Consider the following 110,484-nt stretch of genomic DNA (forward strand, 5'->3'; position numbering starts at 1 on the left):
CAGAAGTCGCCGCTGAAGAGCCTGGAGTTCATCACCCTGCGGGTCAAGGACGCGGTCTGCGACCATTTCCGCACCGTTGCCGGGCGGCGGCCGAACGTCGATACCGCGGATCCGGCGGTGCGCATCCACCTGTTCCTCACTGCGGACACCGCGACCCTGTACATCGACACCTCCGGCGCGCCGCTGTACAAGCGCGGCTTCAAGCCGGCCGCGGTGGAGGCGCCGCTGAAGGAGAACCTGGCCGCCGGCATCCTGCGCCTGTCCGGGTGGACGCCCGGCGAAACGCTGCTCGACCCGATGTGCGGCAGCGGCACCTTCCTCATCGAGGCCGCGATGATGGCGCTCGACATCGCCCCCGGCCTGGGGCGGCGCTTCGGCTTCGAGCGCTTCCGCCACCACGAGCGCAGCACCTGGGCGGCGGTCCGGCGTGCGGCCGAAAGCCGCCGCCAGGCGCCGCGGGTGCTGCCGCTGTTCGGCTCGGACATCGTCGGCGAGTGGGTGCGGCGCAGCCGCGTCAATCTGGATGCGGCCGGGCTGGCCGACTGCGTCCGCCTCGATCGTGCCGACCTGCTCGAGCGCACCCCGCCCGCGGCCGAAGGGGTGATGGTGGCCAATCCGCCTTATGGCGTGCGCCTGGGCGAGGCCGAGGAGCTCGCCGCCTTCTATCCGCAGCTGGGCGATGCGCTCAAGCAGCGCTGGGGCGGCTGGCGCTGCTACTTCTTCAGTGCGGACGTCGAGCTGCCGAAGCGGATCGGGCTGAAAGCGAGCCGGCGCACGCCGCTGTTCAACGGCGCGCTCGAGTGCCGGCTGTACGAGTACCGCATGGTTGCCGGCAGCAACCGGCGCAAGGGCGACGAGGCGGCCGCGAGCTGACGGCGGCCCGCGCGCGGTGAGCGCCGGCCGGACTCAGACGATGCCGAGGTTCTGGATGCCGTTGTTGACGTCGCGGTCGCCGTGCTTGCTGTGGAGCTTGATCTGCAGGCGCAGGTCGTTGACCGAATCGGCGTTGCGCAGCGCGTCTTCGTAGCTGATCTGCCCATCCTCGTAGAGCCCGAACAGCGCCTGGTCGAACGTCTGCATGCCCAGCTCGCGCGAGCGCTTCATGATTTCCTTGATCTCGGGGATGTTGCCCTTGAACACGAGGTCGGCGATCAGCGGCGAGTTGAGCAGGATCTCCACCGCCGGAACCCGGCCCTTGCGCTCCTTCAGCGGCAGCAGGCGCTGGGAGACGATCGCACGCAGGTTCAGCGACAGGTCCATCAGCAGCTGCTGGCGGCGGTCTTCGGGGAAGAAGTTGATGATCCGGTCGATCGCCTGGTTGGCGCTGTTGGCGTGCAGCGTGGCGAGGCACAGGTGGCCGGTCTCGGCGAAGGCGATGGCGTAGTCCATGGTCTCGCGGTCGCGGATCTCGCCCATCAGGATCACGTCGGGGGCCTGGCGCAGGGTGTTCTTCAGCGCCGCTTCCCAGGACTCGGTGTCGATGCCGACTTCGCGCTGGGAGACGATGCAGTTCTTGTGTGCATGCACGAACTCGATCGGATCTTCCACCGTGATGATGTGGCCGTAGGTGTTCTCGTTGCGGAAATCCACCATCGAGGCGAGCGACGTGGTCTTGCCGGTGCCGGTGCCGCCGACGAAGATCACCAGCCCGCGCTGGGCCAGGGCGATGTCGCGCAGCACCGGCGGCAGGCCGAGCTCGTCGAAGCCGGGAATGCGCTGCGGGATCGTGCGCAACACCAGCCCGACCTTGCCCTGCTGGATGTAGGCGTTGGCACGGAAGCGGCCGATGCCGGTGGGCGAAATGCCGAAATTGCATTCCTTGTGGGTTTCGAACTCGGCCGCCTGGCGGTCGCTCATCACTGCACGCGCGAGTTCGGCGGTGTGCTGGGGCTGCAGCAACTGGTTCGATTGCGGCACGATGCGGCCGTCGATCTTGATCGCGGGCGGAAACCCCGCGGTGATGAACAGGTCCGAGCCGTTCTTCTGCAGCATCAGCCGCAGCAGGTCGTGCATGAACTTGAGCGCCTGGTCGCGTTCCATGGTCGAGCTCCTGGGCCGTCAGCCGGCGAAGTTGTCTTTGTTCTGCGCCTTCATCCGGGCCTCCGCCGCCGACACGATGTTGCGCCGGACGAGGTCGGCCAGGCACTGGTCCAGCGTCTGCATGCCGACGTTCTGGCCGGTCTGGATCGACGAGTACATCTGGGCGATCTTGTTCTCGCGGATCAGGTTGCGGATCGCCGGGGTGCCGATCATGATCTCGTGCGCCGCCACCCGGCCCTGACCGTCCCTGGTCTTGAGCAGGGTCTGCGAGATCACCGCGCGCAGCGACTCCGACAGCATCGAGCGCACCATGTCCTTTTCGGCGGCGGGGAAGACGTCGACGATGCGGTCGATGGTCTTCGCCGCCGACGAGGTGTGCAGGGTGCCGAACACCAGGTGGCCGGTCTCGGCGGCGGTGAGCGCGAGGCGGATCGTCTCGAGGTCGCGCATCTCGCCCACCAGGACGACGTCGGGGTCTTCGCGCAGCGCCGCGCGCAGGGCGTTGTTGAAGGACATCGTGTCGCGGTGCACTTCGCGCTGGTTGATCAGGCAGCGCTTGGATTCATGGACGAATTCGATCGGATCCTCGACGGTGAGGATGTGGCCGTATTCGTTTTCGTTCACGTAATCGACCATTGCCGCCAGCGTGGTCGATTTGCCCGAGCCGGTGGGGCCGGTGACGAGCACGATGCCGCGCGGCTGGCTGGCGATGTCCTTGAAGATTTTCGGGCTGTTGAGCTCTTCCAGGGTCAGCACTTTCGACGGAATGGTGCGGAACACCGCGCCCGCGCCGCGGTTCTGGTTGAAGGCATTGACGCGGAAGCGGGCGAGGTTGGGGACAGCGAAGGAAAAGTCGCACTCCCAGCTCTCCTCGAACTGCTTGCGCTGCGCATCGTTCATGATGTCATACACCATGTCGTGCACTTCCTTGTGCTCCATCGGCGGCAGGTTGATGCGGCGGACGTCGCCATGGACGCGGATCATCGGCGGCAGGCCGGCCGAGAGATGGAGGTCGGAGGCCTTGTTCTTGACCGCGAAGGCGAGCAGTTCGGTGATGTCCATGGGTTCGTGCGGGCGGCTGCGGGCGGGAAGAGGGGTGAGTGCGCAATGCTATACTTTTTGCGCGGTTTTCCTAACAAAAAGGCCACAAGCATGACAAGCATTGCGGAACGGTTGCGCGCCGTGCGGGCGAGGCTCGCCGCGGCGGCGGCAAGCGCAGGCCGCGCGCCGGACGAAGTCGCCCTGCTGGCGGTGAGCAAGACCTGGCCCGCCGCTGCGGTGCGTGAGGCGGCCGCCGCCGGCCAGCGTGCCTTCGGCGAGAACTATGTGCAGGAAGGCGTCGCCAAGGTCGAGGCGTTGCGCGGCCTGGGCCTGGAATGGCACTTCATCGGTCCGCTGCAGAGCAACAAGACGCGCGCGGTGGCGAACGCCTTCGACTGGGTGCACAGCATCGACCGCCTGAAGATCGCCGAGCGCCTGTCGGCGCAGCGCGACGTCCATCTGCCGCCCCTCAACGTCTGCATCCAGGTCAATGTCAGCGGTGAAGCGAGCAAGAGCGGGGTGGCACCGGACGCCGCGGCCGCACTCGCGCACGCGGTCGCGGCGCTGCCGCGGCTGCGGCTGCGCGGGCTGATGTGCATTCCGGAACCGAGCGACGACCCCGCCCTGCTGCGCGCGCGCTTTGCCGTGCTGCGCCGCCTGCAAGAGCGCCTCGTCGGCGAAGGCCTGGCGCTCGACACCTTGTCGATGGGCATGTCCCACGACATCGAAGCGGCGGTCGCCGAAGGCGCGACCATCGTGCGCGTGGGCACGGCGATCTTCGGCGGGCGCCGCCCGCTCGCCGCCTCCGAATCCGCCTGAGCCCCGCGACCGCGGCGGCGTGGCATTCCATTCACAAGGGCATTCATGAACATCACCTTTCTCGGCGGCGGCAACATGGCCTCCGCCCTCATCGGCGGGCTGCTCGAACGCGGCTTCGCTGCAGCCGGCATCCAGGTCATCGAACTCGGCGCCGAAGGCCGCGAGCGGCTGGCGGCGCGTTTCGGCGTGCGTGCGGTGGAAGCCGTCGACGCCACGGCGCTGGCCTGCGACGTCCTGGTGCTGGCGGTGAAGCCGCAGCAGATGAAGGCCGCGCTCGCCCCGCTCGCCGGCCGGCTGTCGAACCAGCTGGTGATCAGCATCGCTGCCGGCCTGCGCCTGGCCGACCTCGGACGCTGGCTGGGGACGCCGGGCGCGCCCTACACCCGGCTGGTGCGCTGCATGCCCAACACGCCGGCGCTGATCGGCGCCGGCGTCACCGGGCTGTACGCCGACCCTTCGGTGGATGCGGCCGGGCGCGCGGCCGCCGGGCGCATCCTCGCCGCGGTCGGCAGCACGGTGTGGGCCGACGACGAGGAGCGGATGGATGCGGTGACGGCGATCTCGGGCAGCGGCCCGGCCTACGTGTTCCACTTCATCGAGGCACTGGAGGCGGCCGGGCGGGCGCTCGGTTTCGACGAGGCCGGGGCACGCCGGCTGGCGATCGACACCGTGCTCGGCGCGGCGCGACTGGCGGCCGATTCCGGGGATTCGCCGGCGGTGCTGCGCCAGAACGTGACCTCGAAGGGGGCACCACCGAGGCCGCCCTCGCCAGCCTGGCGGCGGCCGGCTGGCACGACGAGCTGGTCGCGGCGGTGCACGCGGCCGCGGCGCGCGGTCGCGCGCTGGGCGCCGAACTCGGCAGGGACTAAGCGATGCTGGCCAACATCCTCCTGCTGATTCTCAACGTCGCCGCCAGCTTCATCACCCTGATGCTGCTGGCGCGCTTCTACATGCAGTGGCAGCGGATTTCCTTCCGCAACCAGCTCGGCCAGTTCGTCGTCACCACCACCGACTGGGCGGTGCGGCCGCTGCGCCGCGTTATCCCCGGGGTGTTCGGACTCGACCTGGCGAGCCTGCTGCCGGCCTGGCTGGTGCAGGTGCTGCTGGTGGCGTTCGAGCTGAGCCTGCGCGGGGCGGCGTTCAGCGGCAATGCCGCCGCGGTCGCCGCCGGGCTGGCCGGGGTCGGCCTGATCGAGCTGCTGCGGATGATGGTGTATCTGCTGATCGCGGTCGTGCTCGGTTCCGCGGTGCTGTCCTGGGTCAGCCCGCATGCGCCGCTGGCGCCGGTGCTGCACGGGCTGGCCGCGCCCTTCCTGCGCCCTTTCCGCCGGGTGATCCCGAGCATCGCCAACGTCGATCTGTCGCCGTTGGTGCTGCTGCTGGTGCTGCAGATCGTGCTGATGCTGCTCGCCGGGGTGCGCGGCAGCTTCGCACCGCTGCTGTTCGGCGGCTGATCGCCCGTCAGCGGGAGCGGCGCACGCTGCAGTTCTTGCCCTGCCGGCAGGAGCTGCAGCAATCCCGCGTGGCGGGAGCCGTGCCTCAGCCCTCGTACATCACCTGCCCCTCGACCAGGGTGTACTGCACCTTGCCGGGCAGCTCCAGCCCGAGGAAGGGCGTGTTCTTGCCCTGGCTCCTGAGCTGTTCGCGGGTGATGGCGATATGGGCGGCGGGGTCGAAGACGCAGATGTCGGCGCGCGCGCCCGGCGACAGGTGGCCGGCCTTGGTGATGCCGACGATCTTCGCCGCGTCCGAGGTGATCCGGGCCAGCCCGTCGAGCAGCGACAGCCCGGCGTCGGCGGCCCACTTCAGGGTCAGCGGCAGCAGCAGCTCGAGGCCGGTGGCGCCGGGCTCGGATTCGGAGAACGGCGCCTGCTTGCCGTCGTCGTCCACCGGGGTGTGGTCCGAGCACAGCGCGTTGATGCGGCCCTCGGCCAGGCCACGGGCGAGCGCCTCGCGGTCGCGCTGGCTGCGCAGCGGCGGCACGAGGTGGCAGTTGGCGTTGAAGTAGCCGATGTCCATGTCGGACAGGTGGACGTGGTTGATCGACACGTCGCAGCTGACATCCATGCCTTCGGCGCGGGCCTGCTCGATCAGCGCCAGCCCCGCGGCCGAGGACAGGCGGGTGATGTGCAGGCGCGCGCCGGTGAGCTTGGCCAGCTGCAGGTAGGTGTACAGCGCCACCGTCTCCGCCGCCACCGGGATGCCGGCGAGGCCGAGGCGGGTGGCGACCTCGCCGTCGTGGGCGTGGCCGCCGCGGCCGAGGAAGGGGGCGATCGGCTGCAGCCAGACGCGGAAGTCGAAGGTCGCCGCGTACTGCAGCGCGCGCAGCAGCACGGTGTTGTCGACGATCGGCACGTTGGCCTGGGAGAAGGCGACGCAGCCGGCCTCGACCAGCTCGGCCATCTCCGACAGGCGCTCCCCCTTGAGGCCCAGGGTCAGCGCGCCGACCGGGTAGATGTGGGCGCGGTTGAGCTTCTTCGCGCGGTAGCACAGCATCTCGACGAGGCCGGGCTCGTCGAGCGCGGGGTCGGTGTCGGGCGGAATCGCCAGGCTGGTGACGCCGCCGGCCATCGCCGCCTCCATCTCGGATTCGAGCGTGGCGCGGTACTCGAAGCCGGGCTCGCGCAGGCGCGCGGCGAGGTCGATGAAGCCGGGGGCGACGACCCGGCCGGTGGCGTCGAGCGTGCGCTCGGCGCGAAAGCCCGCGGGGGCGTGGCCGAGCGCGGCGACCTTGCCGTCGGCGATGTAGACGTCCTGCACGCGGTCGCTGCGGTTGGCCGGGTCGACGACGCGGCCGTTGGAAATCAGGATGTTCATGGGTGAATCCTTGTGCCTGTGCTGTCCGCGCTCAGTGGCTGCCGAGCATGCTCATCACCGCCATGCGCACGGCGATGCCGAAGGTGACCTGGGGCAGGATCACCGCCTGCGCGCCGTCGGCCACCGCCGAGTCGATCTCGACGCCGCGGTTCATCGGCCCCGGGTGCATCACGATTGCATCCGGCTTGGCGAGCGCGAGCTTGTCCGCGGTGAGGCCCCACATCTTGTAGTACTCCTGCGGCGTCGGCAGCAGCGCGCCGTTCATGCGCTCGTTCTGGAGGCGGAGCATCATGACGACGTCGACACCCCTGAGGCCTTCGCCCATGTCGTGGAAGACGCGCACGCCGAGGCGCTCGACCTCGGTCGGCAGCAGGGTCTTGGGGCCGATCACGCGCACCTCGGGCACGCCGAGGGTGGTCAGCGCGGCGATCTGGCTGCGCGCCACGCGCGAGTGCAGCACGTCGCCGACGATCGCCACCGTCAGCTGGCTGAAATCCTTCTTGTAATGACGGATCGTGTACATGTCGAGCAGACCCTGGGTCGGGTGCGCGTGGCGCCCGTCGCCGGCGTTGACGACGTGGATGTGGTCGCGCCCGGTGGCCTGCAGGTGCTGCGCGATCAGCACCGGCGCGCCGCTGGCGGCGTGGCGCACGACGAACATGTCGGCCTGCATCGCGCACAGGTTGTCGACGGTGTCGAGCAGGCTCTCGCCCTTGGCGGCCGAGCTGGTGTTGATGTTGAGGTTCACGACGTCGGCCGACAGGCGCTTGGCGGCGATCTCGAAGGTCGTGCGGGTGCGCGTGGAGTTCTCGAAGAACAGGTTGAACACGCTCTTGCCGCGCAGCAGCGGCAGCTTCTTGACCTCGCGCTCGGCCACTTCGGTGAAGGGCGCGGCGGTGTCGAGGATGGCGGTGAGGATGGCGCGCGGCAGGCCGTCGAGGGTGAGCAGGTGCTGCAGTTCGCCGTGCTGGTTGAGCTGGGGGTTGCGCATCGGGCGTACCTCGGGTTCAGCGTTGGGTCTGGGTGAGTGCGAGGCAGAGCCGGCCGCCGTCGTCGCGCTGCAGCTCCAGGTTCTGGTCGCGCGGCAGCGCTTCGGGCAGGGTGAAGGCGCAGTAGCGTGCGGCGATCGGCAGTTCGCGGTTGCCGCGGTCGACCAGCACCGCCAGCTCGACCGAGGCCGGGCGGCCGAAGTCGAACAGCTCGTTGAGCGCGGCGCGGGTGGTGCGGCCGGTATACAGCACGTCGTCGACCAGGATCACCGGTGCCCCATCGACGTTGAACGGGATGCCGGTGCGCTGGGGGCTGGCGTGCAGGCCTTTGCTGGCGTAGTCGTCGCGATAGAAGGAGACATCGATCGCGCCCAGCGGCGGGCCGATGCCCAGCTCGCGGTGAAGGCGCTCGGCGAGCCACAGGCCGCCGGTATGGATGCCGACCAGCGCGGTCTCGGGCGTCAGGTGAGGGCGGATCTGCTCGGCGAGCTGCCGGCACAGTGCTTCGGCATCAAGGTTGGTCATTGCGGCGGGCGTCCAGGAAGGTTTGCAGGATCAGTCTTGCAGCGGCGGCATCGACCCGCGCCTTGCGTTCGCGCCAGTTCCTGAGACCGGCCGCGGCGAGCTCGTCGTCGGCGGCGACCGAACTCAGGCGTTCGTCCACCGTGAACACCGGCAGCCCGAAGCGGCCGTGCAACTGGTTGGCGAAGCGCCGGCAGCGGGCGCCGAGCGCGTGTCCGGTGCCGTCGAGGTGGGCCGGCAGGCCGACCACCAGCGCCATCGGCCGCCATTCGGCGATGAGGCGGGCGATCGCGGCGAAGCGGGCGTCGTTCGATTCCTCGTGCAGCGTGGCCAGCGCGCTGGCGTGGCCGGTTTCGAGCTCGCCGGTGGCGACGCCGATGCGCGCCAGGCCGAAGTCGAAGCCGAGCACGCTGCCCCGCTCGGGGAGGGCGGTGGGGCGGGGCAAAGCGGAAGGGCTGGGCAAAACGGAAGGGCTGGCGGCCGCGTCAGGCATGCCCGGCGACCTCGCTGAGGTTGGTGAAATCGACCCCCAGCTTCTGCATCGCGGCGGCGAGCCGTTCTTCGGGGGGCAGCTCGAAAATGATCGGCAGGTCGGCGGGCACCGTCAGCCAGGCGTTGTCCAGCAACTCCTGCTCGAGCTGGCCGGCGGCCCAGCCGGCGTAGCCGAGGGTGACCAGCACGTCCTTCGGCTCGCCGCCGGCGCCGATCGCCTGCAGCACGTCGCGGCTGCTGGTGAGGCCGACTTCGTCGGTGACCTTCAGCGTGGAATGCCATTCGCCGATCGGGCGATGGAGCACGAAGCCGCGGTCGGTCTGTACCGGACCGCCGAAATACACCGGCTGACCGGCAAAGCCCGGAGCGTCGAGCGGCAGCTCGATGCGCTCGAACAGGCTCGCCAGGGTCATGTCGATCGGGCGGTTGATGATGAGACCGAGGGCGCCCTGATCGTTGTGCTCGGCGATATAGGTGAGCGTGCGCGCGAAATGGGGATCGGCCATGTTGGGCATGGCGATCAGGAAGTGGTGGGTGAAGTTGGCCGTCGGCGTATCCATGGCGGCGATTTTACGCCGATCGCCGGTCTAGTTGGGGAGGCGCTGCGCGATTCCGCGCGGGTGGTGGCGGATAATGGCTGCCTGCCAGCCTCCGGGGCGCTGCCCGAATCCGCTGGCCCACTCCTGGAATTTTTGCCGCGTTCGGTGCCCCCATGCTTTCCGCTCTTGTCTGGTTTCGCCGCGATCTGCGCCATTTCGACCATGCCGCGCTGCACCATGCGCTGCGCCGGGCCGGGCGCGTGCATTGCGCTTTCGTGTTCGACAGCGGGATCCTCGACGCGCTGCCGTCGCGCCGGGATCGCCGGGTCGAATTCATCCATGCCAGCGTGGTCGAGCTCGACGAAGCGCTCGACGCCCTGTCGTGCCGGGCTGCTGGCAGCGGCGGCGGCCTGCTGGTGCGCCACGGCCGCGCCGAGGAGGTCGTGCCGCGGCTTGCCGCCGAGCTCGGGGTCGATGCGGTCTTCGCCAACCGCGATTACGAACCGGCGGCGATCGCGCGCGACAGCCGGGTGGCGCAGCGCCTGGCCGAGCAGGGGATCGGCTTCGTCGACTGCAAGGATCAGGTCGTGTTCGAGCGCGACGAAGTGCTGACCCGGGACGGCAAGCCTTTCAGCGTGTTCACGCCGTACCGCAACGCCTGGCTGAAGCGGCTCGACGCCGATGGCGGTGCGCTCGATGCCTGGCGCATCGAAGGGCAGGCCGGGCGGCTCGCGCCGAAGGCACCGGGCGAGCGTATTCCGGCCCTCGCCGAGATCGGCTTCGAGCCTGCCGGCCTGTCCGGATCGGCGTTGCCGGCCGGGATGCGCGGCGGGCGCGCGCTGTTCGAGGACTTTGCCGCGCGCATCGACCGTTACGCCGATGCGCGCGATTTTCCGGCGCTGAAGGGGGTCAGCTATCTGTCGACCCACCTGCGCTTCGGCACGGTGTCGATCCGCGAGCTGGCCGCCTTCGCCCACGGCCACGGCAGCGAGGGCGCGCGGGCCTGGCTGTCCGAACTGATCTGGCGCGACTTCTACCACATGATCCTGTGGCACCACCCGCAGGTGGTGGCGCGCTGCTTCCGGCCGGAATGCGAGCGGCTGCGCTGGGACGAGGCCCCCGGACTGTTCGCCGCCTGGTGCGAGGCGCGCACCGGCTATCCGATCGTCGATGCGGCGATGCGCCAGCTCGAGCAGAGCGGCTACATGCACAACCGCCTGCGCATGCTCGCCGCGTCCTTCCTGGTCAAGGATCTGGGCATCGACTGGCGCCTCGGCGAGCGTCATTTCGCCGCCCGGCTCAACGACTACGATCTCGCCGCCAACAACGGCGGCTGGCAGTGGGCGGCGTCCACCGGCTGCGATGCGCAACCCTGGTTCCGCATCTTCAACCCGGTGACGCAGTCGCAGCGCTTCGACCCGGAGGGACGCTTCATCCGCCGCTACCTGCCCGAGCTGGCGCAGGTGCCGGAGCGCTTCCTGCATGCGCCGTGGACCCTGGACGCCGCGGCGCAGCGCGCCGCCGGGGTCCGGATCGGGATCGACTACCCCGCGCCGGTGGTCGACCACGCCCAGGCGCGGCTGCGCACCCTGGCCCGCTTCGGGGTGTTGAAAGCCTGAATCGGGAAAGGCGGAGCCGGGGGCGGCTTCGCGGTAAAGTAGGTGCCTCGGGGGCACTGCCGTGCGACTGCGCAGCGTGCCTCGAGAGGCATTTCCCGGGCGCTCGCCAGCGGTGCGTGGCCTCTTTTCCGGCCTTCTCGTCTTTCTTTGGTTTCCCGCCTTTCTTCTTTCTCCCGACCCGTTCCTGCGCCATCCCATGTCCAAGCTTCCGTCCTCCGAACCGTCCTTCGACTTCGACCGCCTCATCGACCGCCGCAGCCAGCCGGGCGAGAAGTGGGGGCGCTATGCCGGCCGCGACGTGCTGCCGCTGTGGGTGGCGGACATGGATTTCGCCGCGCCGCCGGCAGTCGCCGCGGCCCTGCATGCGCGCATCGACCACGGCGTGTTCGGCTACACCGACCCCTGGCCGTCGCTCGAGGCCGCCGTGGTCGAGGGGCTGTGGCGCGACCACCGCTGGGCGATCGAGGTCGACTGGCTGGTGTGGCTGCCGGGCGTGGTCACCGGCTTCAACCTTGCCTGCAGCCTGGCCGGCGAGGCGGGGGACGGCGTGCTCACCGCGACGCCGGTGTATCCGCCCTTTCTCGCCGCCCCCGCCAACACCGGCCGCGTGCTGCAGCGCGTCGAGCTGGTGCTGCGCGACGGGCGCTGGCAGTGGGACTGGGCGGGGCTGGAGGCGGCATGCACGGCGCGCACCCGGCTGTTGCTACTGTGCAGCCCGCACAACCCGGTGGGGCGGGTGTTCGACGACGGCGAGCTGCGCCGCCTGGCGCAATTCGCCGAGCGTCACGACCTGCTGATCTGCGCGGACGAGATCCACTGCGGGCTGGTGCTCGACGAGGCGCGCCCGCACCGTCCGATCGCCGCCCTCGGCGAGGCGGTGGCGCGGCGCACGATCACCCTGATGGCGCCGTCCAAGACCTGGAACATTCCGGCGCTGTACTGCGCCTTCGCGGTGATTCCCGATGCCGCGCTGCGCCGCCGTTACCGCCATGCGATGCGCGGCATCGTGCCCCACGTCAACGTCCTCGGGATGGTTGCGGCGGAGGCGGCCTACCGCGATGGCGACGCCTGGCGGCGGGCCCTGCTCGACTACCTGCGCGCCAACCGCGACCGCGTCCTCGCCGCGGTGGAGGCGATGCCGGGCCTGGAAATGGCCGTGCCCGAGGCCACCTACCTGGGCTGGATCGACTGTCGCGCGCTGAGCGCCGCGCGCGGCATCGACGACCCGGCGGCCTTCTTCGAGGCCGCCGGGGTCGGCCTCTCCGACGGTGCCGCCTTCGGCGCGGCGGGCTTCGTGCGGCTCAACTTCGGTTGTCCGCGGGCGATCCTGGACGAGGCCCTGGCGCGTATGGCGCGCGCGCTGCAGGGCTGAAGGGGCGCGTCCGGGCCGGTATTCAGGGCCCGGGCGTGTCGGCGCTCAAGAACACGTCGGGCCGTTGCGGGTTTCCCTGCGCCCTCGGGGGCAGGAACGGCGAAACCGTTTTGGGGCGCGCTCAGAGCTCGACCATGTCGAAATCTTCCTTGCGCGCATGGCACTCGGGGCAGCTCCAGGCGGAGGGGATGTCTTCCCAGCGCGTCCCGGGGGCGATGCCTTCCTCGGGGAGGCCGGCGGCTTCGTCGTAGATGAAGCCGCAGATCGCGCACATATAGGTTCGGTAGGGCTGGTCCGCCATGTTTCGACCTGACTTGGGGGTAGAATCGGCTCGATCTTAACTCAAGCCTACCCCCGGGCCGTGCACTTGCTGGCGCACGCCGTGCGGTGCCTTTCCTGCCATGCCGATCGCGATCCCGGACACTCCGCCTGCCGTGCTTTGCCTTTCCGCGGGGGACGCCACCGGCGGCGGCGGGCTGGCCTCCGACGTGCTGACCCTGGGCAGCATGGGCTGCCACCCGCTGCCGGTGCAGACCGCGGTGCTGGTGCGCGACACCCGGGGGATCGACGAAGTGTGGTCGTCCGAGCCGGAACTGCTGGTGCTGCAGACCCGCACGGTGCTCGAAGACATCCCGGTGCGGGCGTTCAAGCTCGGCTTTTGCGGCAGCGTGGAAAACATCGCCGCGATCGCCGAAATCCTGTCCGACTACCCCGAGGTGCCGCTGGTGGTCGAGCCGGCCCTGCATGCGGCGGCGCTGCTCGGCGAAGCGGGCGAGGAGATCGCGGCCGCGCTGGCCGATCTGATCCTGCCCCAGACCACGCTGCTGGTGGCCGACCGCCGCGAGCTGTGCATGCTCGCTGGAGTTGCCGATGAGGACGGGGCGGACGGCCTGGACGAAGGCCGCGCAGGGGACGAAGGCGCCGTGCCGGCGGGGGACGACCTCGATGAAGCGCTTGCCCGCCTGCTCGGCGCGGGGGCCGAGTTCATCCTCCTCACCGGCGGCAGCGAGCACGGCCCGCAGCTCATCAACACCTTGTTCGGCGATGCCGGCGTGGTGCGCACCGATGCCTGGCCGCGCCTGTCGGGACGCTTCCTCGGGGCGGGGGCGACGCTGGCGGCGGCGGCCGCGGCCGCGCTGGCCCATGGCATGGCCCTGCCCGAAGCGGTGCGCGAGGCGCAGGAGTTCACCCAGCAGACCCTGCGCCATGCCTACCGCGTCGGCATGGGGCGGGCGCTGCCCGACCGGTTCTTCTGGGCGCGCGGCAAGGAGGATGAGGATGCCTGATGGCGCCGCCACGCTGCTGCGCGGCCTGTACGCGCTGACGCCCGACGAGACCGATACCGCCCGCCTGCTGGCGCGGGCCGGGCAGGTGCTGGAGGGTCGCCCGGCTTTGCTGCAGTACCGCAACAAGACCGCTTCGGCGGCCTTGCGCCGGAAGCAGGCGCGGGCATTGCAGGCCTTGTGCAGGGCGGCGGGGGTGCCCTTCGTCATCAACGACGACCTCGCCCTCGCCCTCGAGATCGCCGCCGACGGCGCCCATCTCGGGCGTGAGGACGGCCCCCCGGCGGCGGCGCGCGAAGCGCTCGGGCGCGAACGCATCCTCGGTCTCACCTGTTATGCCGACTGGGGGCGCGCCGCCGAGGCCGCCGCGGTCGGGGCCGATTACATCGCTTTCGGTGCGATGTTCCCGTCGGCGACCAAGCCACATGCGCCGCCGGCGCCGTTCGCGCTGATCACGCGCGCGAAACAGGAACTCGGCCTGCCGGTGGCGGCGATCGGCGGCATCACCCTGGACAATGCGCCCCGGGTGCTCGCGGCCGGGGCCGATCTGCTCGCGGTGATCGGCGACGTATTTGCCGCGGCCGACCCCGCGGCGCGCGCCACCGCCTATCGCGCCCTGTTTTGACGCCTGTGGCGGCGACTTCTTGCCCCCCGCTTGATCTGCAAGGCTGGACCCTGGCGCGCCGGGGACGCGACAATGCGGCTTTTAGCCCGCAGTGCAGGAAGCCCACGCCATGAACAGCCGCAACGAAGCCCTTTTTCAGCGCGCCCAGCGCAGCATTCCCGGTGGTGTCAATTCGCCCGTCCGTGCGTTCCGCTCGGTCGGCGGCACGCCGCGCTTCATCGAGCGCGCCGAAGGCGCCCGCGTGTGGGATGCCGACGGCAAGGTCTACATCGACTACGTCGGCTCCTGGGGGCCGGCGATCACCGGCCACGCCCACCCGGCGATCGTCGAGGCGGTGCGCGCGGCGGCGTTGAAGGGCCTGTCCTTCGGCGCGCCGACCGAGAGCGAAGTCGAGATGGCGGAGCTGATCTGCGCGTTGCTGCCTTCGGTCGACATGGTGCGCCTGGTCAGCTCCGGCACCGAGGCGACCATGAGCGCGATCCGCCTCGCCCGCGGCTTCACCGGGCGCGACGCGATCGTCAAGTTCGAGGGCTGCTACCACGGCCACGCCGACAGCCTGCTGGTGAAGGCGGGCTCGGGCCTGCTCACGTTCGGCAACCCGTCCTCGGGCGGGGTGCCGGCGGACTTCGCCAGGCACACCATCGTCCTCGACTACAACGACCTGCAGCAGGTCGAGGACGCGTTCAAGGCGCGCGGCGCCGAGATCGCGGCGGTCATCGTCGAGCCGGTAGCGGGCAACATGAACCTGGTGAAGCCGCAGCCGGGCTTCCTCGAAGGCCTGCGCCGGATCTGCACCCAGTACGGTGCGGTGCTGATCTTCGATGAGGTGATGACCGGGTTCCGGGTCGGCCCGCAGGGCGTGCAGGGGCTGTACGGGATCACGCCCGACCTGACCACGCTCGGCAAGGTGATCGGCGGCGGCATGCCGGTGGGGGCGTTCGGCGGGCGGCGCGAGATCATGGAGAAGATCGCCCCGCTGGGCGCGGTGTACCAGGCCGGCACGCTGTCGGGGAGCCCGGTGGCGGTGGCCGCGGGGCTGGCCTCGCTGCAGCTGACCCGGGCCCCCGGCTTCTACGACACCCTCGCGGCGCGCACGCAGCGCCTGGCGACGGGGTTGTCGGCGGCGGCGGCCGAAGCCGGCGTCAGCTTCAGCGCCGACGCGGTGGGCGGCATGTTCGGCGTCTATTTCGCCGCCAAGGCCCCGGCCTCGCTGGCCGATGTGATGGCCGCGGATACGGCACGCTTCAACCGCTTCTTCCACGCCATGCTGGAGGCCGGGCACTACTTCGCGCCCTCGGCGTTCGAGGCCGGCTTCGTCTCGGCGGCGCATGGCGAGGCCGAGATCGACGCCACCGTGGCCGCGGCGCGCAAGGTGTTCGCGACCCTGGGGTGAGGACGGGGGGCATCGCCGAGCCGCTGGGCCCGAAGGCGACCACCCGCAGGCGTAACCGGCACGCCGATTCTAGGTTCAACGGGTTTCAGCCGGCCAGCGCCTTGATCCAGCCCAGGCCTTCGCGGGTGCCGGCGGCGGGCTTGTATTCGCAGCCGATCCAGCCGTCGTAGCCGAGCTGGTCGATGAAGCGGAACAGCCAGGCGTAGTTGATCTCGCCGCTGCCCGGCTCGTGGCGGCCCGGAGTGTCGGCGATCTGCATGTGGGCGATCTGCGGCAGGTACTTCGCGATGGTGTTGGCGAGTTCGCCCTCCATGCGCTGCATGTGGTAGAGATCGTGCTGTAGCCAGAGGTTGTCCGCGCCGACTTCCTCGATAAGCGCGATCGCCTGGGGCGTGCGGTTGAGGTAGAAGCCGGGGATGTCGAAGGTGTTGATCGGTTCGATCAGCAGGCGGATGCCCGCATCCTCGAGCTTGCCCGCGGCGAAACGCAGGTTGGCGACGAAGGTCTCGCGCAGCGTGTCGGCGTCGACCCCGGCCGGGGCGATGCCGGCGAGGCAGTTGATTTGTTTGCAGCCGAGTGTGCCGGCGTAGTCGATCGCTTGGCCGACGCCGTCCTGGAACTCGCTGACCCGCCCCGGGTGGCAGGCGATGCCGCGCTCGCCACCGTTCCAGTCGCCCGCGGGCAGGTTGTGCAGCACCGGCACCAGGCCGTGTTTGTCCAGGCGCTCGGCGATCTCGCTCTTGTCGAAGGCGTAGGGAAAGAGGAACTCCACGCCCTTGAAGCCGGCTTCCGCCGCGGCCTGGAAGCGGTCGAGGAAGGGCACTTCGTTGAACAGCAGGGTCAGGTTGGCGTTGAACCTGGGCATGGCTTCGTCTCCAGGGATTGGTTGCGGACGGGGCGCGGCGGGCGCTCCCCTGCTGCGGCCCGGCCAATGGACTCGGCAACGTTTTATGGCGGCCTCGGCGAACACCTCGATGCGGTGGTGCCGCGCTCCAGCTCAGACGGCCCCGCGGTGGGCGCCGCTCGTTTTCCTTCAAAGCAGGAACAGCGTCGCCAGGCCGAGGAAGATGAAGAAGCCGCCGGAGTCGGTGAGCGCGGTGATCATCACCGAGCCGCCGAGTGCGGGGTCGGCGCCGAGGCGCTGGCGCAGCATCGGGATCAGCACCCCGGCGCTGGCGGCGAGCAGCAGGTTCAGCGTCATCGCCGCGGTCATCACCATGCCCAGCTCGATATTGCCGTACAGCCACCACGCCAGCACGCCGAGCAGCCCGCCCCAGACCAGGCCGTTGAACAGGGCGACGCCGAGTTCCTTCTTCAGCAGGCGGTTCATCGCCGACTGCTCGACCTGGCCCATCGCGATCGCGCGCACGATCATGGTGATGGTCTGGTTGCCGGAGTTGCCGCCGATGCCGGCGACGATCGGCATCAGCGCGGCGAGCGCGACGAGCTTCTCGATCGAGCCTTCGAAGGCGCCGATCACGCGCGAGGCGATGAAGGCGGTGACCAGGTTCACCGCCAGCCAGGCCCAGCGGTTCTTCACCGAGCTCCACACCGAGGCGAAGATGTCTTCTTCTTCGCGCAGGCCGGCGTGGCTCAGGATCTCGGCTTCGGACTCCTCGCGGATGAAGTCGACGACGTCGGCGACGGTGAGGCGGCCGATCACCCGCTTTTCGCCATCGACCACCGGGGCCGACACCAGATCGTAGCGCTCGAAGGCCTGGGCGGCATCGTCGGCCTCGTCTTCCGGAGTGAAGCTGATCACCGTCTCCGAGCGCATGACTTCCGAGACCTCGAGCTCGGGGTCGTTGATGAGCAGGGTTTCCAGGGTCAGGATGCCCTTCAGGTGGTCCTCGCGGTCGATGACGAAGAGCTTGTCGGTGTGGTCCGGGAGCTCGTCGAAGCGGCGCAGGTAACGCAGCACGACTTCGAGGCTGACGTCTTCGCGCACCGTCACCATGTCGAAGTCCATCAGCGCGCCGACCGAGTCCTCGGGGTAGGACATCGCCGCGCGCAGCTGCTCGCGGCCTTCGCTGTCGAGCGACTGGAAGACGTCCTGGATGATCTCGGGCGGCAGGTCGGGGGCGAGGTCGGCGAGCTCGTCGGCGTCGAGCGATTCCGCCGCGGCCTTGAGCTCGTCCGGGCCCATCGTCTCGATCAGCGACTCGCGCACCGCGTCGGAGACTTCGAGCAGGATCTCGCCGTCGCGCTCGGCCTTCACCAGGTCCCACACATACAGGCGCTCGTCGCGCGGCAGGGCCTCGAGGACGAAGGCGATGTCGGCCGGGTGGAGGGTGTCGAGCTTGGCGCGCAGCGCGGACTCGTGCTGCTTGTGGACGAGGTTCTCGACCAGCTCGTGGCGCGGCATGTCCTGGCGATGGACCAGCTCTTCCACCACCTTCTGGCGTGCAAGCAGCTCCTGCACTTCGCGCAGGTGATGCTGGACGTCGTCGGGGTGGAGTTCTTCGGGCTGGGTCATCGCGCGGGCCGTCGGCTGGGGGCGGGAAGTGCGAATTCTACGGGCTCGGTACGGCGCCGGCGACCCTGATCGTGTGACCGGTAGTGAATTTCTCCGTTTGCCCCGCTCAGGGCACCTGGGAGTGGATCATGCGCTGCTGCACGCGCGCGGCGTGGGCGGCGAGGCGGGGGCCGAAGTGCTGTTCGTAGCGTCGCGGATTGGGCAGCATCACCGCCAGGCGCGCGGCCTCGGACGGCTCCAGCTGCGCCGCCGAGCGGCCGTAGTAATGCCGCGCCGCGGCTTCGGCGCCGAACACGCCGTCGCCCCATTCGGCGACGTTCAGATACACCTCGAGGATGCGGCGCTTGCTCCACAGCTGCTCGATCATCAGCGTGATCACCGCCTCCTGGCCCTTGCGCAGCCAGCTGCGCGAGGGCGACAGGAACAGGTTCTTGGCCAGCTGCTGGCTGATCGTCGAGCCGCCGGCGGTGGTGCGCCCGCGTTCGGTGTTGCGTTCGAGGGCGCGGCGGATGCCTTCCCAGTCGAAGCCCTGGTGGTCGAGGAAGCGGTCGTCCTCGGCCGCGACCACGGCGCGCTTCAGGTGCACCGAGATCCGCTCGTAGGGCACCCAGTGTTGTTGCAGGCGGGCATCCGGATCGTGCGTGCGCAGTTCGGCCAGGCGCATCCGCATGAAGCTGGTGTTGCCCGGGTCGAAGCGGCTCCACCAGACCACCTGGGTCAGCAGCACGGCCTGCCAGAACAGCACCAGCAGCGCTGCGGCGAGCAGGGCGCGGCCGAGCCAGCGCGGCGGCCGTCGCCGGCGCAGTGTGCGGGCCAGCGCGCCCAGGCGGCGGTGCCGTTCAGCCGGCATCGAGCTGGCGGCGCAGCGCGGCGAGCACCGGCGCGCTGTCGGGACGAATGCCCCGCCACAGGGCGAAGCTCTCCGCCGCCTGTTCGACCAGCATGCCCAGCCCGTCGGCGACGTGCGCGGCGCCGTCTGCACGTGCGGCCTGCATGAAGCGGGTGTCGCCGTGGCCGTACATCATGTCGTAGGCGAGCGCGCCCTCGGCGTAGAGGCCGGGCGGCAGCGGCGGCAGCTCGCCGGCGAGGCTGGCGGCGGTGGCGTTGATCACCAGGTCGAAGCGCCGCCCGGCGAGTTCGGCGAAGCCGCAGGCGTCGAGCCCGGTGCCGGCGGCGTGGACGGTGAACCGCTCGGCCAGCGTGCGTGCCTTGCCCACGGTACGGTTGGCGATGGTCAGGGCCGCGGGACGGCTGCCGAGCAGGGGCAGCAGCACGCCGCGGGTGGCGCCGCCCGCACCCAGCAACAGGATGCGCCGCCCGGCCAGGGTGCAGCCGAGGTTCGCACTCAGGTCGCGCACCAGGCCAGCGCCGTCGGTGTTGTCGCCGAGAATCCCGCTGCGCTCGAAGACGAGGGTGTTGACCGCGCCGGCCGCTTCGGCACGCGGGGTGTGGCGGTCGGCCAGGGCGTAGGCTTCGAGTTTGAACGGCACGGTGACGTTCATCCCGCGCCCGCCGGCGGCACGGAAGGCGTGCACGGTGGCGGTGAAGCCGTCGAGCGGGCCGAGCAGCGCTTCGTAGGCCAGCGCCTGCCCGGTCTGGCGGGCGAAGGCGGCATGGATCCAGGGTGACTTGCTGTGGGCGATCGGGTTGCCGATGACGGCGTAGCGGTCCATGAGAGGGGTCTCAGTTGGCCCGGAGCTGGTCGCTGCCGGTGAAGCTCCAGGTGCGGGTGATTTCGATCAGCTCGTAGTCCTTGCGGATGTCGGGCGGGAAGGGGGCGTAGGGTGCGGCCAGGCGGACGATGCGTACGGCGGCGGCGTCGAGGAGCTTGTGCCCGGAACTGCGCTGGACGTGGACTTCGCCGACCGAGCCGTCGGCGCGGATCGTCACCGACAGCAGCAGGCTGCCGTACAGCCTGCCGCGCGCGGCCTCGGGGTAGTTCAGGGCGCCGACGCGCTCGACCTTCAGGCGCCAGTCCTCGAGATAGCGCGCGAAGCGGTATTCCTGCGCGCGCGCGCCGATGAACTTCTTGCGCGGCTGGCGCGCCAGCTCCTGCAGCGAATGGTCGATGCTGGCCTCGAGGCGGGCGACGGCCGCGGCGCTGTCGAGCAGATCCAGCCCGCTGACGGGGGGCGGCGGTTCGGCCACGGGGCGCGGCGGCGGTTTGTTCCGCGGCGGGGCGGTTGCGACCCGGGGCGCGGCCGTGTCGCGGGTGAGGCGCGGTTTTTCCCTGCGCACGGGCTCGGGGGCGCGGCGCTTCGCCTCCGCCAGCGCATCGCCGTCCTGGCGCGCGGGCTGGGGGGGCAGGGGCGTGCGCGGGCGGGCGTCCTGCGCGCTGCCGCCGCCGTCGATGCTGGCCTGGGCGAGGACCTCGGCTTGCTCCGGGGGGCGGGCGTGGCGGGCATTGACCAGCACCACCTCCAGGCCCTGGTCGCGTGCCGGTACGGTATCGGGAAGACGGAAGCGCACGCTCAGCAGCAGGCCGTGGAGTGCGAGCGAGAGGGCGAAGGCCACCACCAGCAGCGCCCGGCCCCGCTTGTGCAGGCGGAGTCCTCCGGCCCCGCCGCGTGGCGCCCGGCCGGCGGTGGCGAACTGCGGATCGGCGGCCGGTCCCATCGGCGCTCAGGCGAAACCGAATCCGGGCTCGGTGGCGGTTTCCGGGTCGGGTTCGGATAAGGTCCGCACGAAGCGGGCGTCGACTTCGATGTCGAGCAGGTCGGTGTGCTCGACGACCAGGCGCACCCGGCTGCCGGGCATCTGCAGCGGCATCGAGGGAACGCGGAAGACGAGCGGGATTTCGGCCAGGCGCACGACGTTTTCGCGCAGCACGGTGGCTTCGACTTCGCCGCGACCGTGCTGGCGCAGCCAGCGCAGGCACCAGTAGCGTTCCATGCCGCGCTGGAACTCGGCGTATTCGGCGTAGGTGAGCTCGAAGTCGCGCATCGCCGCCATCAGCTCGGCCGATCTCGGCGCGAAGGCCGGCTCCCGGGCCTGCAGCACGGAGACGATCTGCCACTGGTTGACCAGGTCCACGTAGCGCCGCAGCGGCGAACTGGACCACGCGTAGCAGTCCACGCCGAGGCCTTCGTGGGGCGCGGCGACCGTGGTCATGCGCACCTTGCCGCCGCCCTGGGCGCGGTACAGGCCGGGCACGCCGGCGGCGTCGAGCAGTTTGCCCCAGGTCATGTTGGCGTGGATCATCAGCTCGGCGACCAGCTTGTCCATCGGCGAACCGCGCGAGCGCTGGCCGATGCTGATCCGGCCGGGGCCGTCGGCGGTGTCCTCGGTCCAGTCCACGCTGAAGCTGTAGTCGATGCGGTCCTCGTTGCCCGCGGCCTTGCCGCGGCCGGCCTCGAGGATGGTGGCCAGGTCCCACAGCAGGGTCAGCTCGCGCTTCCAGGCGAAGTCGGGGCCGTCGCCATGCACGGTGTCGTCGTTGAACACCGGCTCGATGTCGTGGTGGCGCAGGTTGGCGACGATGGGTACGAGTTCGACCCGGCTTTCCTCGCCGATGATCGCCAGCCCGGGGGTGAGGTCGAGGTACAGCGATACGGCGGGGCAGTCGCGCCCTTCGGCGAGGGTGAAGGTGTGCACGACCTCGTCGGGCAGCATGGTGATCTTGTTGCCCGGCATGTACACCGTGGACAGGCGGCGACGGGCGATCGCGTCCAGCTCCGAGCCGCGGGCGAAGCCCAGCGCCGGGGCGGCGATGTGGATGCCGACGCGCCAGCCGCCGCCGCTGCGCGGGGTCACCGAGAAGGCGTCGTCGATCTCGGTGGTGGAGGCGTCGTCGATCGAGAACGCGGCGACTTCCGCGCGCGGCAGGCCAGCGGGCATCGGCGGCGCGGCAACGGCGGGGAAGTCCACGCCTTCGGGAAAGTGCTCGAACAGGAAGCGGTTGTAATGAAGCTCGTAACTCGAGGCGAGCGCGCCGCAGGCGAGCAGCAGGCGCGCTGCCGACAGCCCGGTGTCGACGCAGGCGGCTTCGAGCGCCTTGACTTCCGGGCGGTTGCGGTCGGGGCGGTAGAGCGCCTGCGGCAGCAGGGTCCGGATCTCGGGGGGCAGCCGGCCGGCGACCAGTTCGGTGCGCATGTGCTCGATCGCGGCCGCCTGGAGGCGCTTTTTCTCGAGCCCGGCGAGTGCCGCCTGGAGGATCTCGGCCGGCGCCTTGCGGAACCGCCCCCGGCCCTTGCGGTGGAACCAGATCGGCGCCGAATGCAGGCGCAGCAGCACGGCCGCCGACTCCACCGCGTTCGGCGGGCGGCCCTGGTATTCGGCGGCGAAGTCGGCGAACGTGAACTCGTCGTCGCCGCACACTTCCCACAGGAACTCGGTGTCCAGTTCCTCGGCGCCGGCTTCGGCGCGGGCGAGCAGTTCCGCCGGAGCGGGCTCGCGGAATTCGAGCAGGACATGGGCGCGCTTGAGCTTCACCCGCTTGCCGTGGGTGTTCTCGATCTGCAGCGTGGCATCGTTATCGGCGAGGACGGTGCCGGCCTTGAAGGCCCCGTCCTCTTCATACAGCACGAACATCGGCATCCGCCTGGTGAAGTCAAGCGCGCTAGTTTACTGGATTCGGGCCCCGGCCCCGAAACCGATTCGATGCCGGCGCTGGGGGAGCGCTTTCCTCCGGGGGGCGGACGTCCCGGAACGCCTCAGCGGGGGCGGCGGGCGGTGGCGATCAGGGTGCGGGCGGGAAGCCGGTAGCGGCCGCTGTCGTCGCGGAAGGGCTCGAGGTCGTCGGTGATGGCCGCGCGCAAGGCTTGCCGGGTGGTCTCGGGCAGGCGCCCGAGCGCTTCGGCAACGCCACCGGCGAGGTCGAGGAAGGCCTGCCAGTAGGCATCGGCATCGTCGAAGCAGCAGGTGAAGGTGCAGGGGCGGATGTCGATGTCGTGAAAGCCGGCAGCGGCGAGCGCGTCTTCCAGTGCCGCCGGCTCTCCGAAGCGGAACACCGAGGGGCGCGGCACCCGGGGGGGCGGCAGGAGGCGGGCGATGCAGTCCTGGGCGCGATGGATCAGGGGCACGCTTGGGCGCGGCCCCCAGACCGACAGCGCGACGAGGCCGCCGGGGACGAGGACACGATGGATCTCGGTCAGGGCGTGCCGGGGGTGGGGGAAGATGAACAGCGCCAGGCCGGCGAGCACGCGCTCCATGCAGGCGTCGGGCAGGCACAGGTGTTCGGCGTCGGCCGCGGCGAAAGCGGGAGGGGCGGTTTCGCCGGCGCAGCGGCGGGCACCTTCGGCGAGCATCGCTTCGGCGATGTCGGTGGCGAGCACGCGACCGCCAGGGGCAACGCGCCGTGCCGCTGCGCCGGCGAGCAGGCCAGGGCCGCTGGCGAGGTCGAGCACGCGCTGTCCCGGCGCCAGGTCGGCGGCATCGAGCAGGGCGGCAGCGAGGCCGGCGCGCAGGTGGGCGCCGTCGGCGTAGCGTGCGGCGATGCGGTTGAAGCCGGCGCGCTCCATCGCCTTGAAGCGGCGGGCATCGAAGCCCGGAGTGGCCTCGGGGCGGGGGGCTTGTGCGGCGGTGGGGGCGGACGGATCGGCCGGGGAGGGGCGCGCTTGCGGGGTCATCGGGTGGCCTCCGTGTCCACCCCGGCGAACGTGATTACCGCGTCGAGGTAGTCGCTCCAGCGCGAGAAGCCGTGGTTGCCGCCGTCGAGTACGGTGTGGCGGGCGCCGGCGTATTTTTCCACCGCATGGCGGTAGTCGAGCACCTCGTCGCCGGTTTCCGCCAGCAGCCAGTAGCGTTGCGGGCGGGTGATGCGGGGCACCTCGAGGGCGCGGGTTTCGTCGATGTGGCTGTGCTCGAAAGTGAAGCGCTCGCCGGTGTACAGATTGGCCTGGGGGCCGAGGTAGCGTTCCAGTGACAGCGGCGCGACCACCGCCGGATTGACCAGTACGGCGCGCAGGCCGTGGCGCTCGGCGAGCCAGGTGGCGTAGTAGCCGCCGAGCGAGCTGCCGACCACGGCCGGCTGCCGGCCGGCGGCGCGGCTGCGCCGGATTGCCTGTTCGGCGAGCGCAATGGCGGCGCGCGGCGACACCGGCAGCTGCTCGCACCAGAACCGTTCGGCGAGGCCGCGCTCGGTCATGCGCGCGCGCAGGGCGGTGGCCTTGATCGAGGCCGGGGCCGAGCAGAAGCCGTGCAGATAGATGATCATCGGCGGCCGGCTCAGGGTTCCGACCACTCCACCCAGCCGAACTGCCAGGTCGCGAGCACGAACAGGCCGAAGGCGATGCGGTACCAGGCGAAGGCGATGAAGGTGTGGTTGGAGATGAAGCGGATGAAGCCTTTCACCGCCCACATCGCGGCGACGAAGGAGGCGATGAAGCCGACGGCGAACACCGGCAGATCCTCGAGCCGCAGCAGCGCCCAGTTTTTGTACAGGTCATAGGCGGTGGCGGCGAACATCGTCGGGATGGCGAGGAAGAAGGAGAACTCGGCCGCGGTCTTGCGCGACAGGCCGAAGATCAGCCCGCCCATGATCGTCGCCCCCGAGCGCGAGGTGCCCGGAATCATCGCCAGCGCCTGGGCGAAACCGACCTTCAGCGCATCCGTCCAGCGCATCTCGTCGACCGCATTCAGGCGCGGGTGGTAGGCGCGCTTTTCCACGTAGAGGATCACCAGGCCGCCCACCACCAGGGCGCTGGCGACGGTGATCGGGTTGAACAGCAGCCCCTTGATCGTGGAATGGAACATCAGCCCGAGGACCGCGGCGGGCAGGAAGCCGACGAACAAGAGGCCGACGAAGCGGCGCGCGCCGGGCTCGGCGGGCAGGCCGGCGGCGACGGCGACCAGTTTGTCGCGGTAGTCCCAGCACACCGCGAGGATGGCGGCGAGCTGGATGACGATCTTGAACACCTTGCTGGTGTCGTCGGTGTAGCCGAGCAGGTCGCCGACGATGATCAGGTGGCCGGTGGAGGAGACCGGGAGGAATTCGGTGAGGCCTTCGATGATGCCGAGGACGAGGGCAATGAGGAGGAGGGAGAAATCCATGCGGCGGCGGGGGGCGGCAGATTGGGAAGAGGCGGCGACGGGCGGCCGGTGTCGGCGACGGTATTGGGGCGCGGGCGTGAAGCGCGGGATTATAGCGGGCGGGGTGGGCGGCGCTCCGTGCTGCGCCGCGGCGAACGGCGCATCGGGCGCGTCGAGGGGGTGCAGCGCATGGGCGTCGCCGCAGCCGGGTGGCAGGCGGGGGTCAGGTGTCGGCCTGAAGTTCGGACCACCAGCGCAGGATCGCATCCATGTCGGGCGGCAGCAGGGTGCTGTCGCCGCCGGTGAATTCCTTCCATTCGGCGAGGAAGCGCTCGCCCACCGCGGTGAGCAGTGGCACGCCGGCGAGCACGGCTTCGCCCATCTCGTCGCGCAGGCCGGCGCCGAACGCTTCCTGGGCGCCGAACTTGTTGATGACGATGAGCTGAACGCCGCGCGCGATCGCACCACGCACCGCGACCGAGCCGCGCGCCAGCGCGTCGGGGTCCACCCGGCACGACACCGAGCCGCGGCCCAGCTCCTGCGACAGCGGAATGCTTTCGCCGGTCTCGAGGTTCTCGAGCTGCATCGCGCAGGGGTCTTCTTCGATGACGTTGGCGACGTCGTGCTGGAGCACACCGCCGAGCTTCACGCCACGCTCGCCGAGGGCGCGGGTGGCGCGGGCGAGCAGGGCTTCGATGTGGTCGGTGGGCTTGTAGACGACGGCGGCGATCGGATGGACAGGCATGGTCGGACTCTTCGAGGCGTTGGCGCGTATTGTCGCACTGCCGCGCCGACAAGGGGATAATGCGCGCCCAACCGAGCCGAATGCGAATCCATGAGGGCTGAACCCCAGGGCGCCGCCCGCCCGTCCCGACCCCCCGACCTTGACGACTGCCTGAGCGCGGATCGCCCCCGCCTGCGTCGGCTGGCGCGCGAGCTGGGCCGCGGGCCGCGCCCGGGCGACGAGCGTCTGGCCCGCCTGCAGGCCGATTACGAGTCCCTGCTCGCGCGCTCGCGCGCTGCCTTCGCTGCGCGCCGCGCCGCGCTGCCGGTGCCCGGGTTCCCGCCCGAGCTGCCGGTGTCGGCGCGTCGCGATGAGATCGCCGCCGCGCTCGCCGCCCATCAGGTGCTGATCGTCTGCGGCGAAACCGGCTCGGGCAAGACCACCCAGCTGCCCAAGATCGCGCTGACCCTCGGACGTGGTGTCGCCGGCCTCATCGGCCACACCCAGCCGCGCCGGCTGGCGGCGCGCGCGACCGCGAGCCGCATCGCCCAGGAACTCGCCAGCCCGCTCGGCCAGGCGGTCGGCTACAAGATCCGGTTTACCGACCGGATCGGCCCGGCGAGCTACGTCAAGCTGATGACCGATGGCATCCTGCTCGCCGAAACCCAGACCGATCCGCTGCTCGCCGCCTACGACACGCTGATCATCGACGAGGCCCACGAGCGCAGCCTCAACATCGATTTCCTCCTCGGCTACCTGAAAACGTTGCTGCCGCGCCGGCCCGACCTCAAGGTGGTGGTGACCTCGGCGACGCTCGATGCGGAGCGCTTCGCGCGGCATTTCGCCGATGCCGCCGGGACGCCGGCGCCGGTGATCGAGGTGTCGGGCCGGCTCTATCCGATTGAGATGCGCTACCGCCCGGTGGCGGGTGAGGAGGGCGAGCCGGTGCCGGCGGCGCGGGGGGGTGAGCGCGCCGCCGTGCCGCGGAAGGACAGGGGCCGCGACCTGATCGATGCGCTGGTCGATGCGGTCGACGAGGCCCAGCGCTGCGGGCCGGGCGACGTGCTGGTGTTCCTGCCCGGCGAGCGCGAGATCCGCGAAGCGGCCGAGGCCCTGCGCAAGGCCCATCACCTGCCGGGCACTGAGATCCTGCCGCTGTTCGCGCGCCAGTCGGCGCAGGAGCAGGCGAGGGTGTTCTCGCCCTCGAACGGGCGGCGGGTGGTGTTGTCGACCAACGTCGCCGAGACTTCGCTGACCGTGCCCGGCATCCGCTACGTGGTCGATACCGGGCTGGCGCGGGTCAAGCGCTACTCGCCGCGCAACAAGGTCGAGCAGCTGCAGATCGAGAAGATCGCGCAGTCGGCGGCGCAGCAGCGCGCCGGGCGTTGCGGCCGGGTCATGGACGGGATCTGCCTGCGCCTCTACGACGAGGACGATTTCAATCGCCGCCCGGCGCACACCGACCCCGAGATCCTGCGCGCCTCGCTCGCCGGGGTGATCCTGCGCATGAAGGCACTCCGGCTCGGCGCGGTGGAGGATTTCCCCTTCATCGACGCGCCGGGTTCGCGCCTGATCGGCGACGGTTATGCCTTGCTCGCCGAGCTCGGCGCGGTGAGCGACGATGATGAACGCAAGCTCACGCCGATCGGCGTCGAACTCGCCAGGCTGCCGCTCGACCCGCGTATCGGCCGCATGATCCTCGCCGCGCGCGACCGCGGTGCGCTCGCCGAAGTGCGGGTGATCGCCGCCGCGCTGTCGGTGCAGGACCCGCGCGAGCGCCCGCAGGACAGCCCGGGCGCGGCCGACCAGGCGCACGCGAAGTTCCGCGGCGGCGAGCAGGACCAGAAATCCGAGTTCCTGTGGTACTGGCAGCTGTGGAAGGCCTGGGACGAAGTCCAGCGCCACGAATCGTCCAGCAAGCAGAAGGCCTGGTGCAAGAAGCACTTCCTTTCATACATGCGCATGCGCGAGTGGCGCGACGTGTTCACCCAGCTCCACTCCTTGTGCACCGAACATGGCTGGAAGGAAAACACCCAGCCGGCAAACTACGAGGCGATCCACAAGGCCTTGCTCGCCGGCCTGCTCGGCAACATCGGCTGCAAGGTGGAGGACGGAGAGAGTGGCGGCAAGGGCGCGCAAGCCGGGTCGTATCTGGGCGCGCGCGGGATCAAGTTCTGGCCGCACCCCGGCTCGGCGCTGGCGAAGAAGGCGGGCAAGTGGATCATGGCCGCCGAGCAGGTCGAGACCAGCCGCCTGTTCGGGCGCTGCATCGCGCGCATCGAGCCGGAGTGGATGGAGGAGGTCGGCGGTCACCTGATCAAGCGCCAGGTCTTCGAGCCGCACTGGTCGAAGTCGTCCGGCGCAGTGCGCGCCTGGGAGCGCGGCACGCTCTACGGCCTGGTGATCTACCCGCGGCGCGGCGTCGCCTACCGCGACATCGATCCCGTGCTGTGCCGGGAACTGCTGATCCGCGAAGGCCTGGTGCAGGGCGAGATCGCCGAGGGGCCGGCGCGGGCGATGGCTTTCCTCACCCACAACCAGCGCCTGGTGGCGGAGATCGAGCGTCTCGAGCACAAGTCGCGCCGCCCGGACGTGCTGGTGGATGAGGCCCTGATCGAGGCTTTCTACGACAGCAAGATCCCCGCGGAGGTACTGGACCTCGCCGCGCTTGAGGCCTGGCGCAAGCCGGCGGAGAAGGCCGAGCCGAAGCTGCTGCACCTGTCGCGCGAGCAGCTGATGCGCCACGAGGCCGAGGGTGTCACCACCGAGCGCTTCCCCCCGGCGCTCGATGTGCTGGGGCAGAAGCTGAAGCTTGTTTACTTGCACCAGCCCGGCGAGGCCGACGACGGGGTGACGCTCGTCGTGCCGCTGGCGATGCTCAATCAGGTTCCTGCCAATCGCTGCGAGTGGCTGGTGCCGGGGCTGCTGGAAGAGAAGGTCGCGGCGCTGATGAAGACCGTGCCGCAGAAGCATCGCCACCGCCTGCAGCCGGTGGCCGAGAGCGCGGCGGCATTCATGGCGGCCTTTGAGGCCGGCGAGTTCGACCTCGACGAGCCGCTGCTGAAGACCTTGCAGCGCTTTGTCGAGGAGCGCGTGCAGCTGAAACTGCCGCTGGAGAGCTTCCGCGCGGAGAACCTCAAGCCGCACGGCTTCATGAACTTTCGCGTGATCGACGAGCACGGCCGGGTGCTGGGGCAGTCGCGCAACCTGATGGAGCTGCGTACGCGCTTTCGCGAGCAGGTGGCGGCGCGCTTTTCGGCGGCGAAGATCGGCGGGGTCTTGGCGGCGCGGTCGGCGACAGCGGTGGCTGGAAAAGCGGGCGAGGGTGCGCCGGACGCCGTTGCGGAGCGTGCGGTGGCCGACGCGGGCGGGAGCAAAGGCCGCGGGCGCGGCATGCGCGAGGCGGCGGAGGGCGGGAGCGGCGATGATGCCCGGGGAGCCGGCGCGTCCGCCGGCGGGGTGCTGTCCGGGGTGACCGCGTGGACCTTCGGGGCCTTGCCCGAACTGCTGGAAATCCACGTTGCCGGCCGCGATGTGATCGGTTTTCCCGCGCTGCACGATGATGGCGACAGCGTCTCGCTGCGTCCCTACGACACTCCGGAAGAGGCGGCGCGGGTTCATCGCCGCGGCCTGGCGCGGCTGTTCGCGCTGAGACTGAAGGACCAGGTGCGCGCCGTCGAACGTTTGCCGGGGCTGCGCGAACTGGCGCTGCAGTACATGAGCTTCGGTACCGAAGCCGAACTGAAGGCGCGGCTGGTTGAGGCGACGCTGGCGCGCTGCTGCCTGCTCGAACCCCTGCCGGCCGACGCCGAAGCCTTCGCCCGCCGTTGTGCCGAGGCGAAGTCCCGTATCGGCCTGGTGGCGCAGGAGTTCGTGCGCCTGGCCGGCCAGCTCGTCGCCGAACATCTCGGGGTGCAGAAACGCCTTCCCGCGCTGAAGGCCTTCCCGGGGGTCGTGGCCGACATCCAGTCCCAGCTCACCGGCCTGCTGCCGAAGGACTTCCTGGTCGCGTTCCCGTGGGAACGCCTGGCGCACTTTCCGCGCTATCTCAAGGGTGTGTCGGTGCGGCTCGACAAACTTCGCAACAATCCGGCGCGCGACGCCCAGGCGATGACCGAGTGGAAAGGCCTCGCCCAAGCCTGGGCGCGCGAACGCAGCGAGCGCCGCCGGGCCGCGGTGGATGATCCGGCACTGGAGGAGTTCCGCTGGCTGCTTGAGGAGTTGCGGGTGGGTCTGTTCGCGCAGGAGCTGAAGACGCCGATGCCGGTGTCGGTGAGGCGCCTGCAGAAAATATGGGAGAGCCGGCCGCGGTGACGGGGGTGCGGCCGGCGCGGGCGAGGCGGAATCAGCGCAGCGGAATCACCAGCGGCGGGATGTCCACTCCGATCACCACGGCGGGCGAGCGGCTGTAGCTGTACGAGCGGTAGGGGCGCTCGTAGTAGTGATTGTGGATCACCGGTTCGCGGTAGTAGCGCGGACGTTCGCGGATGATGACCTTCTCGCGATAGACGGTACGCTCGTCCCAGTGGCGGCGATGCTTGTGATCGTGTTTGGAATAGTGCTTCTGGTGGCCCCAGCGCGGGCCGTGGTCGCTCCAGCGCGGGCCGTGGTCGCCCCTGTCGGCCAGTGCCGCGGGCGCGGCGGCGGCAAGGATGCCGCCGCAGATCAGGGCGGTGACGATCTTTCGGGTCAGGGTCGTGTTCATGGTCTGCCTCGTTCATGGTGTCAGTGCAGGGCAGGGCCCCGGTGATTCGGATACTAGGCGAGGCCTGCGCCGTGAGGCAGTCGCAGAGTGTAAGCAGGGTTTTGTAACGGCCTCCCCCGATTCCCGCGCCTCGGCGGCGATCTTTGATTTTCCGGACTTTCTTGTTAGACTACCGGGCTTCCCTTGCTCCACCGGATTCGCATGCCGGGGGGCTGCAACAATCAACCGCAAGGAGTCTGCATGCGACACTACGAAATCGTATTCATCGTCCACCCGGACCAGTCCGAGCAGGTGCCGGCGATGGTCGACCGCTACAAGACCATCGTCACCGGGCGCAGCGGCCAGATCCATCGCCTGGAAGACTGGGGCCGCCGCCAGCTGGCCTACCCGATCCAGAAGGTGCACAAGGCGCACTACGTGCTGATGAACATCGAGTGCGACGGCGAGACGCTGGGCGAACTCGAGCACGCATTCAAGTTCAACGATGCCGTGCTGCGCCACCTCACCATCAAGATGAAGAAGGCGGTGACCGCTCCCTCGCCGATGATGAAGGAAGAGAAGTCGCGCTCGCTGAGCACCGGCTCGGACGAAGCCAAGCCGGCCAGCAGCGAAGCCGCTGCCGCCTGATTTGCCTGGCCCGGGTCTGAACGAACTGCGCCTCGATGCGCGCGTGGCCGAAGTGCTGCCGCTGCGTCGAACGCCTGCCGGCGTGCCGGTGGCGAGCTGCGTCCTGGCACATGAATCGAAACAGGTTGAAGCGGGTCTGATCCGCGACGTTTCGATGGAAGTGCACGCCGTGGCGCTGGGCGAACTGGCCGCAGTGCTGGCTTCGGCGGTGCCGGGGGGGGCGATTCGCGCCACCGGATTTCTCGCCGCGAAGAGCCAGCGCAGTCGCAACCCGGTCCTGCATCTGAACACAATCGAATTTCTCGAAGGAAACTGAAAATGGCCTTCAAGCCCAAATCCAAGTTCAAGAAGAAGGACGACCGTGGCGGTCGTGGTCTGTTCAAGCGTCGCAAGTTCTGCCGCTTCACCGCGGAAAAGATCGAGGAAGTCGACTACAAGGATGTCGACATCCTCAAGGATTTCATCACCGAAAACGCCAAGATCATGCCGGCCCGCATCACCGGGACTAAGGCCGGCTACCAGCGTCAGCTGTCGGTCGCGGTCAAGCGCGCCCGCTTCCTGGCCCTGATGCCTTACACCGACCTGCACCAGTAAGAGGGAAGCGAACTCATGCAAATCATTCTTCTCGAAAAGGTCGTCAACCTTGGCGGCCTCGGCGATGTGGTCAAGGTCAAGGACGGCTATGCACGCAACTTCCTGATCCCGCAGGGCAAGGCCAAGCGTGCCACGCAGGCCAACCTGGCCGAGTTCGAAGCGCGCCGCGCTGAACTCGAGCGCGTGCAGGCTGAAAAGCTTGCCGCCGCCCAGGAGCTCGCCGGCAAGCTGGAAGGGGTCAGCGTCCAGGTCGCGCGCAAGGCCGGCATGGACGGCCGCCTGTTCGGTTCGGTCAGCAACGCCGATGTGGCCGAAGCGCTGGTTGCCCAGGGCTTCAGCATCGACCGCTCCGCGATCCGCATGCCGGACGGCCCGCTCAAGCAGGTTGGCGAAGTGCAGCTCGAAGTCGCGCTTCACGCCGATGTGCTCGCGAACGTCACCGTAGCGGTGGTTGGCGAACAGTAAGACGACCGTGTCTTCGATCAAAAAGGGCTGCCACGTGCAGCCTTTTTTGTTGATACGCCCGGCAGGGGCGTCGGCCTAACGGCGAGGGTGTCGCGTGCGCGGTGAGCGCGCTCGCTACAATGCAGTCACAAGGCTTCAAGGGTATTCCGATGAGTACAACACCTTCCCGCTTTTCTGATTTTGCCGGTGATCCACAGATCGCCCACATCAAGCTGCCGCCGCATTCGCTCGAGGCCGAGCAGTCCCTGATCGGCGGCATCCTGCTCGACAACCAGGCCTGGGAGCGGGTGGCGGACCTCGCCAGCGAGGTCGATTTCTACCGCGACGACCACCGCCGCATCTACCGCCACATCACCCGACTGATCGACCAGGGGCGGCCGGCTGACGTGGTGACCGTATTCGAGTCGCTGGAAAAAAGCGGCGAGGCCGAGCAGGCGGGCGGACTGGCCTATCTTGCCGAGATTGCCAACAATACGCCGTCGGCGGCCAACATCCGCCGCTACGCGGAGATCGTGCGCGAGCGGGCGATCCTGCGCAAGCTGGTCGCGGTCGGCGACGAGATCGCCTCCAGTGCGCTGAGTCCGTCGGGCAAGGATGCCAAGGCCTTGCTCGATGAAGCTGAAGCCAAGGTGTTCGAGATCGCCGAAGCTGGGGCGCGTCACAGTAGCGGCTTTGTGTCGATCCAGCCGATCCTGAAACAGGTGGTCGACCGTGTGCAGGAACTCTACGACCGCGACAACCCTTCGGAGGTGACCGGGGTGCCCACCGGCCTGGTGGACCTGGATGAGAAGACTTCCGGCCTGCAACCCTCGGACATGATCATCGTCGCCGGACGTCCGGCAATGGGCAAGACGACGTTTGCGCTCAACTTGGCCGAGCACATTGCCATCGACCAGCGTCTGCCGGTGGCGATTTTCTCAATGGAAATGCCCGGCACCCAGTTGGCTACCCGCTTCATTTCTTCGGTCGGGCGCATCGACATGCAGAAAATCCGTAGCGGCCGCCTTACCGACGATGACTGGCAGCGCCTGACGATGGCAATGGGCAAGCTCTACGATGCGCCGCTTTTCATCGACGAGACGCCGGGCCTGAATCCGATCGACCTGCGTGCCCGTGCCCGCCGCCTGGCACGTCAGTGCGGCAAGCTCGGGCTGATCGTGATCGATTATCTGCAGCTGATGAGCGGAACGCGGGAGGGCGACAACCGGGCGTCCGAGCTGTCGGAGATCTCGCGCTCGGTGAAATCGCTCGCAAAGGAGCTGCACGTGCCCATCGTTGCATTGTCGCAGCTCAACCGCAGCCTGGAGCAGCGCCCCAACAAGCGCCCGGTGATGTCCGATCTGCGCGAGTCCGGCGCCATCGAGCAGGACGCTGACATCATCATGTTCATCTACCGGGACGAGGTGTATAACCCTGATTCTCCGGATAAGGGTACGGCCGAGCTGATCATCGGCAAGCACCGTAACGGCCCCACCGGTACGGTCAGGCTGACCTTCATCGGCGAGAACACGCGCTTCGAAAACTACGCAGCAGCGCCGGGAATGTATTGAGCCTGCCGACCTGGCGTTGCCGGCAGGTTGTGTGCGGGGTGAGTTGAGTCGTGTCGTGTCATGAGTCGGATTGAATTCCAGCTTATTTAAAAATAGAATTTTTGATTCGCGTTTACCTTGATCTTCTTTTCTCATTGTCTATAATGCGCACCTCTTTCAGCGCTGCAGCGGTTTTTGATGCGGCGTCGGCGCTGGGGGGTGGGAGGCGGAAGTCTTGCGGGGCGAGGGGTGTGGCGGGGGTGTTTTCCGGCTGCGGCCCGAAAAAAGTTCTGCAGATGCTTGACAGTGTGTGTTTAGCGGGTCATAATTTCGCTTCTCTGCTGCAGCGAATTGCAGCGGTTCTTTAAAAAGTTGGACAACCGATAAGTGTGGGTGCTTGGTGGTTGTGGCCGGAAGCGACGCGAGTTGCTTTGGTTTCACAATGATTGGGTGCTCATGCTGATTAAGTCAGTATTTTGAGTACTTTGTAGGATTGAACTTAAGAGTTTGATCCTGGCTCAGATTGAACGCTGGCGGCATGCTTTACACATGCAAGTCGAACGGCAGCGGGGGCTTCGGCCTGCCGGCGAGTGGCGAACGGGTGAGTAATGCATCGGAACGTGCCCATGTCGTGGGGGATAACGTATCGAAAGGTACGCTAATACCGCATACGTCCTGAGGGAGAAAGCGGGGGATTCTTCGGAACCTCGCGCGATTGGAGCGGCCGATGTCGGATTAGCTAGTAGGTGAGGTAAAGGCTCACCTAGGCGACGATCCGTAGCGGGTCTGAGAGGATGATCCGCCACACTGGGACTGAGACACGGCCCAGACTCCTACGGGAGGCAGCAGTGGGGAATTTTGGACAATGGGGGCAACCCTGATCCAGCCATGCCGCGTGAGTGAAGAAGGCCTTCGGGTTGTAAAGCTCTTTCGGCCGGGAAGAAATCGCGCACTCTAACATAGTGTGTGGATGACGGTACCGGACTAAGAAGCACCGGCTAACTACGTGCCAGCAGCCGCGGTAATACGTAGGGTGCGAGCGTTAATCGGAATTACTGGGCGTAAAGCGTGCGCAGGCGGTTTTGTAAGACAGATGTGAAATCCCCGGGCTCAACCTGGGAACTGCGTTTGTGACTGCAAGGCTAGAGTACGGCAGAGGGGGGTGGAATTCCTGGTGTAGCAGTGAAATGCGTAGATATCAGGAGGAACACCGATGGCGAAGGCAGCCCCCTGGGCCTGTACTGACGCTCATGCACGAAAGCGTGGGGAGCAAACAGGATTAGATACCCTGGTAGTCCACGCCCTAAACGATGTCGACTAGTCGTTCGGAGCAGCAATGCACTGAGTGACGCAGCTAACGCGTGAAGTCGACCGCCTGGGGAGTACGGCCGCAAGGTTAAAACTCAAAGGAATTGACGGGGACCCGCACAAGCGGTGGATGATGTGGATTAATTCGATGCAACGCGAAAAACCTTACCTACCCTTGACATGTCTGGAACCTTGCTGAGAGGCGAGGGTGCCTTCGGGAGCCAGAACACAGGTGCTGCATGGCTGTCGTCAGCTCGTGTCGTGAGATGTTGGGTTAAGTCCCGCAACGAGCGCAACCCTTGTCACTAGTTGCCATCATTTGGTTGGGCACTCTAGTGAGACTGCCGGTGACAAACCGGAGGAAGGTGGGGATGACGTCAAGTCCTCATGGCCCTTATGGGTAGGGCTTCACACGTCATACAATGGTCGGTACAGAGGGTTGCCAAGCCGCGAGGTGGAGCCAATCCCAAAAAGCCGATCGTAGTCCGGATCGTAGTCTGCAACTCGACTACGTGAAGTCGGAATCGCTAGTAATCGCAGATCAGCATGCTGCGGTGAATACGTTCCCGGGTCTTGTACACACCGCCCGTCACACCATGGGAGTGGGTTTCACCAGAAGTAGGTAGCTTAACCTTCGGGAGGGCGCTTACCACGGTGAGATTCATGACTGGGGTGAAGTCGTAACAAGGTAGCCGTATCGGAAGGTGCGGCTGGATCACCTCCTTTCAAGAGAACAGGTCACGGCGGCCAAGTATCCACAACTTATCGGTTGTTCAAGCGAAGAGCCTCGAAGTAGATAAGAGGGTCTGTAGCTCAGCTGGTTAGAGCACCGTCTTGATAAGGCGGGGGTCGTTGGTTCGAACCCAACCAGACCCACCAGGAATTTTTGGTTGTTCGAGACAGTATGGGGCTGTAGCTCAGCTGGGAGAGCGGCGGCTTTGCAAGCCGTAGGTCGTCGGTTCGATCCCGACCAGCTCCACCAGGTTTCGAGCCGGTGCTCTTCGAGGTGCGTGAGGCGTCAGGCGTGAGGTGCCGGAAGGTAGTTCAGTCCTGACTCTTTACGAGTCGTGCTCTTTAACAAAGTGGAAGAAGTGCAGTGTGCATCGAGCCGGTGCGCACTGCAAGTTGTGTGATTGCATTGATCCAGTGCTGAGCTTGTCAGCGCAGCGCTGGATCGCACAAACGAGTTCGTCCTTGTACAGTGGGCCTTCAATGGAGGGTCCAAGGTTATAGGATCAAGCGACTAAGTGCATGTGGTGGATGCCTTGGCGATCACAGGCGATGAAGGACGTGTAAGCCTGCGAAAAGCGTGGGGGAGCTGGCAATAGAGCTTTGATCCCACGATGTCCGAATGGGGAAACCCACCCCGCAAGGGGTATCCCAGACTGAATACATAGGTCTGAGGAGGCGAACCGAGCGAACTGAAACATCTAAGTAGCTCGAGGAACAGAAATCAACCGAGATTCCGCAAGTAGTGGCGAGCGAACGCGGAGTAGCCTGCACGACTAAACCATCAGCTTAGCAAAACGGTCTGGAAAGTCCGACGATACAGGGTGATAGTCCCGTATGCGAAAAGCCGGTGGCGGGTCTGAGCGTGCGACAAGTAGGGCGGGACACGAGAAATCCTGTCTGAAGATGGGGGGACCATCCTCCAAGGCTAAATACTCGTGATCGACCGATAGTGAACCAGTACCGTGAGGGAAAGGCGAAAAGAACCCCGGGAGGGGAGTGAAATAGATCCTGAAACCGCATGCATACAAACAGTGGGAGCCTCCTTGTGGGGTGACTGCGTACCTTTTGTATAATGGGTCAGCGACTTACGTTCAGTAGCGAGCTTAACCGAATAGGGGAGGCGTAGCGAAAGCGAGTCTGATAAGGGCGTCAGAGTTGCTGGGCGTAGACCCGAAACCGGATGATCTATCCATGGCCAGGATGAAGGTGCCGTAACAGGTACTGGAGGTCCGAACCCACTAACGTTGAAAAGTTAGGGGATGAGCTGTGGATAGGGGTGAAAGGCTAAACAAATCCGGAAATAGCTGGTTCTCCCCGAAAACTATTTAGGTAGTGCGTCGTACGGACACTTGCGGGGGTAGAGCACTGTAATCGTTGGGGGGGTCATTGCGATCTACCCCGCGATAGCAAACTCCGAATACCGCAAAGTGATATACGGCAGACAGACATCGGGTGCTAACGTCCGGTGTCAAGAGGGAAACAACCCAGACCGCCAGCTAAGGTCCCAAATGCATGGCTAAGTGGCAAACGAGGTGGGAAGGCCCAGACAGCTAGGAGGTTGGCTTAGAAGCAGCCACCCTTTAAAGAAAGCGTAATAGCTCACTAGTCGAGTCGTCCTGCGCGGAAGATGTAACGGGGCTCAAGCCATGAACCGAAGCTGCGGATGTGTCTTTGACACGTGGTAGGGGAGCGTTCCGTAAGCCTGCGAAGGTGTCTCGTAAGGGATGCTGGAGGTATCGGAAGTGCGAATGCTGACATGAGTAGCGATAAAGGGTGTGAAAAGCACCCTCGCCGTAAGCCCAAGGTTTCCTGCGCAACGTTCATCGGCGCAGGGTGAGTCGGCCCCTAAGGCGAGGCAGAAATGCGTAGTCGATGGGAAACAGGTCAATATTCCTGTACCGCTCTATGATGCGATGGGGGGACGGAGAAGGTTAGCTCGGCCATCTGTTGGAATAGGTGGTTCAAGTGTGTAGGCGTGCTGCGTAGGCAAATCCGCGCGGCTAAGCTGAGGCATGATAACGAGGACCCTTGCGGTCCGAAGCGAGTGATACCCAGCTTCCAGGAAAAGCCTCTAAGCTTCAGTCATAGAGTGACCGTACCGCAAACCGACACAGGTGGGCTGGTAGAGAATACCAAGGCGCTTGAGAGAACTCAGGAGAAGGAACTCGGCAAATTGATACCGTAACTTCGGGAGAAGGTATGCCCCGTTAGCTTGTAGGAGAACATCCGAAGGGCGAAGGGGCCGCAGAGAATCGGTGGCTGCGACTGTTTATTAAAAACACAGCACTGTGCAAACACGAAAGTGGACGTATACGGTGTGACGCCTGCCCGGTGCCGGAAGGTTAAGTGATGGGGTGCAAGCTCTTGATCGAAGCCCCGGTAAACGGCGGCCGTAACTATAACGGTCCTAAGGTAGCGAAATTCCTTGTCGGGTAAGTTCCGACCTGCACGAATGGCGTAACGATGGCCACACTGTCTCCTCCTGAGACTCAGCGAAGTTGAAATGTTTGTGAAGATGCAATCTCCCCGCGGCTAGACGGAAAGACCCCATGAACCTTTACTGTAGCTTTGCATTGGACTTTGACGGGACTTGTGTAGGATAGGTGGGAGGCTTTGAAGCCGGGACGCTAGTTCCGGTGGAGCCAACCTTGAAATACCACCCTGGTGTCGTCGAGGTTCTAACCCAGGCCTGTGAATCCAGGTCGGGGACCGTGCATGGTGGGCAGTTTGACTGGGGCGGTCTCCTCCCAAAAGGTAACGGAGGAGTACGAAGGTCACCTAGGTACGGTCGGACATCGTACTGATAGTGCAATGGCAAAAGGTGGCTTGACTGCGAGACCCACACGTCGAGCAGGTGCGAAAGCAGGTCATAGTGATCCGGTGGTTCTGTATGGAAGGGCCATCGCTCAACGGATAAAAGGTACTCTGGGGATAACAGGCTGATTCCGCCCAAGAGTTCACATCGACGGCGGAGTTTGGCACCTCGATGTCGGCTCATCACATCCTGGGGCTGTAGCCGGTCCCAAGGGTATGGCTGTTCGCCATTTAAAGTGGTACGTGAGCTGGGTTTAAAACGTCGTGAGACAGTTTGGTCCCTATCTGCCGTGGGCGCTGGAAGTTTGAGAGGGCCTGCTCCTAGTACGAGAGGACCGGAGTGGACGCACCCCTGGTGTACCGGTTGTGACGCCAGTCGCATCGCCGGGTAGCTATGTGCGGAAGAGATAACCGCTGAAAGCATCTAAGCGGGAAACTCGCCTCAAGATGAGACTTCCCCGGGGCCTCGAGCCCCCTGAAGGGTCGTTGAAGACCACAACGTTGATAGGCCGGGTGTGCAAGCGTGGCAACACGTTCAGCTAACCGGTACTAATTGCCCGTGCGGCTTGATCCTATAACCTTCAAAACAATACGAACTCGTTTCATCGGGTAACAAACCCGACAATCACACAACACTTCTTCCTCCTTTGGCCTGCTCCGCTGCAGGTGACAAGTCAAAGTCTGACGACCATAGCCGTGCGGTACCACCCCTTCCCTTCCCGAACAGGACCGTGAAACGCATGTGCGCCGATGATAGTGAGGCCCGCCCTCGTGAAAGTAGGTCATCGTCAGACTAACCCATAAAAAAACGCCCAGATACCCTGTCTGGGCGTTTTTGCGTCAACAACTCTCGCAACTCTTGTGCCAACAACTCGCGCAAAGGTCACTCTCGAGTGACGTGTATGCCTCGGCTGGGGCACAATCGAACCCTCCTGGCGAGGCAGAAATGACATGAAATACGACCTTATCATCGTCGGCGGTGGGCTTGCCGGAGCCGCACTGGCGGTCGCGCTACGACGCACTTCGTTCAGGATCGCTCTGGTCGAGCATGTCGTTCCCGCACGGCAGGCCGGCTGGGATCAGCGAATTTATGCTTATAGTCCTGCGAGCGTGCGTTTTCTCGAGGAACTGGGGGTGTGGGCACACATCGATCGTGCCCGGCTGGCGCCAGTCGACGAAATCCAGGTGTTCGGCGATGCCGGTGGTTCGCTGCGCTTTTCTGCCCATCAGAGCGGGCTGGCAGAACTCGCGCGGATCGGCGAGTCGAGCCTCGTTCACGTCGAGTTGTGGGAGGGGCTGAAGCGCCAGCACAATGTCGCACTATTCTGTCCGGCGCACCCCAAGGAGTTGATCCATCAGGCTGATGGCGTCGCTCTTCATCTGGCTGATGGGCGAGTGCTGAATGCAGCAATGGTGGTCGGCGCCGATGGGCGGGACTCCTGGGTGCGGCAGAAGATGGGCGTTGCTGCGACGGTCGAGTCCTACCATCAAAAAGGCGTGGTGGCGAATTTCAGCTGTGGGGTATCTCCGCGTGGAACGGCTTGGCAGTGGTTCCGCGAGGATGGCGTCCTCGCGTGGCTACCGCTGGCGCAAGCGGGAATGTCGATGGTGTGGTCGGCGAACAATGCTCTTGCCGACGAGCTGATGGCACTTGATGAGGAGGCTTTCTGCGAGCGGGTGGCACAGGCCGGCGAGCGCAGGCTCGGCCGCCTCGAGCTGCTGACCCCGCGCGCGGCTTTTCCCCTGAGCCTGATGCGCCTTGCCGAAGTGGTCGGTCCGCGAGTGGCGTTGATCGGAGATGCCGCGCACGCCATCCACCCCCTCTCGGGGCACGGCATCAATCTGGGCTTCCAGGATGCGCGGGTACTTGCCGAAGAGCTGGCTGCGGTGCCGTCCTGGCAGGATCCGGGCGACCATGCCGTATTGCGGCGCTATGCACGCCGGCGTGCGGAAGAGGCTTTCGTGCTGCAGTATGCAACGCATGGGCTGAACCGGCTGTTCGGCACCGACAACCCTTTTATCCGCGTGCTGCGCAATGCCGGACTGAACCTCACTGCGCGCTTGCCGGTCGTAACGAACATGCTCGTCCGCTATGCGGCGAATGAGCGCCCCTGACCTCCGGAGAATCCGATGCCCCTTTTTCCCATGCGCCGCATGTCCAAGTTTTTTGCATTCTTCCTGGCAACCGGCCTCGCCGGCCTGACTCATGCAGGCGAGGCCGAGGTCAAGAAGGGAATGGAGGCCTTCATCGGTGCTCCAGCGGTCGAATCCGTCACTCGTACCGGATATGGCGGGCTGTACGAAGTGGTGCTGAAAAATGGCCAGCTCGTCTATACCGACGCCGAAACCCGTTTCATCATCGATGGCAGTCTGATCGATACTGCAACCCGCCTTGACGTGACCCAGGCTCGGATGAACCAGCTCTCGGCGATCGATTTCTCAAAGCTGCCGCTCGACCAGGCGGTGAAACTGGTCAAGGGCAAGGGCACGCGGGTGATCGCGACCTTCGAGGATCCGAACTGTTCGTACTGCAAGCGCCTGGCCCAGGAGGTCGCCCGGATGGACGACGTCACCGTGTATACTTTCCTCTACCCGATCCTGGGCGAGGACTCGACGGTCAAGTCGAGCAATATCTGGTGCGCCAAGGGGCAGGGGCGCAGCCAGGCCTGGACTGACTGGATGGTCGATGGCAAGGTGCCGGCAAAGGCGAGCTGCGATGCGAGCGCGATCACGCGCAATGTCGAACTGGGCCGGAGTCTGCGGATCAATGGCACCCCGACGATCTTCCTCGCCAACGGCACCCGCATCGGCGGCTATATTCCCGCCGCCGAACTCGAGAAGGCGCTCGACAACCCGAGCCGCTGAAGCGCACTGCCGCGACGACCGCGGCCCGATCGGCGGCTGAAGATTTCCCCTTCGCCGCTGCTGCGGACGTCGCCTGTGCCCCTTCTCTTCCCGGTCGGCGCGCTCACGGCTTTGGCGGTGCCATGCCCTTGGGCAGCAGCACCCACAGGCTGCCTTGTTGGCGCATCCGCCCGGCTTCGCGCCCGGCGTCGGGGCCGAAGCCCCAGAAGAAGTCGGCGCGCACTCCACCCTTGATCGCTCCGCCGGTGTCCTGAGCGAGCACTAGCCGGTTCAAGGGCCGCTCGCTCAGCGGGTAGGTGCTGGCGAGAAAAACCGGCGCGCCCAGAGGAATGTAGCGTGGGTCCACGGCGATGCTGCGTCCCGCACTCAAGGGGACGCCGAGCGCGCCCAGCGGGCCGCCATCCGCGGCGGGAAGCTCGCGGAAGAACACATAGCTCGGGTTGGCATTGAGCAGCGCCGTCAGACGCTGCGGATTGTCCCGGGCCCAGCGCTTGATTCCCTCCATCGACGCCTGGTCGAGACTCAGTTCGCCTTGTGCGACCAGCCAGCGACCGATCGACTGGTAGGGATGGCCGTTCTGATCGGCGTAGCCGACACGGACCATGCTGCCGTCGGGGAGCTGTACCCGGCCCGAGCCCTGGACCTGGAGGAAGAACAGGTCGAGCGGGTCGTCGGCCCAGAACAGTACCGGCGCCGGGATTCCTTCCGCCCGTGCACTGAATTCTCCGCGGCTCCAGTAGGGCAGAACCTTGTTCCCAACCAAGCGGCCACGCAGGCGCAGATGCTTGAGCTCGGGGTGCACGTCGCCGAGTTCGATGGTCAGCATATCCGCGGGCACGCCGTGGATCGGCCAGGCGCTGCGCGCGCTGCGCGTGCGGCTGCCGCGGATCAGGGGTTCGTAATAGCCGGTGACCAGACCGGTGGTGCTGCCGTCGGGATTGAACACGCGCCAGGGAGCGAAATGGTGCTCGAAGAAACGCCGCACGGTGCTGCCCGACGGCGTCGGGCCGATGCTCGCCGCTGCGTCGCAGACCTTCTGCCAGGGTGCCCGTCGGCTCAGGGTGGAACAGGAGTGGCGCAGGGCAGGCCAGGCTGCGGCAAGATCGTCCTCCTCCCAGCCGGTGACTTGTTCCCAGCCGTTGGCCTGCAAAGCAGGTGCCGGCAGTGGTGCCGGGGTCGCGGTCGATGGCGGGACGGGCGCAGGACAGGCCAGGCAGGGCGGTGGCGGCGGGCAGGATGGCGCATCGGCCACGGATGGGACGGGTTGGTGGGCGCAGCCGACAGCGAGCAGGCCGGTCAGCAATGCAAGGGCAAAGTGCCGCGCAAGGGGCGGAATCATGAGATGGATCGGTTAAACTCGGAAACTTTCGATCCGCCAGTATACCCCGCGCGCGGACCGGAGCCCGGAGGCACGCCATGTGGTTGATCCTGCTCGAGGCCGGACTCGCACTGCTGCTGCTCGCGCTGATGGTCTGGGCGACGTGGCCGAAGCGCTCCCGGCCCGGGCAGGCGAGCCGTTCCGACACCGACAAGCACGACGATGAATGAACTCGCAGACCTGCTGAGCCGCGCCGAACGCGTTCTCGAACGCCTCGAAACCCTGCTGCCCGGACCGGCTCGCCCCCCCGACTGGGACGCGGCAAGCGCTTTCCGCTGGCAGCGCCGTCATGGCCGTAGCGAGCTCAGGCCGGTGCGCCTGCCCCATCGCATCGCACTGGGCGACTTGCAGGATGTCGATGAGCAAAAGGCGCGGATCGACCGCAACACCCGCCAGTTCCTCGCCGGGCGCCGCGCCAACAACGTGTTGCTGACCGGTGCCCGCGGGACCGGCAAGTCCTCCCTGGTGAAGGCGCTGCTCAACGAGTACGAGGCACGGGGGCTGCGCCTGATCGAGGTCGACAAGACCGACCTCGTCGATCTGCCCGACATCGTCGATTTGCTGGCCGGCCGTCCGGAACGCTTCATCCTGTTTTGCGACGACCTGTCCTTCGAGGAAGGCGAAGATGCCTACAAGGCCTTGAAAAGCGTGCTCGACGGCTCGGTGGCGGCGATGTCGGACAACGTCCTGGTCTATGCGACCTCGAACCGCCGCCACCTGATGCCCGAGTACCACGACGAGAACCTGCAGGTGCGCCACCTCGATGGCGAACTCCATCCGGGTGAGGCGGTGGAGGAAAAGGTTTCGCTTTCGGAACGCTTCGGGCTGTGGATTTCCTTCTATCCGTTCAGCCAGGACGAATATCTCGACATCGTGGCGCACTGGCTGAAGGTGTTCGGAGTGCCGAAAAAGGCGATCGCCGCCGCCCGCCAGGATGCACTGCAGTGGGCGCTGATGCGTGGCTCGCGCTCGGGGCGGGTGGCCTGGCAGTTCGCCCGCGACCACGCCGGCCGCTGCGAAGACGAAGGGCGCGGGCGATGACGCGCAAGCGGGTGGATGTGGCCGCCGGGGTGCTGCTGCGGGCCGATGGTGCCTATCTGCTCGGCCAGCGCGCGCCGGACACCGTGTATGCCGGCTACTGGGAATTTCCCGGCGGCAAGGTGGAGCCGGGCGAGACCCCGGCACAGGCCTTGTGCCGCGAACTCGATGAGGAGCTTGGCATCCGCGTCACCCGTCTGCGCCCCTGGCTGCTGCGCGAGCACCGCTACGAGCACGCCCATGTGCGCCTGCATTTTTTCGAGGTGGCGGCCTGGGAAGGGGCGCTCGACGACAAGGTGCACAGCGCGCTCGTCTGGGTTCGACCCGGGGAGGTGGCTCCCGAGCCCATGCTGCCGGCCAACGGACCGATTCTGAAAGCTTTGCGCCTGCCGCGCACGATGGGCATTACCCGGGCCGCGCAGGTCGGCGTCGACGCCCAGCTCGCTGCGCTGGAGCGGGCGCTGGCGTGCGGGCTGCAGCTGGTGCAGCTGCGCGAGCACGGGCTCGATCCGGCAGCGCGCGAGGCCTTCGCACGCGAGGCGCTGGCACGCGTCCACGCACACGGTGGGCTGCTGCTGATCAACGCTGACGCCGGGCTGGTGCAGCGCATCGGCGCGGACGGTATCCACCTGCCGGCGCACACGCTGATGGCGGCCCGTAGCCGGCCTGAATTCGGATGGGTGGGGGCCTCGTGCCATTCACGCGCCGAGCTCGAACACGCCGCTGCCCTCGGGCTGGATTACGCGCTGCTCGGTCCGGTGCGGCCGACCGCGACCCATCCCGGCCAGCCGGCATTGGGCTGGCCGGGATTCGCCGGTCTGGCGGCCGGTCTGCCGGTGCCGGTGTTCGCCCTGGGCGGGCTGGGGGAACAAGACATGGAGTCGGCCCGGGAGGCCGGTGCCCACGGCATCGCCGCGATCCGCGGGGCCTGGGCGGTGGCGGACTGAAGGTCCGCCCTCAGCGGCCTTCAGTGTCGCCGGGGGCGTGATGGTCGCCGCCGCCGGCACTGTCGCCGTCCGGTGGTGAAGTCGGGACGCGATACGCTTCCGAGGCCCAGGCCCCGAGGTCGAGCTGGCGACAGCGGGCCGAGCAGAACGGCCGGTAGCGGCTCTGCGCCTGCCAGGCGACCGGTTTTCCGCAGCCGGGGCAGTTGACCGTGCGGATCGTGTCGTTCATTGCGGGGCTCATGGGCAGGGCCGGAGTGTGCGTGGCGATGGGTGTGAAGGCGGGCGGGAAAGCGTCACAAGCTGCAGAAGGTGAGCTCGAAAGCGACGTCGCGCTCGGCCAGGCGTGGGCGGGCGATCGTTTCGGGGAGCATGAAACGGATGTTCAGCGCGTACTTGTTGGCGCTGATCTCGGGCACCGCCGCTTCGGCCGACGCCAGACGCACCATCTGTGCGCTGCGCCCGGCCATCGTCAGCTGAAAGGCGCCGTTGCGCGCGAGGTGGGTTTCGGGGCGGCTGCTCGCCCGCAGCAGGCGCAGCACGATCCCGATGCCGTCGCTGATCGGTGTCATCGGCTGCATCCATGCCGTCAGGTCGCGGCGCCGCGCCTCGGGGTCGCGGTTCAGCCAGTAATGGTAGGAGGGCAGGTCGAACTGGCACACCCCGCCGGGGATCGCGGCCCGGCTGCGAATGCTCATCAGCCAGTCGTTCTCGCGCAGGTACTGGCCGATCTTGCCCGCCATCGTCAGCAGTCCGGAAGAGGCCTGCTCGATTTCGTAGAGCGCGCCGGACAGGGCCTCTTCCGAGATGGCGGGATTGTTGCGGAAGGACATCAGGATCTGGCGCTGGCGCTCGAGTTCCTGCACGAGGTCGACCTTCAGGTCGGCGCGGCCCGCCACTTCCAGTGTCTCGAAGATCGTCAACAGGGCGACGTGGTGGTCCTGCGGAGCGTCGCCGGCGCAGAAATGCCCCAGTTTCAGGAACAGATCCTCAAGACGCAGCAGGGTGCGGATGCGTTCGTTGAGAGGATATTCGTAGCTAATCACTGCACACTATCCGCAAGTCTCGCGCCCTGGAAAATTCGGCCGATGATAGCACAGCGCTTGTTTTCCGCCGGGCGCTGCCCCGCCTCAAGGGCGGGCGGCGGCAGCGGCACGGTAGGCCGAATGCAGGGCGTCCACCTGGCGCTGCAGCGCGGCGAGTGAGCCGCTGTTGTCGATGATGTCGTCGGCTGCGGCGAGACGGTCGGCGCGGCTGGCCTGCACCGCCATGATCGCCCGGACCTGGCTTGCGGGCAGGTCGCTGCGCCCCATCACCCGTTCGATCTGCAGGGCTTCGGGGCAGTCCACCACGCAGATGCGGTCGCAGCGCTCGCGATAGTTGCCCGACTCGACCAGCAGGGGAACCGCGAGGATCACGTAGGGGCCGCCTGCGCTGCGGCACAGGCGTGCGCTTTCGTCGCGGATCATGGGGTGGAGGATGGCCTCGAGCTGTTGTCGTGCCGCGGGCTGGGCGAATACCCGTGCCCGCATCGCCGCCCGGTCCAGGCTGCCGTCGGTGGCGATCAGGGCGTCGCCGAAGCTGCGGCGGATTGCCTCGATCGCGCCGCCGCCCGCTGCGGTCAGGGCGTGGGCGATCCGGTCGGTGTCGACGATGCTCGCACCGAGTGCGGCGAAACGCTCGGCCGCCGCGCTCTTGCCGCTGCCGATGCCGCCGGTGAGGCCGACGATGAAAGGGCGAAGGGAAGAATCGGACATGGCGTGAAAATGCTTCAGTCGGTATTTGGAGGGGCGTTTTCGCAACTCTGGCGATGCTGCTCGAAGTCGTCCGCGGCCGATTCGATGGCGTGCATGGCGGCGAGTGGAGGCCGGGCCTCGATCCGGTAGACGGTCCTGGTGCGCGGTTCGATGGCGGCGTCGCGCACGCCCTTGGCGTAGAGCTGCTCGAGCAGCTGGCGGGCGCGGCGCTCGGTCTTGAATACGCCGAGCGAGATTGCGAACTGGCTGGGGCCGGCTTCCTGCACGATGAAGGTGTCACGGATGCCCTGGGCGTGCAGGCTGCGCTCGTGCAGTTCGGCGGCGCTGCGGTTGCGCGCCGGGGCGATGCGCACCCACCAGGTGTCGATCCGGGTGTCGGCGTGGCGAACGGGTTCCGCCCCCTGCTGGCGCAGCCGGGTGACGAGCTGGGTGGCGTCTTCCTCGCCGAGCCCGCTCCAGGCCAGGCAGCCGGGCGGTGTCGGGGGGGCGGCAGAGGCGGATTCGCCGGCCGTGCCGCCCTCGCCGGTGGCTTCATCCGAGGGCGCGACGGCGGGGCCGGCTTGTTCGGGAAGCGGCAGCCCGTCGGTGGCCGGTTTGTCTGTGCGGGGGGCCGCGTCAGTGTCGCCGCCGGCGGGAGCGGGCGCCGTTTGCGCTACGGCGTCGCCGGCGAGGCGGATGCGCTCGGGGGTGAGCTGGGCGGTGAGACGCTCCGCTTCTCCGCGCGTTGCGGCGCCGCCCAGCCCGCCGCGGATGGCGGCCAGGGCGAGGGCGTTGAGCAACAGCAGCAGGATGATCAGGAGGCGCACGTTGGTCGTTCGTCCGGTCTTGCCCGCCGGCAGCCGCGGGCTGCCGCTGGGCCTTTGTCAGCCCAGCCGGGGCAGATGGGCGAGTGAGGCGGCGACCGCGTCGGCCGGGTAGTCGTAGTTCTCGAGCTGGCCGGAGAAGTAGCGCTCGAACGAGCTCATGTCGAAATGCCCGTGGCCGGTGAGGTTGAACAGGATGGTCTTGCTTTCGCCGCGCGCCTTGCACGCGAGCGCCTCGTCGATCGCCGCGCGGATCGCATGGCAGGACTCCGGCGCCGGGATGATGCCTTCGGCGCGGGCGAACTGCACGCCGGCCTCGAAGGTGGCGAGCTGGGGCACGGCGGCCGCTTCGATCAGGCCTTCGTGGAACAGCTGCGACACCAGCGGCGAGTCGCCATGGTAGCGCAGGCCGCCGGCGTGGATGCCCGGCGGCATGAAGTCGTGGCCCAGCGTGTACATCTTCATCAGCGGCGTGAAGCCCGACGCGTCGCCGAAGTCGTAGGCGTACTGGCCCTTGGTCAGGGTCGGGCACGAGCTCGGTTCGACCGCGATGCAGCGCAGGTCCTGCGCGCGCCGGTCGCCGGCGGCACGGTCGGCGAGGAAGGGAAAGGCGATGCCGGCAAAGCTCGAGCCGCCGCCGCAGGGGCCGATGACGATGTCGGGGTAGAGGCCGACCTTGTCGAACTGCTTCTTCGCTTCGAGGCCGATGATGCTCTGGTGCAGCACCACGTGGTTGAGCACCGAGCCCAGGGTGTAGTTGGTGTCGGCGCGACTGGCGGCCTCTTCCACCGCTTCCGAGATCGCGATGCCGAGCGAGCCCGGGTTGTCGGGGTTCTCGGCGAGCAGGCGGCGGCCGGTGTCGGTGAGCGCGGACGGGCTGGCGAACACTTCCGCGCCCCAGGTCTGCATCATCAGCCGGCGATAGGGTTTTTGCCCGTAGCTGACCTTGACCATGTAGACGCGCACGTCCAGCCCGAACATCTGCCCGGCAAAGGCGATCGACGAGCCCCACTGGCCGGCGCCGGTCTCGGTGGTCAGGCGCTTGATGCCGGCCTGGCGGTTGTAATAGGCCTGCGGCACCGCCGAGTTGGGCTTGTGCGAGCCGGCCGGCGAGACGCCTTCGTACTTGAAGAAGATCTTCGCCGGGGTTCCCAGGGCCTGCTCCAGGCGCACCGCGCGCACCAGCGGGCTGGGCCGCCACAGGCGGTAGATCTCGCGCACTTCCTCGGGAATCGCGATCCAGCGCTGGGCGCTCATTTCCTGTTCGAGGATGGCGCCGGGGAAGATCGCCCCCATCTGCTCGGGGGTGGCCGGCTGGCCGTCGGGGCCCAGCGGCGGGGCGGGTGGGGTGGGCAGGTCGGCGACGACGTTGTACCAGTGGGTCGGAATGTCGGCGGCGTCGAGCAGGATGCGGGTGGCTTCCATCGTGTGTTCTCCCTTCGCGGAGGCGTTGTGGTTCAGTGTCCGTCGTGTGCGGCAGCGAGCGCGCCGAGGCCGGACAGCACCAGGTTGTCCACCCGGCGCAGCGGGATTTCGAGCAGCCCGGCGAAACTGTCGGCGGCGCCTCCGCCAAGCAGGCACAGCGCCTGCGGTTCCCCGGCGATCTGGCGGAACATGCGCTCGACGGCGCCGGCCTGGGCCTGCAGGCAGCCCGAGCGGATGGCGTCGACGGTGCGCCGCGGCATCGGCGTGAAGCGGCCTTCGGCCAGCGGCAGCTGCGCCGTGCCCTGGGCGAGGGCCTGCTGCATCAGTTCCACGCCGGGCAGGATCAGGCCGCCGAGGAAGTCGCCGTCGGCGGCAAGCAGGTCGACCGTGGTCGCGGTGCCGGCGGTGACCACCAGGCAGGCGTGCGGATGCAGGCGGCGGGCGCCGATGAGGGCGGCCCAGCGGTCGGCGCCGAGCCGGGCCGGATCCTCGTAGAGGTTGCGCACGCCGCCGCATGCCGCGCTCGGGCGCAGCCAGTCGAGGGCCAGTCCGGCGCAGGCGCGGGCGATCGCGGCAGCGACTTCGGCGCCGGCGACGTTGCAGCCGAACGCGCGCCGCAGGCCGGGATGGCGGCTGCGAACGGCGGCGAGCGCGGCGACTCCGTCGTGTGCGAGCGCCCCTTCGTCGAGCGCCCGCAGCGGCTCGGCGGCGGCGACGACGACGACGCGCCACTTGATGCGGGTGTTGCCGGCGTCGATGAGCAGGATCATGCGCCGGCTCCGGGCCCCGGGCGCAGCGAGACGTCGCCGGCGAGGACACGCTGCACGCCATGTCCGGTACGCAGCAGTAGGGCGCCGTCGACGTCGACGCCGGCGCACAGGCCGGTGAGGGTGTCGTTTTCGCCGCTGATGCAGACCGGCAGGTCGGCGAACGCGTTGCGCTGCTGCCAGGCGCTGCGCAGGGGGGGGAAACCGGCTGCGGCGAAAATGTCGAGCAGCGGGTGGAGTTCGCCGAGCACGGCGGCGAGCACGGCACTGCGGGTCGGCGGGGGGTGCCCGGGGGGCTGTTCGAGAACCCGGTCGAGCGCGGTGACCGGAATCGCTGCGGGCAGATCGATGTCCGCCGGCAGGCGCAGGTTGATGCCGATGCCGATCACCGCAGCAAGGGTGCGTCCGCGTCCGGGGAGCAATTCGACCAGGATGCCGGCGAGCTTGGCGCCGTGGACCAGCACGTCGTTCGGCCACTTGAGCTGCACGCCGGGCACGCCGAGTCGTTCCAGCGCGCGCGCGAGCGCCAGGCCGGCGACCAGCGACAAGCCGGCCGGCGCCGGGGCGCCGGGGGGGAAGCGCCACAGCGCCGAGAAGGTCAGGCTGGCGTCGTCCCACGACAGCCACGGCCGGCCGCGGCGGCCGCGCCCGGCACTCTGGCGGTCGGCGACGAGCACATGGACGCGGCCGTCGTCGGCCGGCGGGGCGTCGAGCAGCGCGCTGTTGGTTGAGGCGCACTCGGCCACCCAGCGGATCTCGAACGCGTTCGCGAGGCCGCCGAGGTGGGCGCAGAGTGCAGCGAGGTGTTCGCCCGCCTGCGGCGAAGCAGGCATCGACAGCGAGGTGGGGGACGAAGGGGGAGCGGACGGCAAGGCAGTGATCCGGCGGAGATGGCGCAAAACGGCATTATCCGTCATCCCGCGGCGGCACACGAGCCCGGGGCGCGGAAGGCGCAGGGGCGGTCGCCCGCGCCGCTGCCGCCGGCTTCCGGCCCGGCTTCAGTGCGGGGCGTCGCCGCCGTCCGTGCCGCGCTCTTCATCCATGCCGAGTTCCTGGATCTTGCGGGTGATGGTGTTGCGGCCGATTCCGAGCAGGTGGGCGGCCTCGATGCGGCGGCCACCGGTGGCCGCCAGGGCGCGCCGGATCAGGGTGCGCTCGAACTCGTGGGTCAGGCGCTCGAACACTTTGCCGGGGGTGGCGGCGATCAGGCGGTCGGTTTCGGTGCCCAGGCCTTCGAGCCAGCTCGTCGGCGTCTCGCGCCCGGGCTGGTCGCGCATTTCCGGCGGCAGGTCGGCCACTTCCACCACCTGGGCCGGCGCCATCACCGTCAGCCAGTGGCACAGGTTCTCGAGTTGGCGCACGTTGCCGGGGAAGGGCTGGCTCTGCAGGTACTCGATCGCGGCGGCGGAAATGCGCTTGCGTTCGACGCCGAGATCCTGCGCGCTGCGCTGGAGGAAATGGCGTACCAGCAGCGGGATGTCCTCGTGGCGTTCGCGCAGCGGCGGCAGGCGCAGGCGGATGACGTTGAGGCGATGGAACAGGTCTTCGCGGAACAGGCCCCGATGCACGCGCTCTTCGAGGTCCTGGTGGGTGGCGGCGATCACCCGCACGTTGGCGCGGATCGGCTGCTGGCCGCCGACGCGGTAGAAGTGGCCGTCGGACAGGACGCGCAGCAGGCGCGTCTGCAGCTCGGCGGGCATGTCGCCGATCTCGTCGAGGAACAGGGTGCCGCCGTCGGCCTGCTCGAAGCGGCCGCGGCGCTGGGTGGCGGCACCGGTGAAGGCACCGCGCTCGTGGCCGAAGAGTTCGGATTCGAGCAGATCGCGCGGAATCGCCGCGGTATTGATCGCGATGAAAGGGGCGTCGCGGCGCGGGCTGTGGCGGTGCAGGGCGCGCGCGACCAGCTCCTTGCCGCTGCCCGACTCACCGTTGATCAGCACCGTGGCGTGGGAGTGGGCGAGGCGGCCGATGGCGCGGAACACTTCCTGCATCGCCGGCGCCTGGCCGAGGATTTCCGGGGCGAGCTGGGTTTCCTCGGACGCACCGTTGTGGTGCGCGCCTTGTTCGAGGGCCCGCCGCACCAGCGCCACCGCCTGGTCGACGTCGAAGGGCTTGGGCAGGTACTCGAACGCGCCGCCCTGAAAGGCCGCCACCGCGCTGTCGAGGTCGGAGTAGGCGGTCATGATGATCACCGGCAGCTGCGGGTGGCGGGTTTTCGCCTTCGCCAGCAGGTCGAGGCCGGATTGGCCGGGCATGCGGATGTCGGACAGGAGCACGGCGGGAGGCTGCGGCGCATGCTCGAGTTCGGCGAGTGCGTCTTGTGCGGAACTGAAGCTGAGGTGCTCGATGCCTTCGCGGCTGAGGGCTTTTTCCAGCACCCAGCGGATCGAGCGGTCGTCATCGATGATCCAGACGGTATTCATTTTCGTATGCACTATTGTGGTGCGCCGAGGGCGTGGTTCCGGTCCGGCTGGCGGGTCGGGATCACGTTCAGGCGCGGTCGGTAATCGGCAGCAGGATCGTGAAGCAGGTCCGCCCCGGGCGGCTGTCTACGTCGATCATGCCCTGATGTTGCTCGATGAAGCTCTGCGCCAGGGAGAGTCCCAGTCCGCTGCCACCGTCCCGCCCCGAGACCAGCGGGTAGAAGATCTTGTCGCGGATCTCGGCCGGGATGCCGGGGCCGTTGTCGATCACTTGCAATTCCAGTGCCAGCTTGTAGCGGCGTTTGGCGAGCGTGACCTGGCGGGCGATGCGGGTGCGCAGGCGGATCTCGCCGCTGCCGCCGAGCGCCTGGGCGGCATTGCGCACGATGTTGAGCACGGCCTGGATCAGCTGTTCGCGGTCGGCGGTGAGCTCGGGCAGGCTGAGGTCGTAGTCGCGGCGGATGTCGAGGGCGGGGAATTCGGCGAGGATCAGCCGGCGCACGCGCTCGAGGACGTCGTGGATGTTCAGTGGTGCGGGCCGCATCATGCTGTGGGAGCTGAGCAGGCGGTTCATCAGGTCTTGCAGGCGGTCGGCCTCGGCGATGATGACGTCGGTGAATTCGCGCAGCTGCGGATCGTCGAGCTCATGCTGCAGCAGCTGGGCCGAGCCGCGGATGCCGCCGAGGGGGTTCTTGATCTCGTGGGCGAGGTTGCGGATCAGCTCGCGGTTGGCCTGCTGCTGGTGCAGCAGCTGTTCCTCGCGGGCGACGCGCAGCTGGGCGTCGATTGGACGGAATTCGAGCAGCAGGCGCACGCCGGCGGCTTCGACCGGCGTCACCGTGCAGTCGAGCCGGATCGGCTCGGCGTCGTTGCGGCCGATCGTCAGGTCCTGCCCGGTATAGCTCCAGTTGGTGCGCAGGGCGTTGTCGAGGGCGGCGCCCAGCCCGGGCGGGGTGCCGAGCAGGCGGGCGAGGGGCTGGCCGAGCAGCTTGCGCTGGCTGATCGCGAACAGGTTTTCCGCGCCGGGATTGATGTAGCGGATGAGGAGCCGCTCATCGACGAGGATGACGGCGGAAGACAGCAGCTCGAGTCCGGCGAAGGGGCCGCTGGCGGAAGGGTGGGAGAGCGGTGACATGGGCGCGTCCTGGGAGTCCTTCAATCGACATGCAAGATGCGCGCCAGGTCAGGGTCATCGAAGACCGGAAATCTCCCGGCGCAGGGCTTCGATGTTGCGCTTGTGCAGTTCGACCTTGTCCTTGAACGGCTGCAGGCGGTCGAGCACTTTCTGATAGTTGCGCTCGTCGCCGAAGCGGACTGCTTCCTGCTCGGCGAGCGCCTTTTCGGCTGCGGCGAGTGCGCTTTCCTCGGTGCTCAGCTCGTTTTCCAGAACCTGGCGCCGAGTGTCGTCGCGTGCGCGCTGGTCGGCCGGATTCACCCGCGGAAAGGCCGCTGCCGGTGCGGCGCCTGCGGCTGGGCGTGGCGCCGGGGCCGGCACCGAGGAGACGGCCTGGTCGGCCTGCAGGCGGACGCAGTTACGCGCCAGCGAGCGGTCGTTGGTGTAGGTCACCCGGCCGTCGGTGTCGACGCACTTGTAGACCTCGGCGTGGGCCAGGGCGCTCGCGCCCGCAAGCAGGAAAAGCGGAAGGAGTCGGAGCGGTGACATGGGTTTTCCGGAAAGCCGTCGGCGGGAATGCGGTGTTGCGGCCTCCCCCTCGCGGAGTGAATGCCGATTAGACCCCAGAAAAAAAGGACGGGCAATGCCCGTCCTTTTCGCGCTGCGCAGTGATCTGCGGATTACAGGCTGTAGTACATGTCGAATTCCACCGGGTGGGTGGTGATCCGCATGCGGTCGACTTCTTCCATCTTCAGCGCGATGTAGGCGTCGATGAAGTCGTTCGAGAATACGCCGCCGCGGGTCAGGAACTCGCGGTCCTTGTCGAGATACTCGAGTGCCTGGTCGAGGCTGGTGCACACCGTTGGGATCAGCGCGTCCTCTTCCGGCGGCAGGTCGTACAGGTTCTTGTCCGCCGGATCGCCCGGGTGGATCTTGTTCTGGATGCCATCCAGGCCCGCCATCATCAGGGCCGAGAAGGCCAGGTAGGGGTTGGCCAGGGGGTCCGGGAAGCGCGCCTCGATGCGGCGGCCCTTCGGGTTGGCGACGTAGGGGATGCGGATCGAGGCCGAACGGTTGCGCGCCGAGTAGGCGAGCTTGGTCGGGGCTTCGTAGTGCGGCACCAGGCGCTTGTACGAGTTGGTGCCCGGGTTGGTGATCGCGTTGAGCGCGCGGGCGTGCTTGATGATGCCGCCGATGTAGTACAGCGCGGTCTCCGACAGGCCGGCGTAGCCGTTGCCCGCGAACAGGTTCTGGCCGTCCTTCCAGATCGACTGGTGGACGTGCATGCCGGAGCCGTTGTCGCCGACGATCGGCTTGGGCATGAAGGTGGCGGTCTTGCCGTACTGGTGGGCGACGTTGTGCACGATGTACTTGAGCACCTGGGTCCAGTCGGCACGCTGGGTCAGGGTGCTGAACTTGGTGCCGATCTCGCACTGGCCGGCGTTGGCCACTTCGTGGTGGTGCACCTCGACGGGCACGCCGCAGGCCTCGAGTGCGAGCACCATCGCGGCGCGCACGTCGTTGAGGCTGTCGACCGGCGGCACCGGGAAGTAGCCGCCCTTGACGCGCGGACGGTGGCCGGTGTTGCCGCCTTCGAACTTGTCGGCGGTGGACCAGGCGGCCTCTTCGGAAATGATCTTGCTGTAGACGCCCGACATGTCGACCGACCATTCGACCGAGTCGAAGATGAAGAACTCGGGCTCCGGGCCGAAGAAGGCGGTGTCGCCGATGCCGGTGCTCTTCAGGTAGGCCTCGGCGCGCTTGGCGATCGAGCGCGGGTCGCGGTCGTAGCCCTTGCCGTCGGACGGCTCGATGACGTCGCAGGTTAGCACCAGCGTGGTTTCGTCGAAGAAGGGGTCGATGTAGGCCGAGCCGGCTTCGGGCAGCAGGACCATGTCGGAGGCCTGGATGCCTTTCCAGCCTGCCAGGGAGGAGCCGTCGAAGGGGTGGCCGTGCTCGAAGTGATCTTCCTCGAAGGCGGAAACCGGCAGGCCGACGTGGTGCTCCTTGCCGCGGGTATCGGTAAAGCGCAGGTCGACGAAGCGCACTTCGTTTTCCTGGATCAGCTTCATGACGTCTTGGGCGTTCATGTTCACTCCTGGTGAGATGAGGCGTTTTGATTGCGTTGAGCGGATGGAGCAGCGGCCGGAGGGCGATGCGCCGGATTCGGGTGAAAAAGCCTAAGCACTAAGTGTGCCAAGTTCGTTTTAGTTCGCCGGACATTGTGCCACAAGGGAAATGCCCGAAAGCGGTGCCGGGGGGCGGGGTTGTGCGCACCATGTCGGTGCTCGGCGGGGGATTTGCGCCCCGTCATGGTGCGAGCTGGGAATAGACGCTGATCGCACGGTAATGGGGGTGGGACAGGAGGCAGGCTTGCCGGCGCCGGGCGAGGGCGTCCAGCGCGGTGGGGGCGAGCGGTGCGGCGAGGATGATTTCGACTTCCACGCGCTCGCCGAGGTAGTGGATCTGCACCCGTTTCGGCGCCGGTGCGCCGGCACCGAGCAGGGCGCGCACATCCTCCAGGATCTCGGCCCGTCCGGGTAGCGGGCCGGGGGGCGCGGCCTGCAGGTCGGCATCGTCTTCGGGGTCGATGTGCACCAGCACGTCGCGGACTTCCGGGTGGGCGCTGCGCACCCGCAGATAGACGCTGTCGGAGACGCGGTGGCCTTCGGACACGGTGAGCCGGGGGTCGACCTGGACGTGGGCGTCGCACAGCACACGGCCGGCCATGCGCCGGGTGCGCATGTCGTGCAGGCCGATCACCCCCGGCGTGGTCTCGATCGTGTGGCGCAGGCGGGCGAGCTCTTCTTCCGGCAGGCCGGTGTCGATCAGTTCGCGGACCGACTTCCCCGCCAGCTTGAGTCCCATGTTGAGGATCAGGAAGCCGACCACGGCGGCGGCGAGCGGTTCGAGAAAAGGGTAGCCCGCCAGGCTGCCGCCGATGCCGACGGCCACGACCAGCGAGGACGCCGCATCCGAGCGTGCGTGCCAGGCGTTGGCTTCGAGCATCGGTGCCCGCAACCGGTGCGCGGCGGCCAGGGTGAAGCGGAACAAACCTTCCTTGGCCGCCAGGGTGAGCAGCGCCATCGCCAGCGCTGCGGGGTGGAGCGGCGGCGTGGCGGCCATGTCCTGCAGGCGGACGCCCGAGCTCCACAGGAATCCGATCCCGACCGCAGCGAGGACCGCGCCCAGCACCATCGTGGTGACCGTCTCGATGCGGTCGTGGCCGTAAGGGTGGGCGGTATCGGCCGGGTCCGCGCTGCGCCGTCCGGCGACCAGGACCATGAAGTCGGTCACCAGGTCGGACAGGGTATGGGCAGCATCGGCCACCAGGCTGAAGGCGTTGGCGAACAGGCCGACAAGGACCTGGCCCAGGGCGAGGGTGGCATTGGTCAGGATCGCGACCAGCGTCGTGCGCTGGATGCCGCGGCTGCGTCCGGCGTCGGTGTCGCAAGGGGGGGATTGCGGGGGGGTGGGGAGGGGCATGGCGGACGCGCTATACTTCGAGGATTCGCAATTCTAGACGGATGTTCGAATGGGAACCCTGTCGGATCTGTTGTCCCTGGCGCACGAGCGCGCCGAAAATCTCGGCCTGCCTTACCAGGGCGCGCTGACCCCGGGCGAGGCCTGGGAAGTGTGGCAGCGTGCTCCCGGCGCCAGGCTGGTCGATGTGCGCACCCGCGCCGAACTGGACTGGGTCGGGCGGGTGGCCGGCGCGGTCGAGATCGAGTGGAAGTCCTATCCGTCGATGCAGGACAACCCGAACTTCATGGCGCAGCTCAAGCACCAGGTCGATTCCGAGGCGCTGGTGCTGTTCCTGTGCCGCTCGGGCGTGCGTTCCGATTCGGCAGCGCGTGCCGCCAGCGCTGCGGGTTATGGCAACTGCTACAACGTCCTCGAAGGCTTCGAGGGCGACCGCGACGCCAACGGCCAGCGCAACCGCATCGGCGGCTGGCGCCACACCGGCCTGCCCTGGCACCAGGGCTGATCGATCGCGCGGGCCTTGGCGGCGGAACGCACTGTCTGCCGCCAGGTCCGAAATTTCACCGACACACCGGAATTTCCTCCAGGAGCAGGATTCGCATCATGCAAGCCGCCACCATCAGCTTCGATCGCTTCAACGTGCTCGCCGACGACGAGGCCCAGGCGCGTATCCGCGCCGCCCGCGCCCGCCTCGGCGACAAGGCGGTGCTGCTGTGCCATCACTATCAGCGCGCCGATGTCTACCAGCATGCCGACCTCACCGGCGACTCGCTCAAGCTCGCCCGCCTGGCCTCGCAGACCGATGCCCAGTACATTGTGTTCTGCGGCGTGCATTTCATGGCCGAAGTCGCCGACATCCTGTCCAAGCCGAGCCAGATCGCGATCCTGCCCGACCTCGCCGCGGGCTGCTCGATGGCCGACATGGCCAGCCTCGCCAAGGTCGAGCGCTGCTGGCGCGAACTGGGCGAAGTGCTCGGCGCGCCCGACGAGCGGATCACCCCGGTGACCTACATCAACTCCGCGGCCGACCTGAAGGCCTTCTGCGGTGAGCACGGCGGCATCGTGTGTACGTCGACCAACGCGCCGACGATCCTCGACTGGGCGTTTTCCCGGCGCGAGAAGGTGCTGTTCTTCCCCGACCAGCACCTGGGGCGGTGGACCGGCTTCAAGAAAGGCATTCCGCTCGAACAGATGGTGGTGTGGGACCCCGACCTCGAGTACGGCGGCCTTACCCCCGAGCAGATCCACAACGCCAAGATCCTGCTGTGGAAGGGACACTGTTCGGTGCACCAGATGTTCCAGCCCGGTCACATCGAGCGCTGGCGCAAGCAGCATCCGGACGGTTTCGTGATCTCGCACCCGGAGAGCAGCCTCGAGGTCTGTCGCAACTCGGATTACGTCGGCTCCACCGAGTACATCATCAACACCATTTCCGCCGCCGCCGCGAACACCCACTGGCTGGTCGGCACCGAGCTCAACCTCGTCAGCCGCCTGGCCGGGGAGATGAAGCCGCAGGGCAAGACCGTGGAGTTCATGGCGCCCACGGTATGCATGTGCTCGACAATGCAGCGCATCGACCCGCAACACCTGGCGTGGACGCTGGAAAACCTCGCCGAGGGCAAGGTGGTGAACCAGATCAGGGTGCCGGCGCACGAGGCCGAGCTTGCCCGCATCGCCCTCGACCGCATGCTCGCGGTGTCCTGAGACCGGGCTTCGGCGGGGCGGGCGGCCATGATGCTGCGCGTGTGCAGCTACAACATCCACAAGGGCTTCTCGCAGTTCAACCGCCGCATGGTGGTGCATGAACTGCGCGAACGCCTGCGCAGCCTCGACGTCGATCTCGTTTTCCTGCAGGAAGTGCAGGGCCTGCACCTGGGGCACCCGGCGCGCCACCCGGAATGGCCGCTGCAGCCGCAGCACGAGTTCCTCGCCGAGGACGCCTGGCAGCAGACCGCGTATGGCGGCAACGCGGTGTACGACCATGGCCACCACGGCAACGCCATCCTCAGCCGCCACCTGATCCTCAGCACCGCCAACCAGGACGTCTCCGACCACCGCTTCGAGCGCCGCGGCCTGTTGCACTGCGAAATCGAGCTGCCGCGGTTCGGGGGGCCGGTGCACTGCGTGTGCGTACACCTCGGGCTCATCGCCGGCAGCCGGCGGCGGCAGATGGCCGCGCTCGCCGAGCGCATGGAGCAACTGGCGCCGGGCAATGCGCCGCTGATCATCGCCGGCGACTTCAACGACTGGCGCAACCAGGCCGACGCGCTGATCGGCCGTCGGCTCGGTCTTACCGAAGTCTTCGGCCGTGGGCGGCCGGCGCGCAGCTATCCGAGCACCTTGCCGCTGTTCCGCCTCGATCGCATCTACGTGCGCGGCTTCCGCGTCCGTCAGGCGCAGGTGCACTACGGCGCACCGTGGGCGCAGATTTCCGATCACGCCGCGCTCACCGCCGACCTGGAGCCGGTGTCCTGATGCGCTTCCTGGCCGGCAACGCGGTGGCGCTGCTGGAAAACGGCGAGCAATACTTTCCCGCGCTGGAGTCGGCGATCGACCGCGCCTGGTGCGAGATTTTCCTGCAGAGCTACATCTTCGAGAACGACCGCATCGGGCGGCGCATCGCCGCCGCCCTGTGCCGCGCGGCCGGCCGCGGCGTGGTGGTGCGGCTGATGGTCGACGGCTTCGGGGCACGCAGCTTCGTCGCCGGGCTGATGCCCGAGCTCGCCGCGGCCGGGGTGCAGGTGCTGGTCTATCGCCGCGAACTGCGCCCCTTGTCGCTGCGCCGCCACCGCCTGCGCCGCCTGCACCGCAAGCTCGTGGTGGTCGATGGCCGGGAGGCCTTTGTCGGCGGGATCAACATCGTCGACGACTTCGAGCCGGGGGGGGGGGCGCATCCGCGCTACGACTACGCGGTGCATGTACGAGGGCCGCTGCTCGAGCCGATCGTCGCCTCGGCCCACCGCCTGTGGCGGCTGGTGGCGTGGGCAAGCTTTCGCCGGCGCGAAGACCTTCCCCTGCTGGCGCCGCCGCACAGCGTTCCCGCCGGTACCATCCGTGCTGCCTTCGTGCTGCGCGACAATCTGCGTTACCGGCGCGCGATCGAAGACGCCTACCTCGAGGCGATTGCCCGGGCCGAGACAGAAATCGTGATCGCGAACGCCTATTTTTTCCCCGGTCGGCGCTTTCGCCAGGTGCTCGCCGAGGCCGCGGCGCGCGGAGTGCGCATCACCCTGTTGCTGCAAGGCTTGTCCGATCACCCGATGCAGGCCTACGCCACCCGTGCCCTGTACCCGTTCTTCCTCGAACGCGGAATCGGCCTGTTCGAATACCACCGCAGCCACCTGCACGCAAAAGTCGCGGTGATCGACGGCCGCTGGGCCACCGTGGGCTCGAGCAACATCGACCCTTTCAGCCTGCTGATGGCGCGTGAAGCGAACGTCGTGGTCGATGATGCCGGCTTTGCCGGCGCACTGCATGCGAGCCTGGATGCCGCGATCCGCTCCGGTGCCCGGGAACTGAAAGCCGCCGACTGGCGCCGTCAGCCGATCCTGGCGCGCGCCTTGAGCTGGCTGTCCTACCAGCTGCTGCGGCTGGCGATCGGGATCGCCGGCTACGGCGGCCGGCACTGAAGTGCTCAGCGCGCGAGCAGGCGCGCATGCTCGATCTTGGTGCAGCGATCCATCACCACTTCGAGGCCGGCGGCAGCGGCCTTGGCGGCCGCTTCCGGCGCGATCACCCCGAGCTGGAACCAGACACTGCGGGCACCGACGGCGATCGCCTCGTCGACGACCGGCATCACCTCCTCAGGCTTGCGGAAGATGTCGACGATGTCGATCGGCTGGGGAACGTCGTGCAGGCTCGGATAGCATCGTTCGCCCATGACTTCATCGTGGAGCGGATTGACCGGGAGGATGGTGTAGCCGGCGGCGCGCAGATAGTGCGCCACTTCGTTGCTCGGCCGCGCGGGCTTGGGCGAAAGGCCGACGACCGCGATGTTGCGGCTGTCCTGGAGCAGGCGGCGGATCGCTGCGGGATCGGCGCTGATGTCGTTCGGGTGCATTGTGGCGGGTCCTTGGGCGAACGGTTCGGGAGGCGGGCGGCAGGTCCGGTCACGGCGGGGCATCGAGCCTTGCACGGGGGCCGCCGCACTCGGGTTCAGTAAAAGCCGCTGGCGACGGCCTGGCGGCAGCGCGGCACGGCAGAAAGCGACCAATGGGTTTGCGCCCAGTGCCACAGCTCGGTGAGGGAGGCGTGGGCGAGGGTGTCGGGGGGATTGTGGCCGAGAAAGCGCAGTGCGGCCACCAGGGCGACGGCTGGAGCCCGGTCGCCGATGGCGCGCGCCAGCGTCTGCTTGGAGAGCTTTTCGCCGGCGGCGTTGGTGGCCAGCGGCAAATGGGTGTAGTTCGGCCGCGGCGCGCCGAGCAGGCGCTGGAGGTGGATCTGGCGGGCGGTCGAATCGAGCAGGTCGGCGCCGCGCACCACGTCGGTGATGCCGGCAGCGGCGTCATCGACCACGACCGCGAGCTGGTAGGCGAACAAGCCGTCCGCACGCCGGACGATGTAGTCCCCGGCGTCGGCGGCGAGATCGACCTCCTGCGGGCCTTGCACCGCGTCGACGAAGTGGATCCGTCCGTCCGCGCGCACGCGCCAGGCGCGTGCGCTGCGCCCGGGCGGCAGGCCGTCGCGGCAGGTGCCGGGATAGCGGTGCGAGCCGTCGCGCGCGGCCGGGGCGGCGGCCAGATCGCGCCGGGTGCAGGCGCAGGGGTAGGCGAAGCCGCGCGCCTTGAGCTGCTCGAGCGCGGCTTCGTAGGCTTCGCCGCGGCGGCTTTGCCAGACGGGGGCCTCATCCCATTCGAAACCGAAGCGTTCCAGCGTGGCGAGAATGTCCTCGGCGGCGCCCGGGACGCAGCGCGGCGCGTCGATGTCCTCGATGCGCAGCAGCCAGCGCCCCTGGTGACTGCGTGCCTCGAGAAAGCTGCCGACGGCGGCGACCAGCGAGCCGAAGTGCAGCGCCCCGGTGGGTGAGGGAGCGAAGCGGCCAGCATAAAGGCGGGGGCTGAAGGTCATATGCGTATGGCGTGATCGGGGCCGCGTCACGACACGATCTATTTGATGCCCATCAAGTCAATTGCCGTCGATAATTGCTAGTGTCCGAAAGATTCGCCGTGCACATGCGGCGATCGAACATGATAAAACGGAGATTATCCATGAACAAATCCCCCTTCCTCCTCGCCGCGGCGGTTTCGGTCCTGCTGGCCGCATGTGGTGGTTCCGATTCGGGTGCGCCTGCCGCGCCTGCTGCTGCCCCCGCGCCGGTCGCGGCCGCGCCGGCCGCTCCTGCCGCCCCGGCCAATGCCGCAGGCGAAGGGGTGTACAAGAAGGTCTGTGCCCTGTGTCACGCCGCTGGGGTGGCCGGTGCACCGATGCCGGGCAACAAGGACGAGTGGGCGCCGCGCATCGCCCAGGGCGAGGAAACGCTCTACAAGCATGCGATCGAGGGCTTCACCGGCGAGAAGGGGATGATGCCGGCACGCGGTGGCGGCACCTCGCTGAGTGACGACGAAGTCAAAGCTGCGGTCGACTACATGGTGGCGAAGTCGAAGTAAGCCGGACGCGTTTCCCGGTTGTAGCGCGAACAGGGCCCTGCGGGGCCCTGTTCGCGTTGACGGTCAGGGCAACACAGCGGCACCGGCGTCGCGGCGCCGTGCCGGCCTTCAGTGGGTGTGATGGGTGTGGTTGGCGTTGCGCAGGCCGTCGACGACTGCGGGCTCCACTTCGTCGAAGCGCAGCAGGCGGCCGCCGTGTTCGGCGATGAAGGCCTGGGCGGCGGCTGCGTCGGCGAAGGCGGGCAGGTCGGGGCCGCGCATCGGACCGCGGATGCGGGAGCCGAGGACGAAGCGTGCCGTGTGCGCATCCAGCCAGCGGCCGTCGCCGAAATCGGTCACGTAAAGCGCGGCGCCTTCCCCGGCGTCGCGCGTCGAGCCGAAACGGCGGGGATCGGCGAGGAACATGAACAGGTCGACCGGCGAATCGAAGAAATGGGCGGCGCCGTCGGCGAAGATCAGCTGCGCCGCCCAGCGCGGGAAGCGCGCGGGGTACATGCCGCACACCGCGCAGCGGGCATCGGTCGGGATCGGGCGCGCTTCATGGATGCCGCGCCCGGAGGTGGGGTCGTAAGGGTGGGCGGAAGGCCGGGTCGCCGGCGGAACCACGCAGACATCGTCGATCGACGGCTCGAACGCGTTCGCCGCACGCTGGCCGTGCTGCCAGAACAGCGTGGCACCGGCCCCCGCCGCGAGCACGGCGCCGGCGAGCAGCAGCCTGCGCACCGGGGCGCGGCCGCTCACTGGCCGCCACCGCCGAGCTGCGGATCGTGCAGCAGGGCGGCGACGAGCCGGCGCAGGTTGTCCTCCGGGCGGGCGTCGGTGCGCGTGACCGGATCGGCGACGACGCTGCCGTCGGCACGGTGGAAATGGTTCGGCACTGTTGCCAGCGCGGGATGGGTCGGCGCGGTGTCGATGCCCAGTTCCACCCCCGCGGGGTCCGGGCCGCTGCGCCAGCGCAGTGAATAGGCATCGGCCGCGGCATAGCGGACAGTCAGCGCGACGTCGTTGTTCAGGTCCAGGATCAGGGCGTCCTGGGTCAGCCGCGGCGGGCAGGCGAGGGCCTCGGCGCAGTCGGCGGCGATGCGTTCGGCGAGGAAGGGATGCAGGTTCATCGGCCGTTGACCTCCTGCAGGCGCTGGGCCATGGCCTGGCGTGCGGCCTGGTGCGTGTCGGTGAGGATGCGGGCGGCGAGGTAGTGCTCGTAGGCCGGGTGCTCGGCCAGTTCGCCGGCGGCGATGCGCTCGATCAGTTGTGCGGGATCGTCCGCCCCGGCGGCGGCGAGCACCGCGCGGCGGTTTTCCCGCGTCTCGTAGATCAGGCGCGCGAGCTGCTGCACTTCGGCGGCGGTGTCCGGTGAAAGGGCGTCGTAGATGGAATTCATGATCTTTACATCCTCTGGTCGTGGAGGGCGCCGCCGTCGAGGACGACCCGGTCGGGAGTAACCTCGTCGAAACGGAGGACGCTGCCGCCATGTTCGGCGGCGAAGGCTTGCGCATCGGCCTCGCGGGCGAAGGAGGCGGCGGTCGGGCCCATCGAACCCAGGCGCTTCGAGCCGAAGACGTAGAACGCGGCCCTGGCGTCGATCCAGTGGCCCTGCGGGGCGTTCCAGTCGGCCTGGCCCATGTCCTGGACGAAGATCGCCGCGATGGCCCGCGCCTGTTCCGGGTTCAGGTAGATGTTGAACATCTCGACGGTGTCGCAGAACCAGTCCGGCTCGGCCACGCCGGCATAGTGGATCTGCGCCTTGGGGCCGGGGTAATCGGCGAGCAGCATGCCGTCGAGGGCGCAGCTGGTGCCGCGCTCGATTTCGAGGGCGACGACCGTGGCCTTGCCGCCGTCGCCCTGGCCGCAGGCGGCGAGCAGGCCGCTCGCCGCGGCGGCGAGCAGGAAGCGGCGGCGGGAAAGGCAGCGCTGATGGGTGCACATGAAGAGGTTCTCCGTTTCTCGTGGGGTGGGGGCTCAGCGGCGGAAGCGCCAGGCGGCGAGTGCGAGCGGGCCGACGATCCAGCCCGCCATCACCGCGCCGAGCAGCCCGGGGCGGGCCAGCGCCGGCGGGAACACGGTGGACAGCCCGTACAGGGTGCGCACGTCGTCGAGGCTGAAGATGTTGAGGATGCGGAACACGTCGGCCGGGTTCAGCAGCAGCGCGTAGGGCAGGAGCTCGCCGCCCCACTGCCCGCCGCTCAGCACCAGCGCGCCCAGCAGCAGCAGATCGAATACGAGCACGAAGAAGAACCACAGCGCGATCGCCAGCCCCGAGGCGCGGGTGCGGTCGGCGGCGAACACCGACAGCATCACCGCCAGGCTGAGGAAGGCACAGCCGAGCAGCACCGAACTAGCCATGAAGCCGACATAGTGGAAGAGCGCGGCGAGGTCGAGTTGGGCGGACAGCACCAGGCCGACGAGGCCGAAGCCGGCTACGGTGGAGAAGGCCAGCGCCGCGGCGAGTCCGAGGTATTTGCCCAGCAACAGCTCGCCGCGGGTGATCGGCATCGACAGCAAGAGCTCGAGCGAGCCGCGCTCGCGCTCGCCGACGATGGCGTCGAAGCCGAGCAGCAGCGCGATCAGCGGGATCAGGTAGATCACCAGGCTGACCAGGCTGGCGATCGTGACCTCGATCGAGCGGAAACCGACCGCGCCCTGCTGGGCCGCGCCGAAGTAGGCGATTGACAGCGCGAACGCGGTGAACACCAGCGCCACCGCCAGCACCCAGCGGTTGCGGATGCGGTCCCAGAATTCCTTGCCGGCGATGGCGGCGATCTGCGCGAACTCCATGCCTGCTCCTTTCAGTCGGAAAAGCCGAAGAACACGTCTTCGAGCGAAGGTTCGTGGACGCTGAGATCGAGCACTGTGCCGCCCAGGCCGGCGAGCGCGGCGATCACCGCCATCTTGGCCTCGCGCCGGCACTGCACCGCGACGTGGTCGTCGCGCGCCTCGACCGCGCCCACCGGCAGGTGGCCGAGCGCGGCGCGCACGGTCTCGAAGTCGGCCGGCGCCACGCGCACCGAGAACCACAGTGGCAGATCCATCTGCTCGCGCAGCGCCTGCACCGTGCCGCTGGCCTGGACCTTGCCCGCGGCCATGATCGCCAGGCGGTCCACGCGCTCCTGGATCTCGGCGAGGATGTGCGAGGTGATGACGATGGTCACGCCTTCGCTCTTCAACTGGCGCAGGATCGCGTAGAAGCCGCGGATCGCCTCCGGGTCGAGGCCGGTGGTGGGCTCGTCGAGGAACAGCAGTTTCGGACTGCCGAGCAGGGCCTGGGCGAAGCCGAGGCGCTGGCGCATCCCTTTGGAGTATTCGCGGACGCGCCGGCGGGCGGCCTGCTCCAGGCCGACGCGCTCGAGCAGGTGCAGGTTGGCGGTGGGCGGCACGCTCTTCAGGCGGGCGAAGAGCTGCAGCGTCTCGAGCCCGGTGAGGTTGTCGTAGAGGACGACGTTCTCCGGCAGGTAGCCGATCTTGCGCCGCACCGCGCGGAATTCGCCGCCGGTGCCGCCGCCGACGCGGGTGCCGTCGATGCGGATCTCGCCCGCGGTCGCGGGGATCAGGCCGAGCATCATCTTGAACAGCGTGCTCTTGCCGGCGCCGTTGTGGCCGATCAGGCCGAACAGCTCGCCGCGGCGGATTTCCAGATCGACGCCGTCGACGGCGCGGATCGGGCCGTAGTGCTTGTGCACGCCGCGCACCGCGATCAGCGGTGCGGCGGCCTCATTGGGGGCGGGGGAAGTGTCGGCCACGCCATTGGCTCCAGTCGGGGTTGTGCGGCAGCATCCGCGGTTTCGGGTCGACGATGCTCGGTGCGCGCAGCAGCGGGAACTGCTGGCCGACCAGGCGCAGGGTCTGCACCGCGGGGCTGGCGAGCAGCAGCTTCATCAGCGGGTGGCGCCAGGACAGGCGGTCGACGAGGTCGCTGGCCTCGTAGCGCACGTCGCCGACGCCGTCGCCGTCGCGGTCCCAGCCCAGGTAGTTGCTCCAGTAGTTGCCTGCCTGCTCGCCCCAGGGCAGGTCGCGGGCGCCGACGTAGCGCACCTGCTCGCGGTTGAGGATGAAGTCGTTGCCTTCCACTTCGTTGTTCTTCGAGCCCGCCCACAGGTGCACGCCGACGACGTTGTCGACCACGGTGTTGCCGCGCAGGGTGTTGTATTCGGCGTCGTAGATGAAGAAGCCGCGCTGGTTGCCGGCGACGACGTTGCCTTCGATGGTCGAGTCCTGGATCGTGCGCAGCATGATGCCGTGGTCGGAGTTGGCCCATGCGCGGTTGTTGCGCACGGTCAGCCGGCGCACCTCCATCAGCGCCAGGCCGCCACGGTTCATCCAGGTGTCGTTGCCTTCCCAGATGTTGTCGTAGGCGTTCATGTAGTGCGTGCCGTAGCGGCTGTGGTGCAGGCGGTTGGCGCGGAACACGGCGTCGTGCGAAACATCGACGTAGAGCGCGTCGCGCACGAAGCTGATGTTGTTGCCGATGATCCGGGCGCGGTGGGTGTTGTAGAGCTGGATGCCGTTGCCGCGCTGCGAGGACTGGTAGTCGCGCTTGCCGGTGATCAGGTTGCCTTCGATCAGCACGTCGTTGGCCTTCTCGATCCACAGGCCGAACAGGTTGTAAGTGAGGTCGCAGTTGCGCACCACCGTGCGGTGCGAGCCGGGGAAGACGTAGATGCCCGCGTTCTGGTCGCGCAGGCTGTCGCCCGAGTCGGACACGATCAGGCCTTCGATGGTGACGTCCTCGGCGGTGATGCGGATGGTGTCGCCCTTGAGGCCGCCCGAGATCGTCGGCCGGTCGAGTCCGCGCAGGGTCAGCGGCTGGGTGATGCGCAGGTTCTCGACGTAGCGCGCGCGCTCGATCTCGACCACGTCGCCGGGCTGGGCGCGCTCGATCGCGGCCTGGATCGACTCGCCCGCGCGCACGCGCAAGGTCGCGCCCAAGGCGTCGCCGCCGGCGACGAGGCCGAGCGCGGCAAGGAGCAGGCCGGCTGCCAGCACGCGCAGGCGCCGGCCGTGGTTCAGGGGCATCGGCGGGCTCAGAGCAGCAGCAGGCCGGCCGATTTCAGCCCGATGAACAGCGCCGCGCCGATCAGCAGATTCTTGAAGCCGACGTAGCACACCATGTCCATGCGGCTGGCGCGGCGGTAGCGCCTCCCCCACCACGGGCCTTCCTTGACGTAGGGCTTGGCGCCGAGGCGGGCGAGCACTTCGAACACGCTCCAGCCGAACCACCAGCCGATGATGGCGCCGGCGCTGAGCTGGCCCATCGCCGCGAGGATCCAGGCCACGCTCGCCGCCGCGGCCAGCGCCAGGCTCGCGGCCTGCACCGCACGCTGGCGCTGGAAGCCGGTTCGACTCCATGGCCACAGATGGTCCCAGGCCTCGGCGGCGAGCCGCTTGAGCAGGCTGCCTTCGGCTGCGTAGGGAGGCTGGACCGGTTCGGTCAACATGCGCGGATCGACCATGTTTCTCTCCTTGCCGGATCAGGCGTTCGGCGCCCGCGTGGGCACGGGCGTGATCGGGATGTAGTAGCCGTCGGCCCCGATCGGCGTCAGGGTCTGGCCGGACTTGGTGCGGCGCTTGCGCTCGTCGGCCAGCGGTGGGCAGACATGGTTGTCGGTGTACAGCACCATGCAGTCCAGGCACAGCATGCATTCGCGGTGGTCGATGCGGCCCTTGTCGTCGATCGCGAGCGAGCCGCAGCCCTTCGCGCAAGCCTTGCAGCTGTCGCATTCCTGCTTGCGGCGCAGACCGAACCAGCGGAAGGTCGAAGGCATCGCCAGGGCGGCGCCGAGCGGGCACAGGTACTTGCAGAACGGGCGCTCGATGAAGATCGACAGGCCAAGCAGGCCGGCGGCGAACAGGGTGTAGGGCCAGCTGCGGTTGAACAGGCCGACGAGGAAGGTGGTCTTGAAGGGCTCGACTTCGGCGAGCTTCTCCGCCAGCCCGATCGAGAACATCGACACCGCGAGCAGGCCGAAGAACACGCCGTACTTGACCCATTTCAGGCGGTTGTGCCATTTCATCGGCAGTGCGAACTGGAAGCGCTGCAGGCCGATCGCACGCGAGACCTTGTAGATCATCTCCGACAGCGAGCCGAACGGGCACAGCCAGCCGCAGAACAGCCCGCGGCCCCAGACGAACACGGTGACGATGATGAAGATCCAGAACAGGAAGATGAACGGGTCGGTCAGGAACAGCTCCCACTGCCACTGGAACAGCAGCGAGTGGAACCAGGTCAGCACCTGGGTGATGGAGGGCTGGGCGAGCAGGCCGAAACCGACGAAGCCGATGCTGATGATCCAGGCGCCGTACTTGAAGGCGTTGACCGGCCACCTGTTCTTGCGCGTCGAGCGCCGGGTGAGCGTGTCGCGCTTCGCATAGACGGCGGCGACCGCCACCAGCAGCGCGGCGAACACGGCGATTTCCACCGCGCGCGTCTTCCACACCCGCACCCAGGGGGCGTCGGGTTTGTTCACCTCGGGGCGGCCGCCTTCGAGGTAGCGGTCGGCGAGCCAGTACTCGGTGTCGAAGTTCACGAAGGTGCGCGCGCCGGTCTCGCGGTCGACGCGGTTGCCGAGGAAGATGAACTTCCACGGGAAGGCGCCGGAGAAGGCCGGGGAGCGCACGATGAAGATGCCCGACTCGCTGAAGGCGGGGGCGCCGGCGGCGCTGACGCCGTAGAGGTTGAGGTAGTCGAGGTCGCGGAAGGTGAACGCGTCCTGGCCCTGGCGGATCTGCACGCGGTCGTAGATGCCGCCGCGCACGAAGCCCGAGCCCTTGAACGACTCCCGGCCGCCGCTGCGGATCACGAACAGGGCATGCTCGCCTTCGGCCAGGCGCGACATCAGCGAACGCCAGCCGGCTTCGCCGAGGATCGCCCGGCCGATCTCGGGGTGGTTCAGGTAGCCGAACCACAACTCGATGAACGGCGTGGCGCTGCGCTCGAGGCCGACCTGTTCGGGCCTCACCGTCAGGCGCTGGACGGCGCCTTCCTTGACCAGCGTGGCCCAGTCGAGCTGGCGGCCGGCATCGGCGAAGCGCGCCTGCGGGCGGATGGTCGGCTCGAGGATGCCGACCTGGCGGGCGACCGCCGCGCCCGAGGTCATCATCACCTGGTTCTGGGCGATGACGGTGACGGTGGCGCCGGAAATGGCGTCCAGGCCGATGATGTCCTCTTCGGGGCGGGAGCGGCCGATCTCGATGTTGTCGCCGACGAACTTGCCCAGGTACTGCTCGTTGAACTTGATCAGGGACGACTCGGGAATGCCGAGCAGCAGGATCGGCTCGGAGTGCTTGAGGATCTTGACGCCGACGAAGCGGCCTTCGGTGTTCATGCCGATCAGCGTGACCACCGGCTTGCCCGAGTAGGCCGGGGTGTCGGTGATGTCGGTCGACAGCATCACATAGCCGAGCAGCTTGCGCGTGCCGTTTTCTTCCGCATAGCCCTCGACGTAGCGCGGCTGGCCCTTGCGCTCGGAGAAGTGGGTGGCGCCGGGCAGGACTTCGCCGCAGGGGACGTAGTCGCACAGCGCGGGAGTCGTGCTCAGCTCCGGCGGCAGATGGGCCTCGTAGGCGCTTTGGGCGTGAACGGAGGGGGTCGCCACCGCGACGAGGGCGAGGGCGGCCGCGCAGGCGGCGCCTCGCAAGGCGGTGAACAGCTTCATGATGCGCTCCATAAGGAAAGTATGATGGAGTCTAAGAAACAGGGGGAGCCATTGTAATTGTTCGCGATCAATTCACCCCTGTCGCGGTAAGGCCATAAGTACAAAGCACACAAGGGGCTTGCGCCCCTTGTGTGCTCGGCGGACTGGGAAGCGGGCCGGCTTAGGCTTCGACGATCATGCGCGAGCGCATTTCGAGGTGGAGGGCGTGGCAGAAGTGGGTGCAGTAGCACCAGAATACGCCCGGCTTGTCGACCTTGAAGGTGACCGACTTGGTTTCCTGCGGGTTGCAGATGAAGTTGATGTTGTACTTCGGAATGGCGAAACCGTGGGTCAGATCCTCGATCTTGTCGAGGTTGGTCATGATCAGGGTGACTTCGTCGCCGACCTTGAGCCTGAACTCGCGCGGCTCGAACGCCGGCGCCATCGAGGTGATCTTGACCGTGACCTTGTTGCCGTCGCGGAACACGCCGGCTTCCTTCGGGTCCTTGATTGCGAGCGGGAACTCGTTGAGGTCGTAGACCTGCTTGGGCTGCAGCAGCTCGCGCTTGAAGATGATGAAGTCGTGCGGTTCGGGGCGGACCGGGTGGTCGGCCACCAGCACCATCTTCTCGCCCGAGATGTCGACCAGCTGCTCGGTCTCGGCATGCAGCGGGCCGACCGGCAGGAAGCGGTCCTTGGAGAACTTGCAACCTACCGCCAGCCACTGGCCGTCGGCGAACATGGTTTCCGACTGCGAGGCGTTGATGTGGCCGGGCTGGTAATGGACGTCGAGGCGGTCGACGACGTACTGGGCGTTCTTGTCGCCGGCGTGGAATTTGATCGCTGCTTCCACGTTCCACTTGACGATCTGGCTGTCGAGGAACAGCGTGGTGTAGGCGTTGCCGCGGCCGTCGAAGGCGGTGTGCAGGGGGCCGAGGCCGATTTCGACTTCGGCGACGATCGCCTTGTCGAGCTCGTCGAGCTTGCCGTCGAACCACTCGAGCACTTTCGCCAGTTCGATGACGGTGCCGGTGGGCGAGAGCTTGCCGGCGCAGATGAAGTACTTGCCGTCGGGCGAGGCATTCACCCCGTGCGGGTTCTTCGGTACGGTGACGTAGGCGGTGAGCGCGGTCGCCGGGTCGGCGTTGGCGGCCTTGGTGCCGTCGACGACCGGCACCTTGGAGCTGCCGTAGGTCTTGAACTTGCCGTCCTTGACCGCCTGCTCGATGCGGGCGATGTTGAAGAACAGGCAGGCGTCGCGCTCGGCCGACATCATGTCTTCGTAGCGCGCGCCGCCTTCGGTGTTGTACTGGTTGGTGGCGGCGAGCTTGCCGTCGAACGAGGTGGCGACGAGGTCGCAGTTGCCGTCGATCAGCACCTGCCAGCGCACTTCCATGGATTCGGCGTCGACGCAGGAGAACAGCGTGCGGTATTTGTCCAGGCTGTCGAGGTCGCGGCCGTCGTTGGGCAGGGGGGTATGGAATTCGGCGCCGCAGAACACGCGCGTGGTGTAGTTGATCGCCGGGTCGACCGGGTCGCGCTTGTCCGGGAAGATGCCGTGGAAGCCCTGCACGTTGGGCAGTTCGGTGATCTTGTCGCAGATGAAGTAATCGAGACGGATGCGGGCGATGCGGCTGTTGATCTTGTCGTTGATCCAGGCGTAGCGGCCGTCGTAGTTGCCGTCCTTGTACGAGGCGTGGGTGTGGTGGGTGTCGGCGACGGTGTATTTCAGGCTGCCGTCGGCCTGGGTGCCCATGACCGCCTTGGACTCGTTGGTGATGCCCCAGCCGATCAGGGGGTCGGCGTTGAAGCACGGCACGCGATGCAGTTCGCGTCCGGAAGGCAGGCCGAGGACGCGGAAGTCGCCGGTATGGCCGCCCGACCACAGGCCGTAGTAGGTGTCGAGCTCGCCCGGCTTCAGGTGGGGTTCCCGGTGCGCGGCGGCGGGAGCAGCGGCGGGGGCGGCGGGAGCGGCCGGCTTCGAGCCCGACTCGTTGTTGCAGGCCGACAGGCCGACCGACAGGCCGGCACCGGCGAGGCCGGCCAGCGCCGCGGTGTTCAGAAACTTGCGCCGGCTCGGATCGGGCATCGCCTCGGCCGTGTTCATTCTTGTTTCGTCCATGATTTGATTGCTCCCGTGTTCTACGTGTAATCGGTGTCTCGCCCAGGGGACAATTGCGATTTCTGCGCTCCCCGTGCCGAACGGTCCGCGCAGTGTACCTGTGGCACATTGTCCTGTGGCGTTTTGTCGCAGCGTGGATTCTAGAAAGATGGGATTCGGTAAACCTTGATATAACGCAAACACCAGACCCAGGTCTCTGCAACGACAGGGTTTTTTACTGTGTGTCCATACCCCGGATGAAACTTTTCCCGCCGCGCTGTTCGATCCCGGAGCCGCCCTCCAGTGCCGTGCGCACCGACCGCAGCCGCCTGCTGCAACTGCGCTGGGCGTCCCTGCTGGCGATGGCGGCGATCGCCTTCATCGTCTTTCCGTGGCTGGCGCCGGCGCAGGCGCGCGCGCCGCTGGCCGGGGTCACCCTGTCCCTGCTCGCGGTGAACCTGGCCTTGCAGGCCGGTGCGGCACGCTGGCTGGTGGGGCGCTGGGGTGCCTTCCTGCAACTGGCGATCGATCTGGCGGCGTGGGGGGGCTTCCTCTACTTCGCCGGAGGGGTGACCAACCCGGCGATCGCGCTGCTGCTGCCGGTGGTGGCGATCGGCGCTTCCATCCTGCCGGCGGCGCAGGCCTGGCTGCTGGCGGGGCTCGCCGTCGGGGTGTACTCGCTGTTGTGGACGTTTCACCGACCGGTGCTGCTTGCCGACGCCGAACTGGCCATGTACTGGCACCTCGCCGGGATGTGGATCAGCTTCGGCTTTTCCGCGGTCACCGTGGTGTGGTTCATCGTGCACCTGAACGTGGAGCTTGCCCGTCGCGAGGACCAATTGGCCGCGGCCAACGCGGCGCGCGCCCGCGACGCCTACCTCGTCGGCCTGGGCACGCTGGCGGCGGGTGCGGCCCATCGCCTGGGCACGCCGCTGGGCACGCTGTGGATCCTGTCCGACGAGCTCCTGCGCCGTTCCGAGCTGGCCGCCGAGGTGCGCGAAGACCTCGCGCTGATGCGCGCGCAGGTCGGCCATTGCCGGGACATCCTCAACAGCCTGGCGCGCGAGGCGGGGCAGCCGCGCGCGCAGGAAGGGGGGGTGGCCGGCGTGCCGGCCTGGGTGGAGCAGATCGTCGGCCGCTGGCAGCGGCTGCGTCCCGGCACCGCGGTGACGGTCGAAGTCGATGAGGACTGCGCCCGGAGTGCGATTGTGGCTGATGCGTCGCTCGGCGAGGCGCTGCACAATCTGGTCGATAATGCAGCCAACGCCAATGCCAGAGCGGCCGCGCGGGACGCGGCGGTCGAGTTGTGGGTGCGTGCCGATGGTGCGGACGTGGTGGTCGAGGTCGCCGACCGCGGCCCCGGTCTCGAGCCGGCGCAGGTGGCGGGAGGTGCCATCCCCCCCGACGCTGGCGCCGGGGGAATGGGCGTGGGCTTGATCCTGGCGCAGGCGGCCCTCGAGTCCCACGGCGGGCGGCTGGAGTTCCGCGCGCGGCCCGGAGGTGGCACCATCGCCTGCCTGCGTATTCCGGCCCGGAGACCCTGCGCGTGAACCGCGATCGCATCCCCCGCCTGCTCGTTGTCGATGACGACCCCGCCTTCAACCGCGTGCTGGGCCGCGCACTCGCCCAGCGCGGTTTCGACACCTACGGTGCCACCGACAGCGAGGGTGCGCTGGAACTCGCCCATGACCATGCTCCACAGTTCATCGTGCTCGATCTGAACATCGGCGGAGCGTCCGGGCTGAAGCTGATCCGGCCGCTGCTCGAAGCCAGCCCCGGAGCGCGCATCCTGGTGCTGACCGGCTATGCCAGCATCGCCACCGCGGTCGAGGCGGTGAAGCTGGGCGCGCTCCAGTACCTCGCCAAGCCCGCCGCGGTCGATGCCATCATCAAGGCGCTGGAGGCCGGGGACGGGGTCGCCGAGAGCACCGTTCCCGAGCTGCCGATGTCGGTCGATCGCCTCGAATGGGAGCACATCCAGCGCGTCCTCGCCGCGCACGACGGCAACATCTCGGCCACCGCGCGCGCGCTGCAGATGCACCGCCGCACCCTGCAGCGCAAGCTGGCGCGACCGCCGGCTTCCTGAGCGCCGGCGCCCGGCGGCTACGCGCGCGTGTCGGTGATCGCCGCCAGGTGGGGGAAATATTTGCGGTCTTCGCGCACGATGTGTTCCGCGACCACGTCGTGCGCGAGGAACGTGAACAGCGCCCTCGCCCCCACCCGGTGGCCGCGGAAGCCTTCGACCAGCGCTTCCGCGCGCTGGGTGAGGGTGTGGTGCAGTGCCGCATGCGCACCCAGTTCGGGATAGCCCGCGGCCTGCAGGAGCTGCTCTTCGTCATCGAAATGACGCTTCAGCTTCTCGAGCAGGGCATCGATCGCGGGCTGAATCTCCGCGCTGCACGCTCCGGAAAACAGGGGCGCCAGCAGCCGGTTGACGTCGTCGAAGAGGTCCCGGTGTTCGGAATCCAAGGCTCCGTTGCCGCTCTCGAAGGAGGCGTGCCAGCGCAGCTGCACCAGGCCCGCCTGTCCGTCCGCCGCAGGCTCTACCATGTGGTCGGCTTCGACCCGGTTTCTTCCGCCCTGCTTGGCGCGGTATAGCGCGGCATCGGCGCGCGCGACCCACTCATCGCGCGCTTCGGACTCGCCCAGCTCGGCGACACCGAAGCTCGCGGTGACGCCGCCGACGCTGTCGATGTGATGTGTCGCGATCGAGTCCCGCATGCGTTCGGCCAGCGCCGCCGCGCTCGCGAGCCCGGTGTCGGGCAAGAGCACGAGGAACTCCTCTCCGCCCCAGCGGGTCAGCGAATCCGGCCTGCGCAGGGTGCCGCGGATGCAGTGTGCGATCTGCTGCAGGACCCGGTCTCCGGTGGCGTGGCCGTGGCGGTCGTTGATTGTCTTGAACCGGTCCACGTCGAGCATCACCAGCGCAAGCGGACGGCGGTAGCGCCTGAAACGCTCGAGCTCGGGCTCCACGGCCTCGTAAAACTGGCGCCGGTTCCAGGCCCCGGTCAGGGCATCGGTGCCGGCGAGCCGATCGAGCTTTTCCATCGTCTGGAGGAGTGCCTTCTCCTTCTCGCCCAGCCTCGCCACCAGCTTGTTGAAGCCGAGCACCAGCGCGCCCACCTCGTCATGACGGCGGACGGGTAGCGCTGCCAGTGCGCGTCGGCCTTCGGCCATCTCGCGGATCGAACGGGCGGTGTCGGTCAGCGGCCGGAGCATCCGCGGCAGCAATATCGACAACAGGATGATCATCCCGGCGACGGTCGCGAAGGTGTTGCGCCAGAGCAGGCGGCGCAGTTCCGCGACCGGCTCGAACACTTCCGCGGTCGGCGCGCTGGCGACGACCAACCATCCTGTGCTGGGCACCGCCGCAATCGAAAAAAGCGCATCGGCACCGTTGCCGCGGGAGGTGATGCCCGTACCCCGATAACCCGCCATGGCGCGATCGAGCAGCGGGTCGGCGCCGGGGGGCGGCGTCGGCTGCAGCGCCAGCGCCGGGTCGCTGGCGGTGACGAACAGCTCGTCGATCGGCGATACCAGCAGGAAGCCGCCGCTGGCTCCCAGCCGGGTTTGCTGCAAGTCGTCGAGAAACCCCCGGGCATCGAGGCTGACCACGCCCGCGAGGACGGCCAGCACGCGCTTGTCCGCGTCACGCACCGCCGCCGCCCCGGTCAGGGCGGGGACGCCGGCGCCATCGCGCCGGGGCTTGCCGATCACCGCCTGCTCCGACGCGAGCGCCGCGTCGAACCAGTCGGCATCGACCCGGGCGCCTGGGTCCGCGCCGTCGGCCAGCGGCGAGTGTGCCAGCAGGCGGCCATCGGGGTGCAACACCAGGATGCCGTGGTCGAACAGCGGATTCAGGCGCTCCCGTGTCCCGAGCCACTGCGCCAGGCCTGCCGGCTGTGCCAGCAGCGAAGGCGGCAAGGTGTCCGCCAGTTCGCGGATCAGGTCGCGGCGCATCCGGATGCTGTGGTCGATGTCGTGGGCGACGTAGCCCGCGATCGACACGTGCGCGCCAGCCACGACTTCCTGCACGCGCTCCTGCACTGCCGGCAGAAAGACGAAGTGGCGGGCCGAGACGCCGATGGCGATCAGCAGGAGGCCGAGGCCCATCAGGCGGAATTTCATGTTCTGATAGAACGGCATGGAGGCGGGCGCGATCCTGAGTGCAGGACGACAGTGTATCCAGGTCGCCCGCGCGATCCTGTGAATAACTTGGCGAAACGGGTGATCCTGCCGGGGCATGGCCCGATGTGCGCGCTGCTCGCTTCGCCCCGCATCCATCGCTGTCCGCCTTGCGCCGCCTGCGCGCCTTCGGCCAGGAGCCTGTTTGGGGGCGTACAGGCCCTCTCCCCGCCTCTGCCGCGCGGCGTCGAATCCTTCGGCAGGACGTGCCCGGATACGGCGGGCATCCGCGGGGCGGGGGGCCGAGAAGGGCGCCAGAAAATGAAAACCCCGCGATCGGCAGGATCCGCGGGGCTTCGGAGGAGAACCTCTGGGGGCTCAGACGTTGAACAGGAAGTTCAGCACGTCGCCGTCCTTGACCACGTAGTCCTTGCCTTCGGCGCGCATCTTGCCGGCTTCCTTGGCACCTGCTTCGCCCTTGCAGGCGATGAAATCCTCGTAGGCGATGGTCTGGGCGCGGATGAAGCCGCGCTCGAAGTCGGTGTGGATCACGCCGGCGGCCTGCGGCGCGGTGTCGCCGACGTGGATCGTCCACGCGCGCACTTCCTTCACCCCGGCGGTGAAGTAGGTCTGCAGGCCGAGGAGCGTGTAGCCGGCGCGGATCAGGCGGTCGAGGCCGGGCTCTTCCAGCCCCATGGACTCGAGGAAATCCTTCTTGTCGGCGTCGTCGAGGTCGGCGATCTCGGCTTCGATCGCGGCGCACAGGGCGACGACTTCGGCCCCTTCGGCCTGGGCGTGGGCGCGCACGGCATCCAGATGGGGGTTGTTCTCGAAGCCGTCCTCGGCGACGTTGGCGGCGTAGAGCACGGGCTTGGCGGTGATCAGGCAGAAGGGCTTGAGGCTCGCCCATTCCTCTTTCGACAGCTCGAGCGCGCGCACCGGCTTGGCCTCGTCGAGCTGCGCGAGGCATTTCTCCAGCACCGCGACGAGGATCTTGGCGTCCTTGTCGCCGGCGGCGGCGGGGCGCTTGTAGCGGTTGACGGCCTTCTCGACGGTCGCCATGTCGGCGAGCGCCAGTTCGGTGTCGATGACTTCGATGTCGCGGATCGGGTCGACGCTGCCCGAGACGTGGATCACGTTGTCGTCGGCGAAGCAGCGCACGACGTGGACGATGGCGTCGGTCTCGCGGATGTTGGCGAGGAACTGGTTGCCCAGGCCTTCGCCCTTGGAGGCGCCGGCGACGAGGCCGGCGATGTCGACGAACTCGACGATCGCCGGCTGCACCTTCTGCGGCCTGACGATCTCGGACAGCGCGGCGAGACGCTGATCCGGCACCTCGACGATGCCGACGTTGGGTTCGATCGTGCAGAAGGGGTAGTTCTCGGCCTGGATGCCGGCCTTGGTCAGCGCATTGAACAGGGTCGACTTGCCGACGTTGGGCAGGCCGACGATTCCGCATTTCAGGCTCATGGCTTGGGTTCGTCCTTGGGGGGTTCGGGCGCGGCCGGAGGCCTGGGCGCCTTGGGCGGTTTCGGAGGTTTGGGCGGGGCGGGACGGGCGTTGAGCCGGGTTGCGGCGGTGTTGAGCTCGCCGCGTGCGAGCTGGGGCCAGGCGACGAGCGCCTTGTCGATCGCCTCGTCGATCAGCGCCTGCTCTTCGCGCCGTGCCGGCTTGAGCACGAAGTTCACCACTTCGCTGCGCTCGCCGGGGTGGCCGATGCCGATGCGCAGGCGCCAGTAGTCGTGGGTGCCGAGGTGGGCGGAGGTGTCCTTCAGGCCGTTGTGACCGCCCAGTCCGCCGCCGAACTTCAGCCGCAGCTGGCCGGGGGGAAGATCGAGCTCGTCGTGCACGACGAGAATCTCGGACGGTTCGATGCGGTAGAAGCGCGCCAGCGCGCCGATCGCCTGGCCGGAGCGGTTCATGAAGGTCTGCGGCAGCAGCAGCCACACTCCGGCGGCGCGCGCGTTGGCGACCAGGCCGTGGAAGCGGGATTCGTGCGCGAAGCGCACGCCGAGCTGGTCGGCGAGCCGCTCACAAAGCCGAAACCCGGCGTTGTGCCGGGTTTCGGAGTATTCGGCCCCCGGGTTGCCGAGACCGACGACGAGACGCAGGGGGCGCGAAGGCGCAGCGGTCATCGGTGATCGGTCTCCGGCATGCGGGGCTAGGCAGGGGAAGGGGCTTACGCCGCTTCGCCTTCGCCTTCGGCCGCGGCGCCCTTGACCTGGACCGCGGTGGCCACGACCGGGTCGCCTTCGCCGTGCTGGACCAGCTCGACACCGGCCGGCAGCACGAGCTGCGACACGTGCACCGACTGGCCAACCTCGAGGGCGGAGAGGTCGACGCCGACGAACTCGGGCAGATCCTTCGGCAGGCACTGGACGTCGATTTCGTTGATCACGTGCGAGATCATGCAGCCGCCGAGCTTGACCGCCGGGCTGACGTCGTCGCCGCTGAAGTGCAGCGGCACCTTGAGGTGCATCTTCTGGTCGGCCGCCACGCGCTGGAAGTCGATATGCAGCACCTGCTGCTTGAACGGGTGCCACTGGGTGTCGCGCAGCACGGCGATTTCCTTGCTGCCATCGACGTCGATGCTCAGCACCGAGGCGTGGAAGGCTTCCTTGCGCAGCAGGTGGTAGAGCTCGTTGTGGTCCATCACGATCGGCTGGGCTTCGCCGGTGCCGCCGTAGATGATGCCGGGCAGCTGGCCGGCGCGACGCAGGCGGCGGCTCGCACCCGTACCCTGTGCGTCACGCTTGCTCGCCTTGAATTCGATTTGCATGGTGTTGCTCCTGAGTGGTGAAGGTTTCCGCCCGCGACCAGGCGGAAACGGCAAAATCCGCGCCTCGCCCCGAGGCCGGCGCGGAGGGGAAAATCATTCCATGAACAGCGACGAGACCGACTCTTCGTTGCTGATCCGCAGGATCGTGTCGGCCAGCAGCGAGGCCACCGAAACCTGGCGGATGCGCGGACAGGCGCGGGCGTCCTCGCGCAGCGGGATGGTGTCGGTGACGACCAGCTCGTCGAGGTCGGAGTCGCCGATGCGCGCCACCGCAGCGCCCGACAGCACGGCGTGGGTGCAGTAGGACAGCACGCGCTTGGCGCCGTTGGCCTTCAGCGCGCTGGCGGCCTTGCACAGCGTGCCGGCGGTGTCGACGATGTCGTCCATGATCACGCAGGTGCGGCCTTCGACTTCGCCGATGATGTTCATCACTTCGGAGACGTTGGCCTTCGGCCGGCGCTTGTCGATGATCGCCAGGTCGCACTCCATGCGCTTGGCGAAGGCGCGGGCGCGGACCACGCCGCCGACGTCGGGCGACACCACCAGCAGGTCGTCGTACTTCTGCTTGTCGAGATCGGTGAGCAGGACCGGGGCGGCATAGACGTTGTCGACCGGAATGTCGAAGAAGCCCTGGATCTGGTCGGCGTGCAGGTCCATCGTCAAGAGGCGCTGGACGCCGACGGCTTGGAGCATGTTGGCGACGACCTTGGCCGTGATCGGTACCCGCGCCGAGCGCGGGCGGCGGTCCTGGCGGGCGTAGCCGAAGTAGGGCAGGGCGGCGGTGATGCGGCCGGCGGAGGCGCGCTTCAACGCATCGACCAGCACCAGCAGCTCCATCAGGTTGTCGTTGGTCGGCGAGCAGGTCGGCTGGAGGACGAAGACGTCCTTGCCACGCACGTTCTCGAGCAGTTCGACGTTGACCTCGCCGTCCGAAAAACGGCCGACGGTGGCCGAACCGAGGGAGATCCCCAGACGTCGCGTCACGTCGGCGCCAAGCTTGGGGTTGGCGTTACCGGTGAAGACCATCAGGCTGCCGTGGGGCATTTCTGCTACTCCGATACCGTAAGAAACAACGCGCAAAAACGCTGCGTGAAAACGACTCGGGCAGGCTCGTGGCCTGCCCGTCGTTGTGTGGCTGGGGAGGAAGGATTCGAACCCTCGAATGCCGGAATCAAAATCCGGTGCCTTAACCGACTTGGCGACTCCCCAATAAACTGTTTCGCCGTGAAACGGATCGTTCGACGAAGCGGGCGCTATTCTAACCACTCGTAAAGCGGATGGCGAGTCAGGCTTCGCGCTTTCCAGGCTTTCCAGCGTGGCGGACAGCTCCTTGCGATACGGCCGGCCTCGGCTTCCGAGGGGATTTCCGCAAATACACAAGCGCCCGATCCCGTCATCGTGGCCGGTGCGTACTGCGCCAGCCACTCGATCGCGTCTCGCACTTCCGGGTAACGGCTGCAGGCCACTGGCTGCAAGTCATTTCGGGTAGTGCTCGCTGCGAAGTCCGCCATTCTGATTGGAGGTGTATCGCGCGTCAAGTCCTTCGCTGAAAAAATTTCGGCGGTCGGTACCGAGATTCCCGGCGATAGCACGACGTACCAGGCCGGCGGCAGGCTCAGCGGCTGCAGCGCTTCGCCGATACCTTCGGCGAAAGCGTCCCGGCCGAACACGAAGACCGGCACGTCGGCGCCCAGTTGCAGGCCGAGCGCCTGTAGCTGGGGGCGCGACAGCCCGGTCCGCCAGAGCCGGTTGAGGGCGATCAGGGTGGTGGCGGCGTCGGAGCTGCCGCCGCCGATGCCGCCCCCCAGCGGCAGGACCTTGTGCACGGCGATCTCCGCGCCCAGGCTGCAGCCGGTGTGGGCCTGCAGCAGACGCGCGGCACGCACGACCAGATCCTGTTTTGCGGGAACGCCGGGCAGGGTGGTGGTGCGGCGGACGAGGCCGTCGGCACGCAGGGTGAAATCGAGGGTGTCGCCCCAGTCGAGCAGGCGGAAGGCGGTCTGCAGCAGGTGGTAGCCGTCGGCCCGGCGCCCTGTCACATGCAGGAACAGGTTGAGCTTGGCCGGTGCGGGGCAGCCCGTGAGGCGGGCCGGATCGGTTGTCGAAGGGGCGGTCAGGGGCGGGCGGTCCATGAATCGATGATCAGGCGGATGCGGTGGTCGCCGCGTGAAATGTCGAGGCGGGCGGGCGGGGCGCCGGCGCCGTCGTCGGCGTAGGCCAGGTAATCGATGCGCCAGCCCTGGTCGATGAGCAGCTGCGGGCGGCCGTAGGCGTCGCGCTGACGGACTTCGGCGCCGGCGTCGGGTGCGGCCTGCACCCAGAGCCGCAGGCGCGCCACCGGCACGTCGACGCCGAGCACTTGCGGCAGCAGGGCGTCGGCGCTGGCGGCGACGATCCGCTGGCCGTCGGCGGTAAGCAGGGTGGCGCCGGCGGCATCGCTGTCGAGCCGGGCGGCGATCTGGCCGAGCGGGTTGAGCAGGGTCAGGCGGTCGGCGTGCGGCGCATGTTCCCATTCGATGCGCCCGCTCGCGGCCTGCTGGCCGTCGGTGGCCGACATCCGGCCTTCGAGGGTGAACATGGGCTGCGCGTGGCGGACCGCTGCAGGGCTGGCGGGGGGTACGGGCAGGGGCGCGCAGGCGCCGAGCGCGAGCGCCCCGGCGAGCGCCGCGAGCAGCGCGCGTGGCGCGCTCATTGGGCGCGCAGCCGCAGCACGGTTTCGTTGAGCAGGCGGTTGTCGGGATGGGCGGCGAGGGCCTCGCCGAAAATCCGCTTCGCATCGTCGCGGCGGTCGAGGGCCCACAGCACTTCGCCCAGATGAGCGGCGATCTCGGCGTCGCGGCGCAGCGCGTAGGCGCGTTCGAGGTGCTCGAGCGCGGAGTCGATGTCGCCGCGGCGGAAACGCACCCAGCCCATGCTGTCGAGGATGAACGGGTCGTCGGGGGCAAGCTCGAGGGCACGGCCGATCAGTGCTTCGGCTTCGTCCAGGCGCAGGTTGCGGTCGGCGAGCGAGTAGCCCAGCGCGTTGTGGGCATGCACGTGGTCGGGCTGGAGCGCGATGATGCGGCGCAAGCGGGTTTCCATGAGGTCGATGCGGTCCAGACGCTCGGCCAGCATGGCGGCTTCGTACAGCAGGTCGGGGTCGTCGGGCAGCGTGGCGAGTGCCGCGTCGAGCACGCCGAGGGCTTCGGCGGGACGCTCGGCATCGCGCAGCAGCTGGGCCTCGGCGATGATGAAGCGGCGCCGCAGCGAGGCTTCGCCATCCTGCGCCTGGAGCAGGGCGCGTGCTTCGTCGAGACGGCGTTCGCGGGCGAGGCTGTGCGCGCTGCGGATCACCGCCTCGGGCCGGTGGCGCTCGTCGCTGATCTGTCCGAACCATTCGCGCGCGTGCTCGCCGTCACCGCGGGCGTCGGCAATCTGTCCCAGTTGCAGGCGGATCAGGTCCGGCTGCGGATGACCGCCATCGAGTGCGAGGCGGAAGTTCGCCTCCGCGTCGGCATCGTCCCCGAGCTGCTGCGACAGCAGGCCGACGGCGTAGCGCAGTTCGGCGTCGCCCGGGTGGGCCTCGAGCAGGCGGCGGAACTGGCTGCGTGCTTCGTCGAAGCGCTGGGCTCCGACCAGGCCACGGGCGTAGGCCTGGCGCAAGGGGGCGCTGTCCGGCTTGCGTTCCAGTTCGGTTTCGAGCTGGCGGAGCGCTTCGTCGCCGGCGCCGGCCTGGTGCAGGATCTGCGCCTTGAGGAGCACGGCCGGCTCCCAGCCGTGGTTGAGCTCGAGGGCACGATCCACCGCGGCGAGCGCTTCCATCGGAGCCTGGCCGAGGAGTGCCGCCTGCGCGCGCGCGATATGGGCCTCGGGCAGCTCGAGGTAGGGTTCGGTCAGGCGGTTGATGATGGTTTTGGCCGCCTGCTTGTCGGGCACGCTGGCCAGCGCGCGGTTGAGCCCGAGCAGGTTCTGCGCCAGCCGGCCGGAGGACTGGGCGAGGACGCGGGCGAGCTGGATCTGGATGGTGTCGAGGTCGAGATCACCGTCACCGCTGGCATTGAGCACACTGGCCAGCACCCGGCGTGCCTCCTCCGATTGGGGCGCGGATTCGACCCAGATTGTTGCCGCTTCGGTGGTCAGCCGCAGGTCGCGCGAATACATCGCGATCTCGGTCGCGCGGCGGGCAATGCGCGGGTCGCGGGTCGAACGTGCGAGATCGACGTAGAGCTGGGCGGAAAGCCCGACCTGACCGCGCGCACCGGCGATTTCGGCGAGCAGGAAGTGATAGAGGGTGGCCGGGCTCAGCTCCTGCGCCGGAAGGGGGTCGCCGCCGGGTTCGTCGTTCGCTGCAGCGGCAACGCCGCCGATGCCCAGCGTGAGGGCGAAGCACAGCGAACGGGCGAGGCGGGAGAGGGGATTCTTCATTGGGGTGGTTCGACGGACTTCGGTGGGCTGTGGTCGGCGCGCGCGGCGGGGTAGTGGGGCGGGAAGGTGGGCCGGGAGGGGCTGGCGCGAGTGGTGCGGGCGGGTTGCTGCGGTCGATTGGAACGGTCGGGGCACTGAACTAGAATGCGGTTCGCTCCATGGTATGCAGATCGGCGCCGTGCCTGCAAGCCGAATGCCCCCGCGGCGGCAACTCCCGGCCCGCCGATCCTTCTCCCGGAAGCCTGTCCGATGCCTGAACTGCCCGAAGTCGAGACCACCTGCAGCGGAATCCGCCCCCACCTCGAGGGGCATACGCTCGATGCGCTGGTGGTGCGCAACCCGAGGCTGCGCCAGCCGCTGCCGGCAGGACTGGGGCCGCTCCTCGCCGGGCGCCGGCTGCTGGCGGTGCGGCGGCGGGCGAAGTACCTGCTGTTCGATTTCGGCGACGGCACGTTGATCGTGCATCTGGGGATGTCCGGCAGCCTGCGCCTGGTCCCGGCCGGGATGCCGCCCGGTGCGCACGATCACGTCGACTTCGTGTTCGGCGGGCAGCTCTTGCGCCTGCGCGATCCGCGCCGTTTCGGCCTTGTGCTGTGGCAGCCGGGCGCGGCCGCGCTGCACCCGCTGCTCGCCGGGCTGGGACCGGAGCCGCTGTCCGCGGCGTTCGACGGCGCCTGGCTCCACCGCGTCACGCGCGGCCTGCGGGCGCCGATCAAGCATGTGCTGATGGACAGCCGGCGGGTGGTCGGCGTGGGCAACATCTATGCATCGGAAAGCCTGTTCCGCGCCCGCATCCACCCCCTGGAGCCGGCCGGCCTGCTCGGCCCGCAGCGCTGCGCGCGACTGGTGACTGCGGTGCGCGAGACCCTGTGCGCAGCCATCGCCGCAGGCGGCAGCACGCTGCGCGACTTCGTCGGCGGTGACGGCCGGCCCGGCTACTTCCAGCAGCAGTACGCGGTATATGGCCGTGGCGGCGAACCATGCCCGCAGTGCGGGGCGGCGATCCGCCGTGTCGTCAGCGGGCAGCGTGCGACCTTCTTCTGCCCCCACTGCCAGCGCCGCCGCATGAAAAAAGGCGGGCCGAAGCCCGCCTGATGCCGTTCCGGAAGCGGCGCCGAGCGGCGGCTTCAGGCCTTTTTGGTCAGCTTCAGGAACTTCGCCATCAGCTCTTCCTTGCTTTCCTGGCGCTTGGGGTCGAGCGGGATACAGTCCACCGGACACACCTGCTGGCACTGCGGCTCGTCGAAATGGCCGACGCACTCGGTGCATTTGTTCGGGTCGATTTCATAGATTTCCTCACCCTGGGAAATGGCGCCGTTGGGGCACTCCGGTTCGCAGACGTCGCAGTTGATGCATTCGTCGGTAATCATCAGAGCCATGGTATTGCTTCCTTGCCTTTACTTTGAGGTCAGTTTGTCCTGCAGTCGTGCCAGCACCTGGGGCTGCACGAACTTGCTCACATCGCCGCCGAGGCGGGCGATTTCCCGCACCATCGTGGCGGAGATGAACATGTATTCCTCGGCCGGCGTCAGGAACACGGTTTCGACGTCCGGATAGAGCTTGCGGTTCATCCCCGCCATCTGGAATTCGTATTCGAAGTCCGACACCGCGCGCAGGCCGCGCAGGATCACGCGCGCGCCCTGCTGCTTGAGGAACTTCATCAGCAGGCAGTCGAAGCCGGCGACTTCGACATTGGGGAAGGCAGCGACCGCCGCGCGCGCGATGTCGACCCGCTCGTCGAGCGAGAAGATCGGATTCTTGCTGCTGCTGCGCGCGACCGCGACGACGACGCGGTCGAACAGCACCGACGAGCGTCGCACGAGGTCTTCGTGGCCGCGGGTGAACGGGTCGAACGTACCCGGGTAAACCGCTACCGTTTCCTTCATGCCTGGCTCCTGCGCATCAGATGGAAGTGGACCTGTCCGGCGCGGCCCTGCTTCACAGTGTGCCAGTCGCCCAGGTGTTCCACCGCGGCTTCGGCCTCGACATAGAGCCATCCGCCCGGTCGCACGACCCGGTTGAGCCAGGGCGCCACCTGCTCGAGCCAGCCCTGCCTGTAGGGTGGATCGAGGAACACGCCGTCGAAGGTGCGCGGCGTCGTCCGGGCGAATCTTACCGCATCGCCGCGCACGATCTCCACCTGCGAGGCCTGCAGGGCCTGCGCCGCCTTGTGCAGCGCATCGAGGGCGCGGGCGTCGTGCTCGACCAGCACGACCGTCGCGGTGCCGCGCGAAGCCGCCTCGAAGCCGAGGATCCCGGTGCCGGCGAACAGATCGAGGCAGTGCTGGCCGTCGAGATCCTGGCCGAGCCAGTTGAACAGGGTCTCGCGCACGCGGTCGGGGGTCGGGCGCAGGCCGGGCACGGCAGCGACCTCGAGCAGGCGCGAGCGCCACTGCCCGCCGACGATGCGCACCCGGCTCATTGCTCCGCGCCCTGCGCGGCGGCGGCAGGCTCGCCGTCCGGCGCCCGGTCGCCGTCGCCGCCGGCGATCACGGTGACGAGCTGCTGCGCCCGGATGCGGCGCTGCCAGGCCTCGCGCACGGCGGCGGCGTCGACGCCGGCGACCTGCCGCGGATAGGTGTCGAGCCAGTCCAGCGCGAGGCGGTAGAAGCCGATCATCGCGACGTGCTCGAGCAGCTTGGCGTTGGAATCCAGGCGCAGGCCGAAGCCGTTCACCAGGTTGTCCTTGGCCGCCTGCAGCTCCTCCGCCGTCGGTCCGTCGGCGATGAAGCGGGCGAGCGTGTCGCGCACCACCGCGAGCGCTTCCTCGGCCTGGCTGCCGCGGGTCTGGAGTCCGATCTGGAACGGACCGGCAACCTGCTGCGGCGACAGATAGCTGTACACGCTGTAGGCGAAGCCGCGCTTTTCGCGCACTTCCTTGGTCAGGCGCGAGACGAAGCCGCCGCCGCCGAGCACGTAGTTGCCGACCAGCAGGGCAAAGTAGTCGGCGTCCTCACGCGCCATCCCGGGCTGGCCGAGGAGGATGTGGGCCTGCGCCGAGGGGTGGGGGATGCGGAAGGTCGCGGCGTCGATCGGGGCCGGGGGCGGCAGGGTGGTGGTGGCGCCGGCCTGTGGCAGGGCCTCGGTCAGGCGCACCGCGATGTGCTCGGCGGTGGTGCGATCGACGTCGCCGACGATGGCGACCGAGGCGCGGGCCGCAGCATAGTGGCGGCGGTGGAAGTCCACCAGATCGGTGCGGGTGATCGCGCTCAGCGACTCCGGCGTGACCTGGCGACCGTAGGGGTGGCCAGCGTATACGGCAGCGCTGAACTGGCGCGCGGCGAGGGTGGCGGGCTGGGTCAGCGCTTCGCGCAGCGCGGCGATGGTGCGCTGGCGCTCGCGTTCGAGGATTTCGGCAGGAAAGGCGGGCTGCGCCAGCAAGGTGGCGGCGAGCTCGACCGCGGCATCGCGCTCGGCCGTGGTGGACAGGCTGCGCAGCGACAGGCTGGCGCGGTCGTCGTCGGTGCCGCCGCCGAGGCGGGCGCCGAGGTCGGCTTCGCGCTCGGCGATGGTCTGTTCGTCGAGCCCGCCTGCCCCGGCGTCGAGCAGGGCCTGGACGAGCCCGGCGAGGCCAGCCTTGGCGGGCGGGTCGTAGGCGGCGCCGGCGGCGAAGTCGACCCGGATGTCGACCAGCGGCAGGGCGCGGCTTTCGACGAAATACACCCGGGCACCGGTGGGCGCGGTCCAGTGCTGGATCTGCGGGGTGGCTTGTGCCGGTGCGGCGAGGCCGAGAAAGGCAGTGAGGGCGAGAGCGGCGATGGAGGCGAAGCGTGCGAGGAGCGCGTGTGCTGGCCGGCGCTGGGGGGAAGTCGCGTGCACGAAGGGGGTCAAGGTGGCGATCATGGCGGGGGCGGGGTTCCTGGCCGGATGCGGGTCAACGGTGGGCGGCGAAGGGCGCGCGCGGGCGCTGTTCGGCCAGCGGCTGCGGTTCGAGGCGGGTGATGCTGAGGCTGTCGTCGCTGAAATAGCGCCGTGCCACCGCCTGCACTTCTTCGGCGGTGACCGCGCGCAGGCCTTCGAGCAGGCGCTCCTCGTCGCGCCAGGACAGGCCGGCTGCCTCCAGGAAGCCGATTTCCATCGCCTGGCCCATCAGCGAGTCGCGCTTGTAGACGCGGCTGGCGACCGCCTGCGTCTTCACCCGGGCAAGCTCGGCCGCGCTCACCCCGGTGTCGCGAATGCGCTGCAGCTCGGTGCGCAGCGCGGCTTCGAGTTCGTCCATGGTGTGGCCGGGCGCGGGCACGCCGTCGAGGTAGAACAGCGCAGGGCCGCGCCCGCTGCCGTCGTAGCCGGCGCCGGCCGATACCGCGAGGCGGGCATCGCGCACGAGCTGGCGGTTGAGGCGGGCGCCGTCATGGCCGTCGAGCACCGCCGCCAGCACCTGCAGGGCATAGGCTTCGCGGTCGGCGGCGGGGTCGCGCAGTGCCGGCACCTGCCACGCCATCGCCAGGTAGGGAAGCTCGGCCGGCGCCCTCACCACCGCGCTGCGCGGGCCGCGCTGCGCGGGTTCGGTCGAGATGCGGCGCGCGGGCAGGGCGCGCGCGGCGACCGCGCCGTAGTGCTGTTCGGCCTGGCGGAACACCTCCTGGTGGTCCACGTCGCCGACCACCACCAGCCAGGCGTTGTTCGGTGCGTACCAGCGCCGGTACCAGGTGCGCGCGTCTTCGGCCTGCATCGCCTGGAGGTCGGGCATCCAGCCGATCACCGGGCGGCGGTAGGGGTGGGCCTGGAACGCGGTGGCCATCAGCTGCTCGTAGACCAGCGCGCGCGGCTGGTCGTCGGTGCGCAGGCGGCGTTCTTCCTTGACGACTTCGATCTCGCGGGCGAAAGCCTCGTCGGTGAGCTCCAGGTTCTGCATGCGGTCGGCTTCGAGCGCCATCACCGTGTCGAGGTGGGCGGGCGGCACCTGCTGGAAGTAGGCGGTGTAATCCTTGCTCGTGAACGCATTGTCGCGCCCCCCCAGCGCGGCCACGCGCTGGTTGAATTCGCCCGGGCCGACCGCCTTCGTGCCTTTGAACATCATGTGTTCGAGCACGTGGGCGACGCCCGACACCCCTTCGGGCTCGTCCATCGCGCCGGCGCGGTACCACACCATGTGCACCACCGAAGGCGCGCGGCGATCTTCCTTGACGATCAGTTTCATGCCGTTGGCAAGAGTGGTCTGGAACGGGTTGGCGAGTGCGGGCGGCGCCAGTGCGGCGGCCAGCGCGGCTCCCGTCAGCAGCGTGCGGGCAAAGGTCTGACGAAACATGGAGATGTCCTGCATCTGTTAGAATTCGCGGCACTCCGCGGGGCTTGCGCGTGCTGCGCCGGCCGGCCGGGGAGCCGCATCTTAGCGTGATCGGCGGTGCCCGCCCACGATTGCGGGCGGACGTCGCCGACGCAAAACGACCCCTGTGACCCGAGCCTTTCATGTTTGGTTTCCTGAAAAAGAAGTTCGGCAAGACCGAAGACGCGGCTCCGGCCGCTCCCCCGGCGGCCGAGGAGGCGCACGAACCTGCGCCGGCCGAGCCGCCTGCGCCGGCCGAACCCGATTGCGCGCCCGCGCCCGTTGCCGAAGCGCCGGAGCCCGATCCTGCCGTCACCGCGCCCGTGCCGATGGAGCCGGCCGCTGTCGACGCCGCGGCTCCGGCGCCGGACCTGGTCGCGGTGGACAGCGCCCCACCCGCTCCGGCGGCGAAGAAACCCTGGACCGAGCGCCTCAAGGCCGGCCTTGCCCGCACCCGCCAGCAGATCGGCGGCGGGCTGGCGAGCCTGTTCGGGCTGCGCAAGATCGATGAGGACCTCCTCGAGGAACTCGAATCCACCCTGCTGATGGCCGACTGCGGCGTGGATGCCACCCAGCACCTGATCGACGAACTGCGCCGGCGCTGGAAGCGCGACCGCCTGGAAACCGCCGACCAGCTGCAGAAGGCGCTCGCCGACGGCCTGCACGAAATCATCGCGCCGCTCGAGGCGCCGCTGCAGGTGGAGGGACACCAGCCCTTCATCATCATGATCGCGGGGGTCAACGGCTCGGGCAAGACGACCTCGATCGGCAAGCTCGCGAAGTATTTCCAGGCCCGCGGCAAGAGCGTGCTGCTCGCCGCCGGCGACACCTTCCGCGCCGCCGCGCGCGAACAGCTGATGAGCTGGGGCGAGCGCAACAACGTTACCGTGGTGGCGCAGGACGGCGGCGATGCGGCGGCGGTGATCTTCGATGCGATCAGCGCCGCGCGCGCGCGCAAGATCGACGTCGTCCTCGCCGACACCGCCGGGCGGCTGCCGACCCAGCTCCACCTGATGGAGGAGATCGCCAAGGTCCGCCGCGTCATCGCCAAGGCCGACCCCTCCGGCCCGCACGAGGTGCTGCTGGTGCTCGACGCCAACATCGGCCAGAACGCGCTCGCCCAGGTGAAGGCCTTCGACAAGGCGATCGGCGTCACCGGGCTGGTGGTGACCAAGCTCGACGGCACCGCCAAGGGCGGGGTGCTCGCGGCGATCGCGCGCCAGTGCCCGAAGCCGCTGCGCTTCATCGGCGTCGGCGAGGGCATCGACGACCTGCAACCCTTTGCGGCGCGCGAGTTCGTCGATGCGCTGTTCGAGCCCGGTGCCGCGGCGGTCAAAAACGGCGCGGGCGGACGTAGATGATCGTCTTCGAGGACGTCGCCAAGCGCTATGCGGGCGGCTACAGCGCGCTCGCCGGGGTCAGCTTCGAGATCCGCCACGGCGAGCTCGTGGTCCTGTCCGGGCACTCGGGCGCGGGCAAGAGCACGCTGCTCAAGCTGATTCCGGTGATCGAGCGCCCCTCCGCGGGGCGGGTGCTGATCAACGGCCAGGACGTCTCCCACCTGCCGCCGGCGGCGATTCCCTACCTGCGCCGCAACCTCGGCCTCGTGCTGCAGGAAAACCGCCTCCTGTTCGACCGCAGCGTGTTCGACAACGTCATGCTGCCGCTGGTGATCACCGGTCATCCGCCGGGGGACGCGGCGAAACGGGCGGCCGCCGCGCTCGAGCGCGTCGGCCTTGACGGCCGCGGCAAGGAAATGCCGGCCGGACTGTCGGGCGGTGAGCAGCAGCGGGTGGCGATCGCGCGCGCGATCGTCAATCGACCGTCGATCCTGATCGCCGACGAGCCCACCGCCCACCTCGATCCGGCCTATGCAGCAGACATCGCCCTGCTGTTCCGCTCGTTCAACGACGCCGGTGTTACCGTGCTGGTGTCGACCCACGATGCCGGCCTGTTCGCCGCCAGCCGCCCGCGCCGGCTGGTGCTGGCGAAAGGCCTCCTCGCCGAAGATTCCAGCACTGCCGGCCACCCGGCGGCGGAGGCATCCGCATGAAACACTGGCTTTACCTCCATGCGCGGGCCATTGGCGCGGCGCTGCGCCGGCTGCTTGCCCAGCCGCTGGGCACCGCGCTCTCGGCGCTGGTGGTGGGCATCGCCCTGTCCTTACCGGGAGGGGCTTTCCTGCTGCTGGACAATGTCGCCTCGCTGGTGCGCGGGGTTTCCGGGACGCCCGAGATCAGTATCTTTCTCGATATCGGGGCGAAGCCTGCCGACGTCGAGGCGATCGAGCGCCGGCTGAACGCCGAGGCCGAGCTCGCGAGCTACCGCTTCGTATCGCGCGATGAGGCGGTCCGCCAGCTCGAGGCTGCGGGGCTGGGGGACGTGCTCGGCGGTCTCGGCACCAATCCGCTGCCCGATGCGTTCGTGATCGCGCCGCACAGCGGGGATCCTGCGGTGTTCGAGCGCATCGCGGCACAGATGCGGGAATGGCCGAAAGTCGCACAGGTGCAGCTCGATGCGGCCTGGGTCGCGCGCCTGCACGCCCTGCTCGGACTGGGGCGCTCGGCGGTGCTGATGGTGGCGGGGCTGCTCGGCTTCGCGCTGGTGATCGTCACCTTCAACACCATTCGCCTGCAGATCCTCACCCAGCGTCAGGAAATCGCGGTCAGCCGCCTGCTCGGTGCCACCGACCCCTTCATCCGCCGCCCGTTCTACTGGTTCGGCGGCCTGCAGGGGGCGCTCGGCGGCCTGGTGGCGCTGGGGACGGTGTGGGCGGGCGTGCACGCGCTGGCCGGGCCGGTGGCGGCGCTGGCCGAAACCTATGGCGCGGTGTTCGTGCTTGCCGGGCCGGATGGGCGTGCGGCGCTGTCGATGGTGGCGTTCGCCGCCTTCCTCGGCTGGCTGGGCGCGGTGATTTCGGTGCGGCGACATCTGGCCGGGGCCTGAGATCGCAAGCCGGCGGGAAGGGGCAGAATCGAACGCGATAGGATTTTTCAATCGTGATTATCTCGACAATCAATTAGTGCAATTCGCCCGGATTCCTTAGACTGCATCCCATCGAGTTTCACCCAACGCTTCCCACAACCTCAGCTGGAGAATCGCAAATGTCGCTGATCAACACCGAAGTCAAGCCGTTCAAAGCCACCGCCTACCACAATGGCCAGTTCGTCGACGTCACCGAAGCCAACCTGAAGGGCAAGTGGTCGGTGGTCTTCTTCTACCCCGCCGACTTCACCTTCGTGTGCCCGACCGAACTGGGCGATCTCGCCGACAACTATGCCCAGTTCCAGAAGCTGGGCGTCGAGATCTACGGCGTGTCGACCGACACCCACTTCACCCACAAGGCCTGGCACGACACCTCGGACACGATCCACAAGATCAAGTACCCGCTGGTCGGCGACCCCACCTGGGTGCTGTCGAAGAACTTCGAAGTGCTGATCGAGGACGCCGGCCTGGCCGATCGCGGCACCTTCGTGATCGACCCCGATGGCAAGGTCCAGATCGTCGAGATCAACGCCGGCGGCATCGGCCGCGACGCCCAGGAGCTGCTGCGCAAGGTCAAGGCCGCGATCTACGTCCGCAACCACCCGGGCGAAGTGTGCCCGGCGAAGTGGAAGGAAGGCGACGCCACGCTGGCGCCGTCGCTCGATCTGGTCGGCAAGATCTGAGCCGCTGCGATCCTCCCCGGGCGCAGGCCGCCCGGGCGCAACGCTTTGCAGCCGGCCCCGTGCCGGCTGTTTCATGTCGGCGCCCGCCCGCCGCTCCCCGAAGCCGCACTCCCGCCTAACCTCACGGACGACATCACCATGCTCGACGCCAACATCAAGACTCAACTCAAAGCCTACCTGGACAAGGTCACGCAGCCGATCGAGCTCGTCGCGTCGCTCGACGAGGGCGACAAGTCGGGTGAAATGCGGGCCCTGCTCGGCGAGCTCGCCGAGCTCAGCGACAAGATCACCGTCATCGAGTCGGGCGCGCCCGGCGATCAGGCGGGCGAGCGCAAGCCCTCGTTTGCGCTCGCCCGCAGGGGCGAGCCGGGGCGCGTGCGCTTTGCCGGGCTGCCGATGGGGCACGAGTTCAGCTCGCTGATCCTGGCCCTGCTGCAGGTCGGCGGCCATCCGCCCAAGGCCGCGCCCGAGCTGATCGAACAGATCCGCGCCCTCGACGGCGAGTACGTGTTCGAGACCTACATCTCGTTGTCCTGCCACAACTGCCCGGAGGTGGTGCAGGCGTTGAACCTGATGGCGGTGCTCAACCCCAACATCCGCCACACCATGATCGACGGCGCGCTGTTCCAGGACGAAGTCGAGGCGCGCAAGATCATGGCGGTGCCGACGGTACTCCTCAACGGCCAGCCCTTCGGCCAGGGGCGGATGGAGCTGGGCGAGATCCTGGCCAAGGTCGACACCGGCGCCGCGGCACGCGATGCCGGGAAGCTGTCGGCCAAGGACGTCTTCGACGTGCTCGTCGTCGGCGGTGGCCCGGCTGGCGCGGCCGCCGCGATCTACGCTGCGCGCAAGGGCATCCGCACCGGCGTCGTCGCCGAGCGCTTCGGCGGTCAGGTGATGGATACGATGGCGATCGAGAACTTCATCTCGGTGAAGTACACCGAGGGCCCCAAGCTGGTCGCCAGCCTCGAAGAGCACGTCCGCGAGTACGACGTCGATGTCATGAACCTGCAGCGTGTCGCGCAGCTGGTGCCGGGCGAGGGCGTGCACGAGGTGAAGCTCGACAACGGCGCCGTGCTCAAGGCGAAGTCCGTGATCGTCGCCACCGGCGCGCGCTGGCGCGAGATGAACGTGCCCGGCGAGCGGGAGTTCCGCGGCAAGGGCGTGGCCTACTGCCCGCACTGCGACGGCCCGCTGTTCAAGGGCAAGCGCGTGGCGGTGATCGGCGGCGGCAACTCCGGTGTCGAGGCCGCGATCGACCTCGCCGGGGTGGTCGCCCACGTCACCCTGCTCGAGTTCGCCGACGAGCTGCGCGCCGACGCGGTGCTGCAGAAGAAGCTCCACAGCCTGCCCAACGTGACGGTGATCAAGAGCGCGCAGACCACCGAAGTGACCGGCAGCGACAAGGTGGACGGTCTGGTGTACAAGGACCGCGCCAGTGGCGAAGTGCGCCGTATCGAGCTCGAAGGCATCTTCGTCCAGATCGGCCTGCTGCCCAATACCGACTTCGCCAAGGGCACGCTCGAGCTCACCCGTTTCGGCGAGATCATCGTCGATGCCAGGGGCCAGACTTCGGTGCCGGGCATCTTCGCCGCCGGCGACTGCACCACGGTGCCGTACAAGCAGATCATCATCGCCATGGGCGAAGGGGCGAAGGCTTCGCTGTCGGCCTTCGATCACCTGATCCGGAGCAGTGCACCGGCCTGAGCGCCCCTTGCGTTCGTGCAAGTGCCCCGCTTCGAGCGGGGCTTTTTGCGTGTTGCGGGCACCCGCGGCACACTGCACCTGTCAGAGCCCTGGTTTGGGCTGCAGCGCGCCCCTCGATCCGCTTTACGCGCGGGCGGCAGGTGCCGCCGATGCGACCACCGAGATGCAGCGCATGCGCCGGCGCGGATGGTGCGGGGGGCGGCCCCGGGCCCGTCAAGGAGACTTTCACGTGCTTTTCAGCTGGTTCGAGCGTCACGTTGACCCCTATCCCGATGCCGTTCCCGGGGCCACACCGCGCGGCTTCTTCGCCTTTTTGTGGGCGGGCACCGAAGGCCTGCGCCCGTTCATCCTCGGCATGATGCTGCTGACTGCCACCATCGGCGCGTTCGAGGCCCTGCTGTTCGCGATGCTCGGCCGTGTCGTCGACTGGCTGGCGGCGGTGGAGCCGGCGCGGCTGTGGTCTGACGAGGGCGCCACCCTGCTGCTGCTCGCCGTCATCATCGTCGGCAGCATCGCCCTGGTGGCGGTGCAGACGATGCTCAAGCACCAGACCCTGGCGGGCAACTTCCCGATGCGCCTGCGCTGGAACTACCACCGCCTGATGCTCGGCCAGAGCATGAGCTTCTACCAGGACGAGTTCGCCGGCCGGGTGTCGGCAAAGGTCATGCAGACCGCGCTCGCGGTGCGCGACACCTGCCTGATCATGACCGACATCCTGGTCTTCGTGACCATCTACTTCGCCACCCTGACCCTGGTGGTGGCGAGCTTCGATGCCTGGCTGCTGCTGCCCTTCCTCGGCTGGCTGGCGCTCTACCTCGCGACCCTGCGCTGGTTCGTGCCGCGCCTGTCGAAAGTGTCGCGCACCCAGGCCGACGCCCGCGCGCTGATGACCGGACGCATCACCGACGCCTATACCAACATCGCCACGGTGAAGCTGTTCTCCCACGCCGGGCGTGAAGCCGGCTACGCGCGCGGGGCGATGAAGGAGTTCATGCACACCGTGCACGCGCAGATGCGCCTGGTGAGCAGCATCGAGATCGTCAACCACAGCCTGTCGATGGGGCTGATCCTCGCCACCAGCGGGGTGGCGCTGTGGCTGTGGGTGCAGGGCGCGATCGGGGTCGGCGCGGTGGCCGCGGCGACGGCAATGGCGCTGCGCCTGAACGGCATGTCGCACTGGGTGATGTGGGAGGCGGCGCAGCTGTTCGAGAACGTCGGCACGGTGCAGGACGGGATCAACACCTTGTCCCGTCCGCACGCGGTGGTCGACCGTCCGGAGGCGAAGCCGCTGGTGGTGAGCCGCGGCGAAGTCCGCTTCGAGCACCTCGTGTTCGCCTACGGCGCCACCGGGCCGCAGGCGCGCCGTGTGATCGACGACTTCTCGCTGGCGATCCGCCCGGGCGAGAAGATCGGCGTCGTCGGCCGCTCGGGGGCGGGCAAGTCGACGCTGGTGAACCTGCTGCTGCGCTTCTACGACCTCGAATCGGGCCGCATCCTGATCGACGGCCAGGACATCGCCGGGGTGACGCAGAACAGCCTGCGCGCGCAGATCGGCATGGTCACCCAGGACACCTCGCTGCTGCACCGCTCGGTGCGCGACAACATCCTCTACGGCCGCCCCGACGCCACCGACGCCGACATGATCGCCGCCGCCCGCCGCGCCGAGGCGCACGAGTTCATCCTCGGCCTCACCGACCCCAAGGGGCGGCGCGGCTACGACGCCCACGTCGGCGAGCGCGGGGTCAAGCTCTCCGGCGGCCAGCGCCAGCGCATCGCGATCGCCCGGGTGATGCTCAAGGATGCGCCGATCCTGCTGCTGGACGAGGCCACCAGCGCGCTCGACTCCGAAGTCGAGGCCGCGATCCAGCAAAGCCTGTACCGCCTGATGGAAGGCAAGACCGTGGTCGCGATCGCCCACCGCCTGTCGACGATCGCGGCGATGGACCGCCTGGTGGTGATGGACAAAGGCCGTATCGTCGAAGAGGGCGACCATCGCAGCCTGCTGGCGTACGGCGGGCTCTACGCCCGGCTGTGGGCGCACCAGAGCGGCGGCTTTCTCGGCGCCGAACCCGAGGACGCGGACGAGGATGCGGCGATGCCGGTGTGATCGCCGGCGCCCCCCGCGCGCCGCGGCTCAGGCCGGGCGCAGGTGGAACACTTCGGGGTCGTCCCAGTGCTCGAGCAGGATGCGCGCCACGCGCTGCTGCCACAGCTCGCCGAAGCGGCGCGCTTCGCCGGCGTCGGCCTGACCGTGGACGCAGCGCTGCAGCAGCAGCGGCATCTGCGGGTCGGGGGCCACTTTCGACAGCTCGGCGCCGGCATCGAGCGCGGCGCCGCTGTCGACGCGCACGAAGCGCATCGTCAGCGGGCGCTCCAGTCCGAATGCCTGCAGGTTGCGGCGCACGAAGCGCCCGCCGATGCCCTTGAAGCCGCCGTCCTGCGCCGCCCCGGTGAGCAGGCCGGCGACCGCGGCGACGACGCCGGTGACGCCTTCGTCCACCTGATGGGCGAACTCCACCCGCACCCCGCCGCGCACCGGCAGCCCGTCCGGGTACAACCGGGTCAGCGCGTGATGGGCGAGGGCGTAGGTCGAGGCCACGGTCGGGCAGGAATGGCCGGCCAGCTTCACCGCGTCGGCGTAGCCGTATTCGAGGATGCCGCCTTCGGCCGCGCCGAGGAACTCGGCCAGCGGGTCGCGCACGCGCAGGCGCGGCACTTCGGCGTAGAAGGCGGGAAAGCGTGGATCGGTCATGGTCGCTCCGGGGCGTGTCGGTGAGGGTGAAGCGCGGATTGTCGGCGCTGCGCCTGCCACTGGCCTTGATGTGCCTCAGGGCCGGTGGAATGCGGAATAATGGACTTGTTGGTGCCCGTCCTTCCGCACCTTTCCTCAACGACCCCGCCGGCCATGGATACCGATCCGCGCCAGTTCGCCCCCGCCACCGCCCGCAACCGCGACTTCATCCTGCCGATCCTGCAGCGCGTGCTGCCGGCGACGGGGCTGGTGCTGGAGATCGGCAGCGGCAGCGGAGAACATGCGGTGCATTTCGCCCGCCATCTGCCCTTCCTCCACTGGCAGCCGAGCGATGCCGACCCGGCCGCGCTCGGTTCGATTGCGGCCTGGGCCCGGCATGCCGCCCTACCCAATCTGGCGCAGCCGCTGCACCTCGATCTGGGGGCGGCGGCGTGGCCGCTGGCGCAGGCCGATGCGGTGGTGGCGATCAATGTGCTGCACTATTCGCCCTGGTCGTCCACCCCGGCCTTGTTCCGCGGCGCGGCGAACGTGCTGCAGGCCGCGGGAGTGGTCTACTGTTACGGCCCGTACCGGCGTGGCGGCGCCCACACCGCGCCCAGCAACGCCGCTTTCGATGCGTGGCTGCGCGGCATCGATCCGCGCTTCGCGGTACGCGACCTGGAAGCGGCCGAGGCGCAGGCGCTGGCTTGCGGTTTCCGCCTCGACGAAGTGATCGACATGCCGGCGAACAATTTCAGCCTAGTGTTCCGGCGCGGCTGAACGGATCGCGGCCGGGGCACAGGCTATCTGCTACGAAGGGAGCATCCAATGGACGAATCGGATACGCGGCGCGCGGCACGGGTGGGTGGCGAGGCGCCGGCGGCGGACAGCCCGGACGGCGCCGGGCGGGTCGATATCGGCGTGTGCCGTTCGCTGCGCATCACCTGCATTTCCGAAACCGGCTGGCACGACACCGGTGCGTTGCTGGGCGACATCAAGGCGGCTGGCGGAATGCAGGCGAACCAGTGGAAGACCGCCTGGCAGCCGGGCAACGGCGCCGGCAGTGCGAGCCTGATCGAGATCGAGGCGGTGGACGGGCGCGGGTACCGGATCCTGCTCGACACCGGCTGGGACCCGGACTACATGGCGGAGCGCTTTGCCGCGACCGGCGTCGATGCGCTGCTGCGCCGGGGTGAAATCGACCTGTTGCTGGTTTCGCACGAGCACTTCGATCATTTCTGGGGGCTGGAGGCGGTGCTGCGGCTGCGGCCGGACATCGCCATCGCGCTGCCGGCGAGCCTGCGCGACGAAGGGCGGGCCTTCCTGCGCGGGGGGGCGTTCGCTCCCGCCGGCGCGCGCAACGGCATTGCCCACACTGGCCGGCTGCTCTGGCACGGCGCGGACGAAGTGCATCGGCTGGCCGACGGCGTCGCTGCGGTCGCCTTCGATCTGCCGATCGCGCTCGGCGTGCGCGGCGAGCAGTCGCTGTACGTCAATGTCGCCGGCAAGGGCATCGTCTGCATCACCGGCTGCTGTCATCAGGGGGTCGAGCGTTTCGCGCAGTTCGCGCGCGACCGCCTGGCCGGTGGCGAGCGCCTCCACGGCCTGTATGGCGGCCTGCACCTCGCCCCGTTCGGACCGCTCGACGATGCGGCGCAGGCGGCGATCCGGAGCCTGGCCGAGTACGGTTTCGAGCGGATCGCCTGCAACCACTGTACCGGAGCGGTCGCGGTGGAAAAGATGATCGAACTGGGCTACCCGGTGGTGTGCGGCAGCGGCGGTTCCGGCTCGGCAAGCGAGCGCTACGTCGGCAACGGCGACCAGCTCCGCTTCGGCTGCGGGATCGACGATGAGCCGGCACACGGAACCGAGCCCGCGTCCGATTTCTGAAAGGAGGTTTTCATGTCGCTCGCCATGCTCACCAGCAAAGGGCAGGTGGAGGATGAGTGTATCCGGGGGCGTCGCGGAGGGCTCCATGTGGCTCTGACCGGCACGCCTGGCGGATGCAGCGACTCATGCCACTGGCTCGGTCTCAACTCCCGCGTCAGCGCCGGGAGCGCTGAGCCTTCGTACCGTCAGGGCGCAGCGCTGCTCGATCAGGGTCACGATTCGCTCAACCACGGCATGACCGGCAAAGCCATCCTGGGAGTGAAGTTCGCGCGCGCTCGTCGGCAATGACTTTGCCAAGGCCAGAACCCGCTTTCTGGCTTGCGCCTTGCCGAGTCGAACTGCTTCGGCAAACTGATCCCAGTGGCGCGCCTGGACTTCGCTGAACGTGTACTTGCCGCCGATTTTCATCGCCATCTTGTGCGTCAGGGCCGGATAGACCGCTGTCGACAGCGTGTCGTACAAAGGCGCCAGCACGGCGGACTTGCCTGCGCGCAGCAGCGAAAAATTCTTCGCGTGTGCGTCGTGATTGCCGATCAAGGCGTTGAAGATCACGTAGTCGAGCAGGCGCAGGACGTGCGGCGCGCTGGGGCGCGTCATGCGCCGGACCAGATCGAAACATTGCGCCAGATCCGGGCCGCCTTCGTGCTGGTATTTCATCTCCGGGACCACGCCCAGCGCCTGGCAGAAGTCCTCCTGATGCAGGCGCTGGCGGTGCCCTTGCGCATCGATGAACCGGTCGTAGCGCTCGACCAGCAGGAACTGTCGGCCCAGTACGGAATGCACCTTCGATCTGGCCGGTTTGAGTTGCATGACCTCGGCCAGCGCCAGACAGAAGCCCTCGTTGGTCACCGTGTCTTCAAGGGTGCGGATGGCGGGCTTCAGGATGTGTGAGCTGGGGGTACCATCGAGCGGCAGACCCACCCGGGCACCGTCGAAGATCACCGGCAATTTGTCTTGAGCGCCCGCCAGCGAGAGCCGCAAGCCCTCCTTGCCCGCCAGCATTGGTCGATGCGGCAGTTCATCAAGAACGGCGATGATCTCTTCGTCGCTCAGCCACTGTACATCGTTACCCGGCGCAGGACGGGACAATGCCTGCCCGGGCGCCAGCAAGGTCACGGCGCCGGCACATTCGCCGCCGATGTGATCCAGCAGTGCAAAATCGTTCTGCCTCGATACCTGAAAGTGCTGCGCAATGAGTCTGCGCAGCTGCCCCTCCGGCAACAACCCCGCAAAGAAGGGCCGGGTCTGATGGTCGTCGAACGCTTCTGCTTGCAGAGGAAAGGAGCTGGACAAGGTCACGGCGTCTGGTCGTGAGAGCCAGTCCGGGTTGTAACGGAAATTCAGCCGGCCCTCGGTCAGGTACAGAGAGCCAACCCGGTCCGCGAACAGCCAGACCTCCAGCTCATGCGCCATGGTCGTTGCCCCCGGGGAAATGTTCGCGGGCCGTCGATGGCAGGCCGGTGAGTTGGAGCTCTCCACCCAGGGCGTCGATCACGCGAAGCACGTTTTCCAGCCTCAGGGTGGGCTTGCCTGCTTCAAGGTCGACGATGAAACGCACACCAACGCCTGCCGCCAGAGCCAGCTGGGGCTGCGTCAGACCCAGCTGCTTGCGTGCAGCACGAAGTGCGTGGCCGAGTTGTTCTGTTGTTCGTATGGAGTCCATCGCTGACCTTGTTTCCCGTCCGGGAAAGTTTCGGCCAGGACGTTGGGCGGCGCAAGCGATATTTCCTGTACGGGAAATTTTTACAACGGAACGCGCTACTGGCCCAATACATTGTGAATCGCCCCGGGTGGGTTGCAGGGCAAGCGCGGGCTCCTCAGTGGTCGCTTGCGAGGCTCCTTTTGTCCTTACAAAAAATCATTTTTGTAAGGACAAAAGGAGGTTCTCATGTCGCTCGCCACACTCACCAGCAAAGGGCAGGTGACCATCTCCATCGATGTGTGCGCGAAGCGCTCGACCTGCGGCCCCAGGACAAGGTGAACTTCACGGTGCTCCGGGGTTCGACACTTCACCCCGAATTTCGCCCCTTTTCGGAAAGTGCCTTCAGCACCGGCGCGGGTTTCAAGGCCATGATCGCAAAAGTGCTGTGGTGGCACGTTTGCAACATCCGCCTTCAGACTTGACGAGGCCTTGCGCCTGGGTAAAGTAGCGGCATGCACGTCAAGCTCACCACCTCGGGAGGCCGCCGCTACGTCCAGCTCGTCGAGTCCTATCGCGACGAGGCGGGACGGGTGAAGAAGCGCACCGTCGCCACGCTCGGCCGTGCCGAGCAGGTCGATGGTTCGCTCGACGCGGTGATCAACGGCCTGCTCAAGGTCACCGGCCGCGAACCGATGGGCGCCAAGCCACCGGCGCCGACGGTGTCGTTCGAGTCCGCGCGCTCGCTCGGTAACGTGTGGGCGCTGACCGAGCTGTGGAAGTCGCTCGGGTTCTCGGGGCTGCGTCGGGTGTTCCGGCGCACGCGCCGGAACACGGATGTAGAAGCGCTGATCCGCCTGATGGTGCTCAACCGCCTGTGCGATCCGGAATCCAAGCTCGGCGTGCTGCGCTGGGTACAGACGGTGGCGCTGCCCGACTTCGGGCCGAAGGCGGTCACGCACCAGCAGTTGCTGCGCAGTCTCGATGCCCTGATGGACCACCAGGATGAGGTCGATGCGGTGATCGCCGGGCTGCTGCACCCACTGATCGACCAGGATCTGTCGGTGGTGTTCTACGACCTCACCACGATCCGTAGCGAAGGACTCAGCCAGCAGGCTGGCGACGTGCGCCAGTACGGCATGGCCAAGGAAGGACTGATCGCCCGCCAGTTCATGCTCGGCGTGGTGCAGACCGCCGAGGGGCTGCCGATCTACCACGAGGTGTTCGACGGCAGCACGGCCGAGACCCGGACCCTGTTGCCCACGCTCACCAAGGTGCTCGAGCGCTTCCCGTCGGTGCAGCGCCTGGTGCTGGTCGCTGACCGGGGGCTGCTCAGCCTGGACAATCTGGAGGCGCTGAAAGCCGTGCGCCTGGCCAGCGGCAAGCCGCTCGAGTTCATCGTCGCCGTGCCCGGTCGGCGCTACAACGAGTTCATCGAGCTGCTCGAACCCTTCCACGAGCAGCAGTGCGCCACCGCCACGCAGGAAGTGATCGCGGAGCAGGCCTGGAACGAGCTGAGGCTGGTGGTCGCGCACGACCCGGTGGCTGCGGCCACCAAGACCGAGCAGCGCAACGAGCGTATCGACGCGCTGACCCGCCAGGCGGACCAATGGACGGGCAAGCTCACCGAGCAGGATGAAGGCGTGAAGCACCGGGGTCGCAAGCTCTCGGACAGCGGCGCCAAGGCGCGCTTCTACCACGCGGTCAGCGAAGCGCACCTGTCGCGCATCCTCAAGGTGGATCTGGCAGAGGAGCTGTTCAGCTACCACATCGACGACAAGGCGAAGCGCCTTGCCGAAATGATGGACGGCAAGCTGCTGCTGGTCACCAACGCCGAGGGCTTGTCCGCACAGAACGTGATTCAGCGCTACAAGTCGCTCGCCGACATCGAGCGCGGCTTCAAGGTGCTCAAGTCCGAGATCGAGATCGGCCCGGTGTATCACCGCCTGCCCGAGCGGATTCGCGCGCACGCGTCGATCTGCTTCATGGCGCTGATCCTGCATCGGGTCATGCGTAGCCGACTTAAGGCCACCGACGCGGGTTACACGCCCGAGCGCGCGCTCGAGCAACTACAGCGCATCCAGCATCACCGGGTGCGGCTGAACGGCGGCGAGCCGGTGGCGGGAGTGTCGACGCTCAGCACGGAGCAGAACGAGGTGCTTCATGCATTAGGAATCGAAAAGCCAACGGCGCCGGAGCAGTTGGCGCTGTTGTAGTGGCATTTTTGAAAGTGCGCTCTAGCAAAAACAAGCACTTGCGAGCGTAACTGTCGAACTCGGGGGAACAGGGTTGCGACCGACTTGGTCGAACAAGCGAAGTACCGTGAAAGGATGGGAAATGCCCTCGCGGATCTGGAAAGCATCCGTGATAGCATCCCCGATTCTTGGTGGTTCGTGGATGAGGGCGTGCCGGCCAACGTGAGTTGGGACGAAATCGCGCGCTGCTTGGCCCGCTGCCACCGGGAAGACTTTTGGATCGCGCCATGAAGAAGTTCGTCTGCCATTACGCTTTGCTTCGTTTTCGCCCGTTTGTCGAGACGGGCGAATTCGCGAACGTCGGTGTCGTGTTGATGGCGCCTGCGGCGCGCTTCTTCGGCTATCGCCTGCTCACCCGTTACGGCCGCATCACGCAGTTTTTCCATCAGCTTGATCGTAAGGTCTATCTGCAGGGTAGGGCGCTACTCAAGCAGGAGATCGGCCGCTTCGCAGGCGATCTCCGTCGGCTGGCCCTGGGTGACGGGCATACGACGCCCGATCTCCCCCTGGCCGATCATCTCTTTGCCGAGTTTGTCCGCCCGCGCGAGGCGATGCTCCAGTTCGACGAACAGCGCATCGTCTTGGCCGATGACCCTCGGGTCAAGCTCGATGTGCTCTTCGATCATTACATCGAGCGCAATTTCGTGACCAAGGAGTATCAGGAGCGCCTCCTTGAGAACATGGTCAGGAAGCTCTTGGTCGGGCAACGTCTGGGGGCCGCGTACCGGGCCGAAAAGGTCGGCAACGCCGACTTCACCGTGAATTTCCCGTTTGTGCGTATGCAGGACGGTCGGCCAGCGCGAGTCATCAAGCCCTTGTATCTCGCGCAGGATGACACCACCAAGCTTCTGACGCATGGCGGGCAATGGGTGGACAAGGTGCGGCGGCTCGCGAAGCGCAATGCCCTGCCGGGAGCGGTCATGTTCCCTGTGAAGGCCCCGCCGCGCGACACGAAGCAGTATCAGGCCTACGACGAAATCCGCGAAGACCTTCAGGATGCAGGCGTCACTGTGGTGGCTGCGAACGACGAGAGTTCCATCCTGCGCTTCGCGGCGGACTGATCTCCGCCTTCGCTCCAGCTGGTCGCAGCCGGATCTTCCCCGATCCCGCTGCGACCAGATATCGACCAGAAAGCAAAAAGGCCGACGCAGGGTCGGCCTTTTTGCTTGATTTGGTTGGTGGTGATGGGCGGAATCGAACCGCCGACCTATGGGTTATGAATCCATCGCTCTAACCGTCTGAGCTACATCACCAACAGAGCGCGCGAATATAGCGGGTCCGCGCTGTCCGCGTCAATAGCCCCGGTGCACTGTGTCATCCGCGCATGGCCTGGCGGGGGTGCCGGCCGCTTTCCGTGGAAGTCTTGATTTATAAGGCTTTTGCATTGACACGGGAGGGGTGATCGGGGATCATTCGACGCCTGTTCCTCACGGTTCCGGATCTTTCCGGTCTGTCTTTGCGCGCGCTTCCGCTCTCCGTCTTGCTGGTTTCCGCCTTCGGTCTGCTGCCGAGCCTGGTGTCTGCGGCCCTGCCGCGGATGATTCCGGACGAGGCGGCGAAGGTGAAGATGCGCTTTTCGCCTGCGGGGCTGGTCCAGATCGGGGACCGGGCGCTGCGGCTGAGCCCGGGGGCGCAGATCCGCGACCCCGCCAATCGCATCGTGCTGCCTGCATACGTCCGCGGCGAGCACACGGTGCGCGTGCTGCTCGACAACAATGGCCAGGTGCATCGGGTGTGGATCCTGACCCCGCAAGAGGCCGCCGCGCCGCTGCCGGGGCGCTGATCCGTCCTCGATGGCCGCGCCCCCAGCCCTGCAGTGATTTCCCTTCCATCATGAAAAAGCTCTACATCCGCACGTTCGGGTGCCAGATGAACGAGTACGACTCCGACAAGATGGCGGACGTGCTCGGTGCCGACGAAGAACTGGTCAAGACCGACGACCCGGAAGAGGCCGACGTGATCCTCTTCAACACCTGTTCGGTGCGCGAGAAGGCGCAGGAGCGGGTGTTCCACGACCTCGGCCGGGTGCGCCTGCTCAAGCAGAAGAAGCCCGGGCTGATCATCGGCGTCGGCGGCTGCGTCGCCAGCCAGGAGGGCGAGGCGATCATCCGGCGCGCGCCCTATGTGGACGTGGTGTTCGGGCCGCAGACCCTGCACCGCCTGCCCGGCCTGATCGAGGCGCGCAAGCGCAGCGGGCGCTCGCAGGTGGATATCTCCTTCCCCGAGATCGAGAAGTTCGACGCCATGCCGCCGGCGCGGGTCGAGGGGGCGAGCGCCTTCGTCTCGATCATGGAGGGCTGCTCCAAGTACTGCACCTTCTGTGTCGTGCCCTACACCCGCGGCGACGAGGTGTCGCGCCCGCTCGAGGACGTGCTGGCCGAAGTCGCCGGGCTGGCGGCGCAGGGGGTGAAGGAAGTCACGCTGCTGGGCCAGAACGTCAACGCCTGGCGCGGCGAACTCACCCGCGAGGACGGCGAGCAGGGCGACTTTGCCTTCCTGCTCGAATGCGTGGCCGAAATCCCCGGCATCGAGCGCATCCGCTACACCACTTCGCACCCGCGCGAGATGACGCAGCGCCTGATCGACTGTTACGCCAAGATCCCCAAGCTCGTCTCCCAGCTCCACCTGCCGGTGCAGTCGGGTTCGGACCGCGTGCTGGCGGCGATGAAGCGCGGCTACTCGGCGCTGGAATTCAAGTCGGTGGTGCGCCGGCTGCGCGCGGCGCGGCCGGATCTGGCGCTGACTTCGGACTTCATCGTCGGCTTTCCCGGCGAGACCGAGGCCGATTTCGACAAGACCATGAAGCTGATCGACGAGGTCGGCTTCGACGGCTCGTTCAGCTTCGTGTATAGCGCGCGCCCCGGCACGCCGGCGTCCGATCTGGACGACCCGGTGTCGCAGCAGACCAAGCTCGCCTGGCTCGCCCGCCTGCAGCAGCGCATCGACGCGCAGTACCAGGCCAACAGCGAGGCCATGGTCGGCACGGTGCAGCGCATCCTGGTGGAAGGTGCAGCGAAGAAGAACGCCGAGGCCGAGATGATGGGCCGCAGCGACAACAACCGCGTGGTCAACTTCCCTTCCGATTCGCCGGTGCGCGACCGCCTGATCGGGCAGTTCGTCGACGTGCGCATCACCGCCGCACTGCCGCACAGCCTGCGCGGCGAAATCCTCACCCGGGAATCCTGAATGGCAAAAACCCTGGAAGTCTTCTTCGAGCCGGTGGATAACCTCCGTTTGTCCCGGCTGTGCGGTGTGCTCGACGAGAACCTGCGCCAGATCGAGAACGCCTTCGACATCACGGTGAGCCGGCGCGGCGAGCAATTCACCCTGACCGGCCACCCTTCGCAGGTACTGCGCGGCGAGATGGCGTTGAAGCACTTCTACGCGCGTGCCGACCAGGACCTGTCGCTCGACGACGTCCAGCTCGGCCTGATCGAGATCGGCAGCCGCGGCAGCGGCGGCGACCCGCTGCAGCCGGCGCCGGTGCTGCTCACCCGGCGCACCGAGCTGCACGGGCGCACGCCGCGCCAGGTGGAGTACCTGAAGAACATCCAGGAATTCGACATCACCTTCGGCATCGGCCCGGCCGGCACCGGCAAGACCTATCTCGCGGTGGCGAGTGCGGTCGATGCCTTCGAGCGCGACCTGGTCGAGCGCATCATCCTCACCCGCCCGGCGGTCGAGGCCGGCGAGCGCCTCGGCTTTCTGCCCGGCGACCTGGCGCAGAAGGTCGATCCCTACCTGCGCCCGCTGTACGACGCGCTCTACGACCTGATGGGCTTCGACCGCGTCGGCAAGCTCTTCGAGCGCAGCCTGATCGAGATCGCGCCGCTCGCCTTCATGCGCGGGCGCACCCTCAACAACGCCTTCATCATCCTCGACGAGGCGCAGAACACCACGCCCGAGCAGATGAAGATGTTCCTCACCCGCATCGGCTTCGGCGCCAAGGCGGTGGTCACCGGCGACCTCACCCAGGTCGACCTGGCGCGCGGCCAGCGCAGCGGCCTGAAGGAAGCGCGTGCGGTGCTGGGGGAGGTGCGCGGCATCGCGTTCACCGAGTTCAGCAAGGAAGACGTCGTGCGTCATCCGCTTGTCGCACGCATCGTCGAAGCTTACGACAACGAGGCCGAGCGCGTGGCGCGCGCCAGGGCTGCGACTGCGACTCGCGCACAGGCCCAGGACGAGGAGAGGAAAGATGGCGAAACCGGCGACTGACCCGAAAATCACCGCCTTCGACGCCCGGGGCAAGGCGACCCGGATCAAGGCCGAGCGCCTGGAAATCGATTTCGGCGACGGCCGCAAGCTGCTGCTGGCCCTTCCCGAGAACACCTGGGGCGATCTCGAGATCGAGGCCGAAACCGCCGACGAGGCCGCGCTACCGATGCTGTCGCTGCAGCCGGGCGCCTGCAACCTGCTCACCGTGCGCGTCGATGTCCATCAGGACGTGCACTTCGAAGATCCGCCCGAGCGCCCGCTGCGCACTGCGCCGCCGGTGCTGACGCTGGCGGTACAGAAGGCGGTCGAGGGCCAGGACAAGGCCGGCATCCCGAAAAAGCACCAAATCCGGCGCTGGGCGCAGGCCGCGCTGCAGCGCGACGCGGAAGTCGCGGTCCGCCTGGTGGGCGAGGCCGAGGGGCGCGAGCTCAACCGCGACTATCGCGGCAAGGATTACGCCACCAACGTGCTCACCTTCGCGTATGCCGAAGGCGAGTGCCCGGCGGCCGGGCTGCCCGCGGCCGCCGCACTGCCGCTGGCCGGCGACCTGGTGCTGTGCGTGCCGGTCGTGGTGCGCGAGGCGGCCGAGCAGGGCAAGACCCTGGAGGCCCACTTCGCCCACCTCGTGGTGCATGGTATGTTGCACCTCCAAGGCTACGATCACGAGACCGAAGCCGAGGCGGCGGAAATGGAACAACTCGAAACCGGCATCCTTCGCGCCCTGGGCTATGCCGATCCCTATGCCTGAGCCTCGCATGCGCGTTGCGCACCCCGGCGGTCCGGTCTGAAGCGGAGATCCCGAAACACAACATGGACAACCCCCCTAAACCTTCGTTACTCGAGCGACTTTCGGCCTTTCTCTCGCGCGAACCGGAAGATCGCGACGAACTGCTCGCGCTGCTGCACTCCGCGTTCGACCGCAACCTGATCGACGCCGATGCCCTCTCGATCATCGAAGGCGCCCTGCAGATGTCCGACATGCAGGTGCGCGACGTGATGATCCCTCGCGCCCAGATGGACTGCCTCCATCTCGACGACTCGATCGAAACCATCGCCAACTTCGTCATCGACACCGCACACTCGCGCTTTCCCGCGATCGGCGACGGCAAGGACGACGTCGCCGGCATCCTGCTCGCCAAGGACCTGCTGCGCTACTACGCCGGGCGCGAATTCGACCTGCGCGACATGCTGCGCCCGGCGGTGTTCGTCCCCGAATCGAAGCGCCTCAACGTGCTGCTGCGCGAATTCCGCGTGTCGCGCAACCACATGGCGATCGTCGTCGATGAGTACGGCGGTGTCGCCGGCCTGGTCACGATCGAGGACGTGCTCGAGCAGATCGTCGGCGACATCGAGGACGAGTACGACTTCGACGAGGTCGGTGACAACATCCGCCTCGACCACAGCGGTCGCTACCGGGTCAAGGCGACGACCGAGATCGAGGACTTCAACGAAGCCTTCGCCACCCACTTCAGCGACGAGGAATACGACACTGTCGGCGGCCTCGTCATCCGCCACTTCGGCCGCCTGCCCAAGCGCGGCGAAGAAGTGGAACTCGAAGGCCTGAAGATCCAGGTGCTGCGCGCCGACAGCCGGCGGGTGCATACCCTGGTGGTCGAGCGCCCGGTGCAGGCCGCAACCGCCGCCGAGTGATGCGGCGTCCGGCCCTTGTCGCGCTGCTCGCCGGAGGGGGGGCGGTGTTCGCCTTCGCCCCTTTCGGCCTGTTTCCGCTCGCGCTGCCCAGTCTGGCGGTGCTCGCGGCGCTGCTCGGGCGCGCCGCGCGCCCGGCCGATGGCTTCCGGCTCGGCTTCGCCTGGGGCTTCGGCGCCTTCGGCGCCGGGGTGTCCTGGCTGTATGTCGCGCTCGAGCGCTACGGCGGCATGCCGGCGCCGCTCGCTGCGCTCGCGATCGCGCTGTTCTGCGCCTACCTCGCGCTTTATCCGGCGCTCGCCGGGGCCGCCTTCGTCCGTCTGCGCGGCCGGGGCGAGCGCGGCGCGGCGTCGGGGCGGGCGGGGACGCTGGGGCCGGCGGCGCTGTTCGGTGCCCTGTGGCTGCTCGCCGAATGGCTGCGCGGCGTACTGTTTACCGGCTTCCCGTGGCTGGCGATCGGCTATTCGCAGACGCCGCCCAGTCCGCTCGCCGGCTTCCTGCCGCTGATTGGCGTGCATGGCGTGGGTGGCCTGCTCGCCTTCGCCGCCGCGCTGCTCGCCTTCGCCGACTGGCGCCGTCCGGCCCGTGCCTGGCGCGCGGCCGCGGTGCTGGGTGCCCTGCTGCTCGCCGGGGGCGGGCTGCTCGGGCGCGGATGGACGGTGCCGGCCGGGGCACCGGTCGATGTCGCGCTGGTGCAGACCCACTTCGAGCAGAGCATGAAGTGGGACCCCGAACGTTTCGCCGACGTGCTGCGGGTGAACCTGGAACTGGTGCGCGATGCCTTCGCCGGTGCAGCGCCACCCGCCCTCGTCGTGCTCCCCGAGACCACCCTGCCGACCCTTGCCGAGCACCTGCCCGAAGGCTACCTCGCGCTCCTCGAGCGCTTTGCCGGCGAGGCCGGCGGCCAGCTCGTGCTCGGGGTCTTTCGTCGCAACGAGGCGGGGCAGATCTTCAACGCCGCGATGAGCCTGGGCGGGGGCGAGTCCCAGTACTATGCCAAGCAGCACCTGGTGCCCTTCGGCGAGTATTCGCCGCCGCTGTTCGGCTGGTTCTACCGCCTCGCCAGCATCCCGATGTCGGACCAGACCCGGGGCGCGCCCGAGCAGCCGCCGATGCGCCTCGACGGCCAGCGGGTGGCGCTCAACATCTGCTACGAGGACTTGTTCGGTGCCGAGCTGATCCGCGCGCTGCCGGCCGCGACGCTGATGCTCAACCTCTCCAACCTCGCCTGGTACGGCGACTCGCTGGCCCAGCCCCAGCACCTGCAGATCGCCCGCGTGCGCGCACTGGAAACCGGTCGGCCGATGCTGCGCGCGACCAATACCGGGATGACCGCGGTGGTCCAGCCCGACGGTCGGGTCAGCGCCGTGCTGCCCGGGTTCGAGCGTGGCGTGCTGCGTATGACGGTGCAGGGCCATGCGGGGCTGACCCCGTATGCGCGCTGGGGAGACCGCCCGGCGCTGGGCCTCGCCCTGCTGATGGCGCTGGGGGGGGCGCTGCGCCTCGTCCGTCATCGTTCCCGACCGCTTGCGGGGCGCGGCGGCCTTCCTCCGGCACCTTAGAGGGGAGGCGGGGTGTCGGCGCGGCCGTCTTTCCCTCGCCCCTTGTCCGCCGAACCCCGGTAAAATCACCGCCTTTGCGTGCGCTGCGCGGCTGCAAGGCCTCCGAGACCATGACTACCCACTCCCGACTCGTCAATCCGACCTTCCAGCAAGTCATCCTCACCCTCCAGCAGTTCTGGGGCGAGCGCGGCTGCGTGCTGCTGCAGCCCTACGACCTCGAAGTGGGCGCGGGCACCAGCCACACCGCCACCTTCCTGCGCGCGATCGGCCCCGAGCCGTGGAACGCGGCCTACGTCCAGCCCTCGCGCCGGCCCAAGGACGGCCGCTACGGCGAGAACCCGAACCGCCTGCAGCACTACTACCAGTTCCAGGTGGTGCTCAAGCCCTCGCCGCTGAACATCCAGGAGCTCTACCTCGATTCGCTCCGCGCGCTCGGCATCGACACCGGCGCCCACGATATCCGCTTTGTCGAGGACGACTGGGAGAACCCCACCCTGGGGGCCTGGGGGCTGGGCTGGGAGGTGTGGCTGGACGGCATGGAAGTCACCCAGTTCACCTACTTCCAGCAGGTCGGCGGTCTCGACTGCAGGCCGGTGCTGGGCGAGATTACCTACGGCATCGAACGTCTGGCGATGTACCTGCAGGGGGTGGAAAACGTCTACGACCTGGTGTGGTCGGTGTATCCGGACGGCACCCGGGTCACCTACGGTGACGTCTTCCACCAGAACGAGGTTGAACAGTCGACCTTCAACTTCGAGCATTCCAACGTC

At 68.0% G+C, this 110,484-nt stretch carries 104 protein-coding genes, 4 tRNA genes, 3 rRNA genes and 2 pseudogenes (2 of these 113 cut by a window edge); 51 read left to right on the forward strand and 62 right to left on the reverse strand.

Going from position 1 to position 110,484, the window contains the following annotated elements; translation table 11 throughout:
* Positions 1-873: the 3' portion of a THUMP domain-containing class I SAM-dependent RNA methyltransferase gene (locus tag Tchl_RS02455; RefSeq protein WP_075146990.1), read on the forward strand. Its footprint begins 294 nt before the window's first position; 873 of the gene's 1,167 nt are visible here — the last part of the coding sequence; its start codon lies off the left edge, out of view; the stop codon is at positions 871-873.
* Between the two features lie 33 nt (positions 874-906).
* Here the strand turns inward: Tchl_RS02455 and Tchl_RS02460 are convergent, their stop codons facing one another.
* The gene (locus tag Tchl_RS02460) at positions 907-2,040 is read right to left on the reverse strand and encodes a PilT/PilU family type 4a pilus ATPase (protein WP_075146991.1); all 1,134 of its coding nucleotides are present in this window, start codon (positions 2,038-2,040) and stop codon (positions 907-909) included.
* Positions 2,041-2,058: 18 nt separating this feature from the next.
* Complete coding sequence (locus Tchl_RS02465; protein ID WP_075146992.1) at positions 2,059-3,102, reverse strand: type IV pilus twitching motility protein PilT; 1,044 nt, start codon at positions 3,100-3,102, stop codon at positions 2,059-2,061.
* A gap of 90 nt (positions 3,103-3,192) precedes the next feature.
* On the opposite strand from Tchl_RS02465, the gene Tchl_RS02470 reads away from it, so the two are divergent.
* The 3 genes and pseudogenes from Tchl_RS02470 (at position 3,193) to Tchl_RS02480 (ending at position 5,354) form a co-directional block, all read left to right on the forward strand.
* On the forward strand, positions 3,193-3,900 hold the full coding sequence (locus tag Tchl_RS02470; protein ID WP_075146993.1) for a YggS family pyridoxal phosphate-dependent enzyme: 708 nt from the start codon (positions 3,193-3,195) through the stop codon (positions 3,898-3,900).
* A 45-nt stretch (positions 3,901-3,945) separates the two neighbouring features.
* Positions 3,946-4,769: pseudogene (proC, locus tag Tchl_RS02475) on the forward strand (pyrroline-5-carboxylate reductase).
* A gap of 3 nt (positions 4,770-4,772) precedes the next feature.
* The gene (locus Tchl_RS02480) at positions 4,773-5,354 is read left to right on the forward strand and encodes a YggT family protein (RefSeq protein WP_075146994.1); all 582 of its coding nucleotides are present in this window, start codon (positions 4,773-4,775) and stop codon (positions 5,352-5,354) included.
* Between the two features lie 85 nt (positions 5,355-5,439).
* Here Tchl_RS02480 and Tchl_RS02485 read toward each other — a convergent pair whose 3' ends face one another.
* From Tchl_RS02485 to Tchl_RS02505, 5 genes are read right to left on the reverse strand one after another with little or no spacing between them, the layout of a single operon-like run.
* The gene (locus Tchl_RS02485) at positions 5,440-6,717 is read right to left on the reverse strand and encodes a dihydroorotase (RefSeq protein ID WP_075146995.1); all 1,278 of its coding nucleotides are present in this window, start codon (positions 6,715-6,717) and stop codon (positions 5,440-5,442) included.
* 31 nt (positions 6,718-6,748) lie between these two features.
* The gene (locus Tchl_RS02490; protein ID WP_075146996.1) at positions 6,749-7,708 is read right to left on the reverse strand and encodes an aspartate carbamoyltransferase catalytic subunit; all 960 of its coding nucleotides are present in this window, start codon (positions 7,706-7,708) and stop codon (positions 6,749-6,751) included.
* Between the two features lie 16 nt (positions 7,709-7,724).
* Positions 7,725-8,231 (reverse strand): bifunctional pyr operon transcriptional regulator/uracil phosphoribosyltransferase PyrR, encoded by a 507-nt coding sequence (gene pyrR / locus Tchl_RS02495; protein ID WP_075146997.1) that lies wholly within the window; start codon positions 8,229-8,231, stop codon positions 7,725-7,727.
* On the reverse strand, positions 8,218-8,721 hold the full coding sequence (ruvX, locus tag Tchl_RS02500) for a Holliday junction resolvase RuvX (RefSeq protein WP_075146998.1): 504 nt from the start codon (positions 8,719-8,721) through the stop codon (positions 8,218-8,220). The genes pyrR and ruvX overlap by 14 nt, the downstream gene beginning before the upstream one ends.
* Positions 8,714-9,280: a YqgE/AlgH family protein gene (locus tag Tchl_RS02505; protein WP_075146999.1), complete on the reverse strand. Its 567-nt coding sequence runs from the start codon at positions 9,278-9,280 to the stop codon at positions 8,714-8,716. Before Tchl_RS02505 ends, ruvX begins: the two co-directional genes overlap by 8 nt.
* 152 nt (positions 9,281-9,432) lie before the next feature.
* On the opposite strand from Tchl_RS02505, the gene Tchl_RS02510 reads away from it, so the two are divergent.
* Entirely contained in the window at positions 9,433-10,878 is a 1,446-nt protein-coding gene (locus Tchl_RS02510; protein WP_075147000.1) for a cryptochrome/photolyase family protein, read from the forward strand.
* Positions 10,879-11,074: 196 nt separating this feature from the next.
* Positions 11,075-12,250, forward strand: a complete 1,176-nt coding sequence (locus tag Tchl_RS02515; RefSeq protein WP_075147001.1) for a MalY/PatB family protein — start codon at positions 11,075-11,077, stop codon at positions 12,248-12,250.
* A 121-nt stretch (positions 12,251-12,371) separates the two neighbouring features.
* Here the strand turns inward: Tchl_RS02515 and Tchl_RS02520 are convergent, their stop codons facing one another.
* The gene (locus Tchl_RS02520; RefSeq protein ID WP_327359921.1) at positions 12,372-12,524 is read right to left on the reverse strand and encodes a rubredoxin; all 153 of its coding nucleotides are present in this window, start codon (positions 12,522-12,524) and stop codon (positions 12,372-12,374) included.
* A 127-nt stretch (positions 12,525-12,651) separates the two neighbouring features.
* Between Tchl_RS02520 and thiD the strand changes: the two genes are divergently transcribed.
* The 3 genes from thiD to hemL all read left to right on the forward strand — a co-directional run bounded on the left by thiD (position 12,652) and on the right by hemL (position 15,551).
* Positions 12,652-13,536, forward strand: coding sequence for a bifunctional hydroxymethylpyrimidine kinase/phosphomethylpyrimidine kinase (gene thiD / locus Tchl_RS02525; protein WP_075147003.1), 885 nt, complete (start codon positions 12,652-12,654; stop codon positions 13,534-13,536).
* Positions 13,529-14,158 carry a thiamine phosphate synthase gene (gene thiE, locus Tchl_RS02530; protein ID WP_075147004.1) on the forward strand — a complete coding sequence of 210 codons (630 nt, stop codon included), beginning with the start codon at positions 13,529-13,531 and terminating at the stop codon, positions 14,156-14,158. The genes thiD and thiE overlap by 8 nt, the downstream gene beginning before the upstream one ends.
* Positions 14,159-14,267: 109 nt before the next feature.
* The gene (gene hemL / locus Tchl_RS02535) at positions 14,268-15,551 is read left to right on the forward strand and encodes a glutamate-1-semialdehyde 2,1-aminomutase (RefSeq protein ID WP_075147005.1); all 1,284 of its coding nucleotides are present in this window, start codon (positions 14,268-14,270) and stop codon (positions 15,549-15,551) included.
* Positions 15,552-15,636: 85 nt separating this feature from the next.
* Here hemL and hyi read toward each other — a convergent pair whose 3' ends face one another.
* The 10 genes from hyi to Tchl_RS02585 all read right to left on the reverse strand — a co-directional run bounded on the left by hyi (position 15,637) and on the right by Tchl_RS02585 (position 25,741).
* Entirely contained in the window at positions 15,637-16,416 is a 780-nt protein-coding gene (hyi, locus tag Tchl_RS02540) for a hydroxypyruvate isomerase (RefSeq protein ID WP_075147006.1), read from the reverse strand.
* 168 nt (positions 16,417-16,584) lie between these two features.
* Positions 16,585-18,027 (reverse strand): magnesium transporter, encoded by a 1,443-nt coding sequence (mgtE, locus tag Tchl_RS02545; RefSeq protein WP_075147007.1) that lies wholly within the window; start codon positions 18,025-18,027, stop codon positions 16,585-16,587.
* A gap of 106 nt (positions 18,028-18,133) precedes the next feature.
* The gene (gene mtgA / locus Tchl_RS02550) at positions 18,134-18,877 is read right to left on the reverse strand and encodes a monofunctional biosynthetic peptidoglycan transglycosylase (protein WP_083945122.1); all 744 of its coding nucleotides are present in this window, start codon (positions 18,875-18,877) and stop codon (positions 18,134-18,136) included.
* On the reverse strand, positions 18,867-19,700 hold the full coding sequence (gene aroE / locus Tchl_RS02555) for a shikimate dehydrogenase (protein ID WP_075147008.1): 834 nt from the start codon (positions 19,698-19,700) through the stop codon (positions 18,867-18,869). Before aroE ends, mtgA begins: the two co-directional genes overlap by 11 nt.
* A 10-nt stretch (positions 19,701-19,710) precedes the next feature.
* The gene (locus Tchl_RS02560) at positions 19,711-20,643 is read right to left on the reverse strand and encodes an energy transducer TonB (RefSeq protein WP_075147009.1); all 933 of its coding nucleotides are present in this window, start codon (positions 20,641-20,643) and stop codon (positions 19,711-19,713) included.
* Between the two features lie 6 nt (positions 20,644-20,649).
* Positions 20,650-22,557 (reverse strand): ribonuclease catalytic domain-containing protein, encoded by a 1,908-nt coding sequence (locus Tchl_RS02565; protein WP_075147010.1) that lies wholly within the window; start codon positions 22,555-22,557, stop codon positions 20,650-20,652.
* Positions 22,558-22,679: 122 nt separating this feature from the next.
* Positions 22,680-23,594, reverse strand: a complete 915-nt coding sequence (locus Tchl_RS02570) for a class I SAM-dependent methyltransferase (protein ID WP_083945124.1) — start codon at positions 23,592-23,594, stop codon at positions 22,680-22,682.
* Positions 23,591-24,181, reverse strand: coding sequence for a YqiA/YcfP family alpha/beta fold hydrolase (locus tag Tchl_RS02575; RefSeq protein WP_075147011.1), 591 nt, complete (start codon positions 24,179-24,181; stop codon positions 23,591-23,593). The genes Tchl_RS02570 and Tchl_RS02575 overlap by 4 nt, the downstream gene beginning before the upstream one ends.
* Positions 24,182-24,192: 11 nt before the next feature.
* Complete coding sequence (locus Tchl_RS02580) at positions 24,193-25,017, reverse strand: undecaprenyl-diphosphate phosphatase (RefSeq protein ID WP_075147012.1); 825 nt, start codon at positions 25,015-25,017, stop codon at positions 24,193-24,195.
* 202 nt (positions 25,018-25,219) lie between these two features.
* Positions 25,220-25,741, reverse strand: a complete 522-nt coding sequence (locus Tchl_RS02585) for a DUF2478 domain-containing protein (protein WP_075147013.1) — start codon at positions 25,739-25,741, stop codon at positions 25,220-25,222.
* A gap of 90 nt (positions 25,742-25,831) precedes the next feature.
* Between Tchl_RS02585 and hrpA the strand changes: the two genes are divergently transcribed.
* On the forward strand, positions 25,832-30,034 hold the full coding sequence (gene hrpA / locus Tchl_RS02590; RefSeq protein WP_083945126.1) for an ATP-dependent RNA helicase HrpA: 4,203 nt from the start codon (positions 25,832-25,834) through the stop codon (positions 30,032-30,034).
* 31 nt (positions 30,035-30,065) lie between these two features.
* Here the strand turns inward: hrpA and Tchl_RS02595 are convergent, their stop codons facing one another.
* Positions 30,066-30,425, reverse strand: coding sequence for a hypothetical protein (locus Tchl_RS02595; RefSeq protein WP_075147014.1), 360 nt, complete (start codon positions 30,423-30,425; stop codon positions 30,066-30,068).
* A 240-nt stretch (positions 30,426-30,665) separates the two neighbouring features.
* Here Tchl_RS02595 and rpsF point away from each other — a divergent pair, with 240 nt between their 5' ends.
* From rpsF to Tchl_RS02655, 12 genes are all read left to right on the forward strand, one after another.
* A complete protein-coding gene (gene rpsF, locus Tchl_RS02600) occupies positions 30,666-31,052 on the forward strand; it encodes a 30S ribosomal protein S6 (RefSeq protein WP_075147015.1) in 387 nt (128 codons plus the stop codon).
* Between the two features lie 43 nt (positions 31,053-31,095).
* On the forward strand, positions 31,096-31,368 hold the full coding sequence (gene priB / locus Tchl_RS02605; RefSeq protein WP_232311641.1) for a primosomal replication protein N: 273 nt from the start codon (positions 31,096-31,098) through the stop codon (positions 31,366-31,368).
* Positions 31,369-31,370: 2 nt separating this feature from the next.
* The gene (gene rpsR / locus Tchl_RS02610; protein ID WP_002933051.1) at positions 31,371-31,646 is read left to right on the forward strand and encodes a 30S ribosomal protein S18; all 276 of its coding nucleotides are present in this window, start codon (positions 31,371-31,373) and stop codon (positions 31,644-31,646) included.
* A gap of 15 nt (positions 31,647-31,661) precedes the next feature.
* Positions 31,662-32,111: a 50S ribosomal protein L9 gene (gene rplI, locus Tchl_RS02615; protein ID WP_075147017.1), complete on the forward strand. Its 450-nt coding sequence runs from the start codon at positions 31,662-31,664 to the stop codon at positions 32,109-32,111.
* A 149-nt stretch (positions 32,112-32,260) separates the two neighbouring features.
* Positions 32,261-33,661, forward strand: a complete 1,401-nt coding sequence (gene dnaB / locus Tchl_RS02620; protein WP_103893846.1) for a replicative DNA helicase — start codon at positions 32,261-32,263, stop codon at positions 33,659-33,661.
* A gap of 474 nt (positions 33,662-34,135) precedes the next feature.
* A 16S ribosomal RNA gene (locus tag Tchl_RS02625) occupies positions 34,136-35,674 on the forward strand.
* Between the two features lie 76 nt (positions 35,675-35,750).
* Positions 35,751-35,827 (forward strand) — tRNA-Ile (locus tag Tchl_RS02630).
* A gap of 27 nt (positions 35,828-35,854) precedes the next feature.
* Positions 35,855-35,930: transfer RNA gene (locus Tchl_RS02635), tRNA-Ala, on the forward strand.
* Positions 35,931-36,181: 251 nt separating this feature from the next.
* Positions 36,182-39,068 (forward strand): 23S ribosomal RNA (locus Tchl_RS02640).
* Positions 39,069-39,174: 106 nt separating this feature from the next.
* Positions 39,175-39,288, forward strand: a 5S ribosomal RNA gene (gene rrf, locus Tchl_RS02645).
* Together the 16S, 23S and 5S rRNA genes with 2 tRNA genes alongside form the textbook arrangement of a ribosomal RNA operon.
* Positions 39,289-39,445: 157 nt before the next feature.
* A complete protein-coding gene (locus Tchl_RS02650) occupies positions 39,446-40,609 on the forward strand; it encodes a UbiH/UbiF family hydroxylase (RefSeq protein WP_075147019.1) in 1,164 nt (387 codons plus the stop codon).
* A 39-nt stretch (positions 40,610-40,648) separates the two neighbouring features.
* Positions 40,649-41,359 (forward strand): DsbC family protein, encoded by a 711-nt coding sequence (locus Tchl_RS02655; RefSeq protein ID WP_232311706.1) that lies wholly within the window; start codon positions 40,649-40,651, stop codon positions 41,357-41,359.
* Between the two features lie 103 nt (positions 41,360-41,462).
* Here Tchl_RS02655 and mltA read toward each other — a convergent pair whose 3' ends face one another.
* Positions 41,463-42,698, reverse strand: coding sequence for a murein transglycosylase A (mltA, locus tag Tchl_RS02660; RefSeq protein ID WP_083945130.1), 1,236 nt, complete (start codon positions 42,696-42,698; stop codon positions 41,463-41,465).
* Between the two features lie 77 nt (positions 42,699-42,775).
* Between mltA and Tchl_RS18250 the strand changes: the two genes are divergently transcribed.
* The 3 genes from Tchl_RS18250 to Tchl_RS02670 are packed head-to-tail and all read left to right on the forward strand — an operon-like array spanning position 42,776 to position 44,722.
* Complete coding sequence (locus Tchl_RS18250) at positions 42,776-42,907, forward strand: hypothetical protein (RefSeq protein ID WP_268810537.1); 132 nt, start codon at positions 42,776-42,778, stop codon at positions 42,905-42,907.
* Positions 42,900-43,778, forward strand: coding sequence for an ATP-binding protein (locus Tchl_RS02665; protein ID WP_075147021.1), 879 nt, complete (start codon positions 42,900-42,902; stop codon positions 43,776-43,778). The genes Tchl_RS18250 and Tchl_RS02665 overlap by 8 nt, the downstream gene beginning before the upstream one ends.
* Positions 43,775-44,722 (forward strand): Nudix family hydrolase, encoded by a 948-nt coding sequence (locus tag Tchl_RS02670; RefSeq protein WP_075147022.1) that lies wholly within the window; start codon positions 43,775-43,777, stop codon positions 44,720-44,722. Before Tchl_RS02665 ends, Tchl_RS02670 begins: the two co-directional genes overlap by 4 nt.
* A 10-nt stretch (positions 44,723-44,732) precedes the next feature.
* On the opposite strand, the gene Tchl_RS02675 is transcribed toward Tchl_RS02670, so the two are convergent.
* From Tchl_RS02675 to Tchl_RS02730, 12 genes are all read right to left on the reverse strand, one after another.
* Positions 44,733-44,951, reverse strand: a complete 219-nt coding sequence (locus Tchl_RS02675) for a DNA gyrase inhibitor YacG (protein WP_075147023.1) — start codon at positions 44,949-44,951, stop codon at positions 44,733-44,735.
* A 64-nt stretch (positions 44,952-45,015) separates the two neighbouring features.
* On the reverse strand, positions 45,016-45,765 hold the full coding sequence (gene zapD, locus Tchl_RS02680) for a cell division protein ZapD (protein WP_075147024.1): 750 nt from the start codon (positions 45,763-45,765) through the stop codon (positions 45,016-45,018).
* A gap of 84 nt (positions 45,766-45,849) precedes the next feature.
* The gene (gene coaE, locus Tchl_RS02685) at positions 45,850-46,476 is read right to left on the reverse strand and encodes a dephospho-CoA kinase (protein ID WP_075147025.1); all 627 of its coding nucleotides are present in this window, start codon (positions 46,474-46,476) and stop codon (positions 45,850-45,852) included.
* Positions 46,477-46,490: 14 nt separating this feature from the next.
* Complete coding sequence (locus Tchl_RS02690) at positions 46,491-47,282, reverse strand: SPOR domain-containing protein (RefSeq protein WP_232311642.1); 792 nt, start codon at positions 47,280-47,282, stop codon at positions 46,491-46,493.
* 57 nt (positions 47,283-47,339) lie between these two features.
* On the reverse strand, positions 47,340-48,704 hold the full coding sequence (locus Tchl_RS02695; protein ID WP_075147027.1) for a TrpB-like pyridoxal phosphate-dependent enzyme: 1,365 nt from the start codon (positions 48,702-48,704) through the stop codon (positions 47,340-47,342).
* Positions 48,705-48,736: 32 nt separating this feature from the next.
* Positions 48,737-49,474 (reverse strand): type III pantothenate kinase, encoded by a 738-nt coding sequence (locus tag Tchl_RS02700; protein WP_075147028.1) that lies wholly within the window; start codon positions 49,472-49,474, stop codon positions 48,737-48,739.
* Positions 49,471-50,304, reverse strand: coding sequence for a biotin--[acetyl-CoA-carboxylase] ligase (locus tag Tchl_RS02705; protein ID WP_083945132.1), 834 nt, complete (start codon positions 50,302-50,304; stop codon positions 49,471-49,473). Before Tchl_RS02705 ends, Tchl_RS02700 begins: the two co-directional genes overlap by 4 nt.
* A gap of 165 nt (positions 50,305-50,469) precedes the next feature.
* Positions 50,470-51,894 (reverse strand): nitrogen regulation protein NR(I), encoded by a 1,425-nt coding sequence (gene ntrC / locus Tchl_RS02710; RefSeq protein WP_075147030.1) that lies wholly within the window; start codon positions 51,892-51,894, stop codon positions 50,470-50,472.
* Positions 51,895-51,961: 67 nt separating this feature from the next.
* A complete protein-coding gene (gene glnL / locus Tchl_RS02715) occupies positions 51,962-53,029 on the reverse strand; it encodes a nitrogen regulation protein NR(II) (RefSeq protein WP_075147031.1) in 1,068 nt (355 codons plus the stop codon).
* Between the two features lie 54 nt (positions 53,030-53,083).
* Positions 53,084-53,557 carry a DUF4124 domain-containing protein gene (locus Tchl_RS02720; RefSeq protein WP_075147032.1) on the reverse strand — a complete coding sequence of 158 codons (474 nt, stop codon included), beginning with the start codon at positions 53,555-53,557 and terminating at the stop codon, positions 53,084-53,086.
* 131 nt (positions 53,558-53,688) lie between these two features.
* The gene (glnA, locus tag Tchl_RS02725) at positions 53,689-55,098 is read right to left on the reverse strand and encodes a type I glutamate--ammonia ligase (protein WP_075147033.1); all 1,410 of its coding nucleotides are present in this window, start codon (positions 55,096-55,098) and stop codon (positions 53,689-53,691) included.
* Between the two features lie 220 nt (positions 55,099-55,318).
* A complete protein-coding gene (locus Tchl_RS02730) occupies positions 55,319-56,494 on the reverse strand; it encodes a cation diffusion facilitator family transporter (RefSeq protein ID WP_075147034.1) in 1,176 nt (391 codons plus the stop codon).
* Between the two features lie 49 nt (positions 56,495-56,543).
* Here Tchl_RS02730 and Tchl_RS02735 point away from each other — a divergent pair, with 49 nt between their 5' ends.
* The 4 genes from Tchl_RS02735 to clsB all read left to right on the forward strand — a co-directional run bounded on the left by Tchl_RS02735 (position 56,544) and on the right by clsB (position 60,120).
* The gene (locus tag Tchl_RS02735) at positions 56,544-56,996 is read left to right on the forward strand and encodes a rhodanese-like domain-containing protein (protein ID WP_075147035.1); all 453 of its coding nucleotides are present in this window, start codon (positions 56,544-56,546) and stop codon (positions 56,994-56,996) included.
* A gap of 98 nt (positions 56,997-57,094) precedes the next feature.
* Positions 57,095-58,195, forward strand: coding sequence for a quinolinate synthase NadA (gene nadA, locus Tchl_RS02740; protein WP_075147036.1), 1,101 nt, complete (start codon positions 57,095-57,097; stop codon positions 58,193-58,195).
* A 27-nt stretch (positions 58,196-58,222) separates the two neighbouring features.
* Entirely contained in the window at positions 58,223-58,966 is a 744-nt protein-coding gene (locus Tchl_RS02745) for an endonuclease/exonuclease/phosphatase family protein (protein ID WP_075147037.1), read from the forward strand.
* Positions 58,966-60,120 carry a cardiolipin synthase ClsB gene (clsB, locus tag Tchl_RS02750; RefSeq protein ID WP_075147038.1) on the forward strand — a complete coding sequence of 385 codons (1,155 nt, stop codon included), beginning with the start codon at positions 58,966-58,968 and terminating at the stop codon, positions 60,118-60,120. The genes Tchl_RS02745 and clsB overlap by 1 nt, the downstream gene beginning before the upstream one ends.
* Positions 60,121-60,125: 5 nt before the next feature.
* Here clsB and Tchl_RS02755 read toward each other — a convergent pair whose 3' ends face one another.
* Together Tchl_RS02755 and gluQRS are read right to left on the reverse strand one after the other, a co-directional pair.
* Positions 60,126-60,551, reverse strand: a complete 426-nt coding sequence (locus Tchl_RS02755; RefSeq protein WP_075147039.1) for a CoA-binding protein — start codon at positions 60,549-60,551, stop codon at positions 60,126-60,128.
* Between the two features lie 95 nt (positions 60,552-60,646).
* Entirely contained in the window at positions 60,647-61,558 is a 912-nt protein-coding gene (gene gluQRS / locus Tchl_RS02760) for a tRNA glutamyl-Q(34) synthetase GluQRS (protein WP_075147040.1), read from the reverse strand.
* A gap of 140 nt (positions 61,559-61,698) precedes the next feature.
* Between gluQRS and Tchl_RS02765 the strand changes: the two genes are divergently transcribed.
* Entirely contained in the window at positions 61,699-62,097 is a 399-nt protein-coding gene (locus Tchl_RS02765) for a c-type cytochrome (protein WP_075147041.1), read from the forward strand.
* A gap of 108 nt (positions 62,098-62,205) precedes the next feature.
* On the opposite strand, the gene Tchl_RS02770 is transcribed toward Tchl_RS02765, so the two are convergent.
* From Tchl_RS02770 to nosZ, 10 genes are all read right to left on the reverse strand, one after another.
* Positions 62,206-62,838 (reverse strand): nitrous oxide reductase accessory protein NosL, encoded by a 633-nt coding sequence (locus tag Tchl_RS02770; RefSeq protein ID WP_075147042.1) that lies wholly within the window; start codon positions 62,836-62,838, stop codon positions 62,206-62,208.
* Complete coding sequence (locus Tchl_RS02775) at positions 62,835-63,209, reverse strand: hypothetical protein (RefSeq protein ID WP_075147043.1); 375 nt, start codon at positions 63,207-63,209, stop codon at positions 62,835-62,837. The genes Tchl_RS02770 and Tchl_RS02775 overlap by 4 nt, the downstream gene beginning before the upstream one ends.
* Complete coding sequence (locus Tchl_RS02780; protein WP_075147044.1) at positions 63,206-63,478, reverse strand: hypothetical protein; 273 nt, start codon at positions 63,476-63,478, stop codon at positions 63,206-63,208. The genes Tchl_RS02775 and Tchl_RS02780 overlap by 4 nt, the downstream gene beginning before the upstream one ends.
* 5 nt (positions 63,479-63,483) lie before the next feature.
* The gene (locus Tchl_RS02785; protein WP_075147045.1) at positions 63,484-64,023 is read right to left on the reverse strand and encodes a nitrous oxide reductase accessory protein NosL; all 540 of its coding nucleotides are present in this window, start codon (positions 64,021-64,023) and stop codon (positions 63,484-63,486) included.
* 33 nt (positions 64,024-64,056) lie between these two features.
* On the reverse strand, positions 64,057-64,872 hold the full coding sequence (locus Tchl_RS02790) for an ABC transporter permease (protein ID WP_075147046.1): 816 nt from the start codon (positions 64,870-64,872) through the stop codon (positions 64,057-64,059).
* A gap of 11 nt (positions 64,873-64,883) precedes the next feature.
* Complete coding sequence (locus Tchl_RS02795; protein ID WP_075147047.1) at positions 64,884-65,834, reverse strand: ABC transporter ATP-binding protein; 951 nt, start codon at positions 65,832-65,834, stop codon at positions 64,884-64,886.
* On the reverse strand, positions 65,806-67,107 hold the full coding sequence (locus Tchl_RS02800) for a nitrous oxide reductase family maturation protein NosD (protein WP_075147048.1): 1,302 nt from the start codon (positions 67,105-67,107) through the stop codon (positions 65,806-65,808). Before Tchl_RS02800 ends, Tchl_RS02795 begins: the two co-directional genes overlap by 29 nt.
* Before the next feature lie 8 nt (positions 67,108-67,115).
* A complete protein-coding gene (locus Tchl_RS02805; protein WP_075147049.1) occupies positions 67,116-67,544 on the reverse strand; it encodes a transcription regulator in 429 nt (142 codons plus the stop codon).
* 18 nt (positions 67,545-67,562) lie between these two features.
* Positions 67,563-69,746, reverse strand: a complete 2,184-nt coding sequence (locus Tchl_RS02810; RefSeq protein ID WP_075147050.1) for a NosR/NirI family protein — start codon at positions 69,744-69,746, stop codon at positions 67,563-67,565.
* Between the two features lie 160 nt (positions 69,747-69,906).
* Complete coding sequence (nosZ, locus tag Tchl_RS02815) at positions 69,907-71,847, reverse strand: TAT-dependent nitrous-oxide reductase (RefSeq protein ID WP_075147051.1); 1,941 nt, start codon at positions 71,845-71,847, stop codon at positions 69,907-69,909.
* A 236-nt stretch (positions 71,848-72,083) separates the two neighbouring features.
* Here nosZ and Tchl_RS02820 point away from each other — a divergent pair, with 236 nt between their 5' ends.
* Entirely contained in the window at positions 72,084-73,376 is a 1,293-nt protein-coding gene (locus tag Tchl_RS02820) for an ATP-binding protein (protein WP_075147052.1), read from the forward strand.
* On the forward strand, positions 73,373-73,912 hold the full coding sequence (locus Tchl_RS02825; RefSeq protein WP_083945134.1) for a response regulator transcription factor: 540 nt from the start codon (positions 73,373-73,375) through the stop codon (positions 73,910-73,912). The genes Tchl_RS02820 and Tchl_RS02825 overlap by 4 nt, the downstream gene beginning before the upstream one ends.
* A 17-nt stretch (positions 73,913-73,929) precedes the next feature.
* On the opposite strand, the gene Tchl_RS02830 is transcribed toward Tchl_RS02825, so the two are convergent.
* The 9 genes from Tchl_RS02830 to Tchl_RS02870 form a co-directional block, all read right to left on the reverse strand.
* Positions 73,930-75,972, reverse strand: a complete 2,043-nt coding sequence (locus Tchl_RS02830; RefSeq protein ID WP_075147053.1) for a diguanylate cyclase — start codon at positions 75,970-75,972, stop codon at positions 73,930-73,932.
* Positions 75,973-76,329: 357 nt separating this feature from the next.
* Entirely contained in the window at positions 76,330-77,421 is a 1,092-nt protein-coding gene (ychF, locus tag Tchl_RS02835; protein ID WP_075147054.1) for a redox-regulated ATPase YchF, read from the reverse strand.
* Positions 77,418-78,086, reverse strand: a complete 669-nt coding sequence (pth, locus tag Tchl_RS02840; protein ID WP_075147055.1) for an aminoacyl-tRNA hydrolase — start codon at positions 78,084-78,086, stop codon at positions 77,418-77,420. The genes ychF and pth overlap by 4 nt, the downstream gene beginning before the upstream one ends.
* Before the next feature lie 44 nt (positions 78,087-78,130).
* Positions 78,131-78,730 carry a 50S ribosomal protein L25/general stress protein Ctc gene (locus Tchl_RS02845; protein WP_075147056.1) on the reverse strand — a complete coding sequence of 200 codons (600 nt, stop codon included), beginning with the start codon at positions 78,728-78,730 and terminating at the stop codon, positions 78,131-78,133.
* 93 nt (positions 78,731-78,823) lie between these two features.
* Positions 78,824-79,774: a ribose-phosphate pyrophosphokinase gene (locus Tchl_RS02850; protein ID WP_075147057.1), complete on the reverse strand. Its 951-nt coding sequence runs from the start codon at positions 79,772-79,774 to the stop codon at positions 78,824-78,826.
* 88 nt (positions 79,775-79,862) lie between these two features.
* A tRNA-Gln gene (locus tag Tchl_RS02855) sits at positions 79,863-79,939 on the reverse strand.
* Positions 79,940-79,983: 44 nt separating this feature from the next.
* Entirely contained in the window at positions 79,984-80,862 is an 879-nt protein-coding gene (ispE, locus tag Tchl_RS02860; RefSeq protein WP_075147058.1) for a 4-(cytidine 5'-diphospho)-2-C-methyl-D-erythritol kinase, read from the reverse strand.
* On the reverse strand, positions 80,844-81,422 hold the full coding sequence (lolB, locus tag Tchl_RS02865) for a lipoprotein insertase outer membrane protein LolB (RefSeq protein ID WP_075147059.1): 579 nt from the start codon (positions 81,420-81,422) through the stop codon (positions 80,844-80,846). The genes ispE and lolB overlap by 19 nt, the downstream gene beginning before the upstream one ends.
* Complete coding sequence (locus Tchl_RS02870) at positions 81,419-83,134, reverse strand: tetratricopeptide repeat protein (protein ID WP_075147060.1); 1,716 nt, start codon at positions 83,132-83,134, stop codon at positions 81,419-81,421. The genes lolB and Tchl_RS02870 overlap by 4 nt, the downstream gene beginning before the upstream one ends.
* A 249-nt stretch (positions 83,135-83,383) precedes the next feature.
* Here Tchl_RS02870 and mutM point away from each other — a divergent pair, with 249 nt between their 5' ends.
* The gene (mutM, locus tag Tchl_RS02875) at positions 83,384-84,229 is read left to right on the forward strand and encodes a bifunctional DNA-formamidopyrimidine glycosylase/DNA-(apurinic or apyrimidinic site) lyase (protein WP_075147061.1); all 846 of its coding nucleotides are present in this window, start codon (positions 83,384-83,386) and stop codon (positions 84,227-84,229) included.
* Between the two features lie 32 nt (positions 84,230-84,261).
* On the opposite strand, the gene Tchl_RS02880 is transcribed toward mutM, so the two are convergent.
* Genes Tchl_RS02880 through Tchl_RS02900 form a run of 5 tightly spaced genes read right to left on the reverse strand, consistent with a single transcriptional unit; the run spans position 84,262 to position 88,382 of the window.
* Positions 84,262-84,513, reverse strand: coding sequence for a YfhL family 4Fe-4S dicluster ferredoxin (locus tag Tchl_RS02880; protein ID WP_075147062.1), 252 nt, complete (start codon positions 84,511-84,513; stop codon positions 84,262-84,264).
* Between the two features lie 18 nt (positions 84,514-84,531).
* A complete protein-coding gene (coaD, locus tag Tchl_RS02885; protein WP_075147063.1) occupies positions 84,532-85,020 on the reverse strand; it encodes a pantetheine-phosphate adenylyltransferase in 489 nt (162 codons plus the stop codon).
* Entirely contained in the window at positions 85,017-85,556 is a 540-nt protein-coding gene (gene rsmD / locus Tchl_RS02890; protein WP_075147064.1) for a 16S rRNA (guanine(966)-N(2))-methyltransferase RsmD, read from the reverse strand. The genes coaD and rsmD overlap by 4 nt, the downstream gene beginning before the upstream one ends.
* Positions 85,553-86,977, reverse strand: coding sequence for a M16 family metallopeptidase (locus Tchl_RS02895; RefSeq protein WP_083945137.1), 1,425 nt, complete (start codon positions 86,975-86,977; stop codon positions 85,553-85,555). The genes rsmD and Tchl_RS02895 overlap by 4 nt, the downstream gene beginning before the upstream one ends.
* A gap of 31 nt (positions 86,978-87,008) precedes the next feature.
* Positions 87,009-88,382, reverse strand: coding sequence for a M16 family metallopeptidase (locus tag Tchl_RS02900; protein ID WP_075149544.1), 1,374 nt, complete (start codon positions 88,380-88,382; stop codon positions 87,009-87,011).
* Between the two features lie 161 nt (positions 88,383-88,543).
* On the opposite strand from Tchl_RS02900, the gene ftsY reads away from it, so the two are divergent.
* The 6 genes from ftsY to Tchl_RS02930 all read left to right on the forward strand — a co-directional run bounded on the left by ftsY (position 88,544) and on the right by Tchl_RS02930 (position 95,882).
* The gene (gene ftsY, locus Tchl_RS02905; RefSeq protein WP_075147065.1) at positions 88,544-89,761 is read left to right on the forward strand and encodes a signal recognition particle-docking protein FtsY; all 1,218 of its coding nucleotides are present in this window, start codon (positions 88,544-88,546) and stop codon (positions 89,759-89,761) included.
* Entirely contained in the window at positions 89,758-90,453 is a 696-nt protein-coding gene (locus Tchl_RS02910) for a cell division ATP-binding protein FtsE (RefSeq protein ID WP_075147066.1), read from the forward strand. Before ftsY ends, Tchl_RS02910 begins: the two co-directional genes overlap by 4 nt.
* Positions 90,450-91,346: a permease-like cell division protein FtsX gene (ftsX, locus tag Tchl_RS02915; RefSeq protein WP_075147067.1), complete on the forward strand. Its 897-nt coding sequence runs from the start codon at positions 90,450-90,452 to the stop codon at positions 91,344-91,346. The genes Tchl_RS02910 and ftsX overlap by 4 nt, the downstream gene beginning before the upstream one ends.
* 158 nt (positions 91,347-91,504) lie before the next feature.
* Positions 91,505-92,068 carry an alkyl hydroperoxide reductase subunit C gene (ahpC, locus tag Tchl_RS02920; protein WP_075147068.1) on the forward strand — a complete coding sequence of 188 codons (564 nt, stop codon included), beginning with the start codon at positions 91,505-91,507 and terminating at the stop codon, positions 92,066-92,068.
* A 138-nt stretch (positions 92,069-92,206) separates the two neighbouring features.
* Positions 92,207-93,775, forward strand: a complete 1,569-nt coding sequence (ahpF, locus tag Tchl_RS02925; RefSeq protein WP_075147069.1) for an alkyl hydroperoxide reductase subunit F — start codon at positions 92,207-92,209, stop codon at positions 93,773-93,775.
* Between the two features lie 229 nt (positions 93,776-94,004).
* The gene (locus Tchl_RS02930) at positions 94,005-95,882 is read left to right on the forward strand and encodes an ABC transporter ATP-binding protein (RefSeq protein WP_075147070.1); all 1,878 of its coding nucleotides are present in this window, start codon (positions 94,005-94,007) and stop codon (positions 95,880-95,882) included.
* Positions 95,883-95,909: 27 nt separating this feature from the next.
* Here the strand turns inward: Tchl_RS02930 and Tchl_RS02935 are convergent, their stop codons facing one another.
* Positions 95,910-96,527 (reverse strand): hypothetical protein, encoded by a 618-nt coding sequence (locus tag Tchl_RS02935; protein WP_075147071.1) that lies wholly within the window; start codon positions 96,525-96,527, stop codon positions 95,910-95,912.
* A gap of 153 nt (positions 96,528-96,680) precedes the next feature.
* On the opposite strand from Tchl_RS02935, the gene Tchl_RS02940 reads away from it, so the two are divergent.
* Positions 96,681-97,286 carry a DUF938 domain-containing protein gene (locus tag Tchl_RS02940; RefSeq protein ID WP_075147072.1) on the forward strand — a complete coding sequence of 202 codons (606 nt, stop codon included), beginning with the start codon at positions 96,681-96,683 and terminating at the stop codon, positions 97,284-97,286.
* A gap of 48 nt (positions 97,287-97,334) precedes the next feature.
* Entirely contained in the window at positions 97,335-98,396 is a 1,062-nt protein-coding gene (locus tag Tchl_RS02945; RefSeq protein ID WP_075147073.1) for an MBL fold metallo-hydrolase, read from the forward strand.
* A 123-nt stretch (positions 98,397-98,519) separates the two neighbouring features.
* On the opposite strand, the gene Tchl_RS02950 is transcribed toward Tchl_RS02945, so the two are convergent.
* Positions 98,520-99,809, reverse strand: coding sequence for a type II toxin-antitoxin system HipA family toxin (locus Tchl_RS02950; protein ID WP_075147074.1), 1,290 nt, complete (start codon positions 99,807-99,809; stop codon positions 98,520-98,522).
* Positions 99,799-100,059, reverse strand: coding sequence for a helix-turn-helix transcriptional regulator (locus tag Tchl_RS02955; protein ID WP_075147075.1), 261 nt, complete (start codon positions 100,057-100,059; stop codon positions 99,799-99,801). The genes Tchl_RS02950 and Tchl_RS02955 overlap by 11 nt, the downstream gene beginning before the upstream one ends.
* A gap of 491 nt (positions 100,060-100,550) precedes the next feature.
* Between Tchl_RS02955 and Tchl_RS02965 the strand changes: the two genes are divergently transcribed.
* The 3 genes and pseudogenes from Tchl_RS02965 (at position 100,551) to Tchl_RS02970 (ending at position 103,351) form a co-directional block, all read left to right on the forward strand.
* Positions 100,551-102,251, forward strand: coding sequence for an IS1634 family transposase (locus tag Tchl_RS02965; protein WP_075147077.1), 1,701 nt, complete (start codon positions 100,551-100,553; stop codon positions 102,249-102,251).
* A 69-nt stretch (positions 102,252-102,320) separates the two neighbouring features.
* Positions 102,321-102,521, forward strand: a pseudogene (locus tag Tchl_RS18365) (HipA family kinase); the annotation flags it as partial.
* Positions 102,518-103,351 carry a DUF3037 domain-containing protein gene (locus Tchl_RS02970; RefSeq protein WP_075147078.1) on the forward strand — a complete coding sequence of 278 codons (834 nt, stop codon included), beginning with the start codon at positions 102,518-102,520 and terminating at the stop codon, positions 103,349-103,351. The pseudogene Tchl_RS18365 and the gene Tchl_RS02970, both read left to right, overlap by 4 nt.
* Positions 103,352-103,466: 115 nt before the next feature.
* On the opposite strand, the gene Tchl_RS02975 is transcribed toward Tchl_RS02970, so the two are convergent.
* Positions 103,467-103,543 (reverse strand) — tRNA-Met (locus Tchl_RS02975).
* Positions 103,544-103,770: 227 nt separating this feature from the next.
* On the opposite strand from Tchl_RS02975, the gene Tchl_RS02980 reads away from it, so the two are divergent.
* From Tchl_RS02980 to glyQ, 7 genes are all read left to right on the forward strand, one after another.
* Complete coding sequence (locus Tchl_RS02980) at positions 103,771-104,073, forward strand: hypothetical protein (RefSeq protein WP_232311643.1); 303 nt, start codon at positions 103,771-103,773, stop codon at positions 104,071-104,073.
* Positions 104,074-104,123: 50 nt separating this feature from the next.
* Entirely contained in the window at positions 104,124-105,476 is a 1,353-nt protein-coding gene (miaB, locus tag Tchl_RS02985; protein ID WP_075147079.1) for a tRNA (N6-isopentenyl adenosine(37)-C2)-methylthiotransferase MiaB, read from the forward strand.
* Positions 105,477-106,505, forward strand: a complete 1,029-nt coding sequence (locus tag Tchl_RS02990) for a PhoH family protein (RefSeq protein WP_075147080.1) — start codon at positions 105,477-105,479, stop codon at positions 106,503-106,505. It begins immediately after the preceding gene.
* Positions 106,486-107,253, forward strand: a complete 768-nt coding sequence (gene ybeY, locus Tchl_RS02995) for an rRNA maturation RNase YbeY (RefSeq protein ID WP_075147081.1) — start codon at positions 106,486-106,488, stop codon at positions 107,251-107,253. The genes Tchl_RS02990 and ybeY overlap by 20 nt, the downstream gene beginning before the upstream one ends.
* Before the next feature lie 62 nt (positions 107,254-107,315).
* A complete protein-coding gene (locus tag Tchl_RS03000) occupies positions 107,316-108,155 on the forward strand; it encodes an HlyC/CorC family transporter (RefSeq protein ID WP_075147082.1) in 840 nt (279 codons plus the stop codon).
* On the forward strand, positions 108,155-109,714 hold the full coding sequence (lnt, locus tag Tchl_RS03005; RefSeq protein ID WP_075147083.1) for an apolipoprotein N-acyltransferase: 1,560 nt from the start codon (positions 108,155-108,157) through the stop codon (positions 109,712-109,714). Before Tchl_RS03000 ends, lnt begins: the two co-directional genes overlap by 1 nt.
* A gap of 110 nt (positions 109,715-109,824) precedes the next feature.
* Positions 109,825-110,484 carry the 5' portion of a glycine--tRNA ligase subunit alpha gene (gene glyQ, locus Tchl_RS03010; protein WP_075149546.1) on the forward strand. The gene runs 267 nt beyond the window's last position, so only the first 660 of its 927 coding nucleotides appear in the window; the start codon lies at positions 109,825-109,827; the stop codon falls past the right edge of the window.

The sequence above is a fragment of the Thauera chlorobenzoica genome (genome assembly GCF_001922305.1).
Classification (GTDB): Bacteria; Pseudomonadota; Gammaproteobacteria; order Burkholderiales; family Rhodocyclaceae; genus Thauera; species Thauera chlorobenzoica.

Excerpts from the sequence above, each read along its gene's own strand:
- Tchl_RS02460 (WP_075146991.1), bottom strand. The coding sequence starts at position 2,040 with ATGGAACGCGACCAGGCGCTCAAGTTCATGCACGACCTGCTGCGGCTG.
- Tchl_RS02465 (WP_075146992.1), bottom strand. The coding sequence starts at position 3,102 with ATGGACATCACCGAACTGCTCGCCTTCGCGGTCAAGAACAAGGCCTCC.
- Tchl_RS02470 (WP_075146993.1), top strand. The coding sequence starts at position 3,193 with ATGACAAGCATTGCGGAACGGTTGCGCGCCGTGCGGGCGAGGCTCGCC.
- Tchl_RS02480 (WP_075146994.1), top strand. The coding sequence starts at position 4,773 with ATGCTGGCCAACATCCTCCTGCTGATTCTCAACGTCGCCGCCAGCTTC.
- Tchl_RS02485 (WP_075146995.1), bottom strand. The coding sequence starts at position 6,717 with ATGAACATCCTGATTTCCAACGGCCGCGTCGTCGACCCGGCCAACCGC.
- Tchl_RS02490 (WP_075146996.1), bottom strand. The coding sequence starts at position 7,708 with ATGCGCAACCCCCAGCTCAACCAGCACGGCGAACTGCAGCACCTGCTC.
- pyrR (WP_075146997.1), bottom strand. The coding sequence starts at position 8,231 with ATGACCAACCTTGATGCCGAAGCACTGTGCCGGCAGCTCGCCGAGCAG.
- ruvX (WP_075146998.1), bottom strand. The coding sequence starts at position 8,721 with ATGCCTGACGCGGCCGCCAGCCCTTCCGTTTTGCCCAGCCCTTCCGCT.
- Tchl_RS02505 (WP_075146999.1), bottom strand. The coding sequence starts at position 9,280 with ATGGATACGCCGACGGCCAACTTCACCCACCACTTCCTGATCGCCATG.
- Tchl_RS02510 (WP_075147000.1), top strand. The coding sequence starts at position 9,433 with ATGCTTTCCGCTCTTGTCTGGTTTCGCCGCGATCTGCGCCATTTCGAC.
- Tchl_RS02515 (WP_075147001.1), top strand. The coding sequence starts at position 11,075 with ATGTCCAAGCTTCCGTCCTCCGAACCGTCCTTCGACTTCGACCGCCTC.
- Tchl_RS02520 (WP_327359921.1), bottom strand. The coding sequence starts at position 12,524 with ATGTGCGCGATCTGCGGCTTCATCTACGACGAAGCCGCCGGCCTCCCC.
- thiD (WP_075147003.1), top strand. The coding sequence starts at position 12,652 with ATGCCGATCGCGATCCCGGACACTCCGCCTGCCGTGCTTTGCCTTTCC.
- thiE (WP_075147004.1), top strand. The coding sequence starts at position 13,529 with ATGCCTGATGGCGCCGCCACGCTGCTGCGCGGCCTGTACGCGCTGACG.
- hemL (WP_075147005.1), top strand. The coding sequence starts at position 14,268 with ATGAACAGCCGCAACGAAGCCCTTTTTCAGCGCGCCCAGCGCAGCATT.
- hyi (WP_075147006.1), bottom strand. The coding sequence starts at position 16,416 with ATGCCCAGGTTCAACGCCAACCTGACCCTGCTGTTCAACGAAGTGCCC.
- mgtE (WP_075147007.1), bottom strand. The coding sequence starts at position 18,027 with ATGACCCAGCCCGAAGAACTCCACCCCGACGACGTCCAGCATCACCTG.
- mtgA (WP_083945122.1), bottom strand. The coding sequence starts at position 18,877 with ATGCCGGCTGAACGGCACCGCCGCCTGGGCGCGCTGGCCCGCACACTG.
- aroE (WP_075147008.1), bottom strand. The coding sequence starts at position 19,700 with ATGGACCGCTACGCCGTCATCGGCAACCCGATCGCCCACAGCAAGTCA.
- Tchl_RS02560 (WP_075147009.1), bottom strand. The coding sequence starts at position 20,643 with ATGGGACCGGCCGCCGATCCGCAGTTCGCCACCGCCGGCCGGGCGCCA.
- Tchl_RS02565 (WP_075147010.1), bottom strand. The coding sequence starts at position 22,557 with ATGTTCGTGCTGTATGAAGAGGACGGGGCCTTCAAGGCCGGCACCGTC.
- Tchl_RS02570 (WP_083945124.1), bottom strand. The coding sequence starts at position 23,594 with ATGACCCCGCAAGCGCGCCCCTCCCCGGCCGATCCGTCCGCCCCCACC.
- Tchl_RS02575 (WP_075147011.1), bottom strand. The coding sequence starts at position 24,181 with ATGATCATCTATCTGCACGGCTTCTGCTCGGCCCCGGCCTCGATCAAG.
- Tchl_RS02580 (WP_075147012.1), bottom strand. The coding sequence starts at position 25,017 with ATGGATTTCTCCCTCCTCCTCATTGCCCTCGTCCTCGGCATCATCGAA.
- Tchl_RS02585 (WP_075147013.1), bottom strand. The coding sequence starts at position 25,741 with ATGCCTGTCCATCCGATCGCCGCCGTCGTCTACAAGCCCACCGACCAC.
- hrpA (WP_083945126.1), top strand. The coding sequence starts at position 25,832 with ATGAGGGCTGAACCCCAGGGCGCCGCCCGCCCGTCCCGACCCCCCGAC.
- Tchl_RS02595 (WP_075147014.1), bottom strand. The coding sequence starts at position 30,425 with ATGAACACGACCCTGACCCGAAAGATCGTCACCGCCCTGATCTGCGGC.
- rpsF (WP_075147015.1), top strand. The coding sequence starts at position 30,666 with ATGCGACACTACGAAATCGTATTCATCGTCCACCCGGACCAGTCCGAG.
- rpsR (WP_002933051.1), top strand. The coding sequence starts at position 31,371 with ATGGCCTTCAAGCCCAAATCCAAGTTCAAGAAGAAGGACGACCGTGGC.
- rplI (WP_075147017.1), top strand. The coding sequence starts at position 31,662 with ATGCAAATCATTCTTCTCGAAAAGGTCGTCAACCTTGGCGGCCTCGGC.
- dnaB (WP_103893846.1), top strand. The coding sequence starts at position 32,261 with ATGAGTACAACACCTTCCCGCTTTTCTGATTTTGCCGGTGATCCACAG.
- Tchl_RS02650 (WP_075147019.1), top strand. The coding sequence starts at position 39,446 with ATGAAATACGACCTTATCATCGTCGGCGGTGGGCTTGCCGGAGCCGCA.
- Tchl_RS02655 (WP_232311706.1), top strand. The coding sequence starts at position 40,649 with ATGTCCAAGTTTTTTGCATTCTTCCTGGCAACCGGCCTCGCCGGCCTG.
- mltA (WP_083945130.1), bottom strand. The coding sequence starts at position 42,698 with ATGATTCCGCCCCTTGCGCGGCACTTTGCCCTTGCATTGCTGACCGGC.
- Tchl_RS18250 (WP_268810537.1), top strand. The coding sequence starts at position 42,776 with ATGTGGTTGATCCTGCTCGAGGCCGGACTCGCACTGCTGCTGCTCGCG.
- Tchl_RS02665 (WP_075147021.1), top strand. The coding sequence starts at position 42,900 with ATGAATGAACTCGCAGACCTGCTGAGCCGCGCCGAACGCGTTCTCGAA.
- Tchl_RS02670 (WP_075147022.1), top strand. The coding sequence starts at position 43,775 with ATGACGCGCAAGCGGGTGGATGTGGCCGCCGGGGTGCTGCTGCGGGCC.
- Tchl_RS02675 (WP_075147023.1), bottom strand. The coding sequence starts at position 44,951 with ATGAACGACACGATCCGCACGGTCAACTGCCCCGGCTGCGGAAAACCG.
- coaE (WP_075147025.1), bottom strand. The coding sequence starts at position 46,476 with ATGTCCGATTCTTCCCTTCGCCCTTTCATCGTCGGCCTCACCGGCGGC.
- Tchl_RS02695 (WP_075147027.1), bottom strand. The coding sequence starts at position 48,704 with ATGGAAGCCACCCGCATCCTGCTCGACGCCGCCGACATTCCGACCCAC.
- Tchl_RS02700 (WP_075147028.1), bottom strand. The coding sequence starts at position 49,474 with ATGATCCTGCTCATCGACGCCGGCAACACCCGCATCAAGTGGCGCGTC.
- Tchl_RS02705 (WP_083945132.1), bottom strand. The coding sequence starts at position 50,304 with ATGCCTGCTTCGCCGCAGGCGGGCGAACACCTCGCTGCACTCTGCGCC.
- ntrC (WP_075147030.1), bottom strand. The coding sequence starts at position 51,894 with ATGAATACCGTCTGGATCATCGATGACGACCGCTCGATCCGCTGGGTG.
- glnL (WP_075147031.1), bottom strand. The coding sequence starts at position 53,029 with ATGTCACCGCTCTCCCACCCTTCCGCCAGCGGCCCCTTCGCCGGACTC.
- Tchl_RS02720 (WP_075147032.1), bottom strand. The coding sequence starts at position 53,557 with ATGTCACCGCTCCGACTCCTTCCGCTTTTCCTGCTTGCGGGCGCGAGC.
- glnA (WP_075147033.1), bottom strand. The coding sequence starts at position 55,098 with ATGAACGCCCAAGACGTCATGAAGCTGATCCAGGAAAACGAAGTGCGC.
- Tchl_RS02730 (WP_075147034.1), bottom strand. The coding sequence starts at position 56,494 with ATGCCCCTCCCCACCCCCCCGCAATCCCCCCCTTGCGACACCGACGCC.
- Tchl_RS02735 (WP_075147035.1), top strand. The coding sequence starts at position 56,544 with ATGGGAACCCTGTCGGATCTGTTGTCCCTGGCGCACGAGCGCGCCGAA.
- nadA (WP_075147036.1), top strand. The coding sequence starts at position 57,095 with ATGCAAGCCGCCACCATCAGCTTCGATCGCTTCAACGTGCTCGCCGAC.
- Tchl_RS02745 (WP_075147037.1), top strand. The coding sequence starts at position 58,223 with ATGATGCTGCGCGTGTGCAGCTACAACATCCACAAGGGCTTCTCGCAG.
- clsB (WP_075147038.1), top strand. The coding sequence starts at position 58,966 with ATGCGCTTCCTGGCCGGCAACGCGGTGGCGCTGCTGGAAAACGGCGAG.
- Tchl_RS02755 (WP_075147039.1), bottom strand. The coding sequence starts at position 60,551 with ATGCACCCGAACGACATCAGCGCCGATCCCGCAGCGATCCGCCGCCTG.
- gluQRS (WP_075147040.1), bottom strand. The coding sequence starts at position 61,558 with ATGACCTTCAGCCCCCGCCTTTATGCTGGCCGCTTCGCTCCCTCACCC.
- Tchl_RS02765 (WP_075147041.1), top strand. The coding sequence starts at position 61,699 with ATGAACAAATCCCCCTTCCTCCTCGCCGCGGCGGTTTCGGTCCTGCTG.
- Tchl_RS02775 (WP_075147043.1), bottom strand. The coding sequence starts at position 63,209 with ATGAACCTGCATCCCTTCCTCGCCGAACGCATCGCCGCCGACTGCGCC.
- Tchl_RS02780 (WP_075147044.1), bottom strand. The coding sequence starts at position 63,478 with ATGAATTCCATCTACGACGCCCTTTCACCGGACACCGCCGCCGAAGTG.
- Tchl_RS02785 (WP_075147045.1), bottom strand. The coding sequence starts at position 64,023 with ATGTGCACCCATCAGCGCTGCCTTTCCCGCCGCCGCTTCCTGCTCGCC.
- Tchl_RS02790 (WP_075147046.1), bottom strand. The coding sequence starts at position 64,872 with ATGGAGTTCGCGCAGATCGCCGCCATCGCCGGCAAGGAATTCTGGGAC.
- Tchl_RS02800 (WP_075147048.1), bottom strand. The coding sequence starts at position 67,107 with ATGCCCCTGAACCACGGCCGGCGCCTGCGCGTGCTGGCAGCCGGCCTG.
- Tchl_RS02805 (WP_075147049.1), bottom strand. The coding sequence starts at position 67,544 with ATGGTCGATCCGCGCATGTTGACCGAACCGGTCCAGCCTCCCTACGCA.
- Tchl_RS02810 (WP_075147050.1), bottom strand. The coding sequence starts at position 69,746 with ATGAAGCTGTTCACCGCCTTGCGAGGCGCCGCCTGCGCGGCCGCCCTC.
- nosZ (WP_075147051.1), bottom strand. The coding sequence starts at position 71,847 with ATGGACGAAACAAGAATGAACACGGCCGAGGCGATGCCCGATCCGAGC.
- Tchl_RS02820 (WP_075147052.1), top strand. The coding sequence starts at position 72,084 with ATGAAACTTTTCCCGCCGCGCTGTTCGATCCCGGAGCCGCCCTCCAGT.
- Tchl_RS02830 (WP_075147053.1), bottom strand. The coding sequence starts at position 75,972 with ATGCCGTTCTATCAGAACATGAAATTCCGCCTGATGGGCCTCGGCCTC.
- ychF (WP_075147054.1), bottom strand. The coding sequence starts at position 77,421 with ATGAGCCTGAAATGCGGAATCGTCGGCCTGCCCAACGTCGGCAAGTCG.
- pth (WP_075147055.1), bottom strand. The coding sequence starts at position 78,086 with ATGACCGCTGCGCCTTCGCGCCCCCTGCGTCTCGTCGTCGGTCTCGGC.
- Tchl_RS02845 (WP_075147056.1), bottom strand. The coding sequence starts at position 78,730 with ATGCAAATCGAATTCAAGGCGAGCAAGCGTGACGCACAGGGTACGGGT.
- Tchl_RS02850 (WP_075147057.1), bottom strand. The coding sequence starts at position 79,774 with ATGCCCCACGGCAGCCTGATGGTCTTCACCGGTAACGCCAACCCCAAG.
- ispE (WP_075147058.1), bottom strand. The coding sequence starts at position 80,862 with ATGGACCGCCCGCCCCTGACCGCCCCTTCGACAACCGATCCGGCCCGC.
- lolB (WP_075147059.1), bottom strand. The coding sequence starts at position 81,422 with ATGAGCGCGCCACGCGCGCTGCTCGCGGCGCTCGCCGGGGCGCTCGCG.
- Tchl_RS02870 (WP_075147060.1), bottom strand. The coding sequence starts at position 83,134 with ATGAAGAATCCCCTCTCCCGCCTCGCCCGTTCGCTGTGCTTCGCCCTC.
- mutM (WP_075147061.1), top strand. The coding sequence starts at position 83,384 with ATGCCTGAACTGCCCGAAGTCGAGACCACCTGCAGCGGAATCCGCCCC.
- Tchl_RS02880 (WP_075147062.1), bottom strand. The coding sequence starts at position 84,513 with ATGGCTCTGATGATTACCGACGAATGCATCAACTGCGACGTCTGCGAA.
- coaD (WP_075147063.1), bottom strand. The coding sequence starts at position 85,020 with ATGAAGGAAACGGTAGCGGTTTACCCGGGTACGTTCGACCCGTTCACC.
- rsmD (WP_075147064.1), bottom strand. The coding sequence starts at position 85,556 with ATGAGCCGGGTGCGCATCGTCGGCGGGCAGTGGCGCTCGCGCCTGCTC.
- Tchl_RS02895 (WP_083945137.1), bottom strand. The coding sequence starts at position 86,977 with ATGATCGCCACCTTGACCCCCTTCGTGCACGCGACTTCCCCCCAGCGC.
- Tchl_RS02900 (WP_075149544.1), bottom strand. The coding sequence starts at position 88,382 with ATGTTTCGTCAGACCTTTGCCCGCACGCTGCTGACGGGAGCCGCGCTG.
- ftsY (WP_075147065.1), top strand. The coding sequence starts at position 88,544 with ATGTTTGGTTTCCTGAAAAAGAAGTTCGGCAAGACCGAAGACGCGGCT.
- Tchl_RS02910 (WP_075147066.1), top strand. The coding sequence starts at position 89,758 with ATGATCGTCTTCGAGGACGTCGCCAAGCGCTATGCGGGCGGCTACAGC.
- ftsX (WP_075147067.1), top strand. The coding sequence starts at position 90,450 with ATGAAACACTGGCTTTACCTCCATGCGCGGGCCATTGGCGCGGCGCTG.
- ahpC (WP_075147068.1), top strand. The coding sequence starts at position 91,505 with ATGTCGCTGATCAACACCGAAGTCAAGCCGTTCAAAGCCACCGCCTAC.
- ahpF (WP_075147069.1), top strand. The coding sequence starts at position 92,207 with ATGCTCGACGCCAACATCAAGACTCAACTCAAAGCCTACCTGGACAAG.
- Tchl_RS02935 (WP_075147071.1), bottom strand. The coding sequence starts at position 96,527 with ATGACCGATCCACGCTTTCCCGCCTTCTACGCCGAAGTGCCGCGCCTG.
- Tchl_RS02940 (WP_075147072.1), top strand. The coding sequence starts at position 96,681 with ATGGATACCGATCCGCGCCAGTTCGCCCCCGCCACCGCCCGCAACCGC.
- Tchl_RS02945 (WP_075147073.1), top strand. The coding sequence starts at position 97,335 with ATGGACGAATCGGATACGCGGCGCGCGGCACGGGTGGGTGGCGAGGCG.
- Tchl_RS02950 (WP_075147074.1), bottom strand. The coding sequence starts at position 99,809 with ATGGCGCATGAGCTGGAGGTCTGGCTGTTCGCGGACCGGGTTGGCTCT.
- Tchl_RS02955 (WP_075147075.1), bottom strand. The coding sequence starts at position 100,059 with ATGGACTCCATACGAACAACAGAACAACTCGGCCACGCACTTCGTGCT.
- Tchl_RS02965 (WP_075147077.1), top strand. The coding sequence starts at position 100,551 with ATGCACGTCAAGCTCACCACCTCGGGAGGCCGCCGCTACGTCCAGCTC.
- Tchl_RS02970 (WP_075147078.1), top strand. The coding sequence starts at position 102,518 with ATGAAGAAGTTCGTCTGCCATTACGCTTTGCTTCGTTTTCGCCCGTTT.
- miaB (WP_075147079.1), top strand. The coding sequence starts at position 104,124 with ATGAAAAAGCTCTACATCCGCACGTTCGGGTGCCAGATGAACGAGTAC.
- Tchl_RS02990 (WP_075147080.1), top strand. The coding sequence starts at position 105,477 with ATGGCAAAAACCCTGGAAGTCTTCTTCGAGCCGGTGGATAACCTCCGT.
- ybeY (WP_075147081.1), top strand. The coding sequence starts at position 106,486 with ATGGCGAAACCGGCGACTGACCCGAAAATCACCGCCTTCGACGCCCGG.
- Tchl_RS03000 (WP_075147082.1), top strand. The coding sequence starts at position 107,316 with ATGGACAACCCCCCTAAACCTTCGTTACTCGAGCGACTTTCGGCCTTT.
- lnt (WP_075147083.1), top strand. The coding sequence starts at position 108,155 with ATGCGGCGTCCGGCCCTTGTCGCGCTGCTCGCCGGAGGGGGGGCGGTG.